Source organism: Mucilaginibacter sp. 21P, from assembly GCF_019331605.1.
GTDB classification, from domain to species: domain Bacteria; phylum Bacteroidota; class Bacteroidia; order Sphingobacteriales; family Sphingobacteriaceae; genus Mucilaginibacter; species Mucilaginibacter achroorhodeus.
Window position 1 is genome coordinate 691,598 of record NZ_CP063061.1, and the last position, 115,343, is coordinate 806,940.

Here is a 115,343-nt window from a genome sequence, read left to right on the forward strand (position 1 = left end):
ATTGATGCTAATACCATCAATAACACCGCTCCGCGATCAGACAATTTTGCGGGTTTTATAGGTTTGCCATCAACGTTTTATCACGTTGAAAGTAATAGTTACCAAAGTTCTGGTTTCGACAGGGGGCATAATTGTCCGTCGGCAGATAGGACCAGCTCTGCTAACGCTAATGCTGCCACCTTCCTGATGACTAACATGATACCTCAGGCACCAAATAACAACCAGCAGACATGGGCCAATATGGAAAATTACCTGCGCGACCAGGTGAAGGCAGGTAATGAGGTGTACGTTATCATGGGCAGCTACGGCATGGGCGGTACAGGTTCAAATGGAACATTCAATAAGATCAATGGTGATAAGATAACCGTACCAAGTAATGTTTGGAAGGTGGCGGTAATTATCCCAACAGGAGATAATGATGTTAATCGTGTTACTACCTCAACCCGTGTTATCGCCGTGAACACGCCAAACATTAATACCATCAACACCGACTGGAAGCAGTACCGTGTAACCGTTAGGGCCATTGAGCAGGCAACCGGTTACAACCTGTTATCGGCACTGCCGCAAAGCGTGCAGGATGCTGTAGAAACTAAAACGGATAATTTATAGGCCTTTTATTCTTCATGTCATTTCGAACGAGGAACGAGGAGAAATCTTCTACGCGCGACTTACAAAGCAGAGGACTTCTCCTCGCTACCGCTCGTTCGAAATGACAATTTTTTAATAGTCGATTTGCATTAGCCCAAGGCCGGGCGCATAACTCAACTCCCATTTTCCCTGACTGAAAGCCGGGTTTTGATATGGATTATTAGAAACCAATAAGGGCCCGTCAAGATCGGCCCAGTCACATTGGGGGGCAAGGGCAGCAGCGGCAAGTGTGGCGCAACTGGTTTCGCTCATGCAACCTATCAATACCTTCAAGCCCAGCTCGCGGGCTTTACCCAGCATCCGTTTTGCCTCATGCATCCCGGCAGATTTCATAAGTTTTATATTGATGCCATGATAAACACCGGCAGCCTTATCTACATCAGTAAACCGTTGCACCGCTTCATCGCCAATAATTGGTATGGGGCTATGCTCGGTGATCCAGGCATTGCCGTCAACATCGGTTTTTAACATAGGTTGCTCAATCAGTTTTACGCCCTGCTCCTGCAGCCAGTAAATAAAGTCGAGGCTTTGTTTGCGATCTGTCCAGCCCTGGTTTGCATCTACATACAGTGGCTTGTTAGTCACTGAGCGGATGGTTTGTATGAGGTCCTTATCCGTATCGCGCCCAAGCTTTACTTTGATCACTTTAGCCTCAGGAGCCTCGTGTATTTTTTGAATAATCACCTCTTTGGTATCAATACCAACGGTGTAACTCGTAACCGGCATCAAAGCGGGGTCGCTTCCTAACAATTGCCAGCAGGGTACTCCTTTCAATTTACTTTCCAGATCATGCAAGGCAATATCTATGGCTGCTTTTACAGCCGGGTTACCGGTTGCAATGTTATCGAGGTACGAAATTATGGCATCAAAATCAAAGGGATATTTAAATTGGTTAACATCTACCTTATTTAAAAATTCTGCAGCGCTTTGGTGGCTCTCGCCCATATAGGGCACCATAGATGCTTCGCCATAGCCTGTATGCCCTTCGTGATTGATCTTTACCAGCATCAACGGCGTAGAGTTGCGCGAGAATTTGGCGATGGTAAAAGTATGCTTCAGCAGAAGCTCATATGGCTGGTAAGTAAGCTGCATGTCAAATATCAAAGCTAAAATTTTAATTTTCATATACTGTTTATCTTTGCGGCTATGCCGGCAAAAATTTACGCCCCGTTCGAGCGCTTTAACTTCAGCAATAAAAACTGTTTCCTCACCGGGGAGGCACTAAAAAGCGAGGAAGAAAAGATCCAGGTTTTCCCGCAGTGGCTGATGAGCCAACATGCTTTGGAAGACAAGCCGTTTAAAATGCTCGACGAGAACATTGCTACCTACAAAGATCTTAAGCTGCCTTGCTCGAGCCATATAAACGATGATTTTCTGGAGCCGCTTGAAGAAGAAATTGCCAATGCTTTTGAAAAGGGTTACGAAGGTGTAAAGGCCCTTGATGAACTGAAACTTTTCCAATGGGCCGGTAAGCTACTATACGGCATTATCTTTAACGAGATACAATCGGGCATCAGGCTAATGCACTCGCAAGGCGAGGAATTCAGCATGTCGCAATCCATCCTTTTAAAATTCAGCCAGTTGCATTTGATGCTGCAGAGCATTAACCTGCCTATCATTTTTGAAGACTTTAAACCTTTTAGCATCTTCCTGTTTAAGGTGAACAATAATCATGAAGAGTTTGGTTACCGGGATGAAATAAATACCCAAACATTCGCGCTCCGCATAAAAGATTTTGGGATGGTAATTTGCCTGCAGGACAATGCTTCAAATTATTACTATCACAAAAAGATATACGACCAGATCAAAGACGAGATGCTGCACCCTATCCAGTTTGAAGAATTTAGCGCCCGCGTTTTTTACTCCAACTACCTTTTCAACCGCTTGCCCGAATACAACATTTTGCCGGTCAATGATGAGATCTATATAGAGGAAATGCCCTTACGTGGCTTAAGCAGCAAGCCGCTTTTTGACGAATGGCAAAATAAAACCTACGGCCAGGTATTGGAAAATTTCTGGAAGAACTGGGGCCTTTTGTTGCTGGAGATCATCAAAGATCCTGAGCATCCGGTGAGCTACCTGTTTGATAAAGATGGCAACAAAATAGCTGCTGATAGTATCTTACTCAGCCTCTAAAATTTCCTGAAAAATTCATTAAGCACATTGTGATTGAGTATAACGGTAATGATGATACCGCTTATAGCACCAAAAAAGTGTGCATCGTGGTTAATGTTATCTCGTGCGTGCTTTGATGCAAAGTGGCAGTATACCAGGTAGAGGATACCAAATATCCAAGCCGGTATAGCTATGGGGATAAACAGTATGCTCATTCCTGCTGTTGGCTGAAAAAGTATAAAGCTGAATATCACCGCACTGATAGCGCCGGATGCGCCCAAACTATTGTACCAAATATCGTTCTTATGCTTTTGGATAGTTGGCAGATCGCTCAATATTAAACTTACTATGTACAGCGCCCCAAACTGCCAATGCCCCAGGTAAACCTCTAACTGAAAGGCAAAGAAATAGTACGATAGCATGTTAAAGAACAGGTGGTTCCAATCCTTATGGATAAGGCCGCTGGTTAAAACGGTGTATACCTTATGGCCTCTTGATACATTGTATGGGTTAAGGATAAAGTTGCCGTAAATGTTATGGTTTGAAAATGCCCATAACGATGTCGCCAGCGTGAGAACAAATATGATAGACGCTACCGGGGCGTACTGTAAGTATTCAATCATCTAAGGTCGAGTTTGGTAGTTTGTAAAAGCCTGCCTACAGGGTAGCGCAGGTATGTTTTTTCAAAATAAGGCGAATTTCGGTAAACCCAATTAAGCTGGGCGGCTGCACTACCAGCCAGTTTAGGGTCGGCAGCTTTGGCGTCGTCAAGTTTCTTTCTCAAAGCAGGGTCTTCCTTCAGCATTTTGGCGGCTACATCCTCAAAAACGTAGTCAGAAAAATATTCTTTTTGCCCCAGCATGCTATCAAAAAAATTCCATGCAAAAAAAGAGTCCACACCCTGCGGTTCCAGCGTTTCTACAATATAACGGTTAATGGGCTGGTTTACATAAACCACATAGTCGCCTTCATAAAACCTTACTTTAGCATCAACAGGGTTTAGCTTTACATTGCTGTGCAGGTAATGTCCTTCGTAGGGCCGGTTGCCGGTCTTATAATCGGCAATATAATACATCTGCAAATCAAGCGTGGTATCATGTGCCAGTCTGCTCATGGCTACTTTATTTAATTTAAACAGATCAATAACCTTAGCCCAGGCCTGTGGTATAATATAGGCAACGGGCTTATCGACAGTGGCTGTAATTTTATAAGTGTTGTAAAACTTTACTGTTTTAGTGTAAGGCTTGTTGCGGTCATAATAAAGGCGTTTTAAGCCACTTACATCACTTGTTTTATATTCTGCAGCGTAGCCCTTAAAAGTGATAGTATCTACCTTGCTTTCATCAACCTGCCAGTTCAGTCCGAAAGTTTTTTGCTGTGCAACTTCGGCATCTACTTTTTTCTTCATTTCGCCAAGCAGTTTAGCATCGCGCTGACAAATACCAATAAGGTTTTGCATAAAGGCATAAGTTGCCCACACGCGCTTATCAAAGGGCTTAAGCATGTGCGTTTCGGTCATGTAGCTGATGATATTGTGCTGCGCAGCATAGCCTGTTGAAAAGCGGGGCGTTTCCATAAAGCTTACAATGCCACTATCAGGAAGGCCCTGCTCGCCGGCACCATAAGGTATCATCTCAAAACCGCTTTTTTTCATACCCTTGTATAGGTCGGGCGTTAGTGTCTTATCTGTGTAAGCCGCAAGTGTTAGGTTTTGTTTATCTTTTTGCGTTTCGATGAGCGTCATCACGTACTGATAGTCTGCACCATCGCTGGTGTGGTTATCCAGGAAAACTTCGGGCTGCCAGGTGTTAAGTATCTGTGCAAATGCCAACGCATTACGGCTATCGGCCTTTATAAAATCACGGTTAAGATCAAGGTTACGGTAGTTCCCTCTAAACCCATAAGCACGTGGGCCATTCTGGTTAACACGAGACACCCCGCGGTTCATGCTGCCATCGATATTATACAATGCAATAAAGCACAACACTACATCCTTTGGAAGCTGGTTTTTCTTTAGCAGGTCGCGCACCAGCATCATGCTTGCATCAATACCCTCCGGCTCGCCGGGATGGATGCCGTTATTGATGAGTAACACCCGCTTATTTTGTTTTTTTATCTGAGCAGGATCAAAAACCTTGTCTTTTGAAAGCACAACCAGCGTAAGCGGCTTGCCAATGTCTGTACTGCCATAATTAAACAAGCGCATTTGCGGCTGCTGTTTGGCCAAAGCTTGGTAGTAGGTAATTACCTGCTGATATGTTGCTGTGTAATTTTTGTCGTTACTTTGTTCAAAAGGTGTAAGTTGTGCATCAGCTATCGCGGTAAATAATAACGGAAAGATCAGCAGGATTAATTTCTTCATAGGTTATTATTTGCCTGCAATCTCCTCGCGCAGTTTCTTCGGTAAACCGTTTAATACCAGATCGTAAGAATGGTCTATCATTTCTTTTAATTGCTTGGCTGTAAGGGAACCATCAGTGCAAACGGTGTTCCAGTGTTTTTTATTCATGTGATAGCCGGGCTGCACTTCATTAAATTGTTCACGTAGCTCAATGGCGCGCTCCGGGTCGCATTTTACATTAAAGCTGTTATTACCAAGGCCGGTAAGTAAAAATACTTTTTCACCAACTTTGAAAACCAGCGTTTCCTCGCCAAACGGGAAGCCTTCTGTAACACCGTGTTTGGCCAGGCAGTAATCGCGGATATCCTCAATGTTCATATCAGTAGCCTTTGATCTCCTTATCGTAGCTTCTTTCGCCGGCGAAGTTAACCTTTATGCCAACAGTGATCTGACGGTATTGATCCAGCGCGTTATTTTTGAACTTTGTTGAAGGGTCGTTATAACCATCTAATCCCTCACCAAAAGTAAGATTATGCTGGTAACCAATATCTAAACGTATGTTAGGCTGGTCGTACCCATTGTATATCTTAAACTCATAACCAAAACGTAACGGCACCATAAAATTTAGTCCACTATCCTTGCCCTCAAAACCATGTTTCTCGCCAATTGCACCATTTTCTATAAACAAATTCTCGCGCTGTATATCAGCCATGTTATTGTAAATCCCTCCCAGGCCGGCACCTGCATAAAAGTTTTTTACGATATTTAAGAACGTGTTACCCTGATAGTTGATCACCTCACCAAGTTGCACATCCATGTGCAGCAAAAGGGCTTTATAATTGTTTTTGTAAGTACGGCCATATGCATCAAGCTCGCGGGTTCGTCCGCCGCCTGATAAGGTACCAAACTGAAACTCAAGGCCAATTGGCACATACGGTGTAAAAAAATAGTTTCCTATTACGGCGTATGACATATTATCATCAACCCTTTTGGTATCCGCGTATGGCCTGTTGCGGCTTACACTTACACCGATACCAAACGCTGCGTAATTTAAACTGCTTTGAGCTTTTGCCTCCGACAAAAAAAACAGTGATAGAAGAATTAAAAGATACTTTTTCAATGAATTTGTATGTTTGATTATAGGGGTTGCCCGGCCGGCAAAGCTGGCTTAAGGCCAAACAAAAAATAATTTTACTAATATAGGTTTTATATGGATTTAAACGCATCGCTTGGTTTTACAGTTACAGAAAGGTTTCTGGATTATGTTAAGATCGACACGCAATCAGACCCTAATTCGAACTCTACGCCATCAACCGAAAAGCAGAAGGACCTTGGCCGTGTACTGGTTAAAGAACTACTTGATATGGGTGTAAACGATGCCCATCTTGATGAATATGGCTATGTTTATGCAACCATCCCCGCAAATACAGATAAAGCCGGTGTGCCCGTGATATGCTTCTGCTCCCACATGGATACCGCACCTGATTGCAGCGGTACAGGTGTTAAACCTATCGTACATAGCAATTACCAGGGAGAAGATATTATTTTGCCAGACGATAAAACCCAGGTGCTTAAAATGAGCGACCACCCTGATTTGAAAAACCAGATCGGGAACGATATCATTACAGCCTCGGGCACTACACTTTTAGGCGCAGATAATAAGGCTGGTGTAGCCGAAATAATGGATGCCTGCTACCAGCTGGTTAATCACCCAGAGATAAAACACGGCACGATAAAAATTTTGTTTACACCTGATGAAGAGATAGGCCGCGGGGTTGATAAGGCCGACATAGCCAAGATTGGTGCTTTTGCCTGCTACACTATGGACGGAGAAAGCGCAGGCAACATGGAGAACGAGACGTTTAGCGCTGACGGCGCACGTTTGACCATCAACGGTGTAAGCAGCCATCCCGGCTTTGCCAAAGGCAAAATGGAGAGCGCCATTAAGATTGCGGGGCAGATCATAGCAGCGTTGCCTGATGATCTTTCGCCGGAGCATACCGAAGAGATGCAAGGCTTCATTCATCCGGTTGATTTTGGTGGCCATGTAGAAACAGCAACCATCGACTTTATCATTCGCGATTTTGAGGATGCCAACCTGTCTAAGCACGCTGATGTGGTACGTAAGGTGGCTGACGAGGTACTGAAGCGTTTTCCAAACTCCACCTACACATTGGAAACTTATGAGCAGTACCGCAATATGAAGCGTGTGTTGGCGCAAAACCCGCAAATTGTTGAGTACGGTATGGAAGCTATTCGCCGTGCCGGCTTAGAAGCTAAGCTTTGCAGTATCCGTGGTGGTACTGACGGATCAAGATTGTCTTTTATGGGTTTGCCAAGCCCCAATATTTTTGCAGGTGAGCATGCTTTTCATGGCAAGCAGGAATGGGTATCTGTACAGGATATGCAAAAGGCTGTAGAGACGATTTTGCATTTGTGTGTAGTGTGGGAGGAGAACAGCGCCCCCCAGCCCCCTAAAGGAGTAGCAGAATAATATTTTTTCAAAAAACAGAAAAGCCGATTGAAACTTTATCAATCGGCTTTTTTGTATCGGACTTTTAAACTCCTGCTCCCCATTCAGGTGGCTGGAAGGCTTATCTTAATACAGCAAATTATCATAAGGATACCTTGCCGTATGCACGTCTTTTACGTATTTGTAAAGCAGGTTGCGGAACTCCTCAACATTCTCCTTCTGCGTGGCAGAGATGAAGATAGCCGGGCTGTTGTTCTTGGCCATCCAGCTGTGACGGAAATCGTCAAGCGTTATCGGCTCCTGTTCCGTGTTGATGTTATGGTCTTCGGGTTTAAAAGTATCTATCTTGTTGAAAACCGTTATCATGGTTTTATCGATAGCGCCAAGATCCTTTAGCGTTTCGTTTACCGTATGGATCTGATCTTCAAAGTTTGGATGTGAAACATCTACCACGTGGATCAGGATATCAGCTTCGCGAACTTCATCCAGCGTAGATTTAAAGCACTCTACCAAATGGTGAGGTAACTTGCGGATAAACCCAACCGTGTCTGACAGCAGGAAGGGCACATTCTCGATCACCACTTTCCTAACCGTAGTATCCAGCGTTGCAAACAACTTGTTCTCGGCAAATACCTCAGATTTCGACAGCATGTTCATGATGGTTGATTTACCAACGTTGGTATAACCCACCAAAGCCACACGTATCAATTGCTGGCGATTTTTGCGCTGCGTCTCGTTTTGCCTGTCGATCAGCTTTAACCGTTCTTTAAGCAACGATATTTTGTTCAGGATCAAACGCCTGTCCGTCTCGATCTGCGACTCGCCCGGACCACGCATACCAATACCACCCTTCTGGCGCTCTAAGTGGGTCCAGAGGCGGGTAAGGCGTGGCAGCAGGTACTGCAATTGGGCCAGTTCTACTTGGGTTTTAGCCTGTGCCGTTTGGGCCCTGCCGGCAAAAATATCCAATATGAGATTGCTTCTGTCCAGTATCTTTACCTGTAGCTCGTTCTCAATGTTACGCAGTTGTGATGGCGACAGTTCGTCGTCAAAAACAACCATATCTATCTCTTCCGACTTTACATAGTCGCGTATCTCTTCCAGCTTTCCGGTACCCACAAAAGTTGCACGCTCCGGGCGCTGTAGTTTTTGGGTGAAAGCCTTTTCGGTTTTACCACCGGCAGTCATCACCAAAAACTCTAATTCTTCTAAATATTCTTTCTCTTGGGCCTCGGTCTCGTTGGGTGTTATCACACCTACTAACACAGCCCTTTCCTGCTTCACAGCAGTATCATAAAATTTTTGTCTCATTCAAAAAATGATTGTGTTAAAGCCTTACACCCCCTCTAAATCTCCCCCGATAGGGAAAACTTTAAGAACAAGTTTTTTAAAGCCACTCTCCCTCAGAGAGGGGTTGGGGAGAGGCTTTTCGCCTTAACAATTAAACCACAAAGGTAAGCATTATGCTACCTCATTAATAAACACATGAATGTGGTTATGTTTTACATAGCAATTGGTATAAATAATTAATAATGCCTTTCGGCGATGTAGATAATATAAAATGATCACTCAATTTGGTGATGGTTGCCTATCGGCTGAAACAACAGATTGTTGTATGTTGATGAGGTATTACATGCAGATAAAAATACAATGCAAATATAAAAGTAAAAGGCCTGAATTACAAGCCCTTTACAAATTCGCGTATAGCAGCACCCGGATCAACCTGGCGCATAAAGTTCTCGCCGATTAAAAATCCACGAAAACCAACCTCTTTTAGTTCTTTAATAACCTTGGTATTGCTAATGGCGCTTTCTGAGATTTTGATAAATTCACCAGGGATATGCTCCGCCAGTTCAAATGAGTTTTCTACCGATACCGTAAAATCGGCCAGGTTACGGTTGTTTACACCGATGGCATCAAGGTTGGGGTCGATACTGCGCTCCAGTTCTTCCAGATTATGAACTTCCAACAGTACGCTTAAGCCATGGCTTTTAGCGGCGGCCGCCAAATGTTTGATCTCAGCTGGAGTAAGAATAGCGGCTATCAGCAGGATTACATCGGCACCAATGGCTTTTGCCTCCAATACCTGGTACTCATCTATCATGAAATCCTTACGCAGGATGGGGATATTGTTTACTTTGCGGGCCGTTGTTACATCTGTTTGTGCACCGCCAAAAAATTGCTCGTCGGTAAGTACAGATAAAGCTGATGCCCCAGCCGCAGCATAAGCCTGCGTTACATCTTCAACTAACACCTTGTCGTTGATGATTCCCTTTGATGGTGACCGGCGCTTAAACTCGGCAATAATGCCGGTCCTGTCCGGTGCCAGCAGGAAATCTTTGAAAGAGTGCGGCGTCCTGTCAAAATATGCAGAAGCTTCCAGATCAGTAATGCTTACCAGTTGCTTTGCTGCAGCTACTTCTTTCTTTTTTTGCGCTACAATTTTATCGAGTATGGTCATTTGTTCTTTTGATTGCTTGTCATACTGAGCGTGGCGAATTATCTGTTCGTCGGTAGATTCTTCACTATCGTTCAGAATGACAAAAATGCTTTTAATAATCTCAGTTATGCGTTCAACCAGTTCTGCATCATTTCTTTCCCATATTCTGTTAACACAGATTCCGGGTGAAACTGTACACCACGCACATTATATTTTTTGTGGCGTAACGCCATTACCGACCCATCATGCTCATCAATAGCGGTAATTTCCAAGACCTCAGGCAATTCTTTTTCAACCACCCACGAATGGTAACGCCCAACCTTAAAACTCTCCGGTAACGATTTAAACAGCGGTTCCGAGTCATCGGTCACTTTAATAGGTGTTGCGATGCCATGCATGGGCTGCGGCAGATTATAAAGCTTGCCGCCGAACACTTCTGCAATAGCCTGCTGGCCTAAACATACGCCAAACATGCTTTTCGTTGGCGCGTATCTTTCTATCACCTGCAACAATAAACCCGCCTCTGACGGTATGCCCGGCCCCGGCGACAGGATGATATGGCTAAATTGGTCCACATCTTCCAGCTTAAACTGGTCGTTCCTCCAAACCTCGCACTGCAGACCAAGTTCGTTCACCAGGTGCACCAGGTTATAGGTGAAAGAATCGTAATTGTCTATGATTAAAATATTTTTCATTTTTTACACACCCCTAACCCCTCTCAATAGGGGAATTAAATTCGTTTGTACTAATCTCTGCTCTCTGATCACTAATCAACCCGCGAAGCGGCTTACAATTCCTGCGCCAGGTCTATCGCCCTGCGCAATGCTGCAATTTTGTTATCTACTTCTTTTAATTCACTTTCGGGTACCGAGCCGGCTACAATACCCGCACCAGCCTGGTAATGCAGTGTGTTATTTTTGCTCAGGAATGAGCGGATCATGATGGCGTGATTGAAATCGCCGTTGAAACCCATAAAACCTATGGCGCCGCTGTAGAAACTACGTTTGGTTTTCTCGTTCTCGTCAATGATCTCCATAGCGCGGTATTTCGGAGCACCACTTAGCGTACCCGCCGGGAAAGTATCTGCCACAATTTTAAATGATGATACACCTGGTTTAAGTTTACCGCTTACGTGCGACACCAGGTGGATCAAATGCGAGTAATACTGCACTTCTTTAAATGCTTTTACACTTACATCCTCACAATGGCGGCTCAGGTCATTGCGGGCGAGGTCAACCAGCATTACGTGCTCTGCAGATTCTTTAGGGTCGTTTTCCAGCGCGCGGGCTATCTCGGCATCCTTCTCGTCATCGCCGCTGCGTTTAAAGGTGCCGGCTATCGGGAAAATACTGGCCACATTGTTTTTGATGGTGATCTGCGCCTCTGGTGATGAACCAAAGATCCTGAAATCGCCAAAGTCAAAATAGAAAAGGTATGGCGATGGATTGATAGACCTAAGTGCCCGGTAAACATTAAACTCATCCCCTTGAAACTGCTTGGAGAATGCTCTTGAAGGCACTATCTGGAAAACATCTCCACGGTAAATGTGCTGTTTCATTTTCTCCACAATAGCAATAAACTCATCGCCGGTAAGGTTCGATTGTTCTTCAGCCGCACTGCTAAAAGCATATTCAGGGAAGTTTTTGTTCTTGATCAGATCGGCCAGGCGGTCTAAGCCGTTGGTTTGCTCCCGACCCTCTACCTGGTTATGAAAAATATAAAGCTCGTTCTTAAAATGATCTATGGCTATGATGTAACTGTAAATGTGATACTGCATTACCGGTATCTTGCGGTCGGTATCGCTATGCTCTTTAAGCTTTAGCGTTTCAAAATGCTCAACTGCCTCATGGGTAAAGTAGCCGAACAGGCCATTACTCAAAATCTTTGAATTATTTGCCTCAACCTCAAAGCGGTTGATATAGCTATTTATCTCATCAACCAATTCAAATTCTCCGGCTTTGCTTACTTCTTCGCTGCCGTCGGGGAACTTTCTTTTAAGCTCGCCATCATTAAGTACTATGCCACTAAAAGGCTGGCAGCAAACAAAGCTTAAGCTGTTTTCGCGACTATGATAATCAGAGCTCTCCAACAGCAAAGAATTAGGAAACACATCCCTTAAGCGCAAATAAATACTCACCGGCGTGGTAGTGTCTGCCAGTAGCTTTTTATAGGTAGTTGTTATTTTATATTTTTTCATTTTGTTGTCTCAAAGCGTATTAAACAAAAAAACCCGGCGAATTGAGCGTTCGCCGGGTTTCAAAATAGGTTTACATTTGATTAGTGCTGCAAATTCACGAAACTATCCGGCTGTCTTACTTTTGTAAGGTGCCACCAATTGTTATGGTTGATAGTTTTGTTCATCGCGGTAGCAAAAATATAAAGAAATTTGAATTAACAAATTTTTTGTCGACTTTTTTAGTGGGACATTCCGAAAAAAGGTCGGTGGCTCTGTATAATAGCTACCACAACGGTAACCAATGCCAGTAAATAAAACAAAGCAATTACGCGGTGTTTCTCGCTCGGGAGGCTGGCTTTCTTTGATTTAGAATGACCTATGGTGATCAATACTATCGCAAAGATCATCATAGCAAGGTGCTCAACTGTCCAGTAACGCGCGTTAGGGTCTCTCATTACACCACCCTCAAACTTTACAAACGGGCTTAAAAAATACAGAACCAGGCCTATCAGCAATTGCGTGTGTGCCGAGATCATGGCAAACAAGTTAAGCTTGCGGTTACCATTGGTATAAGGCTTTTTGCCTAAAAGACCGGCGAAAGCGACGAGTATTGCCAGTAATATCAACACCATTACAATGTACCTGAAACCCGAGTGAAATTCGAGAAAGAATTTATATGCGTTCATGAGCGTTTGTTTTTGCTTCGAATATAGTAAATAACGTTCTTTGGTGTAGTAAAATTTGCTTCTCCTTTATTAAATGGATAATGTTTCATTTGACATATTTATACCTGATAAACCTAAATATAGATTATCTGCGAATGCTATTTTAGTAATATGTTTTGCATTGTGTTTTTTGCTACATGTATCGCTGACCCATTATGTGAAAGACATTGACAGTATTTGCTTTTTTGCCTTCGCTTGCACTTTCATAATTTTACTTTTTCGCTCACACATGTGCATCCAGCCTTTGAATGGATATTTTAATGGTAGAGTTTACTTACAGGGAAAGCATTTAATGATCAATGACGAAGAAATTGATTTAGATTCCATTATTTCAGTTGATTTAGCGCTAAACGATTTTAGCGGGCAAAAAGCGATCTATTATCATTCATTAGAATGTCGCATTTCACAAGGCGTTAACAACTATATTTTGTTGGATTATAAAAACGGTAATTCTAAAAAAACATTCTTTAGGATGCAGTCAAAGAACTCCTATTTACTTTTAGCTGATTTCATTAACTCGGCAGTTGCCAAAAATAAAATTTCTCGATTAAGAGCTGAAGAATTGATAGGAAAACAAAACCTTACTTCGCAAAACTAAACTTCCCCATCAACACAGCAGGATTATTGCCAATCTGCATCGGCTCGCCGCAAAGCGCTTCGTTGCCCAGGGCGGCGAACAGAATAGCCTCTTTAGCGTCCGGATCAATACCAATATCGGATGTATTACCAATTGAAACTTTTGGTAATGCCCTTTTGATCATCTCCATTATAAAGGGATTGCGCGCGCCGCCACCGCTGGCGAAGATCTTTAGGCCATCCACCGGGAAATTGCCGGCGATAAATCTTACTATAGTAGTGGCTGTAAAGGCACTAAGTGTGGCGACAAGGTCAGCTTTGGCAATGTTAAGATCGCGGGTTGCCTGCTGTGCGTTGGCTACATATTCCAGATTAAATAACTCCGGGCCGGTAGTTTTGGGTAGCTGTTCATTAAAGAAAGGGTGATGCAGCAATGCCTCAAGCAAGGCATCATTCACAGTGCCCGAGTAGGCTATCTCTGCGTTAGCATCATAAGGCTTATCGAAATACTTGCGACAGGCGGCATCAATAAGTGTATTGCCCGGACCAATATCGGTCGACATCACTTTCGATAGGTTACCGTCGCCCGGCAAATAAGTAAGGTTAGCTATGCCCCCGATATTAAGTAAAATACGATGTTCTCCGGGTTTGCTGCCTAAGATCACATCGCCATATAAAGCCAGTGGCGCGCCTTCGCCGCCTGCGGCAATGTGTTTCTGGCGGAAATCGCTGATCGTTAAAATGCCTGTTTTTACGGCAATATGGTCGCCATCGCCAATTTGCAGGGTGGCGTTGTTGTAGCCCGCCTGTCCGTGCTGGTGCTTTGGTGCATGGTAAATAGTTTGCCCGTGACTGGCGATAAAATCAATCTGCGATGGTTGGATATTCCAATCAGCCAGGGCTTGTAAAATCAATTCCGCATGGTAGGTGCCTATATAAGCATTTAATAAAGTAACCTGCTGCAGATCTGCCTGGCGTTTGGCAAATACCTGTTTTACTTCATCTTTAAATTTATCCTGGTAAGGAATAGTTGTAAAATTGATGAGCTTAAAGCTCGTCTTCATGCCGCTGCCGGTAAAACTGCACAAGGCGATATCCAAACCATCTAACGATGTGCCCGACATGAGGCCGATACACAAACGTTCAGGTTTTTGGGTGATAGCGAAAAGCTTTTGCAGGTTTTGATTCATGGCCTACTTTGCAGCCGCTAAAGTTGCTTTAACCGTTCCGCATTCCAGCATGTCATTGCCATAGTATGGGTTACGGATGTCTTTGCTTTCACTTAGCCATGCAGCCTTTTTCATAGGGCAGTATTGTTGGTATAATGTTGTACCGTTCAGCTTTAAAGCTGATAGCATGCTGTACATGTTATTAGACAGGCTTTGAAAATGCTCGCGTTGGTGGTCTATTTTGGTAGTCTCGCTGATATGGCGACTATCGAATTTTAATTTATCCAGGTAAATATTAACTGTTTTTTGCTGCGCGGGTGTAAGGTCTTTGATAGACGAAAAAGCATCAAGCAATTCTTTTGATCGGGTTTTTGCCAGGGTAGCGTTGCTGCCAACCAGCGCGTTTTTAACACCAATGTATGCCGAGGCTATTTTATCAACCGATGCATTTTGGGCTTTTGATATGTAAACCGAAAGCATCAGAAATAAACTCAGGATTATCTTTTTCATACTGGGTAAACGTTTTTTTGATAAAGATAATATCAAAGGCCGGTAAAGCAAAAAAGCATCAGCCTGTTGACTGATGCTTTTCCTAATTTTTTTACTTCTGCCTGAACCAGACCTGTATAGGTGCTCCGTTAAACTCGAAATTCTCGCGGAGCTGATTTTCTATAAAACGATAGTACGGGTCTTTGATGTATTGCGGCAAATTACAGAAAAACGCAAACATTGGGGTTGAACCGGCGATCTGTGTGATGTATTTAATCTTCACGTATTTACCTTTTAATGACGGCGGCGGATATTTCTCAATGATCGGCAGCATCACCTCGTTCAGTTTCGAAGTTGGTATCTTGCGTGCACGGTTCTCGTAAACCTTGTTAGCAACATCAATCACCTTTAAAACACGTTGCTTCTCTAATACTGATGTAAATACGATAGGCACATCGGTGAACGGTGCTATCTTTTGGCGGATCTGATCTTCGAATACCTTAATGGTTTTGCTGTTCTTCTCAATCAGGTCCCACTTATTCACTACGATCACAACACCTTTTTTGTTCTTTTCGGCCAGGTGAAAGATGTTGATGTCCTGCGACTCGATACCTTCAACAGCATCAATCATCAGGATGATCACGTCTGCTTCTTCCAGTGCCTTAATGGTACGCATTACCGAGTAAAACTCTATATTCTCTTTTACCTTGGTTTTCTTACGCATCCCGGCAGTATCTATCAGCATAAAATCATGCCCGTACTGGTTGTAGTGGATATGTATTGAATCGCGTGTAGTGCCGGCAATAGGCGTTACTATGTTGCGGTCTTTACCTATCAACGCATTGATTATTGAAGATTTGCCCACGTTAGGCCTGCCTACAATGGCATATTTGGGGCGGGTATTCTCTTCCAGCGGAACATCCTCGAAATGTTTAACCACATCGTCAAGTAACTCGCCTGTGCCTGAACCGGTCATGGACGATATGGTATATATCTCGCCCAGGCCAAGGCTATAAAAATCGCTGGCATCAGCCACTTGCGAAGTATTGTCAACTTTATTCACTACCACAAACACAGGCTTGTTGCCTTTACGCAGCAGGGTGGCAATTTCATCGTCAAGGTCGGTTATTCCGGTAGTAACATCAACCACAAACAGTATTGCGGTAGCTTCCTCAATGGCAATGATCACCTGCTCACGGATGGCGGCTTCAAAAACATCTGCTGAGTTGGCCACGTAGCCGCCGGTATCTACTACGGTAAACTGGTGGTTGGTCCACTCAGAACTGCCGTAATGCCTATCGCGCGTAACGCCGCTAAAGTCATCAACAATAGCTTTACGGCTTTCGGTTAAACGGTTATATAATGTGCTTTTGCCAACGTTTGGGCGGCCTACTATAGCTACTATGTTACTCATGCTATTTGAGAGTCAAGAGTCAGGATGTCAGGAGACACGACTGTAAAGCCTTTCTCCGGCCCCATGACCCGGTGTATTACAAATTTAAAAGTTCTGTCTTGAATCTTGATGTCTTATATCCTGATTCTCTATTGATTATTCGTACCCAAATTTCTTCAGGTAATTCTTTTTACTGCGCCAATCAGGTATCACCTTTACAAACATCTCCATGAATATTTTGCGTTGAAAAAACTCTTCCATTTCGCGGCGGGCATAGGTGCCTACAATTTTCAGCATCTCACCTTTGTTGCCTATGATGATGTTCTTTTGCGAATCGCGCTCCACAATGATCTCTGCGCTGATGCGATAGATCTTAGGGTCTTCTTTAAAAGCAGTTACAATAACCTCGGTGCTGTATGGGATCTCCTTTTTGTATTGTTTAAACACTTGCGCACGTATCATCTCTGAAGCAAAGAAACGGTCGTTACGGTCGGTAAGAGCATCTTTTTCATAATACGGCGGATGCTCGGGCAGGTTTTCCAGTACAAAATCGAATATGCCTTTGATGTTATGATCATGCAGGGCAGAAATCGCGAAAACCGCTTTAGGGTTCAGCTTCTCCTGCCAGTAAGCAGCCTTTGTACGAACTTCTTCTTCGTTACTCAGGTCTATCTTATTGATCAACACAGCCAGCGGTGCATCAGATTTTTCAAGCTTTTTTAAAACATCCTGTTCATCGTATTCTTCATTGATATCTGTAACCAGCAATATCAGGTCGGCATCCACAATAGAACCCTCCACCTGGTGCATCATGCTTTCGTGCAAGGCGTAGTGCGGTTTGATGATACCGGGCGTATCCGAAAAAACTACCTGGTAGTCATCGGTGTTAACAATACCCAAAATACGGTGACGCGTTGTCTGCGCTTTCGGAGTGATGATGGACATTTTTTCGCCAACCAGGGCATTCATAAGAGTTGACTTGCCTGCGTTAGGCTTACCAATTATGCTTACGAAACCTGCTTTATGCGACATAAAAATTATTTTTAAATATTATTTGGACTGCAAAGAAACGAATTATATCTTTGCAGTCCAATTAAAACGGAGAGCAAATTGCTTTTTTGACAATTGGAACAAACATTTCGGAGTTATGCCCGTTATGTATAATACCAACAAAACAGTGCGGGATGGAGCAGTTGGTAGCTCGTCGGGCTCATAACCCGAAGGTCGTAGGTTCGAGTCCTGCTCCCGCTACCGAAAAATTAAAAAGCCTCTTAGAGAAATCTGAGAGGCTTTTTTTGTTTGGGGAAAGTGCCGTTTCAAGGTACACAGCGAGGTACACAGGCGATTTCTACGAGGTACACAACAAATCCTTTGTAAACTACTGTATATCAATTTGTAATACTGGTTTTCTGATTGTTAATTTTTAATCAGATCATCATGTCAAACAACATGTTTGTCCTATTTTTCCTTTACAAATCAAAAACTAACAGTAAAGGCACCACCCCAATTTTCTGTAGACTTACTCAAAATGCTAAACGCAAACAGTTCTCTACAGGTATCTACATTAAGGATAGTACCTGGAATGGCCAAGCTCAAAAAGTTAAAGGCACATCACAAGAAGCTTTAATCATTAACTCAAATCTTGATGTAGTGAGGCTCAAGCTGAACAAATGCTTCAGCGACCTTTTAAAAGAAAAGCCTGAGTTTTCATTGGACGATGTTTACAATCGCTTTACCGGTAACGACCGTGAGTACAAGACTATTCTACAGGCTTTTGATTATCACAATAAAAGAATGAAAGAGCTGGTTGGAAAAGATTACGTACAGGCTACTTATGATAAGTTTGTGGTCATCCAAAATCATGTGGAAGCTTTTATTAAACATCAATACAATCTGCCTGATTACGCTCTTGCCAATATCAAGCTTAACTTCTTAACTGATTTAGACCACTATTTGAAAGTCACCAAAGACTTAAATCAAAACACTATTAACAAAGTTATAGAGCGCGTTAAAAAAGTTATGAAGATAGCCGTTGGCAATGGTTGGATTGCATCAGATCCGTTTCTGCTGTACCAGAAGAAGAAATACACAAAAGAAGTTGTGTTTCTAACTGCAAAAGAGCTTGCACAACTTGAAAAGTTTCGTTTCGCCCAAGATAGGCTTGTAGCGATTAGGGATTGCTTTATATTTTCTTGTTACACTGGATTAGCATTCAACGAGGCTGCGCTGTTGGAAGACAAGCATATAATCGCTGACGACAATGGTAATCTTTGGATTGAAATGATACGACAGAAAACGCAACGCCCAATAGCAGTACTATTGCTTCCCAAAGCGTTAGCAGTTCTTAAGAAATATGGCTATCCTAATATTACAGGAACCTTGCTGCCAACTATATCAAATCAGAAAATGAACTCTTATATAAAAGAAGTAGCAGACGTCGTTGGGATTAACAAGCACCTCACGCATCATATTGCGAGAAAGACTTTTGCATCGACTGTTCTGTTAGGTAATGATATTCCTATCGAAATAGTATCATTCTTGCTAGGCCATAGCAAGACCGCCACTACAGAAAATCATTATGCTAAGGTGGTTAAAGGTTCGGTTTTAAAACACATGAGTGCGCTTAGTAAAAAAATGAAGTGAGGCTTTAGCAGGGTAGTTACTTTATCTACCCTGCTTTTATTACCTTGGCGACCTTTTAAAGCGATATTTTACGATGTCAGAAACCGAATACATTGCTCAAGAAATCACTGTTACTAAGCAGTTCTTAATGCGCACATATATTCATCCGCTACTTGCTCCAATGCCTGGCACCACAATAAATGATGAATTTTATTTAAGCATGTGGAAAAATCAAGCGGAAATACAACAACATAAATTTGGTGGTTTGTATGGACAGCAGTTTACAAACGTTGAACAACTCACCTCATTTAACGAGGCATTATTTCTCCTTTTTGCTAAACATAAAGTCAACCTCATTCACAAAGATGAACTATTGTATCTAGTAAGATTTTATCGCAGTGATACAGAGGAACAATCAATAAGTAAGAATCGGTATAATAGACTTATTGAATACACTCGCCTAATACTCGACATTTCGAGAAACTCTGAAAAGCATATCCAAGCTTATTTAAAAAACAAGGCTTATAAGCAAGTACTGGATACGGACTGTCAAGAGTATTTTTTTGCAAGACAAACATTGTTTGATAAATATTCACTACAGGAGATTATAGAGTGTAGGCCAAATGACAATCCCGGTGATATTGTAACCTATATGCGTTTTAACATAGGTTGTACAGAACTTTACGTACCCAGTGATATGCGATTTAATCTCCAAGCTAATCATGAACTCAAAAACTTCAATGGCGAACCTGTTAAGCAGTTCGATATTCCACTCTACCTGCAAAGTGAGGTATTTAGATATACGTTTGAGTACATGATTGATGAACATCGTAGAGCTAACACTCCTTTTTACAATCTTATCTCGAAAGCTCCGTTAACAAACGATGATTATAAAAAGCTTTACAATCAATATAAAAAGAACCGCTTTAGCGAAACAGATGCTTTAGTAAAGTTCGGCATGATAATAACCGGCTATCTACAATCGAACGGCATAATAAAAGTACAGCGTAAGATCGCTGCATTCCTCTTTGAGTATTATTCTATTCTCAAAATATTCCCCCTAAAACGCAAACTGAATATTCCCGATAACTATGCCGAACTATCCAATTTTTACAATCGGCAAGGCTACACAAGTGAAACAATTAGGCTAATGATGAAAGATGCCCAAAAGTTGGGGAAATTTTAAAGTCGATAAAATATTTTCGAGTTTCTTCTCGATAAAAAATTAGAAATTATTATACCTCGTTAATAAGCACTTACAGGATTTTCAATCTCACTCAAAAATCTTTTTACAAAGACTAAACGCATAAAAAATTCCCCTATTCTCCTTTGTGACATGCCAACAAACAAATGGCAGTTACAAATGGAAAATAAATTTATAAGACAAGAGGAGGCACAAGGTGCTGAGTCTAGAATTACAGCAGCAAACTTTTATGCTGAAACAGGCGTAAATCCAACTACTTTTTTAGACTACGTGTCGACATTGACACCTAGGAGTAAAGCGAAAGTTGGTGGCTTTTATGAACTACTAAGAAACGGTTTTCCGCTTGATGGAGTTTTGGAAGAACGCATAGACAAAGACAACATACCATATATGTGGGGTGTCATTGCGTTGCCAAGAGGTAAACAAGAGTTTAAAGTTATCATGTTATCAGAAACCATGCTGGACTTTTTTATAAAGTACCAACGTGCAGAAGTAACAATTCGCTTTACGCTACAAGAGCTTATTGATGAAGCTAAACGTATTGAGAACGAAAGCTCAAGTAATCCAACCATTTAATCCATCCATGAGGGAGCGGATCTCGCTCCCTCTCTTTATTCAATTCCATCATGACCACCAATACTTTTCACCTTTCACGAGGCCGATACATAGCAGACTTAGAACCCTTTAAAACAGCAGGTGTACCATCAAACTCAATCATTCACAAGAGCGTTCCGGGTTGTGGTATCACAACTTTTGAAATCCAGTACGCTAAACACCACAGCATAATGATAGAACCTAATGTTCCTGTCATTCAGGACAAGGTTGCCGATCACAATAAGAAATTTCCTAAATCCCGAGTGCTCGGCGTTTACAAAGGCGTAGGTATAGACGATATTAAAATCTACTTACTTAATGATGATATCGAATACAAGAAAATTATAACGACACCCGAAGGGTTTGTTAAAAAAGTTTTAAAGGCTTTTGGGGGTAACGAAGAAACTATGCTCAACGATTATTTTTTACTGTATGATGAATGCGAAAGAATCATCACTGATATTTCATATAGAGGCTCAATAGCAGCACCACTCGATATATTTTTTAAATTCAAGAACAAAGCACTGGTTTCTGCTACGACATTACCATATCGCGACTCGCGTTTTAGTAAGTTTTCACACTATATCATTAAACCAGATTACGATTTTAGCAAGCCGCTAGATATTATCAATACTAACAATGTTATTACCGCATTAGAAAAGCATTTAAGAACGCTTAACGACCAGCCTGTTTGCATTTTCCTAAACTCAACTGAGGGAATACATGCGATTATAAAAGCTCTCGATATAAAAAATCAAAGTGCGGTTTTTTGCGGAGCAGATAGTGTCGTTAAGCTACGTATCAAAGATTTTAGAGCTGCGTCCAGCGATTTCACAACTAGCGACATGAAGGAATACAATTTTTTTACAAGCAGATTTTTCTCCGCATTTGATATTATACTTGATTATAAACCTAATGTTATTATGATAAGCGATGTGGTATTTGCACACCACAGTACATTAGATCCCTTTACTGAGTGCATACAGATTCCTGGACGGTTCAGAAATGGTGTGGCATCATTAACGCATATCAGTAATTTCAATGACCGATTAGAGGTAATGAATGAAAGTGAGGCTGTAAGCTACATTGAAGGTTCGCTAGATTTGCATGAAGACATACTCGAATTGATTAAAAAGTCCAATAGAAAGGGTAGTGAGACTATGCTGGACTTCATTGAGCAGGAATCACCGATGAGTGGCTTCTATTCTAATGGTAAACGGAACACATTTATGATTGATGCAGCTATAAACGAACAAAGAGTTAAAGGCTATTATCTATCTGAAGAGAAACTTGGAAATGGCTATAGCAAACTTAGCGATCATTTTACAATAACATCAAACCGAGAACTATTTGATGTCTCTGATAAAAGCTTGTTTGATTTACACGCTAACCAATCCAAAAAAAACAGGCTTGAGAACGTTGCAAAACTCTTAGACAGATTAATACCCAAAGGGCCGGGTTTATTTATATTATTGGAAGCAGATAAACAATTGAAGAAAACACTTAGTACGGAATACCCACTCATAGCAGAAGCAGTTAGGCTTATTGGTCTTGATGGCTTAGCGAAAACTAATTATGTAGAATCCAAGATAAAGAAGTCAATTAATGAAGCTCAAAAGGTAGCCGAGAGGAAGCGAATTGCTAAAGACGTTTACAAAGCTATAACTGAGAGCAGTTCTATTCAAGAAGACAAGTTGCTCGAAAAGCTAACGAAGATTGGTGCTGATAATGTATTTAAGTACAAAGTGACAGCCTCTTTAATTAGATATTTCTTTGAGTCGAGGCGTAGTACGATAAACAAGGAGAACGTTTGGATAATTGGATCAAAACTGATAGATGCTTAATTCAAGAAATCTTAAATTTTACTTTTTTAACAGGTTTTCAAAAAGCTGAATCAATCTATCGATCCAATTCAACAATATTGAAATATTTAACTTTATACGTGTTTGAAAAAACCTGAATTAGAAAGCTGCCCAGTGCAGCTTTTTTAGTGTATTGACCTTTTAAAGAAGCAGTTAAGAATATTTAAACCTATCTTTTTAAAAGGTTTCACGCTTTGAAATACCATACCCCATGGCTAAAACATACCCTCCTGGCTTTCAGCTTATGATTGCTTTTTTATTTTCCAATTTATCTGTCTAAAAAATATTCTATCTGCTTTAAGCGACGACTACTCGCTTAGATATTACCCCCTTACCATATCTCGATAGAAAACGAATTAATTTTTGTGTTGCGCCCTAATAGGCTCTTTTGAACGCTCAGTTTTCCGCTCTGCGGAAACCTTCGCTGAAGCGGATAGCAAGCAGTCTATGACTGCTGCCAATCATTTTAGAGCCATTAGAGTAAACACATAAAATCAATCACCAAACTTAATCAACGAGCTATGGCAGAAATTAAATATGACTTGATTGACCGAATACCAACATTATCCAATAAGCGAAAGAAACGCTGGGTACTTGCACTTCTCAGAGCCAATAACGAAGGTCAGGCAATGCAGAATCGTTGCGTTGAAGCTGCATATCACAAGATAATTGCAATTGTTAAAAGCTCTTACCTGAAGCCTGGCGAGGTCTATTTTGAACGCGATTGGAAAGAAGATAGTAGCTATGGAATATTTAATATGCACTCTTTTATTACGCCAACATTTAGTTGGTCGCTGGATTGCACATTACTTTATGATTATGAGATCAGCTATTCCTTTGGTGATTGCCCTTCTAAAGAGAGCATCTTGGAAACGCTTACTGCTTATCCACTCGATAGGCAATGCAAAATGATAAAACGAGAGGATTACAGCTCATTTTACAAGTCTGTGCTAAGGAAGCAGCCAAAACAATTTCAATTCACTTCCTAAAAGGTAAATCCATTTAAAGAATTAACAAAATGCTTGGTGAAGATCACCAGGCATTTTTCATTTAAAACTAGACTCAATGAAAAACTTAAAATCAAAAACACATTACAACGAGGCAGTTAAACAAGCCTATTACAAAACACTTGAAAGAGCAAAAGCTATGCTTTCTACCATCGAGCAGGAAGAAATCCGCTATACTCTTATCAGGCAAGACAAGCTAGCAACGTCAGCTTACATCTTACACGAGTTTCTAAACCCATTGCTTTACTTAAGACTCGAATGCTCAAGTGACAATACATTGTTCATTCACTTTGGCGTTGAGCAAGTGCAAGGCAAGAACAGATTAAATGAAATAACTTCGAAATTCATAAGACTACTTTATCACTACACATCTAAGGCGGTTACCGGGGTCGAAGTTGAAGATGCTGTCAGAACAGATTGGTTGCTTAACTCATGCTCTGATGCTTATGAATATGTCGAAGAGCGTAATAACCATCATACCTTTAAGCAATTACCTTATAAAGTAACAGCTAACAAAAGGAAACAGCTATTATCAGTTGCTTAAGTCTTGAACGGTTCTTGAGGAATAAAATCTTTAACCGAGCACTTAAATATTAGCGCGAGTTTGTTAAGATGGTTTAGATTATACTTGGTAGGTGATCGTGGACTTTCTGCTTGGCCGATAAACCCGTTTGATACATCTAATAAGCCAGCTAACTCGGATTGAGAGAGGTTTTGTGCCTCTCTTTTCTCTTTAACCTTGTTAATCACGTAAGCTTCTATTTCCGTTTTGAAGTTAGCTGCCATCAACTACGAAAGAATAAAAACAATACGCTCAGTTTACTTAGCAATAACTAAGTATTTATTAATTTAGCGATGCTCGAAGTCCAAAGCATTGATCAATAACATAACAGATTTAGGACTAATCGTTATCAGCCTTAAAGTAATGCCTACTATCCAATTTCAGTGTCCATTATGCCAAAAGCAGTACCGAGCTTACGTAGATCATTCGACAATGATTAATTGCCATTGTGGAACGCCTATAAAACCTACGCTAGATGGTAATGCAAATGTTGTAGATACTAAGGAATCTCAATCATTCGCAAAAGAGCCAAGACCTCAGCTTGAAGCACATACCCAACCCAACTATACAACAACACAATCAGGTAAAAAGAAGAAAGATTATTCAATACTTGCAGCAATAATCTTAGGCATCTTTGCTATTGCATTTGTTGGTACGATAGTCGGCTCCATTATGGATTGGTACAATGAGCGACAACCAAAGAACATTGACATAGCTACGCAACCCATTTATAGTTCGTCGCCTAATAAATCTATAAATTCCTATAGCGTTGCTCCATCTACAAGCGATTTTGCAACAGCACCTTCTAAAATAGAACAATCGAATACTTCAAATGACCCAATTGTATATGTCCATATTTTAAACACTTTTCTTAACACCAATAAACATGTGAAATCTATTGCTGTGATGGATGAAAAAACCAACACGATCACACTGACTGCAGTTGATAACCCTAAATCGGTTATAAAGATGATAGTTCAGGGCCAAGGTGTAGTAAACGTTCAATTCTTTAATGATGGCAAGATTGAGGCCGATAAGATTTTCTTTAGAAGACCAGACCTCGAAAAAGAAAACGGTTCGCAAATATACACGAGCAGAACGGGTGAGATAACAATCACTTTATCCTTGAAATAATACTAAGCTTTTTATGAAGTTCAACCCACTAACTAACGAGCTATTTACAGATGATGGTAGCTTACTGAAGACCTTACATTGTCCGTTATCAGTGTATTGGGATGATATGAAACAAGTAACATCACTTTATAAAGATTGTAGCCATTGCTCTAAAAGGGTATATGATACATCAATGTACAAAGACGATGAGATCACAATGCTCATCAAAACCGATCCTTACGCTTGCTTTAAGATTGATCTAAACCAAACTAACCTAACTATGACTTACAGTAATGAATAACAACTTACGAATCATTACAACAGCAAGAGGCATTGAAGCCATTAACGAGGCGGTGCAGAACGGTTATCAACCATTGATCAAACCTGTCATGCCTTTACCTGAGATTAAAGCTAAGTTTGCGATATTGAGAGACACAGAAACCGGGCAGTATGAAGTTGCGAATGATTTTCGCGCACTTGGCTATAGCGCCACAACAAAGGAAATAGTGTTAGATTTTACTAGTTATTATCCTTACCACTTTGAAAACCCATTCGCTGCATATCTGATTCCAAACGATGTTCAAATCGGTGAGAGGGTTTACCTAATTGACCTTATAGAAGACGTAATCGGTGTTCGTTGGAATCAGGGTGACACATACAGGGTACAGGGATCTGAGGCCATTTGGGATGGTAAAGACTTTGTTTTAGATCATCAGCCATCTACAGGGTCTGCAATTGTTGGTTAAAAGTTGACTTATCTTTTAAAAGGTTATTACATTAATAGGAGCTTACCCATTCGGTAGGCTCTTAATTTAGAAATATTGACCAAGCCTATTTTTCTCTGATTTCCATAAGCCCGACTGGTTTATACCTATTACAATAAACCTCAATACCAAATTTCATTATTAAAGCTATGATAGAAGCTGCTATTAACTTTATGCCTATACCTAGACTTGCTAAACAGGACAAAACCGCTGTTCGTATATATCCTTTGCTCAATACTAGCTGCATACCGTTATTAAACCAAGTCTTATATATCTCACTGTTAGGGTCACAAAGAGAATTATAAATAACTCGTTTTACAGATTGGAATATGGTAGCGCCAACCTCAGAGTCTTTGATTTTCTGGTCTGGGCTAGGCAAAGCTAATTGTTCTTTATATGGAAGCTGTTTTCTCGAAAAATCATAGACTAAGAAAATTAATTCCTTAGTAGATCTAGGGGATGCCTCGCCAATCTGAGCAAGAATTTCTTGTTCATCGAAGTTTTGAATGATTCGAATTACTTCTTGCTCCACTTCTTCCTCATTGTAGTCAGGTGCTTGACCTTTCAACGTACATAGAGCTACCTCTTCGTTAAATCTGTTGATTATCTCTGAATGGAATATCTCTCTAGTCCTTTGTGATTTTATAACTGTTTGATTTGCTAATACCTCTTTGATGAATGGTTTCGCCTGTTCTATTTCTTGCATCCTTATGTAACAAATAGCGAGCAATGCTGTAGACTCTAAGTATATTCTTGTATTGTTATTTAAGATGTCGCGATTACTTTCTAATCCAGAAATGGCAAAATCAAAATCAGTTTCTTCAATCGCCAATTCAAACAATTTATTTTTAGATTGGCATAAACGGGCATAGTGCTTTGTGGGTCTAAGAACTCTTTGAATATCAAGCATGAGACTTTTAGCGGTGCTGTAATCTCGTTTTAGGATTGCTGTATTAAACTTAGGCTCTAGCCTTTTAAGGCTTTCTTTCTGTTGGTCTGATAAAGGTTGAGGCATAATAATTAACTCTTGTACAATTATCAAATTTAATGAACTTACATTAACTATGAGAATTTGGAAACAATAAGCTGCACTATCCTTCCCCGCTTTCTGCTGCTTAGACCGAGAAAGGATAGCTCCGCTCATTTCCTGTCGCTTATAAAGGCCATCCCACAGGTCCATCGGTGTTACTTGCTCCTAAACTCATCAAATCATCACGCCAAGCTTCATTAAGCATCAATAAGCTTCTACGAAGCACATTAATGCTTAAACGGCTATCACCGGCTTGTCACTCAATTTGATTTTCGTAAAGTCGCAATCCACATGAGCTTTCTCTGTATTTACACACGTTTCGCTTATGCTGCGCTTTTACTTGGTTTAGCAACCAGGTAACGCTTGCAACACTCAACATATATAAATCCAGGCGCTCATAATTAAGGCTCGCCTTTGCCGAAGCAAAAGGCTACCCAACTGTCACAGACGCTTGATCGTTGCAATACATTCGTATTGCTCAAGCACTCCGCCAGTTGTTTGTCGGCAGATACTCGGTAGTCGCGCTATACGCTTTCTCTACCGAGACCTTTTGCTTTACTCGCAAGGGACTCGATTGTTAAAGGAATTGTTATATTAGTGTAGATAATTTTATATGGTAAAACTTATGTCACGCAGTAATAAAATAAGAAAAGCTGTTTGGATCGCATACGATTTTGGTTTGAGAGGCGATTATCAAGGTCTTTACACTTGGTTAGATACAAATAAGGCGTTAGAGTGCGGGCAGGGTTTAGCCTTCCTGAAGTTTGCAACAACAAAAGACGTAAGTTCTTCGGATTTGATGGCGGAAGTAATGAAAGATTTTAAGCGGTCTGTTAAAGTCAGTAAGACTGACCGAATTTATATAGTATGCAAAGACTCTATTAGTAATAAAATCAAAGGTGATTTTTTGAATGGTGCTAGAAAGGCTGCGCCTTGGGAAGGTTACGGTAATTTATCTGGACAACAAATCGTGGACGAGGGTGAATAAACAAAGAGTACTGACAGACAGTGGATTTTGGATCGCACTTTATGAGCCAGAAAAAGAGGCAGAGCGAAGCGAATTAGTAAGTGACATCATTGATATGATCGCAGATGCTGATATTTGCATCCCTTGGCCCACTATGTATGAGTTTGTAAACTCGAGATTGGGTAGACGGAAGGATAGATTAAATCAATTTAAAAAGATATTGGAAAACCCCAACACCTTTAAAATCGATGACGCGCCGTACAAAAATATTGCAATAGAAAAGCTGTTCGGATTTAATCGAGGTTACATTGGAGATATTAGCTTAGTCGATGAAGTAATCAAAGGAATATTAACTGATACTTCTCTTAACATAAATTATTTCGTCTCGTTTGACGAGGCGCTCGCGAACTTCGCTAGATCGCAAGGGATAAACGTAGATCTAAATCGTTAAGTTTATAGCATTTATTTAAACTTTTATAGCTAAAGGCATACTATTTAATGCAAAATTACATGTGTTTGATTTTCTATTGACATTGTTCAATTAAGAATTATATTTGATTATTTATAACCTAAACCTTCAATTCCATATTATGGCGACAACTAAACTCCAATTTGTCCGTGATTTAAGTCTCGATCTTAATAACTTTCGTACTGTAAAGCAACTAAATGAAGTTGAAGCCGTTAAGGCAATGATTTCGATTAGTCCTGATAGGTTTTGGGCGTTAATGGAAAGTCTACTTGATGATGGGTATCTGCCAACCGAGAATATAATTATATTAAAAGATGCATCTGGAAAACTGATTGTAAAAGAAGGGAATAGAAGGATAGCTGCTCTAAAATTAATTTACGGATTAATAGATAACTCTTTAATTGTAATACCAGCTTCAATGGTTACTAGAATAGCACAGATTAGTGATTCATGGAAGTCATCTAATAAAAAAGTTCCGTGTACTATTTTTGACGCAACCGATAGCGACAAAGTCGATAAAGTAGTTACTATGGCGCACGGCAAAGGTGCAAAAGCCAGTAGGGATCCTTGGTCTTCAATTGCTAAAGCTCGTCATAACAGAGATGTAAATCGGTCAGCTGAGCCTGGACTGGATTTATTAGAAAAATATCTTCAAAATGGCAGGAATATAAATATTCATCAAAAAGAAAGATTCGGAGGTGATTACCCGATATCAGTACTTGATGAGGCAATGAAAAAGGTCGCTGTGAGATTAGGAGCCTCAAGCGTTGCTGATTTAGTAGTAAAATATCCTACACTACCTCTTGTAAACTCTTTAGAAGCATTACTTTATGATATAGGACAAGGCTTGGTTAGCTTTGAAATCATTCGTAATCAGACAGATTTTGCGTTAAAGTATGGGATTCCGCCGTTACCCATACCGGCTCCGAGTCCGACACCAGCACCAGCTCCAACACCAGCTCCCACACCAGTACCTACACCAGCACCTACACCAGCTCCAAGCCCTACACCAACACCGGGTACGCCCCCTCCTCCGGCGCCAGTGCCGCCACCTGCGCCAGTGCCAGCAGCAGCTACAAATACCCCAAAGAGCGTCCAAAATAAGCTTAAATTGTTTGCGCCTATGGGCAATGACAGAGAAAAGGTAGTTACCCTTAAGGATGAGATTTTATTGTTAAATATAGATAAGACACCGATAGCGTTTTGCTTTTTACTTAGGAGTTTATTTGAAATATCAGCTAAAGCTTATTGTTCGGATCATAATATCCCGACCATGAACAATAATAGAGATAAGACCCTTGTCGATTTACTTAGAGCTGTCACTAATCATATAACCGGAGGGTCATCGACACACCCAAAGGTAAGGGTTCTTCATGGCGCATTAACGCAACTGGCAACAGCAGACGGAATTTTATCTGTGACTTCTATGAATCATTTAGTGCACAATTCATCGTTTTCGGTCATTCCGAGTGATGTATGCCGATTGTTTCATAACATATATCCTTTACTCGAAGAAATGAACTAATATTAACTATGGCATTAAGTAAAAGTCCATTAAGATATCCAGGTGGTAAGCAAAAACTTGCACCATTTATAGCTGAGATTTTAGACGAAAACAACCTTGTTAACGGGCATTATGTAGAGCCATATGCCGGTGGGGCTGGAGCAGCCCTTGAATTATTACTGAGCAAGAAAGTTAATAGCATACATTTAAATGATTCCAGCTACGCTATATATGCTTTTTGGCATTCCATATTGACAGACCCCGAACGATTTTGTAGGTCGATATCATCAACATCTATGAACGTAGATGAATGGAAAATTCACAAAGAGATTTTGAAACATAGTTCCGATCACGACATATTTGACGTTGGTTTTAGTACTTTTTTCTTAAATCGAGTAAACAGGTCTGGAGTACTGACAGGTGGAATTATTGGTGGGCAAGCACAAAGTGGTACATGGAAAATGGATGCTCGCTTTACGCGAAATGACCTTATTAGAAGGGTGGAAACAGTTGCTAAAAACGCTCATTCCATTTCAATTAGCAATTTAGATGCAGAGGAGTACATAATGAAAAACACAAAGCTGCTGCCTGATAATACGCTGATTTATTTTGATCCCCCTTATTATGAAAAGGCAAGTGGTTTGTATCTAAATTTTTATCGCAAAGATGATCATTCAAGACTTGCTGAAGTAATTCAGAATGAGGTTCGACAAAAGTGGGTGTTATCTTATGATAGTGCAGACCAAATCTTATCTTTATATGAGAATCGCAGATCATTTATATACGATTTACAGTATAACGCCTCTACTGTTTATAAGGGTAAGGAAGTTTTTGTTTTTTGTGACACTCTTAATTTGCCGGATAAGTCATCGTTAAGTTACATAGATATTGAGTTAGCCAAAATGGATTCATCAATTCATATAGTATAAATTAACTTATCTCAAAGTAAGATAGAATGGCCAAGCCATTTAACGTCTTTATTTATGTTTGCTTAATCTTACTGATTCCATGACAATTACTGAAGAAATCGAGATACTCTTAAAGTATTTACCACAAATTAGCCTAGAGAAAAACTATTGGCTAATAAGAACACAGTCTGGCTCACTTTATGCAGCCTTTAGAGACTTGAATTTAGTGGCAGCTAATCATGAATTGATTAGTGCTGAAAAATTAAAGGAGTATAATAAAATCAGTGGCAGTGATAAATCGAAGCTTGTTGATTTAGTCAAGAATGAGTTGACGTTGACAATAAGTCAACAAAGCCCCAACTTAGTAATAAGTGACAGAGATCTTACTTTAAAAGCTAATCAGATTATAAGATTCGCATATGAAATTAAAAAAGGCGACGTTGTTATAATTCCTTCTAAAGACTCAAAATATGTTAGTTTGGGAACTATTATAGATAGTGACTTTAGTGGTAAGTTCGTATTTCATGAAGAAGGATGGTCTGGCCATTTAAATTTAACAAAACCTGTCAAATGGGAGAAAATTGTACCAAGGTCTAGGCTTGATGTTGCACTTTTTAAATTGTTTACGACACATCAGGCAGTAGTTAAAGCTGACGGGTATGCTGAGTCAATTGAAAGGACTCTTAATGATTTATACATTTTGCACGATGATGCCCATATAATATTAGATATTGAACAAGAAGGTGATATTCCAGCTAAAGACCTATTTGGACTCGGCCATGAATTACTCCAATTGATTGATGAGTTTGCCGAATTTTCAGGAATCAACGTTAGCTCAAATGATTTATCTGTACAAGTAAATCTAAATAGCCCTGGAAAAATAGATTTAAAATCCAAGGTTAAGCGAACAACGTTGGTAATGGGCTTGATATTGTTAATAGCCGGAGGAGGTTACGAAGATGGAAGCGGTCATAAATTAAAAACAGATGGCGTTCCAGGAATTTTACAAAGTATTTCTGAGTTTCTAGATGCGAAAAACGATCGAGAAATGAAGCGAGAGCTATTCACTAAATATCGAGATAGTTTACACATAAAAAATCCTCAAGATTTAACAAGTGCTTTGAAACAATTCAGTGAGAACAAAGATTTACCTAAGAAATAGCTGATAATGAAACCCGCGTTATGAATCAAGTTTTTAACTCAATATCCATATTGAGTGCATTCTTATTCGCTACAGGAATTTTGTATTGGTTTCTTGATGAAACTATAGGTAGATTCAAAATACTGAAATCGAAGTTTGAGTGGCATGGTTTAGAAATAAAGGATCTCTGCTTCTTAATAGTCGCTGCTATGCTTGTATTGCATTATGTAAGCTTCTATCAACCATATTGATTATAACAATCTCCATTAAGTCTCAATTCGAATACTATTTAGCAAGTCTTCGATATACAAGTCACCTAAATCACCTTTTAAAAAATTAGCAGTTGTAGTATAAATCAATTTTGACGACACTTAACTAATTCAAGATTTAAAGTCCCTGTATAAAGTAAGAAATCTCTATTTTCTTGAATTAGGATTTAGTATGTGAAGTATGGATTACTGAGCAAAGTTACGTTTATAGCTGCTGCAGCGTACAAGAGCTTCCCGCATAAACACAGGCAATGCTCAACCCATCTTTTATTCGTTTGCCTCTTGTACTTGATTGCTATAAACGTGTATGGGCATCGTAATTCATCTTTTCACTTAAATTCAAATCAATATGGAAAACACATCTTAAACACTGTACCTTTGTCTTACAAGGTAACAACACCTAACGAGTTCATTAATAGAAAACTAGTATCTAATGAGGTACACAGTAACAACCAAGGTTTCTAAGTGCTTGATACAGTAGCAGATTGGCGGAAGGTTCGAGTCCTGCTCCCGCTACCGAGAAAAGAAAAAGCCTCTTAGAGAAATCTGAGAGGCTTTTTTGTTTAACGAAAAGGCTTGTACCAAAGAAATGAAACCGGTAGCTGCATCAACATATAAAATTCTTGCTCATACTGCTGTCACAGACTTTAATTACAGTGATACAGTTGATTGGGCTGGGGAGATGATGATGTTAGGGCATGAAACCGAGAACCTTTTGATTTTAGCATCGCTAACGAAACCGGTCAATTACTTTGAGACTGTTAAGTATCTAAATGCAGCAATAAGTGAATTGGGTTTGTCATTAGCTCTCGGTAAGGATGGCATCATCAGTTACAGCAGATATTACATTATACAGATTGCGAAGGGTCTCAATGTGAAACAAAACCTGGAGAGAATTTGCAAGTTTGCGATCGATATTGACTATAAGTCTTCAATCTATGATTTCTGTAAATTAAGTTGGGCTTGGCACGATCTTGACTGGACAGACAACAACGGAATGCAATGGTATTGGGAAGGTGCGACAAAAGATAACATCGAGCAGATTTCTATTGATACTGCTAAACAATGGTTAACTGATAATAAATCTCACATCGACAACTGGCCAGTGCAATGATAGCCCACCATTGTTCCGTTATAATAAATCCGGGCAGATAGTAAATCGTTAAATTTATACTAAAGTTGCTATTTTAGCGTAAGCTTGTTTTGGTAAGGCTAAAGTGGTTAACAGCTGATTATGAGAAGGGTCCTGCTCCTGTTTTTTATTCTATTTCCGATTACGTTTTCAGCAATTGCAGCAGATGGTGATCTTTTTGGGCAACTAAAGGCTGAATTTTCAAAAAAAGCAATATACGACCGTCAGAAAGAAGCACATATAACTGCCTTAAAAGCAAACCTTAAGCAACTGCAACCAACCGATCTGCAGAAACAATTTGCTGTTTGCAATCAATTATACGATGATTACAAGTCTTATCAGTATGATTCCGCTTATGTATATGTAAATAAGTTATTATCGATTAGTGAAACGCTTAAGGACAGGTCAAAAGAAGACCTGAGCAAGATTAAAATGGGGTTTATTTTGCTTTCGTCCGGGATGTTTAAGGAAACTTTTGAAAGCATGCAGGGTGTTAATGTTAAAAACCTGCAAACTCCTGCAAAAGTTGAATATTACTCAATCGTTATGCGCGCCTATTACGACCTGGCCGCCTATAACAACGATAAGCATTACACGCCAATTTACACGGCTGCTGCCAACAGGTATATCGATTCTGCAATTGCTATCAGCAAACCCGGCTCTTACGATAACATTTACCTTACCGGTTACAAAAGCTATAAAAACGGAGCTGATGAGCCGGCAGTGGCTTTGTTCAGCCAATTATTAAATTCAAATAAACTTACCGAACACCAGAAGGCAATAGTTGAATCTACGCTGAGCAATGTTTATCAAAGCATGTCGCAGCCGGATAAAAGTGTAGACTTGCTCATCAAAGCTACTATTAATGATATACGGTCATCTACAAAAGAGACGATCGCTCTGTTTTGGCTGGCAGAGATACTGTATAAAAAAGGCGATATCAAGAATGCTTATTTAGCGCTTGAGCACGCGCTTGATGATGCGGAGTTTTATGGTGCAAGGCAGCGCAAGGTGCAAATAGCCTCACTGTTACCAATAGTGGCCTCAGAAAAACTATTGTTTATAGAGCGCGAAGAGAAGTTGTATATCAGAAGCCTAAGCATGATAACCGCTTTGGCAGTTGTTATTGTTGTGGTATCTGTACTGCTGTATAAACGTAACAAAAAGCTCAAATCAAAAGAGAAGATCATTGAAAAGGTTAACGAAAAATTGATGGAAGGCACCAAAATAAAGGAAGACTACATTGGTTATTTTTTCAACGTTATCTCCGGTTACATCCTGCAGTTAGAAAGAATAAAACGCTCTGTTGATACCAAGCTGCCCGCAAAAAAGTACGATGACATCCAGTTGATGGCCAATAACATCAACATCAAAAAAGAGCGGGAAACCTTGTTCAATACTTTTGACCAGGTGTTCTTAAAAATCTTTCCAAATTTTGTAGAAGAGTTCAATAAACTTTTTAAAAAAGAAAATCAGATCTGGCCTAAGGAAAACGAGGTACTTACCACCGATCTGCGCATTTTCGCCTTAATGCGGATAGGCATTACTGATACCGAAACCATTGCCAAGATATTAGAGTATACTGAGAAAACCATTTACGTTTATAAGATGCGCATTAAGGCAAAAGCACTTATTCATGGCGATGAATTTGACCAACGCGTTATGGCCATCAAAGCCGTTGATATAGATGGCAAAAAATCCTGACCTAAGCTTTCAATTTTGATAGCCTACCCCCATTCTTATATAATCACGCCTTCAAAGACCTTTCCTTCCCACAATTTCAAGTTCGGTCAAAACATAGCTTAAAACCACCCGTAAAATCGGGATTTTTTATGGTGTAATTTATACGCTTAGTGTATTGAAACATCACCATAAGCGTTAAATTTTTTGATTTTAAAATATTTTAATTGACTGATTATCAAAGTATAAAATTTAAATAAATCTCAATTTTATTAAATTTTTATATAAAAAAAAATAGGTTGCGGTTTTTCGTCTCAACAAATTTGTATTGCTGAAGAGAACACGCATATAAACCCGCGACTCCGCTTCACAAAAACCAATTATAATTTTTAACGGCTTCAAATTTTCCTTCCGGTTTCGCAAAAGTGAACACGGCATTTTTTTGTCGCCATCAAAGTTTTTTAATGGCCTGTGCTAAAGAGACCTCCGTTTTGTCCGGTGCGATATGCCGTATTGGATGATTTTGATCGTGTAATGAGCAGCAGCCAAAGTATTGACATTAAACACCAACAAATTAACTCAAATCCAAATTTTAAATGAGAAACAATTACCTTAAAAAGTTTATGTTCCTTTTTGCTGTGCTGCTTTTATCGCAGGCGATATACGCACAGTCGGGGAGCATTTCCGGTAAAGTAGTCGACGAGAACAATGCACCCTTACCCGGCGCAACTGTATTGATCTCGGGCACCACAATAGCAGGCGCCGCAGATGCAAACGGTAACTACAAGATCGCAGGCGTAAAAGCAGGCTCTTACACTCTTACGGCAAGTTTTATTGGTTACACTTCGCAGCCAAAAACGGTTACGGTAGGAGCCGGAGCTTTAACTGTAAATTTTAACATGCAGCCTTCATCAAAATCACTTAACGAGATTGTGGTTATTGGTTACGGTACTGTTAAAAAGAAAGATCTTACCGGATCGATCACTACCGTAAGTTCAAAGGATTTCCAAACAGGTAATATCACATCGCCCGAGCAATTGATCGCCGGTAAGGTGGCTGGTGTTTCCATAACCTCAAACGGCGGCGCGCCGGGTGCAGGTAGCACTATCCGCATTCGTGGTGGTGCATCATTAAGCGCCAGTAACGACCCGCTTATTGTTGTTGATGGTGTGCAGTTAAGTAACGATGCTATACCAGGATCACCAAGCCCGCTTACTTTGATCAACCCTAACGATATCGAAACCTTCACCGTTTTAAAAGATGCATCAGCAACCGCTATTTACGGTTCACGTGCGTCAAACGGCGTTATCATCATCACTACCAAAAAGGGTGTAGTTGGGAAACCGGTTATCAATCTAAACACACAGGTATCGGTATCAACACTGGCCAGGGAGGCACAGGTATTAACCGGCGACCAGCTACGTGCTTATGTTAAAGCTAACGGTAACGCTGCTTTCCAGGCCTTGTTGGGTAACGCAAATACCGACTGGCAGAAAGAAATTTATCAAACTGCTGTAAGTAATGATAACAACCTAAATGTAAGCGGCGGATTGAAAAATATGCCGTACCGAGTTTCAGTAGGTTACCTCGATCAAAAAGGTATACTTAGAACCGGGTATCTTAACAGGGCTTCGGCAGCAATTAACCTTTCGCCGCGCTTGCTTGATAATCATTTAAAAATTGATATTAACTTAAAAGGATCGCAAAGCAAGGCACGTTTTGCCAACCAGGATGCTATAGGTGCAGCAGTTAGCTTTGACCCAACAAAGCCTGTATTATCGGGCAATAACAACTACGGTGGTTATTACGAGTACCTTGATGCAGGCTCTGCATCCGGGCTTAGGCAATTAGCCCCGCGCAACCCAGTTGGTTTGCTTGAGCAAAAATTTGACAAAAGCGACGTGCTAAGAAGCATTGGTAACGCACAGGTTGATTACAAATTCCATTTCCTGCCAGACTTGCACGCTAACGTAAACTTTGGTTATGATGCATCTCAAGGCAAAGGAACAATTGTTATCCCGGAGACAGCAGCATCAAGCTACTACCGCTTTAAAGATGCCAACAATGTGCTGCATAGCGGTGTAAACAACCAGTACCGTACCGATATATTGAACACCACCTTTGAAGCTTACTTAAACTACGCCAAAGACCTGAAATCTATCAACAGCCGTATTGATGCAGTTGCCGGTTACGCTTATTACGATTACGCCACTAAAAATTATAATTACCCGGATTTAACTACCGATGGTACCGTTGTAAGCCAACCAAACTTTCCTTTTGACAAGCCGCAGCACAGGTTGTTATCATACTATGCGCGTTTAAACTACACGTTTGATGACAAGTATTTATTAACCGGTACAATCCGCCGGGATGGTTCATCAAGGTTTAGCCCAACTAACCGTTATGCAGTATTCCCATCTGGCGCTTTTGCCTGGAAGATCAAAGAAGAATCCTTCTTGAAGGACAGCAAAGTATTGTCTGACCTTAAATTACGGGTTGGTTACGGTGTAACCGGTCAGCAGGATGCGATTGACAACTATGCATACACTTCATATTATGCATTAAGCTCACAAACAGCATCTTATCAGTTGGGCAATAACTTTTATCAGCTGTACCGTCCTTCGGCCTATGACCCTAACCGCAAATGGGAGCAAAGCGCTACTACAAACGTTGGTTTTGATTATGGCTTCCTTAACAATCGAATCACCGGTTCAATTGATGCCTACTATAAAACTACTAAAGACCTGATAGCACCTGTTAACGTTTCTGCGGGCGCCGGGTTCTCAAATATCATTGTTACCAACGTAGGTAGCATGACCAATAAAGGTATCGAGGCTGCTATCAACGCGCAGATAGTACGCAGCAGTACAGTAACCTGGGATGTTGCCCTTAACGCTACTTACAACGTTAACAAGGTAACCAAGTTAACTTTTGTGAACGACCCTAACTCAACAGGTTTGGCAACCGGTGGAATATCAGGCGGTACCGGTAACAACGTGGAGCGCTTTTATGTAGGCCAGCCTCGCGGTGTATTCTACGTATATCAGCAAGTTTATGGCAGCGACGGTAAACCATTGGATAACGTTTATGTGGACCGTAATAACGATGGTGTTATCAACGATAAAGACCTGTATCTGTACAAACAGCCCGATCCAAAGTATATCCTTGGTTTCTCAAGTAATGTTAGGTATAAAAAGTTTAACCTGGCAGTGGTTATGCGTGCCAACCTGGGTAACTACGCCTACAACAACGTGTTCTCGAACACCGGCACCAGAAATAACATCCTTAACCCGCTTCAATTCCTTAATAACGGTTCTACAAACGTATTGGAGAGCGGCATAATTGGTGCAAATGACAAGAATGTATTGTCTGATTACTACGTGCAAAATGCATCGTTCCTGAAAATGGATAACGCAAGCCTTGGTTACAACTTTGGCAACATATTCAGCAGCAAAGCCCAGCTAAGCATCAGCGGGAACGTGCAGAACGTTTTTGTGATCACCAAATACAAAGGTGTTGATCCGGAAGTGAACGGCGGTATCGATAACAACATCTATCCTCGCCCGCGCACTTATGTATTAGGCTTAAACCTTAAATTTTAACTCATTAGTGTATCAACACATACATACAGCTAATTAATAAAGCGACATGAAAAAGAACTTAATGATAAAGGCAGCTACAGTAATATTGCTTGCAGGCAGCTTAACCGCCTGTAACAAAAAGCTGGACCTACTGCCTACCAACGATATAACAGCTGCCACTGTGTACGCCACCCCAACCGGCTACAAGCAGGCATTTGCAAAAGTTTACGGTGCTTATGCTTTAACCGGTAACCAGGGCCCGGCAGGTAATGGCGACGTACAAGGAATTGATGAGGGAACTTCAGACTTCTTACGCCTGTACTGGAAAGCGCAGGAATTGAGCACAGACGAAGCAGTGATTGCCTGGGGCGATGTGGGTATACAAGATTTCCACAACATGAACTGGTCATCTGCAAACCCTTTCTTAAAAGGCTTGTACTACCGCAGCTTGTACCAGGTTACCCTGGCAAACGATTTTATCAGGCAATCAGCAGACGCTCAATTGAGCAGCCGCGGCATTTCTGGTGCTGATGCAGATGCTATCCGCCAGTACCGTGCCGAAGCTCGTTTCTTACGCGCTTACCAATATTGGGTATTGCTTGACCTTTTCGGTAGCGTACCATTGGTAACCGAAACAGATGTGATCGGTATAACTGTGCCAAAACAGGCAGACCGCAAAACTTTGTTCAACTATGTTGAATCTGAACTAAAGGCAATTGAGTCAACCCTTGCCGCACCAAAGGCAAATGAATATGGCCGTGCAGACCAGGCAGCCGAGTGGGCTTTATTAGCGAGATTGTATCTGAACGCCGAAGTTTACACCGGCACCAAAAGATATGATGATGCTATCCTCTACTCAAATAAGGTGATCAACGCAGGCTACTCCTTAGTAAGCAATTACCAGTGGTTAATGCTTGCCGATAACCAGCAAAACACCAACGAGAACATACTGACCATCAATTATGATGGCTTGCGTACACAAAGCTACGGTGGCACCACGTTTTTAACCCACGCACCGGTGGGCGGTTCAGAGTCAGCCAGTTATTTTGGCATCAACGGCGGCTGGGGCGGTACACGTACCACTAAAAACCTGCCTAACCTTTTCCCTGATTATACCGGCACAGCAGATAAGCGTTCTCAGTTTTACACAAACGGCCAAAACCTCGAGATCAAAGACCAAACAGCTTTTACCGATGGCTTCGCAGTTACCAAATACCGTAACGTAAACCGTGCTGGCGCACCGGGCCAAAGCCTGGATTATGCAGATGTCGATTTCCCGCTGTTCCGTTTGCCGGAAATGTACCTGATCTACGCAGAGGCCGTTTTACGGGGGGGTGCAGGCGGCAACCTGGCTACAGCTGTTGATTACATTAACCGGATCCGCACCCGCGCTTATGGTAATGCAAACGGTAATGTTACCACCATCAATCTTGATTTCATTCTTGATGAGCGTGCACGCGAATTATACTGGGAAGGTTTCCGCCGTACGGATCTTGTACGTTATGGCAGGTTTACTACCGGCAGTTATTTATGGCCGTTTAAAGGCGGCGTTGCCGGTGGCCGATCTGTAGAAGATTACCGCAATATCTACCCAATCCCTAAAGACGATATTACAGCTAACCCTACAATTAAACAAAACCCGGGTTACTAAAGCAAACAGGCAGGCCTGTTAAAGCAGGCCTGCCCTATCAAAAGCATAAACGTGTTTAAATAAGCATTAACATGAAAAAAAACATTACTAAATTTTTAGCCTTTAGCTGCATGGCCATCATGTTACTGGCATCATGCAAAAAAGATGAAGTACGAACCGTAACACAAACTGCCAAGGGCGGCTCGCTAACGGTATCAACCACAACACCTGCATTAACAAAATCTAATCTTAGCGCTAATGCCATAACCTTAACCGGTTCGGCACAATCATACGGATACAGCGCGGCACCAACCTATACTTTTCAGATAGCTGTTAAAGGAACCGATTTTGCTAAGCCAACTGAGGTTACATTACCAGTAGGCGTGTTTGCCAAAAGCTATAATGTACAGGACTTTAACAACCTGCTATTATCAATGAATTTGCCAACCGGTACGCCGGCTCAATTAGAGATGAGGCTGAAAAGTTCGCTTAGTTCATCTGCTACTGAAGGTACTGCATATTCAAACGTGGTTACGGTAACCGCTACGCCGTTCGCTTTAGTATCATACATATACGTACCCGGCGCATACCAGGGCTGGAACCCACCAACGGCAGATAGCTTACAATCGCCTACAGGTAATGGTGTTTACACCGGTATCATCAATTTTACTGCAGGCAACCTCGATTTTAAGATCACGCCTCAAAAGAAATGGGATGTAGCTTACGGCAGCAGCGGTACCGGCAAGATCAGCACAAGTGGTGGCAATATATCTGCCCCGGCAGCGGGTAAATACTACTTTACGGTTGATCTGAACAATGGTACGATCACCATGGCACCAGCAGATTACATGTCGGTTATTGGTAACGCACCTGTTGGCAGCAACTGGAGCGCCGATATCGATCTGAAGTACAATAATGGCACCCTCGCCTGGGAAGGCGCAGTACCAATGGTGGTTGGCGAATTTAAATTCAGGATGGGCCACGATTGGGCAAATAGCTACGGTGTGCCTAAACCCGGCGGCGATGGCACATTCCTAAACAATACTGAGAATAACAATATCCCTATCACTACAGCAGGTACATACAACGTAAGCATTACAACAATTTACAGTGATTATACTACTGATATAAGCAAACTTGGTAAAATAGACAGATCAGCAACTGCGAAATATTCTGTAGTAAAACAATAATTTTATAAGTACCGGCTGGGCGTTTCCAACCGGTACTTTTCTTATAAACACCTTGCTTAGCTACAACCGCCCGGCAAGAGTTACCAATTAAAAATGATGAGACGGACGCTTAATGTTACCCTTGCCTTTTTGCTACTATGCACCTGTGTAATGGCCCAAATGCCGGCATTAGAAAGAGTGGAACCTGCTTTTTGGTGGGTTGGGTTTAAGAACCCCAAACTGCAACTGATAGTTCATGGTGATAAGATAAGCTCAAGCAACGTAAGCTTAAATTATCCTGGCGTAAAACTGGCGGCAATGCATAAAGTAGAGAACGGTAATTACTTGTTCCTCGATCTCACGATCAGTTCGGCTACCCGGCCCGGTAAATTTCCAATCACATTTAAGCAGGCTGGTAAAAAAGATTTGGTTTATACCTATGAGCTAAAGCAGCGTAATAAGGCAGCACAGTGGGCGCAAGGCGTAACCAATAAAGACCTCATCTATCTTTTAATGCCTGATCGGTTTGCGAACGGAGACCCATCTAATGATGTAGTTAAAGGTATGCTTGAAACCGGATTGCACCGCGACTCCATGTACTCGCGCCATGGTGGCGATATTCAAGGGGTAATAGACCACCTGGGGTATTTAAAAGACCTTGGCGTAACTGCTATCTGGATGACGCCGGAAATTGAGAATAACGAGCCGCATGCCTCATACCACGGCTATGCGGTTACCGATTATTATAAAATTGATCCGCGTTATGGCACAAACGAGTTATTTAAAACATATGTGGCCAAAAGCCACGCAATGGGTTTAAAGGTTATAAAAGACCTTGTACATAACCATATCGGTACCGAAAGCTGGCTGATACAGGATATGCCTATGAAAAGCTGGGTACACCAATGGCCTAAGTACACCAACTCTAATTTCAGGGATGCCGCGGTGATAGATCCGCATGGCGATGCTGCAGATAAAAAGCAGATGCTTGACGGCTGGTTTGATAAACGCATGGCCGACCTGAACCAAAATAACCCGTACGTACAAAACTACCTTACGCAAAACCACATCTGGTGGGTGGAGTATGCAGGTATAGATGGACTTAGGTTAGATACTTACCCCTATAATGATGCCGTTTACATGGCCGATTGGGCTAAGAAGGTAAAGGCTGAGTTTCCGCGCTTATCCATCTTTGGTGAAACGCTGGTTTGGTCTGTAGCTAATCAGGCTTATTTCACACAGGGTAACACCGTAAACCGGGGGTTTGATACTCAGTTACCAGGCATAACTGATGCCCAGATAAAAGACGCCATTACCGAAGCATTAAATGGCAAGGAAGGCTGGACTGATGGGGTAAATCGCATCTACAACATTGTAGCGCAGGATTTTATGTATCAGGACCCAACCCGTAACACCATATTCCTGGATAATCATGACATGAGCCGTTTTTACTCTGTAGTGAATGAGGACTTTACCAAATTCAAATCAGGTATGGCAATGCTGCTTACCATGCGTGGTGTGCCTCAAATGTATTATGGCGACGAGATACTCATGAAAGGTTATTCAAACCCTGATGGCTTGGTTCGTGAAGATTTTGAGGGAGGATGGAAAGGTGACAAAAAAGATAAGTTCACCGCTGGCGGTCGTGATAAAAAGGAAAATGAAGCCTTCAACTATGTCCGCACATTGGCAAACTATCGCAAAAATACACCGGCATTACAAACAGGTAAGCTGATGCAGTATATCCCGCGCAACGGCATTTACACCTACTTCAGGTATGATGCAAACAAGACCGTGATGATAGCGTATAATGGTGGCGAAAAAGAATCGACTTTAAACACCGATTATTTTGTTGAGCGCATGGCCGGCTTTAACAGCGGTAAAGATGTCATCACCGGGCAAAGGATTAGCAACATCAAAGAACTGGTTATCCCGGCCAAAACAACACTGATAATAGAATTAAGCAAATGATAGCCGAAGAGCAAAAAAATCAAACACAGCCCTCAGCTACAAAGCCGGCAGCTGTGCAAAAGCCAAAGCTTACCTTTTGGCAGATCTTTAATATGAGTTTCGGCTTTTTGGGTATACAGTTCGGCTTTGCATTGCAGAACGGTAATGCATCGCGCATACTACAAAGCTTTGGTGCCGATGTAGAACATCTATCGCTGTTTTGGCTGGCAGCGCCAATAACCGGTATGATCGTTCAGCCCATCATCGGGCATTACAGCGACCATACCTGGAACCGCCTTGGCCGTCGTAAGCCATACTTTTTAACAGGGGGTATCTTATCCGCGCTTGCACTATTCTTTCTGCCAAACTCGGCAGTGCTGATGTTCTTGCCGCCGGTTATGGTTGGTGCCGGCATTTTAATGATCATGGATGCATCTTTCAATGTAGCCATGGAGCCATTTCGTGCGCTCATCGGCGATAACCTGCCCGATAGCCAGCGAAGCCTTGGCTTTTCGGTACAAACCTTCCTTATCGGCATTGGTGCGGTTACAGGATCAGTGTTGCCGTGGCTAATAAGTTACTTTATCGGCACTCAAACGGCAACGCCCGGCCATGTGCAACCAAACGTAACTTACTCCTTTTACGTGGGTGCCCTGGTGATGATAATTTGCCTGTTGTGGACGGTTCTGAGGACCAGGGAATATTCACCATCAGAATACGCAAAATTTCATCCGGAAGAAGCCGGAGAAGAACCAAAACGCGGATTAAGCCAGATCTTTAAAGATTTTAAAAACATGCCAACAGCCATGCGACAGTTGGGTTTGGTTCAGTTCTTTTCATGGTTTGCTTTATTCTCCATGTGGGTGTTTGCATCTCCTGCTATCGCCACACATATCTTTCATGTTGATCTGAAAGATACAACCTCTGTAAAAGCTGCGGAGGCTGGTGACTGGGTAACGTTAATGTTTGGCGTTTATAACGGCGTATCGGCGCTTTACGCACTTTGCCTTTCGGCAATTGCCCGTGCTACAAGTCGAAAACTGGCGCATGCGTTTTCGTTAATTGCCGGCGGTATTGGGCTGATCTCCATCTTCTTTATACAAAACCCTCATATGCTGATATTGAGCATGGTTGGCATAGGTTTAGCCTGGGCGAGTATTTTGGCGATGCCGTACGCAATTCTTTCAGGCTCTATCCCGGCGAAAAAGATGGGCGTATACATGGGCATTTTTAACTTTTTCATCACCTTCCCGCAAATTGTAAACGGCTTTTTTGGTGGCTGGATAGTGAAAAATTTATTCGGCGGACAAGCCATTTATGCTTTAGTGCTTGCCGGCATTTTTATGCTGTGCGCAGCCGTATCAGTGATATACGTACAAGACGGAAAAGACATTAAATACGCAAAAGGCTGAGGCTTGTTTTAAACAGCATCCCTTTAAATCATCAACCAATTTTATGAAACGGATAATTTACTTAATAAGCCTTATTTGCGTAATGCTGGCAACAGCAAGCTGCAGGAAAAACGATATCCAACATTCTTCACCCGGCTCGCCTACAGGCGGTGAAGTATCGGTGCCTAACGGTAAGCCATTGCCAACCGGCGCTGGCGACGGGGTAACATTCATTAACTCGGGCACGTCCGCGATCTTTAATATCTACGCCCCCGGCAAAACATCAATGGCCGTTATCGGCGAGTTTAATAATTGGTCGCCCACTGCCATGACCGTAACGCCCGATGGCAACAACTGGTGGGTGCAAATAGATAACCTTGACGCTAATAAAGAATACGCTTACCAGTATCTTGCAGATGGCACTTTAAAGGTTGCAGACCCTTACTGTGAAAAGGTCCTTGATCCGGATAACGATAAATACATCCCGGCATCAGTATATCCAAACTTAAAGGCATACCCTGCGGGCCAAACCGGTATTGTGAGCGTAATGCAGGCAAACCAGCCAACCTATGCCTGGAAGAACACCAATTTTACACGCCCGGATAAAAACAAGCTGGTGATATACGAATTACATGTGCGCGATTTTGTTGGCACCCACTTTTACAAAACCATTGCCGATACGCTTAGCTACCTGAGCAATTTGGGTGTAAATGCCATTGAGCTGATGCCCGTGAACGAGTTTGAAGGTAACTCATCATGGGGATATAATCCATCGTTCTACTTCGCAGTAGATAAATACTATGGAACTAAAAACGATTTAAAGGCACTGATAGACGCCTGCCACGCAAAAGGCATGGCAGTGATATTAGATATGGTGCTTAATCATTCTTTCGGGCAATCGCCAATGGTGCAGTTGTACTTTGATAAGAATACGCAAAAGCCACTAAGCACTAACCCCTGGTTTAATGTAGACCCACGGCACCCATACAACGTCGGCTATGATTTTAACCACCAAAGCGCGGCAACAAAGTATTTCGCTAAAAACGTGATGAAGTTTTACATGCAGCAATACCATATAGACGGCTATCGCTTCGACCTGGCAAAAGGCTTCACTCAAACCTTAAGTACAGATGATGCTTCCTTTGCTGCTTATGATGCAAGCCGTGTAGCCATCTGGAACGACTATAAAAATTTCATTAACAGCATAGACAACAATAACTTTTATACCATCCTGGAGTTCTTCGGTGGCGACCGCGAGGAAAAAGAACTATCAGACAACGGTATGATGTTGTGGAATAACCTGAATTATAATTTTAACGAGGCGACCATGGGTTACGTCCCAACGTCAAATTTCTCGCGCCTTTACTTCAGCAATCATAGTGGCTTTACGCAGCCGGACAACATTGTAAGCTATATGGAAAGCCACGACGAGGAGCGCCTGATGTTTAAAAACATTACTTATGGAAATAGCAACGGCGCTAATGGCTATAATGTAAAAACACTTTCCACGGCTTTAGCGCGCCAGGAAACTGCAGCAGCATTTTTATTTACCGCCCCGGGCCCTAAAATGCTATGGCAGTTTGGCGAATTGGGTTATGATGTATCTATCGATGTAAATGGCCGTACCGGTGAAAAGCCGTTGCACTGGGAGTATAATAACGATGCTTTACGCCATAAGCTTTATGCAACGTTTGCCAAGCTCATTAAAATGAAGATCAACAATCCGGTGTTTACAACATCTACCATCACCTATAATTCATCGGGTTCCATCAAAACAGCTAACCTTACCGGTGCCGACGGTACCATGGTGGTTGTAGCTGGCAATTTTGATGTAAATAGCCAGGCAGTGTCTATTGCCTTTCCAAGCGCGGGTACATGGTACGATTATATGTCGAGCACAACAGTTAATGTAACCGCACCGTTTACGGCCACTTACGCTCCTGGTGAATATCACATTTACAGCAGTAAAGCCTTAAAGTAATAGATCTGATCTCTGGGTGAGAAGCGCCTCACTCAGAGATTTTTGATTAATTAACTTCCGCTCAACTATTAAAGAACACTAAACATCCTTTCAACAGGTTTACCGGTCTGATTAAAAATATCAGTCACGGTCAATCTTGCTTTATATCTCCCTTTAGGCAAATCCATTTTTATTGTTGCTGATCGTTTTTCAGGCAACACCCAATCTTCCGTTCGGAAAATTTTGCCTGCTCTATCTAAGATCTCTAACTTTGAAGAAAACTGTGGTGCAGTTTTGTTATCTGTGGACCAACTTACACGGATGGATCTTGCAGCGTATGATGCAGTAAGTTTTGAAATAGCGCCAACACTTAGTTTTGGTGCTTCACCCTGTTGTGCTTGTTCTGGCAGGTCCAGTCTTCGGCTATCTCCAAATGCTTCATTTGGCTTTGTTTCGCCGCCATGCTGCATGTAGTAGGCATCTTCCTTTGGGTCATAACCGGCATCAAAGCTGCGGTCATATTTCCCGTTTCTGGCTTTGTCATTTCCGTTTGCGTTAAAGAAACGGCGATTGTGCTTTTCCCATGTATTATCGGTAGTTAATGCCCAGCAATCCTTAAAAAATGCTTTCCTGATGTAACGCCCATCCCAGGCAGGGTTGGTGCCATCCCAGTTCTCTAAAAAGGCATCATCACGCTTTCCTAAAAATCCCTCCCTATCGGCCTCAGCCAGGGTTGAGGTATGGAACCAGATACCGGTGCTCATATCCTGTATAAACGTAGCCACAAAAAACTCACCGTTGCTTTTCCAGGAACGTATAGCAATGTTGTACCAGGTATTTAACCTCCATTTGTATGGGTTTATGGTTTTCCATCCGTCTCCCTCGCCGCCGAAGCGGCTGGTGAAGGTTTTTGGCCCGGCGTATGACACTTTCGATAATACTTTTCCGGCTGTGTTAGGGTCCCACAGGGAGGCTATCAATATATTCGGCGTGCCAAAATCCTTATCCGGCGTTTGCTGCAGCCCATCATATCCGCCCCTAAAATTGTGAACAGAGAAATATTCTGCATCTGCCGATCGAGTGATCTTTATCTTATGGATGCGCGCAACTGCGTCTGACGAGAAATCAAAGAAAATGTGCTGTGAAGGCGCTGCGTTCTCGGTTTGCGTTTCACTGCCGTTCTGCGGCAGCGTTGTATCCTTTGATTGTGAAAGCCCTTTAGTAACGTTTAAAAATAGTATGACCTGTATCAAAAAGGCAGATGTAAAAAGTCTTGTTTTCATCAATTATTGGTGATTAATAGTTGTCCTGGACCATAATGGCTTGATATGCAATATCAATCGCTAAAACTAAAAATTTACATTTAGCGTTCCTACAATTATGAAACTTCTGTTTTATGTAAGTTTGGTGTTGCTTTTTGCTTCAACTACCGCAGAAGCGCAGAACAAACCTTTTATTGCTTTCGCCAGTGATACCCAGGAACCTATGTGGGTTGAAAAATTGTTCCTTAAATCGAACAATAACCTGCTGGCTACCAAAATGATATTTAAGGATGTTGACAGCCTGCGGCCCAAAGCCTTTTTCATTCTGGGAGATGTGGTATCGGTTGGCCGCAACAAAAAAGCCTGGAAAAATATAGATACTTATTTAGCAAAACTGGTTAAAGATTCCATCCCTGTATACGCCACGTTGGGCAACCACGAAGTGATGTTCAATGCCAAAAAGGGCATCACTAACTTCAGGAAACGCTTCCCGGCGTATGATCCGTCCGGCTATACTGAAATAGTAGATTCTGTTGCCGTGATACTGCTTAACAGTAATTTTTCGAAAATGCAGGTTGCGGAAATTGCGCAGCAAAACAAGTGGTATGCTGATAAAATAAGCGCATTAGATGCCGACCCGGCCATCAAGCTCATTATTGTGAGTTGCCACCACTCGCCCTACACCAACAGCTCTATAGTAAGTCCATCAGCAATAGTGGCCGATAGTTTTGTTCCGCCGTTTATCAAATCAAAGAAAGGTGCACTGTTTCTCTCAGGCCACTCCCATAACTTCGAGCGCTTTAAAATGCAGGGCAAAACCTTCCTGGTAATTGGCGGCGGTGGCGGGCTGCACCAGCCACTCAGCAAAAAAGACAGGCAAATGAAAGATCTTGCGCCGGATTACAAACCCGACTTCCACTACCTTACCGTAAGCCGCGATGGCGACAAACTCAAGATCCTATCCCGCAGGCTTAAGCCTGACTTTAGTGGATTTGACGATGGCTATAAATTGGAGGCGGGTAAGTAGATCGGGTATTTAACGCCCTATCCGCTTCCTTATCCGGCTTAGGGATGGATTTTTGATACCCAGATATGATGAAACGTGATAAGCGGGTATACGGTTGATAATGTTTGGGTGCTCATCAAGAAGCCGAACATAACGTTGTTCGTGGCTAAAGAATAATAACTCCTCCGCCCGCGTTTGGGAGTAAGTAAAAAACTGCTCCGCCAGCAAACGCCCAAAGGTTGTCCAATTTGCGTGGCTTGTATAAAGCCCCCTTAGGTCTTGATAACTGATGTAAATGATCTCAGTATCTTCCATAGCCTGTATAAAATAATGGCAAGCATTGCGGGTTATAAAGCTCCTGAACGACACAATGAATTGGTTTTCTGAAAAGAAAAAGATGTTGGTTTCTTCGGCCGTTTCCGGGTGGCTGTAATAGATCCGGAAGATGCCTTTTGCCACAAAACCAAGATCATTACACACCATATATTGCATGTTAAAAAAGTCTCCCTTCTTTATCTTGCGCGGTTTCCAGAAGGGCAAACTGTCTGAAATATCTTTCTCAGTTAGCGGAGCAAAGCCCGCTAAATATTTCTCTAACATACTATGATGTTCACTCATCGCGTCAGGTGTTTACTTGGGCAATATAGAAAAAAGCTCAGTCTTCTCTATTTAGCTTCTTTATGGTTTTTGACAACCGAAGAGCAGCCAGCAGGAAGTAAAATGCACCGAAAGCAGCATACCCGGCTAAATTTCCTATCCCCATTTTAGGCGAACCAGCCATTGCAATAAATGAGCCGCCGGCCAGCATAGATTGCCCTCCGCTAATGATCATCGGCCATTGGCCGCCCAAAGCCTTACGTCGGCGTCGCCCTAATATAAGCTGTATTAGTCCCGTAACTATGGCCCATATCCCGAATACAATAAGCGCAGCGGGAACGCCGCTTTTTAACGCAGCAATTACACCTATAGTAGTTAGTATGCCAATCCCAATGTTTACATTTAGCGGGGTTTTGAATGTTTTGGGAGGATTGGCTTTAATATCCAGGTAAGTGGCAAAAACATCCCAAAGCGGATAAATAATGAAAAGTGCCCTGGTGATATCGTCGTTTGTTTTGGCGAAAAGAGAAACGAGGATGGCCCATATGATAGAAAATGCTACTCGTGTAAAGTAAAGGCTTTGTAATGCACGAGCAGTTTGTGTACGGTTTGTTGTATTTACTTCAATCGTTGTGTTCATAGTAATTTTGTTGTTGATTGAAGCAAAAGTAGGGTGATGCATTACATCACTTTTTCACTTAAGTGAAAATGGGCGCAGTTACACATTGCTTGTTGATACAAGCCGAAAGAGATTTATTTCTGCCGCTTTACCATCTCATTTATCCAGATCGGTGCAAAGGGAGAAACGCAGCCTTTTGATGTAGGGTAATCGCGGAAAATGCCCAAACGCTCACCGATTTCGAGCGCCCGCTCGCGGTATGCGGGATGATTGATGCCAATTTGTGCAAGTGCGGTGTTCATGGTCCATTGCACTTCAGGCGCAGCAACAGGCATTTCAGTTTCAATACGATCAAGCATTGCCGTGATATCAATGCCATCCGGTCTGCGGGCAATACGGCCGCTGGTTAAACCCCAGCCCAGACGTGCGGGCATTCCGCTTACACCTGTCTGCATCCATTGCTGCCGCAATTCTTCCTTATCAGGATGTTCTTTTAAAACATTTGAGGATAGCCAGTCTATCACATGAGGGAACTGCTCCGACTTTGCCATTTCCGTTACTTCTGCTGCCGAAAGCTGCGCTGGCTTCATGATCAAAGTTGCAATAAAACGAGCTTCTACATTGCCTGTAGCCCAAAGTGCTTTGCCCAATTCGTGGTCGGTTTTGATCTTGTTGGCAATGGCGCGTATACCGCCCATTTTAACGCCAAACTGATTATCACCCGCGCCAAACTTTTTGTTATGCGCCAGTACCTTTTCGTTACCGAGTGCCTTAAGCTGGTCTAATACTTCGTTTACTGTCATAAAACTAATTTATGATTTTATTAAATACAGGGCAACCTTGTCAACCCAAGTTTGTTGACTAAGAAAACTCAACATGGAAATAAAACGCATAGGGACCCAGCCATCAGGCAAAGGCCCTGCAGAATATTTTACCGGCACCGTAAGGATAGATCCGCTTAATAACCCGCCTGAGCCATCAAACGTAGCTATGGCGCTGGTAACTTTTGAGCCGGGAGCACGTACTGCGTGGCACACGCACCCGCTTGGGCAAACGCTTATTGTAACAGCAGGCTGCGGTTGGGTGCAACGCGAGGGCGGTAGTATTGAAGAAATACATCCCGGAGATGTTGTTTGGTTTCCGCCAGGAGAAAAACACTGGCATGGTGCCACGTCGACAACGGCTATGAGCCATATTGCTATTCAGGAAAAGCAAAACGGTTCACCGGTTGATTGGATGGAGCAAGTAAGTGATGAGCAATATATGGCAAAGGGCTAACTAATCAGCCTGGCCTTCTCGACTATCTTTTTGCGGATAGCATACCCGCCATAAACAAATATAAGTCCGATGAATATATAAACACCAAAGTGGATATTTCTGCCAGCAATGATAAAATATACATAAGGGATGCAGAAGCATAATGCGGCAAAAAGCAGGATCATAGTAAAGGGCTTTTTAGCGCGCATATTCCTGATCATTAAGGCCAGCATAATGATCACAGATACTTTGCTTACAATATAAAGTATGCCTAACAAAAGCGGATCAACCCCGTGCTCTTCGCTCAGGTCGCTCAACATTTCCTTTAATTGTGCAAGCAAGTCATCCATTGGTATGCAAGTTAATCAAATCTTTGTAGTGTTAGCGATCAATATTTTTGATAAACGTTGTACAGCACATCCAGGTCAAACTGAGTGAACCTGTTAGAGTCTTCGCGCTGTACAAAATGGCGCTTAAAAGCACCTATGGCAGCAGGCAGGTTGCTGGTATCATATCCGATAAGGCGCAATGCCGTTGTGCTATCAAAGTTTGCGGGGGCAGGTATAATCAGCATATCACTGTAAAAGCCAAAGCCCTTATTGGCTAATTGCTCCCATGGGAATCTGATCCCGGGATCGGGTTTACGGCCCGGCGCAATATCACCATGGCCGATAAAATTAGCCCTTGGTATATTGTAATCTTTCTTCAATTTAGCCAGCAGCAACAACAGGCTGTTGATCTGCGGTTGTGAGAACGGCTCGTTGCCTTTGTTGTCTAACTCAATCCCTATTGAGGAACTGTTCATGTCAGTAACGTTGCCCCACTTGCTTACACCGGCATGCCAGGCACGCATGTAATCGTTAAGCATATGTATCACTTTACCGTCTTTTCCTATCACATAATGGGCGCTTACCTGCGTCCTGGTTACAGTAAACGTGCGCAAAGTCTGGGGTACAGAATCCTGTGCAGTATAGTGGATAATAACGTAGTTAGGTTTGCGCAGGTTAAAATTAACCGTGCCTATAAACTCAGATGGTACCAGCCTGCCCAGGCTATCTACCAGCATGGCCGGGTTGGTAGCCAGCAACATCTGGCTCAAAGTATCGGCATGCCCGGTGTAGATCTTGTTTGTAGCATCATAGGCACTGTTTGTTTTTACAATCTGCTTTTTGCTTGAGCAGGCGGAAAATATCAGGGCAGCAATGAGCAGTAGCAGGTATTGTTTTTTCATACGGTGCTAAGCTAAACAATTTTTAGGCCGCTAAAGTTTACGCTAAATATTCTTGCCGTCTACTATCTTGAAGAAATCCTCGCGATAGGTATCCCCTACCGGGATGATCTTATCGCCAATAAAGATGCGGCTGCGCTCTATACTGTCTATTTTGTTGATGGATACGATGTAAGATTTATGTACCCTGATAAAATGCTTCTCGGGCAATGCATCCTCCATCTTTTTCATGTTCTGCAGCGTAATAATGCGCTCGCTTGGGGTAAAAATAGAGATGTAGTCTTTTAATCCTTCTATAAACAAAATATCGTGCAGGTACACCTTTTGTATCTTATGCTCGGTTTTAACAAATATAAAATCGCTCATAAAATCGTCCTGCTGCACTGGCTCGGGAGCCGCGGCAGGTTTGGCCGAGGGTTGTATAATGCTTTGTGCCTTTTGTACCGATTTATAAAACCTGTCGAAAGCGATAGGCTTTAACAGGTAATCAACCACATCCAGTTCATAACCTTCCAGCGCATATTGCGGATAGGCCGTAGTGAGTATCACCTTTGCTTTGCCGTTGGCTATTTTCAGGAACTGAATGCCAGTAAGCTCAGGCATCTGCACGTCAAGGAAAACAAGATCTATACCGCCATCCTGCACCATGGTAAGTGCTTCAATAGGATTGGTAGTGGCTTTCACCAACTGCAGAAATGGTATTTTGGATATGTAATCTTCCAGTATGTTCAGGGCCAAAGGCTCATCATCAACTACAAGGCATCTGATCATGGCTATAAAACTAAAGATAATTGACAAGTATAGGTATCTGCTTCGTCCCTAATTTCTAAATTATATTTTCCGGGATAAAGCAGATCGAGCCGGCGGCGCACGTTTGGCAAACCAATGCCGCCAATGGCATCGCGGTTATGGCTGTGTTTTTTATTTTGGATGAAGAAGAACAAACGGCCATCTTCAACATTAATGCGTAATACTATCGGCTGGTGAGGGTCATTTGCAATGCCGTGTTTAAAGGCATTTTCTATAAATGATATCAACATCAGCGGCACTATCTGCTGATTGGTAACTTCACCCAATACCTCAAAATTAATAAATGCTTTGTTGCCAAAACGGATCTTCTGCAAGTCGATATAATTTTGAAGATATTGTAGTTCTTTGCTCAGATCTACCTTATTATCGTTGCACTCGTAAAGCATATAACGCATGATCTCTGATAGCTTTAAGATAGCCTCTGGTGTGGTATCAGACTTTTGATAGGCCAGCGAATAAATGCTGTTAAGCGAGTTGAATAAAAAATGCGGGTTGATCTGTGATTTGAGAAATGATAGCTCGGCAGTTAATCGCTGGTTTTCCAGGTCGCGCTGTACTCGCTCGTTCAGGAACCAATCTATGGTAAATTTCAGTACCGTACTCAGGAACAGGAAGATCAGCGTTATGAAGAAGGTATTGAGAAAATACTTCCAAAAGCCCAGCGACTCGCCCTTCATCCTATCCAGGATAATATCACTAAAGATTAAACCAAAGCCGTACTTAACCAGTCCATATACTACAAGTGTTGTAATGATTGATAATGCAAAAAGCTTGTATTGTTTCCTGTTAAGGAACCGGGGTATAAATACAAGATAATTAACATAAAATACGCTGATATTAATAATACCATAAAGGCCAAAAACAACCGCAACTGCTTTAGGGGTCATTTTGCCGCTATAGCGTGCAATAGACGCAAAAAACGCAATTACGCATATCCATGATACGATGTGCCAAAATATTTGCCAGCTTTTTTTCACTGCATCTAAAGTAATATTTTGGCTTAAATATAAACGTGCTATTATATGTAGCTAATTATTTTGCCGATGAACCGGTTCAAATATCCGATGAACGGGTTGGTGGTATATAATGGGCGTTCATCTACATTTGATGCCTGTTGGTCTAATTGATTTTAGCAGGGAAATAAATATTTATTCCTTTGTTGTGTAAATCAATCACAACACCAACATGAAAAAGTTAGTTTCAAACTCAAATCCATTTATAGTTTTATTGGCACCTGTAGTATTTGCCATTATAATGGGCGTTAGTTACCAGTTTGAACAAAATAAACAATCTGTAGCACACAGCAATGCAGTTAAAGCCACCTCGCTTTTTGTTAAAGGCCTGGGCGTTGTTAAAACTGTTGCATCTGTTGCTGTAGAAAAATTATGGTAATCCGTACACAAGGTTTATCATTCAGTTTTGGCAACCAGCAGGTTGTTAAATCACTATCGCTTGAGGTTCCGGCCGGGAGCATTTACGGGTTCCTTGGGCCAAACGGCGCCGGGAAAACTACTACTATAAAAATGCTGCTTAACTTGCTGCAGGCAAGCGAAGGCAGCATTCAGATTTTTGAAAAGGATCTGCAAACCAATCGCATCGAGATCCTTAAACAAATAGGTTCGCTTATTGAGCAACCTGCCATATACCAGCACCTTACCGGTAAAGAGAACCTGATGAACCGCGCTATGCTTTTGCAGGTAAGCGAAGAAAGGGTTAATGATATGCTTAACCTGGTGCAGCTCACTTCTGCCGCAGGTAAAAGGGCCGGTCAGTATTCGCTGGGTATGAAACAGCGCCTGGGCATTGCGCTGGCGTTATTAGACGACCCCAAACTGTTGATATTGGATGAGCCGACCAACGGGCTTGACCCCAACGGTATCATTGAAATACGCGAGCTGATGATGCGTATTGTAAAAGAGGGAAAAACCGTTTTCGTATCAAGCCACTTACTTTCTGAAGTTGAAAAGATGGCTACCCACGTAGGTATCATCAACCATGGTAAAATGATGTTCCAGGGTACTATCACCGATCTGCAGAACATCAGCCAGCCACACATTTATATAGAAACCGATAACAGCGTTGATGCAGCCAACCTGCTTAAGCGCAACCAGATAGATATTGCCGAAGTTGAGACCAACCACCTGTTAGTGCCTTTCTTATCTACGCAGCAAATGGGTACCATTAATACCTTGCTTGTGCAAAATGGCATTACGGTCTACACCATCAACAAGCAGTATAAAGACCTGGAAAAACTATTCCTTGATATCACCAAAAGCAACTAAATACCTATGAAAGGATTTTTACTATCATTTGGGTCTGAGTTTTACAAGACCCGCAAAACCCTTGGCTTTTGGGGATCAATTATTCTGCCATTGGCAATTACGCTGTTGGCGTTTTTAGCCATTTATAGCAAGAGCGATCATTTTGCAAACAAACCCGGTATGATGGTTTGGATCCAATTCAGTATGATAAGCCTGGGCAGTATGGGTACTTTGCTGTTACCTATCTATACCATATTTGTTGCCTACTCGGTTAACAACGTAGAACACAAAGCCGACACCTGGAAAACGTTGTTCAGCCTGCCTATTTCTCGTTGGGCAGTTTATGGCGCTAAATATGCCTATGCATTTTTCCTGCTTACCATGTGCATGGCGCTTTTTACTTTGCTTAATATTGGTTTCGGTAACCTGCTGGGTGTTATAAAACCGGAGCTAAAATTTAGCGAATACCACATGGAGTTGCAGTTGGCCCAGGTGTTTTTTAAACTACTACTATCTGCAATGGGTATTCTTTCCATCCAGTTTTTATTAAGCCTGCTTTGGTCAGATTTTTTGAAACCAATGGGGCTTGGCTTTGTAGCTACGGTAACAGGGGTAATATTGGCCACCAACGATTGGAAGTATGCCTATCTATTTCCTTACGCGCAACCAATGGCTGCTATCAAAAGCATGATCAAACATCAGCGCGGCCCGGCAGATCATTTTGAGATAAACGTATTTACGCAAGACGTTTATGTAAGCTTAATAATCGCCGTTATCGTGTTTTTTGCAGGTTATGTAATAGTGCAAAAGCGCAGCGTAAAGTAACATCAATGTTACACGTCGATTTATTGGATTCCCTATCTTTAAACATGCTTTTAAGCAACACTATTTTAGCACAAACCACAAGCAATACCTGGATGTACATTTTTCTGGTATTGGGGATATTGTATTTTGGTTTGATATTATTTTGCCTAATGGATGTGTTAAAGGCAACCTTTAAAGATCCTATTCAAAAATTTATATGGATAGCATTGATATTGTTCTTTCCCGTTTTAGGCTCCATTGTTTATTTATACATGGGCCGCAAAAATAAAATATCCTGAAACACCTTAACCTGATCATCATATCCTTTAAGAGACCGGCCTTCGCCGGTTTTTTGGTTTAAAAACCTTTCTTGCGCGTTACGCCAGCCCTGCGCGACCGAGGTTTAACCGGCTCTGCCACATCATCAACCTGGTACTGGCGGGCCATTTTGGCAATACGCTCTTCAAGTGTTTCTGTGGTCAGCTTTTCACGGCCGAGGCTATCAACCATTATCGGGAAAGCAAAAGGTGTTGGGCGTTCAATCGTTTTTAAAATGATACTTTGGGTGCCGATGCGTTGTAGTGCGGCACGCAGCCTAAATTCTTCTAACTGGAAAGCTAAAGCTTCGTTGTAAGCCTGCCTCACCAGCAAATTGTCCGGCTCGTATTCATTAAATACTTCGAATAAAAGCGAAGTTGAGGCCTGCAAATGTTTATTCTTTACCTGCTGACCCGGGTAGCCGGTAAACACCAATCCCCCGATGTGGGCTATATCCCTGAATTTCCTCCTTGCCATTTCATTGGCGTTCAAACTATGCTGAATATCCTCTATCAGGTTTTCGATAGAAAAGAATGCAGCATCTTCCAAAGCCTCTTCGATAGGGATATCATCATCGGCCAGTAACTCGAAGCCATAATCATTCATGGCGATGGAAAAACTTGCCGGCCTGATCTTGGAGATGCGGTATGCAAGCAACGATGCCATACCCTCGTGAACTAATCTGCCTTCAAACGGGTAAAACACCAGATGATGCCCTTCGCGGGACTTAAATGACTCGATCAAAAACTCATGGCTTTGCGGCAAATGCGATAACTGCGCCTGCAGATCAAATAGAGGTTTTAATGCTTTAACTTCCACATCACTCTCCTGTCCGTGCGCAACCTCGTCCAGCTTGTCCCTAAATACCGCCGATAACTGCGACGACAAAGGCATCCGCCCTCCGGCCCAGCTCGGGATCAACCCTTTTGTAGCTTTTGATTTTTTAACATAGGCTGTCATGTCTTTCACCTTTACAAATTCAAGGCTGCGGCCTGCAAACCAAAAGGTATTCCCTGGTTTTAGTTTAGAGATAAAGCCTTCCTCAAGGGTACCTAAACTACCGCCGCTTAACCATTTAACCCGGATGCTTAACTCGCTGGTTATGGTACCAATGCTGAGGCGGTGCCGCATCGCCACCCGCCTGCTGTTTACCTTATACAGGCCATTCTCTATCTCAACCTTTAAAAACTCATCATAAGATGCCAGCGTTTTACCCCCATTCACAATGAAATCAAGCAGCTGGTTGAATTCCTCGCGGCGCATATCTGCAAAGGCGAAGGTGCTTTTCACTTCATTAAAAAGTTCGTTAGCATAAAATCCATCAGACACTGCCAAAGTAACCATGTACTGTATCAGCACATCATAGGTAAGCAACATAGGATCGCGGCTCTCAAACACGCCTTTTTTGATGGCGCTTTTAAGCGCTGCACCTTCGAGCAATTCAAGTGAATGCGTAGGTACATAATAAGCCTTAGAAATAGCGCCCGGATGGTGACCGCTTCGCCCCGCGCGCTGCATAAATCGGGCAACTCCTTTGGGGCTGCCTACCTGCACTACGGTGTCTACCGGCCTAAAATCTACTCCCAAGTCCAGACTTGAGGTGCAAACCACCAGTTTTAGCGCTTCGGCATGCAGGGCCTGCTCAACCCAGTTGCGCAACTCGTTATCCAATGAACCGTGGTGCATGGCCATAATGCCGGCATACTCCGGGTAGTTATCAATAATGGCGTGATACCAAATCTCGCTTTGCGAACGTGTATTGGTGAAGATGAGCGTGGTTTTGCTTTTGGCAACTATTTCCATCACCTGTGGCAGAAGCTTCACACCAATATGCCCGGCCCATGAGTAGTTCTCGATATTCTCTGGGATAACAGATTCTATCACGATCTTCTTATCCACATTTGCCCTCACCATTCTTATCTGGTCAGGGTCAAAATCGTTGCCCAGCAGCACCTCAGCAGCCTGCTCCAGGTTGCCTATGGTGGCAGAGATACCCCAGATCTTGAGTTTTGTGGTGCGGGATTCTAAGTGCGGAGAGTGAGAATGGTTTTCCAATGAGCTCGTATCCTGCGCTTGAACTTTCGCTCCCAAAGCTTTCAGCTTACTTAAGCCCAGCTCTACCTGTACGCCACGTTTGGTACCCAGCAATTCATGCCACTCATCACATACCATTACCTGCAGGCCTTTAAATACTTTTGCGTATTCTTTTTGGGCAAGCATCAGGTGTAAGCTCTCGGGCGTAGTAAGCAGTACTTCCGGTAGTTTACGCTTAAGGGCAGCTTTATCAGCAGCAGAAGTATCACCGGTCCTGGTCATGATACGCCAGGGCAGGCCTATTTCATCGCAAGCCTCCTGCATGGCCTTACGGATGTCGTTTGTTAAGGCACGCAGCGGCGTAATCCAAAGCATCAGCAAACCGTTATCCTTACGGGTTTGATAGTCTTTTGGATGGTTATTGATAAACTCTGCCAGGAAAGGCAAAAAAAGCGCGAAGGTTTTACCACTACCTGTTGGTGCGTTAAGTAAACCCGAGTAACCCGCAAGGTAAACCTCTTCCATCTCCTTTTGAAAGGGAAACTGGTGCCAGTTTTTTTGCTTATACCATTGCTCAATTACCCGTTGCCCTTTAGTTGTCATTAGTTGCTACAACAAAATACTTGGTTATTAGTTATAAATACCAACTACCAAAATAATAAAACCAATATTATGAAGATGCGCCATTATTTAATTGTTTCAATGTGTGCCATCGGTTTGTTTGCCTGCAAGCAAAAAAGCCAGCCATCAGACAGCGACAGCACATCAACTGCTATAGCGCAAGAAGAAGCCGATACTGCCAAAGCTAAAAAAAGCGATACCTCTGCCGTTGACATGCCCGGTGAAAAAGCCGTTCCGCTGGCGCAACTTATTGTACCAGGCACCAGCCTTGGGCAAACAGCTATTAATGAAACTGCCGAAAATATACATAAACGCCTGGGTAAGCCTGATGATGGTGATGCTGCTATGGGCAAGAGCGTTTCAATATGGTACGCAGATCATAATAAAAAAGGTTACGCCACACATATGTATTTTGTAACCGATATGGGTAACGATCCCGATCCGCGGGTAAAAGTGATCCGTGTTAGTTCTCCATCTTTTAAGGTGAATAACAAGATCTACACCGGCGTGCTCCTTAAAACCGCCGAAGAACTTTATAAGCTAAAAAAGATAGGTACGTACAAGCTAAATGGCAGCGACCGAAATATTTTTGATGATGCAAAAGCAGGAATTGCCTTTGATGCCGATCGCAGCGGCACCATAACCGGTATTGCCGTGCATGAGACTGGTAAAAGCCCCATAACTGCCTACATGGCATTTTTCCAGGGAGTAACACAGGCCCAATAAACAAAGAAGCCCCGCTTTTGCGGGGCTTCTTTGTTTTGTAAAATTATTTCTTCTCCGGCAGTAATATTACCCTTGCCAGGTTGGTCATGTTAAGATATTTAACTGCGGCATCCTTTGTGGTTTGAGGTGTCACCGTATCCAGGTTTTTCACGTGTGATAGTATCTGGTCGGGGTTCTCATTGTTTTGTGCCGATGATGCCAGCAAGCCAAGCCAGGCTACGTTTTGTTTCAGCTGTACTTGAGTTGAGCGTGCTTCTTCAGCTTTAAACTTGTCGATATCTGCCTGGGTAGCCCCGGTTTGCTTTATTTTGTTTATCTCTTCCAGGGCGGCGGCTATCAGCTTATCAACGTTTGCAGTGGCACAAGTAAAAGCAATGGTTACGGTGTAACGGCTTTCCGGATTTTTTACATAGTTTGCCTTAATGCCCGGCGCGTAACTTCCGCTTTCCTGCTCACGCAGGCGCTCGGTTAGTTTAATGTTTAACACTTCTTCAAGTGCATCCATCTGGATATTGTTCATCTCATTATACATGTACGGGCCGCTAAATATCAGCTGAACATTAGCCTTATCGTCAATACCTTTATTTACAGTTTTGGTGTAAGCACCCGGCAGCGGGTACATTTTAAGGTTCCTGAAAGTTTCTTTTTTATTGGTTGACGGCAACGAACCCAGGTACGCTTCTAACATTGGCCTGATAAGTATCGGGTCGAAAGAGCCTACCAGTACAAAGGTGAAGTTGCTTGCATCGGCAAAGCGGTCTTTGTAGAAACTGTAAGCTTTGTCAAGCGAAGCGCCGCTTAAACGGGCAACGGTAGACGGCATGCCACGGAAGTTGTTACCGCTTAAAACCGCTGATAAAGTATCCTGATAAACACTTCCCGGATCGAGGTTGCGGTTGGCAAGCAAGGCTTTTGTTTGATTGATATTTCCTTGCCAGATATCCTGGTCTTTACGTGGTTGGGTGATATACAGATAAGTAAGCTGCATAGCCGTCTCCAGGTCGCGTGGGGAGAACACCCCGCGGATACCTTGCGTGGTCTCGGTGATGTATGGCGAAATGCTTACATTTTTATCTGCCAGCATTTTATCCAGTTGGCCCTGGTTAAACTCTGAGATACCACTACTGCCAATAATAGATGCCGCAAGGCTGGCTGATGTGTAATCATTATCGCTGGCCAGCGAGGTACCGCCCGGCGCAAAGCCGTTTAACAGTATCTGGTCGTTTTTAAACTCCGTAGGCTTCATGATCACCTTAATACCATTTGAAAATGTTAAAGCGGTTGTACCCATGGTAGAGTCTTGGGTTTCAGACACAATTTTGCCAGGCGCAGGGGCTTTTTCCATCAACGGTTTGCTGGTAACATTATCTACATACGCAGTAATGCCGTTGCCTGCGGTAGCTATCCAGCTAAGAATAGTTTTCTCATCGGGCAATTTATCTTTGTCTTTCTCCGGGCCTTGTACAACAACAGTACGGTTCTGGTCGCTGATGTACTTGCCGGCCATCGCGTTCATTTCATCAAGGCTTATTTTGTTCATGTTTGAGATGTAGTAGTTATACTCAAATTCGATACCCGGGATGGCCTCTCCCTTTAAAAAGTTTTGCTGATACTCTCTTACGTAATTAGCCGAATTGGTTTTATTGCGCTCGTAAAAAGAGTTTTGCATACCAACCAAAGCTGCCTGCCTTGCACGCTCAAACTCAGTTAAGGTAAAGCCAAATTTGCGGGCCCGCTCTACCTCAGCCATCATGGCTTTTACCGAATTTTCAAAATTATCAGGCTTACCTACAACCACTGCCGAAAAAGCATCCATTTTACCTAACATAGGGCCGTAACTTGCACGTGCGTATAAAAATGGCGGATCGGGGCGCTGCTGCAATTCGTTCATGCGTTGGCCAAGCATGTAGTTAAAAAGGTTAACGCGCATATCCTGCAGCAATCCGGCTTCGGTCTTAGAAACCCGCTGCGGGTGCTTGATAATGATCTGCGCCATTGTATAAGGAAACTCTTTGTCTGTTGCTATCTTAACAACTGTGCCGGGCATTGGTGGCACAGCGTAGTCTGGCCGAGGCTTTTCATTTGTCGGGTTTTGCAGGCCCGAGAAATTTGCTTTGATCAAAGCTTCAACTCGTTTTACATCGAAATCGCCAACGGCAATCACCGCCTGCAGATCCGGCCGGTACCAATCATGATAAAAGCTCTTGATCGTTTCCGGAGTAAATGATTTCAAAATATCCTCTTTGCCGATAGGCAGCCTGTTTGCATAACGCGAGTTGTTTAAAAGCGCCGGTAACGTTTGCTGGCTTAAACGCTCCTGGGCATTTTTACCACGCAGGCGTTCTTCCTCAAGCACAACACCGCGCTCCTTATCAATTTCAGCCGGGTCAAAGCTAACGTAGCCTGCCCAGTTGGCTAATATTTTAAAGCCGTTCTCAAACACCGCAGCGCTATCTGTTGGCAGGGGCAATTGATATACGGTTTCATCAAAAGATGTATAAGCGTTAAGATCGGCACCAAACCTGATACCCGATTTTTGCAGGTAATTAACCAGCGCATTTTTAGGAAAATCGCGTGTGCCGTTGAAAGCCATGTGCTCGGTGAAGTGGGCCAGGCCTTGCTGTTTATCATCTTCTAATATAGAACCTACTTTGTTTACCAGATAAAGCTCGGCACGGTTCTGCGGCTGCTCGTTGTGGCGGATGTAGTAAGTTAAACCATTGGGCAATTTACCGATAACAACATTTTTATCGGTAGGAAGTGCTCCGTCAGCAACCAACTGCGATCTGGATATTCCTGGTTTGTTACGTGGTGATGGTTGAGGCGCACGTTTTTTTACCTGCGCGTTTGCTGTACCTGCAGCAATTATCAGTGCCAACGCGGCAACCGATAAGGTTCGGTTAAAATTCATAGTTCAATTAAAAAGGGAGTATAATTCAGCTAAAATGCTAAACGAAATTCTTAGTTACAAATTGTATTATTTACTATCCTTAAATGCAGCTTCCATCATCTGCTGCAATTCAACCTGATGGCTTTGCACCATTTGCTGGCCTATCTCTGCCCCTTTGCTTACCAATGCAGGTTGTTTTGCCAAAAGTTTCTTGCCGAGGTCAGTGCTGTAGAAGGCAATAAGTCCTTTAAGTTCGGCAGCGGTAAATTCTTTTGCATAAGCAGCAGCCATTTGGTCTCTCAAAGTTTCCCAACTCACATATTTGGCAACAAAAGTATTCATAACCTCAATAAATTTGGCGCGTTTATCTTCGGGGATGTTGGTGCTTGCCTGCTTTAACATCGTGCCCATGTTTTGTTTAAACAGCATATCGGCCTGGGTTACCTTAAGCAGGTCTTCTGCCGCTTTCAAATGGGCAGGTGTAATATCAGGTGTGGTTTGCGCCCTTGCGCCCGCGCAAAAAAGCAGGGCTATGATCAATAGTTTCAACTTCATAATTAAGGGATTTGAAAAATCGTGTTAAATTAAACAAAAAAGGCCTTGCAGATAGCAAGGCCCTAACTAAAATAATCACGAATTATTGACTATGATGCGTTTACGTATGTATTGATCACCTTTATCGTCTCCACCTTGTTTTTATCTGAACTCCATTTTTCCTTTTCAGACTTATCGGCCAGATCAAACAATTGCTCATAAAGCAACTTGCCATCCTTTTTACCAGCCAGCTTTATAGACGGACTTTTAGCGAATATATCATCCCAGGCCTTGCGTGCATCGGCCCAGTAACCTTGCTGACCGGCCCACCATTTTTTTGCATAGGCAAATTTGGCTTCATCTACTTTAGTGAACTCCTCATATCCTTTTTCCTGAGCGATTACCTTGTCCCCACTTGCAGAACGCACAACTTTATTATTATCCTGCTCATACATCCAGCCTTGCGGTGTTAAGTATATGCGGTTGCCACGTGCAAGTACATTGTAATCATTGCGTTTGGTAAACTCGCGGCGCGGCAGCGGTGAATCAGTTTTGCTTTGCCACTCGTGGCGGCCATCAACATGCACCCAGGTGCCAATGCTTTCATAACGCGGGCTATCATCTACCTGGTAAACCTTTTGCACCCACCGGCCTTTTACTTCCGCCGGTTTAAGCGTCACCTTTTTCCAGGTGTTGTCTTTATCGTATTGCAGCATGGTTGGCTGTTCGTAAACCCAATCCTCGCGCCAGTGCTTAATTACGGTGCTATCCCCAACAACAAGTAAATGCTGTATCGCAATTTTCTTCGGCGAGTCTTCCACAATGGTTGCCCACTCGTAACCCCATGAATGGTAACGGGGATGAAATTTGTAAGCGGTATCTGCTGCGAAGGTCTCCGCATAGTTAAATGTAACCTTATAGTAACCTGCAAGCGATTTGATTGCGGCACGGTCCTGGTCTAATTTTGATTGTGCCGATGCGCCCGTAACAACGACGCAAAGGATAAGGATAGATATAATTCGTTTCATGTTTTTATTTAGATTAAATCTAAACAAAGTAAATGTATTCGGATTATTTATGCAAGGGGAAATAATAATTTTCAACTTAATAGTTTGAAATCAGGAACTTAATTGAGTACTTTGTAAAATGATGAAGAGGACTGGAATATTATTGTTAGTGCTGCTGTACACCGTTACGGCATCCGGCTTTAATATTAATCTTCATTTTTGCGGGGACCGCGTTGCCGATTTTAAGATAAATGTCCCGGCAAAAAGTTGCCTTAAGCCAATGGCTAAGAGCAAAATGAAATGCTGCAAAGATGCTAAGATAGATGTAAAGGTTAAGGATAGCCACGAGCAGCAACAGGCTGCCTCTGTGCAAAAGTTACAGGCTGCAGATGCATCCAACCTATCTTTTACTGATTTCTTTTTGCCTATACAGCAGGCTATCATAGAAAAACTATTTGACCGTGGCCCCCCTGATAAACCCAGGCCAACGGCAGACGTGCTGATTAAAAATTGTACTTTAAGGATCTGATGGATGATTATTTGATTAAATCAACCTTATTACCTGTCAAATATTATCCATTAACATTACAATTTTTTAAAATGAAATCCCTTAAAATATTCATTATAGCATTACTGGCAACTGTTTCTGTAGCCAAAGCACAATCAACCAAAGCAGAATTACAAGTAAGCGGCCTTACCTGCTCCCTTTGCGCAAAAACCACGGAAAAGTCGCTTAAGGCGCTACCTTTCGTGAGCGAAATAAAGCCTGACCTTATCCGTAATGTTTATACCATTACCTTTAAAGATGGTGTGCCTTTAGATCTTTCGCAGATCAGCAAAAAGGTAAAAGATTCGGGCTTTAGCGTGAGCTATTTTAAAACCACACTAAACTTTGATGATATAAAAGTTGCCGATAATACCTTCACTTATGCAGGCAACACCTTTAAATTACTAAATGCTGATAAGCCACTGAGCGGACCGGTATCGTTAACTGTAGTTGACAAGGGTTTTGCACCAAATTCTATCACCAAAAAACATCTTGGTAAAAACCCGGAGCAACCGTCGGCAAGTAACCCTGTTTATCACGTAGCTATATAAGGCTCATATATTTTTCAAATTATGAGATCTTTATTAGTGGCGCTATGCCTTATGGCATGGGTGTGCGCTGCATTTGGCCAGGAACTGTATGTAAATACGGAGCCGGCCAGCAATATGGCAGCACGCTCATTAGGCATACGTATTGAGAACCAGGGATTTTTTAACCCCAATTTTAAGAACCGCACAACACTTGAGGCTATGTTTGGCGCCAGCGGCAAACTGATGCTGCATGGTGCAGCATACGTGTCTGATTTTTACCAGCCTCAGCAACGTTTTGAGGGTGCCAGCTTTTACGGCAAGTACCGGTTTTTATCTGTGGATGATGTTCACAGGCATTTTCGCGGGTCGGTGTTTGGTAAAGTTGCAACCAGCCGTAACCCATACCAAATGCAGGAGCTGGCGCTTGAGGGAGATAACTCCGGCGTACAGGGCGGCCTGGTGTTTACGCAGTTGCTGCACAAATTTGCGCTATCAGCATCGGGCAGCTACATACACGGTTTAAATAGCGCAAATCCTTATGGTAATATCACCGGTGCGCGTGAGGCAATCGGCTACACACTATCTGCGGGCTACCTGCTCCTGCCCAAAAAGTATGAGAACTACAACCAGGTAAACGTTAACCTGTATGCCGAGCTGCTGGGTAAAAGCAACCCGGGTTACGGGCAAAGCTACCTTGATGTAGCCCCAGCGATACAATTCATCTTCAACAGCGTGTGCAGGTTAGATCTATCGTACCGCACGCCATTGTATAACAACATGCTCCGTAACAGTGCCAATATGTACCTGCTACGGTTTGAGTATAACTTTTTTGAACTATGAAACACTTACCTATAATAATATTATTGATGGTGGGTAGCACTGCGCTTGCGCAAACTAACCACATGCAGCACATGAAAACAGATAGTGCTGCACATAAGCAAACCATGCCGCATGACCATGCTAAAATGATGGCCGACATGCAACACGATACCACCAAACACATGATGATGATGACCAGCCAGTTCTCGCGCGACCTGCCCATGAACAGGGATGGTTCCGGAACATCATGGGTGCCTGATGAAACGCCGATGTATATGTATATGGTGCACAGTAAAAACTGGATGCACATGTTTCACGGAAGTTTTTTTGCGAGATATAACGACCAGGATGTGTTTAACAAAGGCCGCCGGGGCGGCAGCCAGTTTGATGCGCCCAATTGGTTTATGTACATGGCCCAGCGTAAAGTTGGTAACAACGGCTTGTTTTCTGTAAACACCATGTTCTCGTTCGATCCCTTTACCGTTGGGCCCGGAGGCTATCCCTTGCTTTACCAAACAGGCGAATCTTACAAAGGTGCCAAACTGGTTGATAAACAGCATCCGCACGACCTTTTTGCTGAGCTAAGCGTGGCATATACCCAGCGCGTGGCTAAAAATACAGATGTTTACCTATCAGTAGGTATGCCGGGAGAGCCGGCCCTTGGTCCACCGGTGTTTATGCACAGGCTATCGGCCATGAATAACCCCGATGCGCCGTTGAGCCATCATTATGCTGATGCAACCCACATTACCTTTGGGACGGCCACATTAGGCTTCAGGTACAAAAATGTAAAATTGGAAGGTTCTGTATTTACTGGTCGCGAACCTGATGAATACCGATATGATTTTGATAAGCCCCGGTTTGATTCTTACTCCGTTAGACTGTCAGTGAACCCATCAAAAGAATGGGCATTGCAGGTTTCAAACGGATGGCTTAAAAGCCCTGAGGTTGCCGAGCCGAACGACAATGTTAACCGCTTTACCGCATCGGCCATCCACACCAAAATGCTGGGCGATGACAGCTACGTGGCAACAACTTTGGTTTATGGGCAAAACCGTCAGCATGGCCGTACACAGCCGGCTGTGTTGTTAGAGAATAGCCTGCAATTGCACAAGACCGCCATATATGGCCGTTACGAATATGTGCAAAAAGATGCCGGTGAACTTGACCTGGAAGATATGTTTGCTAACCATCCTAACTTTAACATTAACGCCGTAACCCTTGGCGTTAACCGCATATTGGCAACGGTTAAGCAAACCAACCTTACCATGGGTTTGCAGAGCACCCTTAACTTTTCGCCTGCGGCTTTAAAGCCATTATACGGCAGCAGCCCGGTTGCTTTTCAGGTGTACCTGCGCATAAACCCTGCATTAATGAAAATGGGAGGCACCAAGCGCTCTCATCAGGAAATGAATATGGACATGTAACAAAAGAGGCTGCCTTTACGGGCAGCCTCTTTCATCTATATATACGGTAATATTATTTAAGCGTTATGCTGGTTTTACCCATTGTATAACCATCTGCATACAATAACACGGTGTATGTACCTTTTTGAAACGGCAGCGGGTTAACCCAATCAATTGTGTATAAGCTACCATCATCGCGGAAATCTATAGCGGTTTTGTAGGTGTATTGCAGGTCCTGCCCATCTGCAGCAAATGTCCCAGAATCTGTTTGGGTTATCAGGTTACCGGTTGGGTCAATTATCCTTACAAAAATATCATGCAGGCCTTTCTCAGCAACCTCGTTGGTTGCAACATTAAAGTTGATCTTAATTTTAGTTGCCTGCTTGGCTTTTGTAACATCGCTTTCTTTACCGCTGTTTTTAACCTTGTAGGCCACCACCTCGGCGTTAGACACTTTAATGGCTGATGCCACCTTAACTTTAGTATCAAGCTCCTGGTTTTTTTGCTCCAGGTCGGTAGCCTTCTTACTTACGGTAGCCAGGTTATTCTTAAGCGTATCCCGCTCTGTAGCAAGCGTAGTATTTTGTTTTTTAAGCTCCTCTATATCAGCAGTATACTTAGTAACAAAGTATCGAAGCTGCTTAATGTCTTCCTGGGCTTTGTTCAGTTCGGCTGTGGTCAGCTTTCCTTTGGCAAGCTCGCTGCGCAGCACGCGGATCTTTAAACGCAGGGAATCATTTTTAGCCTGCATGGTAGTCGTCATTTTAGCACGGCTTGCGTTTACTTGCTCTATCTGTGCTTCAAGGCTATCAAGTTCCGTCTGCAGGCGAGTTTTCTCATCATTCTGATATACGATCTTGATATCAGACTTATTCTTCTGCATGTACAGGTAAACATCAGTTCCCAACAATGCAACTACAACAGCTATAAGAAAATAAATTACGTTCGAGTTCTTTTTTGGCGCTTGTTCAGGTTGGTTATCGGTAGATTGATATTCCATAGTAATTAGTTAAAGGTTATATCGCATTAAAGGCTTTTTTTACCGTTAAAGCTATTTTTCTTCAAATGATATTCTAATAAATATAGCAAAATCAAACAACTTAAAATTTGCTGCTCTTGTTTGCTTATAACAGATGTATAACGGCTAAAGTAAGTACAATATGATTAAAACACAAAATGACCGCATTTATTATAACTAATACTAAAACAGCTTACCGCTGAGTTTATATCTTTGGGCTCCAATTAAAATAACGGCTTAATGCGTTTAAATAAATATTTCTTCTGCTGTCTTTCCGCAATAATTTTACACCTAACAGCCAATGCGCAAGGCCCGTTAAAAGGCGATACCACAACTGATATTTTACTTGATACGGTTAAGCAACCAAAATACGAGATGCGGGCTGTTTGGATAGCCACCGTTGTGAACCTGGACTGGCCAACCAATGCCCGCGCCACCGCAGAAGCGCAAAAAAGAGAGCTTGCGGAGGAGATGAATGTGCACCAAAAGATCGGCATAAATGCCATTATGTTCCAGGTAAGGCCGGCGGCCGATGCCTTATATGCCAAAAGCCGCGAGCCGTGGTCAAAATACCTGACCACCAGGCAAGGCCAAAATCCGGGTTATGACCCGCTTGAGTTTGCCGTTACCGAAGCACACAAACGCGGAATGGAACTGCATGCCTGGTTTAATCCATACAGGGCTACGTTCGATGGCAAATTCTCAACATTGGCACAGGACCATATTACGCGCACCAAGCCGGATTGGTTCTTTATTTACGATGGTATAAAATTATTTAACCCGGGATTGCCTGAGGTGCGTGAATACATTGTGCAGGTAATACTTGATGTAGTAAAGAACTATGATGTAGATGGCATCCACATGGATGACTATTTCTATCCGTATCCGGTACGCGGTCAAGTGATCAATGATGCCGATGCTTTTGCGAAGTATGGTGGCGATTTTGATAACATTAAAGACTGGCGCCGCAACAACGTTGACCAACTGATACACATGCTGGCCGATAGCATACATAAATACAAGCCTCATATGAAATTCGGTATCAGTCCGTTTGGGATATGGGCCAATAAAAGCCAGCATCCGGATGGCTCTGCAACTAATGGAGGATCATCATACATAGAGAACTTTGCCGATACCCGCAAATGGATGCAAGAGGGCTGGATAGACTATATTAGTCCACAGATATACTGGCAGATAGGAAACCGTGCCGCAGCCTTCGATGTACTGTTAGACTGGTGGAGCAACAATACCTATAACCGTCACCTGTATGTGGGGCAGGCCCCTTACCGCTTCTACGAGGCGCGGAGCCCGGCGTTTAAGAACCCCTCTGAGATACCTAACCAGTTAAGACTTATCCGCGCTAACCCGAGGGTGCAGGGGAGTATCTACTTCAGGTCGCAATCGCTTATCGCAAATGCTAATCATATAGCGGATACGCTTAAACGTGATTTTTACCGTTACCCTGCCATGCCACCGCCCATGCTTTGGTTAGATTCGGTACCGCCTTACCCGGTACAAAACTTTACCGCCCGGGCAGAAAATAAAGGCATTATGCTGAAATGGACCGCACCGCCGCCGGCAGAGGATGGTGAGCCTGCGTATGGCTTTGTAGTATATCGTTTCCAGGCGAATGAGAAGTTTGACCTGGCCGACCCAAAGAATATCATACACATACAGTACGACGCTACACCGTATTACTTTGATACCAATATACAGCGCGGACAGACCTACTTCTACGTTGTAACGGCCATAGACAGGCTTAAAAATGAAAGCGAAAGGTCGCCAACCATGACGATAGTGGCACCTTAGCAAGTGTTCACGTTCACGGCATGAACACTTGTGAACGCCGTGAACGCTTGACCCGTCCTGAAAAAATTTACAGAGGATGGATTAATACTTTAGTGAATTTACACTTGATCATTCAATACCGCTCGTCAATAATACTTTCCTCGAAATGTTTTTGCAGGTAACCTTGATGCAATTGTCATAAGGGTATCTTATAATAAATGTTTAAACACGCATTTAAAATGTTAAATTATATTATGTGTAATTTTGCGGGTTAATACAGGTATTATGGCATATAAAGCAATAATTGCCGGTGCAAGCGGCTTAATAGGTAGTAAACTGTTAGAAATACTGTTACAAAAAGCACAGTACAGCGAGGTATTGGTCTTAGTTAGGAAAGAGTTACCAGTAAGCCATCCAAAATTGGTGCAGTTGGTAATTAATTTTGATGAACTGGATAAACACGCTGCAGCTATTACCGGCCATGTTGTATTTAGTTGCCTGGGCACTACTAAAGCACAAACTCCGGATAAAAATGAATACCGAAAGATAGATCATGATTATCCGGTAAAGCTTGCACAATTAGCCAGGCAAAACGGCGTTAAACATTTCCATTTGATAAGTGCAGTTGGCGCAAACGAAAATTCGTCTAACAGTTATCTTAAGTTGAAGGGAGAAGTTGAGCGCGATGTTGAGAAGGTAGGCTTACCTGTTCTTCATATCTACCGGCCATCAATGCTGGTGGGTGAGCGGAAAGATCGCCGCATTACAGAGACTATCATTAACGGCCTGTTTAAAGTTATTGATCCGTTGCTGGTTGGTGGCTTTAAGAAATATCAAAGCATAAAAGCCCCGCAACTTGCCTGGGCCATGTTTAAAAAATCATTGGATGATGCCGAAGGCACATTTATACATACCACAGATAAAATCAAACTGATAAAGTGAGTGCATCGTTTATATCGGCCGAAAACTTAGGCCATTCTTTTCATGACAACTGGTTATTTAAAAATGTAACCATTGGCATAAACCGCGGCAGGCGTGTTGCTTTAGTCGGCGTTAATGGCGCGGGCAAAAGCACGCTATTGAAAATACTTTCAGGAACGCTTAAGCCTACAGAGGGCAAAGTAGCACAGGCTAAGGAACTTAATGTTGGTTACCTGGAGCAAGACCCCGACTTTAAAGGCGCACTTACTATAAGCGACTACATTTTCCACGCTGATAATAAACAACAGCAAGCTATCCGTAAGTATGAGGAGTTGTTAGAGAATGACCCTGATAATATGGACGCCCTTAATAAGGTAATGGAAGAGCTAAGCGAAATAGATGCTTGGGAGTATGAATACAAGATCAAAACCATCCTGGGAAGGTTGGATATCCATCATCTTAACCAACAGATCAACACACTGTCTGGCGGGCAAAAAAAACGTTTAGCCCTGGCTAAACTTTTAATTGAAGATCCGGAATTATATGTTTTAGATGAGCCAACCAACCACCTTGATATTGACACCATTGAGTGGCTGGAGAAATTACTTACAGAAGGTAATAAAACCATCCTGATGGTTACTCACGACAGGTATTTCCTGGATAACGTTTGTAACGAGATATTAGAGATAGATAAAGGCAAGATAATCCCATACGCAGGTAACTACGCTTATTACCTTGAAAAGAAAGCTGAGCGAGAAGCTTCAGATGAAGCTTCTTTTCAAAAGAACAGCAACTTGTTGCGTAAAGAGTTAGAATGGATGCGACGCCAGCCAAAAGCAAGGGGCACTAAATCAAAGTCGAGGATTGATGCCTTTTACGACCTAGAAGCGAAAACCAAAAACGGTGGCCCTAAGCAAAATGTTGAACTAAGTGTAAAGACCGCGCGCCAGGGAAACAAAATAATGGAGCTGCACAACGTCACCAAAGGGTTTAGCGGCAATACTTTCGTAAACGACTTTACTTACACTTTTAAAAAGGGTGACAGGATAGGCCTTGCTGGTAAAAACGGCAGCGGCAAATCAACACTGCTTAATTTGATCACGGGCAACTTACTGCCGGATGGAGGAAAAATAGACACCGGGGAAACTACCGTATTAGGCTATTTTAATCAGGCGGGTTTAACTTTTAAAGACGATGACCGTGTAATTGACATTGTTAAGAATGTAGCTGAGTTTATCACTATGGCCGATGGTAAAACCATTTCGGCTTCTGCGTTGCTTACATTGTTCCTCTTCCCTCCTGCTAAGCAATATGGCATGGTAGCCAAGCTAAGCGGTGGCGAAAAGAAACGTCTTCATTTAATGAAGATATTGATGAAGAACCCAAACTTCCTGATACTGGATGAGCCAACAAACGATCTTGACATAGATACTTTAAATGTGTTAGAAGAGTTCCTGATCACTTATCCGGGTATTTTAATGCTGGTATCTCACGACCGTTACCTTCTTGATAAAATGGCAGAGCAGTTGTTTATTATGGAACCCGGTGGCCATGTAAGAATATTTAACGGCAACTATTCTTCGTATCGTACTGAATTAGAAGAAAGCAAACAGCAAGCAAAGAAACCTGCGCCTGTTAATGCCCCGGTTGAAATATCACAACCAAAGAAGAGCAAGCTTTCATTTAAAGAAGAGAAAGAACTGGAAAGTTTAGAAAAAGAAATTGCTTCCATTGAAGATAAAATACAAGCAGGCAATGATTCGTTAAATAAAACGGACATAGATCAACAAACTTTGAGTGATACTACTGCCCTTTTGCGCAAACTTAACGATCAATTAGAAGAAAAAACGATGCGCTGGTTAGAACTATCTGAGCTTAAAGAAGCATGAAAAAGTCGGATATAATTGCTTCCATAGGCGTTACTATATTATTGATTGCATTTGTTCTTAACCTTTTCAAGGTGATTAACACTCAAAGCAAGGTTTACTCTGCTTTGAATTTTTTAGGAGCAGCTTTGTGCGGCTATTCTTCGTACTTGATACAATTTTACCCATTTGTGATATTAGAAAGCATCTGGGCTGCGTTTGGGCTGTATTCATTTGTCAATGTTCCACGTGGAACATCTTAGTAGAATTTATCAAATGTTCCACGTGGAACATCAGGTTATATATGTTTAAGAAGTATAATGTTATAGTTGTAGGTGCCGGGCATGCGGGCTGTGAAGCTGCCGCTGCTGCGGCTAATTTAGGTTCATCTGTGCTATTGATAACCATGAATATGGGAACAATAGCGCAGATGAGCTGTAACCCTGCTATGGGCGGTGTAGCTAAAGGACAAATAGTGCGGGAGGTTGATGCATTAGGCGGATATTCGGGTATTATCACCGATAAAACCTCTATCCAATTCAGGATGCTCAACCAATCTAAAGGGCCCGCTATGTGGAGCCCGCGTGCACAAAGCGACCGTATGCGCTTTGCTGAAGAATGGCGCTTGGCGTTAGAACGTACCCCAAATGTAGATATGTGGCAGGATACCGTAACCTCTCTGCTAATTAAAAACAACGCCATTGCAGGTGTCAAAACGTCTATTGGTGTAGAGATAGAAGCCGATGCAGTAGTGCTTACAAATGGTACTTTTTTAAATGGTATTATTCATATAGGCGAAAAGAAATTTGGCGGTGGCCGCACGGGTGAAAAATCTGCAACGGGTTTAACCGAACAGTTGGTTACTTTAGGATTTGAGGCCGGTAGAATGAAGACCGGTACCCCTCCCCGCGTTGATGGCCGAAGCCTTAATTATTCCCTTATGGAAGAACAGTGGGGAGATGAAGTGCGTGGTAAATTCTCGTATACTGATGTAAAAGGTATTGAAGAACAACGCTGCTGCTGGATCACTTACACCAACAGTAACGTACACGAGACGCTGAAAGAGGGCTTTGAAAAGTCGCCCATGTTTACGGGGCGTATTAAAGGTTTAGGCCCTCGTTACTGCCCTTCAATCGAAGATAAAATAAACAGATTTGCGGAACGCGACAGGCACCAGATATTTGTAGAACCTGAAGGATTAAATACGGTTGAAATCTATGTAAACGGTTTCTCAACTTCGCTTCCAGAAGATGTGCAATACCGCGCACTAACGCAAATACCCGGATTTGAAAACGCCAAAATGTTTAGACCGGGATATGCCATCGAATATGACTTCTTCCCTCCTACACAGTTAGGCTTAACGCTTGAGACAAAACAGATCAGCAATCTCTATTTTGCAGGCCAGATAAACGGCACGACAGGTTATGAAGAAGCGGCATCTCAAGGCTTTATTGCAGGCATCAATGCGCATCAGAAAATAAATGATAAGCACGAGCTGATCCTTAAAAGGTCAGAGTCTTACATCGGTGTATTGATAGATGACCTGGTTACAAAAGGAACAGAAGAACCTTATCGCATGTTTACCTCACGTGCTGAGCATAGGTTACTTCTTCGCCAGGATAATGCCGATATAAGGTTAAGCCCTATTGGTCATGAGTTAGGTTTGATAAGCGATGAAAGATTAGATAAAGTGAACGCCAAGATCAAAAACTCTGACGCGATAGTTGCGTTTGCAAAAGCTAAAAGTATTGAGCCGGCAAAGGTTAATGCTATTTTGGAAGAGAATGGTACTTCAGCAATCAATCAAAACACCAAGCTTTTCAATTTATTAAGCAGGCCACAGGTAGGCTTTGATGAACTGAATGCTGTAGACGACTCATTACAAGAGCTACTATCGAAATATGATAAAGAAACAATTGAGCAGGCTGAAATAAAAATCAAATACGAGAGTTACTTTATCAAAGAAATGGAAATAGTTGACAAGATGAAAAAGATGGAAGATCGGGAGATCAATCCAAATTTTGATTATAGTCAGTTAGGTTCATTATCAAAAGAAGCACGCGAAAAATTATCAAGGATAAAACCGCGGACTTTAGGCCAGGCGTCGAGAATTTCCGGTGTGTCACCATCAGATGTATCGGTTTTGATGGTGCATGTATCAAGATAATTAATAAGTTACTGATTTACAGTTATTTATAAAATATTAATTTTAAGCCATTATTTCAAATTTTTGATATTGGCGATCATAAAAACATAAAAATCGTTTATAGGGCTTAAAATCTATGTTAAATCAAAAACCTGCCTTTTTTGCCAAAAATGTTTCCTTAATTTTTGTGATCCTGTTTGTTTTTGGCTGCGCTGCTATCCAAAGGCCGCAGGGAGGCCCTCGGGATCTCACGCCACCCAAACTGGCTAAGGCTACTCCGCCAAACATGACCAGAAATTTTAATGCAAAAGAAGTGACCCTGGAGTTTGACGAATTTTTTAAACTCACCAACACTTACCAGGAAATAACCATGAGCCCTACGCCGGAAAAACCACCGGAGTACAATGCCAACAGGAAAACACTGCAGATAAAATTTAAGGATACGCTGATGAAGAATACCACTTACGTTATCAACTTCGGTAAAGCCATCCAGGACGTGAACGAAAGTAACGTGCTTAAAAATTTTACGTATGTGTTTTCGACCGGGCAACACATCGATTCGTTAAGCATGTCTGGCACCGTGGTTAACAGCACAACGCAAGAGCGGGAAAAGGACGCAACCGTGATGATCTTTCCTTTAAGCCAGGATTCTGTTTACTTCGGTAAACGCAAGCCATCTATATTCACTACCACAGACTCATCTGGTAATTTTTCATTGAATAACCTGCACGAAGGATCTTACAGGATCTATGCCTTAAAAGAATCGAGCCCCAATAAAATATTCGACAACGATAAAGAACTTATCGCGTTCTCTAAAAAACCCATAGTGCTTAGTAAAGATACCAGCAACATCAGGCTGGCTTTATTTAACCAAGTACCCGACAAGTTTAGGGTTGAAAAGAAATTCGGTAACGACGGCGTGCTATCCTTACTATTTAACAAGCGGTTGGCTAATCCATCCGTCAAGGTAATTTATCCGGCAGCGCTAAATGATGAGAAAATAGTTGAGCTGTCAAAAAACAAGGATACGGCAACCGTTTACATGCGTAATATGAACTGGGATTCCCTTCGCGTAGCTGTTTACGACGGTAATAAGCCTTTGGATACTGTTTACCAGCGCAAGCAATTAAAAGAATCCTTTGTACGTAACCTGGGCTTTAAATATGGTATAAACCGTGATAACCGTTTAAAACCGGGATCAGATCTTTCCATTACAGCTACCCTGCCTATAGCATCTTACGAACAAGGTCTGATGATCCTTAAAGAGGATTCTACAACCATTCAAAACTTCACTATCACAAAAGATACGGCCTCTACAAGAACGGTTTATCTCAAGTACCGTTTCAGGCCGGGCAGAAAGTATCAGTTGCTTTTAAACGAAGCAGCCTTTACCGACATCTATGGTGATAAAAATAAACGTACGGCAGTTAATTTTGAGGGTGATAAACAAGAAAATTATAGTCAGCTAACCTTAAAAGTAACCGTTCCTGAACAAGGCAAAAGTTACGTAGTAGAATTGCTTGACGACCAGAAAAACCTTTTAAGAAGTGACCCGATAACGGGCAACACTTCCATCGTTTACAAAAACTATTTAACGGGCAAATATCGCATACGGGTGGTGTATGATAATAACAAGAACGGCCGTTGGGACAGTGGTAACGTGAGGCAAAAACAACAACCGGAGAACATTTGGGTTTACGACAAAGAGCTGCTGCTGAGGCCAAACTGGGAGTCAGAAGAACCCTTAGCGATACCTAAGGAACAAATTAATCCTTAAACCAACCGGAATACATAATATAATTGTTAGGCAGTTTATCCAATAAAGCCCTTTGCTCATTAGTAAGGGGCTTTATTTTTTTAGCGGGCGAACCTGCATACAAATAGCCCGATTCGCATATGGTGCGTTCTAAGACCACAGAACCGGCACCGATGATCACATATTCCTCAACTACAGCATCGTCCATTACAATGGCTCCCATACCTATTAAAACATTGTCTTTAAGTGTGCAGCCATGTACAATGGCATTATGGCCTATAGAAACGTTACTACCAATGTTAGTAGGTGATTTTAAATAAGTTGCATGTATGCAGGCGTTATCCTGTATGTTGGTATTGTTACCTATTTTAATGTAATGCACATCTCCGCGGATAACGGCATTAAACCACACCGAACAGTTATCACCCATCACTACATCACCAACAATGGTTGCATTAGGCGCAATAAAAACATCATTACCGATAACAGGAGATTTATCTCTAACCGGAAGGATTACAGGCATATTTTAATGAGTGATTGAGTGAATTATTGAATGAGTGAATATTTTATTAAGTTTGACATTGTAAGCGAAAATAGCTCAGCTGGTAGAGCATCAGTTTCCCAAACTGAAGGCCGCGGGTTCGAATCCCGTTTTTCGCTCTTTTCATTTTTCCCGTCATTGCGAGGTACGAAGCAATTTCCAAACTATCAATTTACGCTATTAAAACACCGTATCCTCTAAAACCTCCTGATGCTGAGGATAATCGGTAGTATAATGTAAGCCCCTGCTTTCTTTACGCATCATAGCAGACTTTACAACGATGTAAGAGACCTGGATCAGATTACGCAGCTCACAAAGCTTTACCGACAGCTTGGTACGTTTATAAAACTCCTCTGTTTCTTCATACAATAAACGCAGGCGGCGCATAGCACGTTCTAACCTAAAATCGGAACGAACAATACCCACATAGTCGTTCATAAGCTTTTGCATCTCGCGGATATTGTGGGTAACCAGGATATCTTCATTCAACAACTGAACACCCTTTTCATCCCAATCGGGTATATTATCCGGCACAACAATATTGGAAAAATCAACAATGGCATCTTTATATATCCGGTGCGCAAAAACCAACGCCTCTAACAACGAATTAGAAGCAAGCCGGTTAGCACCATGTAACCCGGTAGAAGAACACTCGCCGCAGGCGTACAACCTATTAATAGATGATCTGCCGCTATGATCTACCATAACACCACCACACATGTAATGGCATGCAGGCGCAACAGGTATCATATCGCGGGTCATATCTATACCCATATCTAAACACTTGGCATAGATATTCGGGAAATGTTGCAGTATATCTTCCTTCTTTTTATGACGAACATCCAGGTAAACATAATCCTCACCTGATTTTTTGATCTCTGCATCTATTGCACGTGCAACAATATCCCTTGGCGCCAATGACTTACGCGGATCATATTCCTGCATAAACTCTTCGCCATTAGTACGTTTTAAAATACCGCCAAAACCCCGTACAGCTTCTGAAATGAGGAATGACGGATATTCACCCGGGTTATACAAAGCTGTAGGATGAAACTGGATAAACTCCATGTTACGTACTTTACCCTTTGCACGGTACACCATGGCCACACCGTCGCCGGTAGCGATGATAGGGTTAGTAGTTACCGAGTAAATATGCCCGGCACCACCTGATGCCATCACCGTTATCTTAGAAAGTATCTTTTCAACATGGTTTGTTTCTGTATTAAAGGCATAAATACCGTAGCATTTGATGTCATCTGTAGATTTATCTACGAACTCGCCTAAGTGGTGCTGCGTTATCAGATCAACAGCAAAATAATGCGTTAAGATCTCAATATTAGGTTCTGCATGTATTTGTTCTAATAAAGCCCGCTCTATTTCAAAACCGGTGATATCTTTATAATGCAGTACCCGGAACTCTGAGTGCCCGCCCTCTTTCGCAAGGTCATAAATACCATCGTTTGTCTTATCGAAGTTGGTTCCGTAATCGATAATCTCGTTAATTCTTTCCGGACCTTCGGTAACAACGGCCCTTACCACTTCAGGGTCACAGAGGCCATCACCGGCAATTAAGGTGTCATTTATGTGCTTTTCAAACGAGTCTTCTTTTTTATCCACAACTACTGCCACGCCACCCTGGGCATACTTAGTGTTGCTTTCGTCCTCGTTGGCTTTTGTAACTATCAGAACCTTACCGTGCTTTGCAGCTTTAAGTGCAAAACTTAATCCGGCTATTCCCGATCCTATAACAAGGAAATCAACATTTCTGGTCATGTTTGGTATATGTATTGTGTAAAATTAGGTTTTATGTTAATAAGCGGGGTAAAAGGTGTTAAATTTGTGTAGGAAAAAAATCAGAAAAAGTCTTGACTGTTGATAACCCGGATTTTTTGAGATTTCACCGGATTTTTTGAGCGATTTATAAGACAGTTTCACATCGAAATCAACATTTTTACACACCGGTAATTATTAACAAATAAGTATTTAAAGTAAAAGTTGTTTGTGATATAGCTTTAAAAATCAAGTAAATGAAAAATATAAAAGCGTTTAAAATTGTTAATAACAATGGAAAAACAACTTTTTAGCTAATTAGTATCTCAACTTTTTAACATAACTAACACCTTAACAAACAATAGTTTTATTTTAATATAAAAAGAAGCTATTATTAATTGATTTGTGGAATGGATATCTTCGAAGAAATAAAAGTGAAAGGTTTTGCCGACGAATACTTTGACCCGTCGCTTGATCTTTTTGCGGAAATAGATAAGCTCAAAAAAGAAAAAAATGCAGTTATACTGGCCCATTATTACCAGGAAGGAGATATACAGGATATTGCCGATTATATCGGCGATAGTTTGGGCCTTTCGCAGCAGGCTGCTAAAACAGATGCCGACATTATTGTTTTTGCCGGTGTACATTTCATGGCCGAAACAGCCAAAATATTATCACCAAACAAGAAAGTTCTGTTACCGGATCTGAAAGCCGGCTGTTCACTGGCCGACAGTTGCCCCCCACATTTGTTCAGAAAGTTTAAAGAGCAATACCCTGATCATTTGGTAATTACCTACGTGAACTGTACTGCAGAACTGAAAGCTTTAAGCGATATTGTTTGTACATCAAGCAACGCGGTACAGATTGTAGAAAGCCTGCCAAAAGACCAAAAGATCATCTTTGGGCCGGACAGGAACCTGGGTGCATGGGTGGCTAAGAAAACTGGCCGCGATCTGGTATTATGGAATGGTGCTTGTATGGTGCATGAGATCTTTAGCCGGGAGAAGATAACCAAGCTGAAGGAACGCCATCCTAACGCTAAGTTACTTGCCCACCCGGAGTGTGAGGAAGTGATACTGCAAATGGCAGATTACATAGGCTCTACTACCGGCATCCTCAAGTACGCTACCAATAGCCCTGAGAAGGAATTTATAGTAGCTACCGAATCTGGTATTATGCACCAGATGCAAAAGGAAAATCCGGACAAAACATTTATCCCTGCGCCACCAAATAACCATTGCGCTTGTAACGATTGCCCGCACATGAAACGCAATACGCTTGAGAAACTTTACCTGTGCTTAAAAAATGAAATGCCTGAAGTTGAAGTTCCTGCGCACATCATTAAAGATGCAGTTAAGCCTATCGAGCGCATGTTAGAAATATCAGCCAAATTAGGTTTATAAGCCTTTTAAGACATTTGCCTGCGGAGAGGTGTCTGAGTGTGATCAATAGTAAATAGTGTCTTAAACGGTCGCTATTGGGAAACTCAGGTAAAAGGTTGTACCTACATCAGTAGTGGTATCAAACCAAACCTTTCCGTTGGCATTTTCTATAGAGTTTTTAACAAAGGCCAAACCTAAACCAGTGCCCGAACTTTTGGTAGTAAAGTTTGGTTCAAATATCTTTTCGCGCATATGCTCCGGTATGCCGCTCCCATTGTCTTTAATGGTCAACAAGATATTTTTTGTAGTGATAAGGTAGTTGATCTCTATCTCACACTCTTTATCATCAGGTGTGGCTTCTATGGCGTTTTTAAGCAGGTTGTTAAAGCAACGCAATAGTTGGTCGCGGTCGGCATCTATATTAAACAAGTCTTCCGGTGCCTGGTAAATTATCAATACGTTATCCATCTGTTTAAAAATGGTAACGGCCTGGTTAAGTATATCAAATATATTGAGTCTTTCTATCCTCGTATCAGGCATCTTAGCGAAAGCGGAGAACTCTGATGCAATGGATGATAAACTTTCTATCTGCTCAACAAATGATTTGCTGAAACGCTCAAATTTCTGATCGAATTTAGGGTCCTTATCCTTCCATGATTTATCCAGCAGCTGCAAGCCTAACTTTAGTGGCGTAAGCGGATTTTTGATCTCGTGCGCAACTTGTTTAGCCATTTCGCGCCATGCACTTTCGCGTTCAGACTGGGCAAGTTTTACAGCGCTTTGCTCAAGTGCCGCTATCATCTTGTTATACTCTTTAATAAGTGCACCTATCTCGTCGTCTCTGTCCCAATGGATAGGTTCGTTCTTTTTGCCGTAGATGGTTTTACTTAAGTTATACTGTATAAAGTTTAATGGTGCCGTTATCTGTCTTGCAATTATAACTGCAAATAAACCAATGGCTATAAATATCAATGCATAAACGTTTATCATGATATTTAATAACGATCCTATCCTTTCAGTGTAATCGGCCTGGTTGGCAAAGTAAGGTAGTTGCAGGTAGGCAATGGTTTCATGTTTTACGTTTCTTATGGGCGCATAAGCTGCTTTATAAGCTAAGCCGCCAATTTTCTCCTCGTTTAAAACTTCAGACTTTTGTAAACCGCTTAAAGATAAAAATGCCCTGCCGTTTATTTGTGGTCTTAATAAACCGTAGTCATATATTTTAGGCTGGGTAGTGAGCAATAATTTACCATTAAGGTCAAATAAGCTTAAGTCTGATGAATAGTTACCTGCAAGGTTATCAAAGTTCACTTTTGCCTGCTCATCAATTACGTTTAGCCTGTCTATCAAAGGGCCAACTTCAAAAGCGGTGGCTATTTGTAAAATCTTATTCCTGATGGTTTTCTCCTGCTGTATCTGGAACTGAGAACTGATAGAGAAGAAAGTAATGATACCTACCAATAACAGTGTTAGTACCACTGCAAATATCATGGAGAATTGTATCCGTGTGCGGTATAATATCTTATCCAGGTTTATTTTAAAACCCCATTTTATACGGTTATTATTTACGGTTAAAATACGTACCCTTATCCATATTAACCTGAGCAGTATAACCACAGTACCAAAAATCAACAGCACCACAAAAAAGAAAGTTAGCGCTGTAATATTTGAAAGAACTGTATTATACTCCTGCGTAACCACTATCAGGTTACGCTCGCTTTGCTTGTACAACAAGTGTTTGTATTGAGTAAAGCGGCCGCCAAGTGCGTTATTAATACCCTTTGTTACTTGCGTGGTGTAGTCATGCAGTTTACCTTTAAATTCGGTGTTTTTAACGCTGTAAACGTAGTTTCCGCTTTGTGCAACAAGCCTGTTATCGGTGTAAAAGGCGTATGAATAATTTTTAAATTCATCGCTGTTACCCTTAACATCTTTATCTATCAGCAGGTCCGGGAATGATCCGGGTGTTAATAATGGTTTAGATTTTAACTCTATAACTACGGTACCAAGGTTATCTTCGTTATCGTAAACCGGCAGTATGGCAAAATAGCTTTGAAAGCCAAATGATTCGTTTTCGCGATAAAAGTAGTCTGATACCTTGTAGGAATTGTAGACCACCATGTCCTTAAACACGTCAAGGGCGTAGTTTTTCTCTACAGATATTGGTGTTCCATTTTTATCATAGCCATGTACATTAAAATCATATTTAGACAAGTACTGGTCAAAGTAGATCTTTTTTAAACGCGTCTCCAGGTAATCGTCGCTACGGTCAGCATTTTTAAAGTAAGATACCAATAGCGAGTCCTTACTCAGGTCTTTTTCTATTTTTTTGAAGATACCATCGGCAATAGCATCATCAGGCATTTCTAATTTTTGGATAAGTACTTTACGCAAGCCCTCTTCCCGTATCTGTTCAAAATGGTTGAGTTTTGTGGCCGATATAATGGTACATAGTAATATGATCCAGATAAAAGTTATGGAACTAAAGCGCCTGTCATCAAACTGGTAAGCATACCCCCTAACCAGTATGATCAGCATCCACAAAAAGTTGAATATGCTGAAATCCCATACCACGGTAAAAACAATGGTAGTTACAATAACAACTCCTAAAAGAATGAATGCTTGAGTAAGTACCGGAATGTTTAATGAAAAGCAAACGCTTAAAGCTATCTCTGTGATGAGATAAAACATCAGGAAGCTGAAACATAGCATCAGCACGCCCATGTAGCTAAACCCATTCAGGTTTAGGATGTTGTTTACATCAAAGTTTATTTTAGAGTTGATTACCAGGCCATAGAATACGTTTAGCAGGCCTGTGGTTGTAAAAACAATTACGCCTATGATACAGGCGAGTATGACATAACTAAGCGGCTTGCCCGGTTTTTTGGTTAATAATTTATTGCGTTGCGTATAGGCGAAAGCAAAGAACCAGCACAGGCAAAGTATATTGATACAAAAATCGCCCAAAGAGCGGAATATGGGCGATGAAGCATACAAATGCGGACTAAAAATGGATAGCTGATCTGTAAAAACCGGGATACCAAACGCTAAGTTTATTACCCTGATTATCACAAGGGAACCTGCCAGGAAAAGTAATGAGGCATAAACCCGTTTGCGGGCCAGGTGTTGGGTTATATTTTGTATTAGTATACAAAGTGTGATAATGGCCAATAGCCAAAAGCCCACCACCAAATTAAAAAAGCTGCGGTTAACACCTTTGGTAAGCTTTAAAGAAAATAGGTAAGTACCTTTTACATTATGAACAGGATATACCTGCTTATCGGTGAAATCGGCAATGTCAATGTTCTTATCAGTTGTGAGGTCTTTAATAAAAACATTGTTTAAATACTCGTTACCAAAAGGGTAATTGTTTTTAACGGGGATAAAGAACATTACTACCGTTTCACCATCGGTTTTGCGGATAGATTCGTAATAACCGTTGGGTTGGCTGATAAAAGAGCAACCCTCTTTAATGCGCTGCAGGGCTTTTTGAGGAATTACCCTAATACCCGACCAAAAATCTAACTTCCCTTTTTTGTAAACCAGGGTCCATATACCTTTATCTGTTGTATAGTCCTGTATATATTGTATGCCCTTATCCGGGGTGTTTCTTAAATTTTTAAGCTCTTCAAAAGCCTTTTTGTTATTGATAATATCATATACAAGGGCCTCTTTTTTATGAAGATTATTTTCGAAAAGGCGGGCTGATTGTACCAGGTTGTTGGCAGGCGTATAGGTGCCTTCTATCGCCAATGCTGTAAACAACAAACTGGCAAATACCAAAGCTAACAATACCCGTATCTTCCCTGCCGTTGACAATTTTCTTATATTTATAATTTAATAATAAAGCCACCTGAAATAGGTGGCTCAAGGTATTTTATTGTACAGCAGCGCTTGATGTAGCTACCTCGCGGTTAACCTTTTTAACCAGGCCTTGTAAAACTTTACCGGGGCCAACTTCTGTAAAGCTGGTAGCACCATCCTCAAGCATGTGCTCTACAGTTTGTGTCCAGCGTACCGGCCCTGTAAGTTGGGCAATTAAATTATGTTTTATCTGCTCAATATCAGTGTAAGGTTTTGCATCTATGTTCTGGTAAACAGGGCAAACCGGGGTGTTAAAATTAGTATTAACAATGGCATGCTCAAGTTCAACACGTGCGGCTTCCATTAATGGTGAGTGGAAAGCACCACCAACGTTTAATTTCATGGCGCGTTTGGCACCTGCAGCAGTCATTTTTTCGCAAGCAGCATCTATACCGGCAACCGTTCCTGATATAACCAATTGACCGGGGCAATTATAGTTGGCAGGCACAACCACATCAGTTAATTGCTGGCAAATGTCTTCAACCGTAAAATCATCTAAAGCTAAAATAGCGGCCATCGTGCCCGGCTGTATCTCGCAGGCTTTTTGCATGGCGTTAGCCCGCGCAGCTACCAGGCGTAAGCCATCTTCAAAAGATAAGGCACCCGATGCTACAAGCGCAGAAAACTCGCCTAAGGAGTGACCTGCAACCATATCTGGTTCAAAATCGCTACCCATAACCTTAGCCAATATCACCGAATGCAGGAATATGGCAGGCTGGGTTACGTTGGTTTGTTTCAGATCTTCTTCGGTTCCTTCAAACATCACATCAGTAATGCGGAAACCTAAAATCTCGTTCGCTTTTTCAAATAACTCGCGGGCCTGTTCGCTTTGTTCGTAAAGGTCTTTACCCATGCCCGGAAACTGGGCACCCTGCCCAGGGAAAATATATGCTTTCATTTCTTTAGTTTATAAGTGCATTGGTTCAATGGTTAATTGGTAGTAATACCAACATTCATCCTAATGAACTAATGAACGATTAAGCTAATGAACTAACTTAATCGTGATGATATCAAATTCAAAAACTCTGTTCTGGTTTTTTCTTTTAAAAATTCGCCGGTAAATGCTGATGTGGTGGTTACCGAATTTTGTTTTTGCACACCACGCATGCTCATGCAAAGGTGGCGGCACTCTATCACCACGCCAACACCGATAGGGTTAAGCGTTTCCTGTATGCAATCACGTATCTCGTTTGTTAAACGCTCCTGCACCTGCAGCCTGCGTGCAAACACATCAACTATACGCGGTATTTTGCTTAAGCCTACAACATAGCCATTTGGAATGTAAGCCACATGCGCTTTGCCAAAAAACGGCAGCATATGGTGCTCACACATCGAGTAAACCTCAATATCCTTAACAATTACCATTTGGCTATACTCCTCTTTAAACATGGCCGATTTTAGGATGCTTTGTGCATCCAGGTCATAGCCATGGGTAAGGTAAAGCATTGCCTTGGCAACACGTTCAGGTGTTTTAAGCAGGCCTTCACGTTCAGGGTCTTCGCCTATCTCTTTTAAAACTTCGTGGTAATGTCCCGATAGGTTGGCAATCAGCTCGGGATTGTAGCGGTCTATCTTTTGATAACCATTAATACCGGCGTCCCTGTCAGGGATGTTGTCGTCGTCGTCGATCATGTATCAGCTTTTAACCGCCAAAGTACTCGGCAGAATTATTTTCGGTTTCAAATAACTTTACAGAGTGTAGAAATACACCCTCGTGCGCTTCAATAGGGCCTCGTAACTGGTTAAATATCTCTATGGTAAGTAATTCTGTCGAAGCCATTTTGCCTGCCATAAAATCAACATCCTTATTGATGTTCTTATGGTCCAGTTTTTCTATCACGTATTCGTTAATAATCTGTTTGAGGTCTTTCAGATCTATCAGGTATCCGGTAGCATGGGTAACCTCGCCCTTAACAGTTACAAAAAGGTTATAATTATGGCCGTGCCAGTTGGGGTTTGCGCATTTGCCAAAAACCTCAAAGTTTTTTTCGGCACTCCACTCTTCGCGGTACATGCGATGTGCCGCGTTAAAATGTTCCTTGCGCGTTATATGTATCATCATAAATTTACTGGTGCAAATATACAAAACAAAAACAGGCCAGTTGTTTTATCTTAGCCATCAAAAATTAGCTTATGCGGGTATTATTTGTAGCAGCTACGGAATTTGAAGTAAGCGAGTTAAAGTCAAAAGTCAAAAGTCAAAAGTCAAAACAGAATAATGATGGACAAGGCGGCCAACTGCCAACTGATAACTGCCAACTTCTAATAACAGGTGTAGGCATGGTGGCAACAGCATATGCCCTTGGCCGTGAACTGGCGACTAACCATTATGACCTTGCTATTAACTTGGGTATCGCCGGCAGTTTTGACAGGAACATTGCCCTGGGAGAAGTGGTTGAAGTTACCACAGATACTCTTGCCGAATTAGGTGCCGAAGATGATGAAAAGTTTTTGCCGATAGACGAAATGGGCTTCGGAAAAGGCGCCTTCGCCGCAAGTAGATCACTTAGTGAAGTGATGGATATTAGATTGAAAAAATGTACAGCCATAACTGTAAATACCGTTCACGGCTGTGAACGCTCAATAGCTAAATTGAAGCAAAGAATGAACGTTGAGATAGAAAGTATGGAGGGAGCGGCGTTCTTCTACGCATGTACCGAGGCCAAAGTAGCATGCTTCCAGCTACGTTCTGTGTCAAACTACGTGGAGAAACGCAACCGTGATAACTGGCAAATTGGCCTTGCCGTCAAAAACCTTAATGAGGTGGCTATCCGGTTACTGGATGCCCTTGCAGCGCAAAATTAAGGTGACAAGATTTTGTCAGCGTTCACAAGTGTTCACGGTGTTCATGTGTGTGAACGTGAACACCTGCTGTTAATAAGCCCTCTCTAAATCTCCCCCTTAAGAAGAGACTTCAAAGAAATTATTGAAGCCCCCCTGCCTCGGAGAGTGGTTGGGGTAGAGGCTGATTATTTCGCTTTCTCTATGCGTAAACCTGCATCAGAAACATCGTGCAACGGGTTATCGCGCATGTTTTGCTCTAATTCAAAATGCCATTTACCCGCCGCCGGGAACTTAAAGTTTTTACGGATGGGGATCTGGTAGCTGTAAAGGTTACCTGTGCCGCTGCCTAACCACTCGCCATCGGGCTTGGCCAGTTTGAACTCGTAACGCGTTACCAGCGTTTTTTTGCCGGGCGATGTCATCTTAACCAGCGCAAACAGGTTAGAGTAGCGGTAATTGCCGGTTACCCTTGCATTGAAGTAAAGATTATAGGGAATGCTGTTATCGGCAATATCCACATCATACTTTACCCTGTTAACGTATGACCAGTTATGATTAGCTATCTCGGTGTTGTTATCAAAAACCTGCGAAGGATCTGAACAGGCCTGCAAAGCGGCCATAGCTACAACCGATACCCAAAACAATTTAATCCTCGCCATACAATTACTGCGGATTTTGGGGTGCATTATTACCGCGTTCCTGGTTGCCACCGCCACCACCCCGGTTGCCGCGGTGCCGTCTATTACGGTTGCGGTTACCGCCTTCAGCTCTTTGCGCCTCATTTTGTGCACCATCAGGTCTTTCGGCCTGGTTTGGCTGCGGGCGATTAGGCCTATTTTGCTGTTGTGGCTTGTTGCCGCCATCATTCGGTTTTACCTCGGGCCTTGGCTGGTTTTGCGGGCGGTTATTGCCTTCAGTTCGCTGCGCTTGCTGCTCGCCACCCTGGCGATTTTTATTGCGGCTTTTTTGTTTTTGCTTGTTTTTGTTGCGGCGCTCATCCAAACGGGTAAGGCTGTCCTGCCCAACTACGTTCTCATAATCGAGCACTTTTGCGGGTTTGGTTTCTACCTCTACTACCTCACCTAAATTCTCTACCAGTACACCTTCTTTGTTAAGCTGCTGTATCTCCTTAACCCGTTTAATTGGCAGCGGTATCCATGATTCTGCACCAGGGTAGCTAAACCACATTACACGTTTAAAGATGTCTGTTTTTTGCAGGCGGGCATCACCGTTTTCGGTTTTTAGCACGTTGACATTATCAGGGATGTGTTTTAGCGCATCCATGTAAGTGTCTAACTCGTAGTTGAGGCAGCATTTTAATTTACCGCACTGGCCTGCAAGCTTTAGGGTATTTAAAGATAGATTTTGATAACGGGCTGCTGCTGTAGAAACGGTTTTGAAATCGGTAAGCCAGGTGCTGCAGCAAAGTTCGCGGCCGCATGAGCCAATACCGCCTAAACGGCTTGCCTCCTGGCGCATACCTATCTGGCGCATCTCAATACGGATGCGGAAAGCTTCAGCCATTTTTTTGATCAGTTCCCTGAAATCTACACGGCCTTCGGCGGTATAATAAAAAGTAGCTTTGGTTTTATCGCCCTGGTAATCTACGTCGCTTATCTTCATAGATAAGTTTAAGCTAAGTGCCAGCGTGCGCGATTTGTGCATGGTTTCCCACTCCAAACCTTTTGCAGCCTGCCACTTATCCACATCAGCAGGTGTTGCACGGCGGTAGATTTTCTTCACAACATCGGCTTCTTTAACATGGCGCTTGTGCATTTGCATGCGCACTAACTCGCCGGTTATAGATATGTTACCAATATCGTAGCCGCCCGTGTTGGTTTCAACGGCAACCAGGTCGCCGGCCTCCAGGTAAATATTGTCGTTATTATGATAAAATTCCTTTCTCGATCCTTTAAATCTTACTTCAACTATCGAAAAAGGCTTATAATTAGTTGGCATGTCCATGTGCGACAGCCAATCGTGTACATCAAGTTTGGCGCAACCATTAGTAAGGCATGAGCCATTACTTTTGCAGCCTGCCGGCGTACATCCGCCGGATGAGCAACTTCCGCATCCCATAATTAGTTCGGTATATAGTGATTCCCCTGGGGGACAATTTTCAAATGTAATATTTTTATAATCTGCAAAGATACGTCTAAAAACAAGATTTTTGGATTGGCGTTCCTTTCGATGTGGTAATGTGCAGTTTCTAACTCAGCTATTACCGCCTGCCCCATCGACAGATTGATAACGCCCGACATTTTTTTCGCAATCTCCATCTCATGCTCGGGCAGCTTAACAATGCGCTCGGCACCGGCACGCAGCAGGCAGCATTCCCTTAAAAAACTTATACCGTATCTTATAAAATTCTTTTGATTCTCCCGCCCCATCTTGGCTGCCTGGTCTACAAAGCTTAGTACCTCAAGGCCTTTATTGCTAACGCACAGGCGCAACCATTGCACAAAAAGTTCATGGTAGCTTTTGGAGTCCTGCTGTAGAATAGCCAAAGCTTCGGTCATGTTTCCGTTTGCCAGGTAGGCTATTTCTGAAGCCGCCGTTTCTGTTTGATGGTGGCGCGTGAGCATCTCGGTTTTAATGTCCTCGAAATTTAAACAAGGAATTTTCACCAGTTGCGTACGCGAAAGAATAGTGTTCAGTATCTGGTCCTGGTTCTGCGCCACCAGCAAAAACAAGGTATTTGGTTGGGGTTCTTCAATTACTTTAAGCAACGCATTTCCCTCTTTGTCCAGGTACTCGGGCAGCCAAAGGATCAGGATCTTGTAAACAGACTCGAATGGTTTAAAACTTAGCTTCTTGATGATCTGGTGGCACTCGGCAATATTGATGTTGGCTTGTTTGTTTTCGGCATCCAGATAACCCCGCCAGATATCAAGGCTTAAGTAAGGATTAGCCGTAAAAGCCTGGCGCCATTGCTCAATAAAAGTAAGGGCATTATCATCTTTGTGCTTGGCAAAAAACGGATAGGAAAAATGCAGATCGGGATGCATCAGTTTATGGTACTTGCGGCATGATGAACATACACCGCAAGAATCATCAGGCTGCTTATCCTCACAAGAGAGATACTGCGCATAAGCCACGGCCAAAGCCAAAGAACCAGAACCTTCCGGCCCTAAAAACAGCTGCGCATGGCTTACCCTGTTCTCAGTTACCGAATTGATCAGTCTTTGCTTTACCTCCTGCTGCCCTATGATCTCCTTAAACTGCATTTGGTGCAAGATAAGGATTAGATATGAGATGTAAGATATCGTACGAACCACAAACCACCCATTTACACTATCTTTGACACGTAGATGTTTACTCATGCAACCAATCTCTGATCACCGACCACTAATCTCTGCTATATGCGCGTAATGGCTTTCGACTATGGTACAAAGCGAATTGGCATTGCCGTTACCGACCCTATACAGATCATTGCAACAGGGCTGGATAACGTGCACCCCATGCACATTGTTGATTACCTGAAAAAATACCTGCAGGCAGAGCAGGTGGAGCGTTTTATTGTAGGCGAACCCAAGCAAATGGATAACACCCCATCTCAATCGGCTATCCATGTTAGGGGTTTTGTGAATTTGCTGAAAAAGAACTTTCCTGAAATCCCCATCGAAATGCTGGATGAGCGATTTACCTCGAAAATGGCATCAGCAGTAATAGCCCAGAGCGGCATGGGTAAAAAAGCAAGGCAAAATAAGGAGCTGGTAGATACTGTGTCGGCGGTGATATTGTTGCAAAGCTGGATGCAGAAATTCTGATTACCTGTTAAATGATGTTAAACCTGTTGCAAGCGAAGGTTAAATAGATAGTTTTGGATTAAATTCCTTTCCTAAATGAAAACCTTAAGCGCCTTACTTTTCGCATTGTCATTTTCCCTGTGCCTATTTGCCCAAACTCCGGTAGCGGATACTATGTATAATTTTGGTTTTGAATCTCGTACAGAAGGTAAAGAGCTTCCTGACAAATGGTTTGATTTCCACAAAAGCGATAAATATAAATTAGCACAGGTAAGTGATGAAAAACAAGGCGGTAAAAGTTCGGTGCTCATACAGCAGGTGGTGCCCGGCGATGAAAGATCATTTGGTAGCGTAGCAGAGAAAATTCCGGCAAAATTTATTGGCAAAACAATCACGTTTAAAGCCTGGATGAAGATAGCCGATGTTAAGGATGCAGCAATGCTAATTATAAGGATAGATAACGCGATACCGCGAATGTCGGCTTATAAGAACAACTATGATCAAAAAATAAACGGCACCCGCGACTGGGCGGAGTATTCTGTTACGGTTGATATTCCTATCGACGCGCAAACTATTTACGTGGCCGCAGTACTAAACGGCCCCGGTAAACTTTGGATGGATGATGCGCAGGTTCTGATAGATGGGCAGGATATTTCAAAGGCAAAGATAAACCCTGATTATGAGCCTAAACCGATAGCTTATGGTTACAATAAAGCAGCATCGGGGACTGTAAAATTAAAAGATGCCACGCTTTACTACGAAACTTATGGGCAGGGTGAGCCATTACTTTTATTGCATGGCAACGGGCACGAAATTTATGCCTTCAATTTCCAGATAAAGGATCTTGCAAAGAAATTTAAGGTAATTGCTGTTGATACCCGTGGGCATGGTAAAAGTACAGATGAATCTACCGGCGCACTAACTTACGATCTATTCGCCGAAGACATGAAGCAACTGCTTGATTCATTACATATAAAAAAGACAAATATTTTAGGGTGGAGCGATGGCGGTAATACCGGGCTAATAATGGCTGTAAAATACCCGCAGTATGTAAATAAACTTGCTGTAATGGGCGCAAATCTTTTCCCCACAACTGATGCCTTGCCGGATACTGTACTTAATGAGGTTAAACAAAGAATAGCGTATTATAAAAACAAGACAGACAAAGCATCGCAAATTAAACTACGCTTAACAACGTTACTATTACAAGAACCGCATTTAACCTTTAATGACATCCACAAGATCAAATCGCCTGTGTTGGTAATGGCCGGGGAACACGACCTGATCCTGGAAAAACATACCCGCGCTATTGCTCAAAACATACCTAATAGCAAGCTAATAATATTTAAAGGAGCATCGCATTATGCGCCGTTTGAGATCCCCAAAGTTTTTACGGAGACAGTAGTAGCGTTTATGAAGTAAATCCTTCTCACAATGATGGGGTTTGACACCAAAAAGCGATAAAAAATAAAATCCTTATCTTTGGCGCCATGGAAATTCTTGACGCGGCCCTGCAAGGCTACCTTGATAACCATTGCGACCCCGAGCCGTTAGGGTTGCAAAAGATAAACCGGAATACTCATCTGAAGATGCTGAAAGCTAACATGCTGTCAGGTCATTATCAGGGCCGGGTGCTGAGCATGCTCAGCAAAATGATGCAGCCTAAACTTATTCTTGAAATTGGCACTTTTACCGGTTACTCTGCCATTTGCCTGGCCGAGGGATTGGTTGATGGAGGCATTTTGCATACCATAGAAGTAAATGCAGAATATGAAGAAATGCTTAATTCACACTTTGAGTCAACAAATGTGGATAAAAAAATAAAGCTTCATATTGGCCCTGCAGAGGCCGTAATAGCTGATTTACAAGAAAATAACTTTGACATTGTGTTTATCGATGCTGATAAACGGAATAATTTTAAGTACTTTGAGTTAGTACTTGATAAGATAAGACCCGGAGGGTTAATAATAATTGATAATGTTTTGTGGAAAGGTAAAGTGTACGATGACGATCAAAAAGACGCCGACACAGAAAGTTTTCGCAAACTAAATGAACAAATAGCTGTTAAAAAACAGGTTGAAAAAATCATACTACCTGTTCGCGATGGCTTGTTGCTCATCAGAAAAAAGTAAATTATGAAGAAACTCTTAACTATTGCTCTTCTTTCAGTTTCAGCATTAATTGCATCAACTTCAGTAGCTTCGGCTCAAAGTACATCACAATCTTATATAGAGAAGTTCAAAGATAATGCCATTCGTATTATGCATGAGACCGGTGTACCCGCAAGCATTATACTTGGTGTGGCAATGCATGAGAGCGGAAGCGGTAAAAGTGCCATTGCAAAAAATTTAAATAACCAGTTTGGTGTTAAAGGCGGCGGCGGCGCGGTGTACTATAAAGGGAACAAAAAGGTTCGCTCGTCTTACAAAAAGTACGATAGCGTTATGGATTCTTTCAAGGATTTTGCACGCATCATGACAGAGCGTAAGCAGTTTAGCCACCTGGCTGATAAGTTTACTCAATATGACTACAAGGGTTGGGCTAAGGGTATTCAACGCAGCGGTTATTGCAGCAGCAAAAAATGGGCGTCGCAGGTGATGGGCATTATCAAAAGATACAGCCTTAATGAATTTGATGACGATGCTGCCCCGGATACTACAGCTTCAAAAAAGCCCGAATTGGCAAACAACAATTAACCAGTTATTAAAAACCTTAAGTTTGGCTAAGCTATAAGCAAACTCATGCGTAAATTACTATTCCTGTTAATTGCTGCCTTCTGCTTTACTTCCTGCTCTGCTAAAAAAGGGATAATCAGCGCCAGCAAGGCCCGTGCAAACAACAAATACATACAGAAGCGCAACCGCGCAAGTATAGCTGCCCATAAAGACCTCACATCGCTTGAGTATATCGACAGGTTTAAGACCATCGCCATTGAAGAAATGAATGCTTATGGTATTCCCGCAAGCATTACGCTGGCGCAGGGCTTATTTGAAAGCGGCGCAGGCAACAGCGACCTGGCAAAATTTGCCAACAACCATTTTGGCATTAAATGCGGCAGCACCTGGACAGGTGAAAGCTATTACAAGAACGATGATAACGAGAACGATTGCTTTCGGGTTTATGCAAATCCCGAAGAATCGTTCAGGGATCATTCAACTTTTTTAAAGAAAAAGAACTACGCAAGGCTTTTTGAGCTGGATAAGAATGATTACACCGGCTGGGCTTATGGCCTAAAGGCTTGTGGCTATGCTACAAACCCTAAATACCCGCAGCTGCTTATCAACCTCATCACCAAATATCAGCTTGATCAGTACGACCGCCCTGAGGGCGAGATAGCCAAGATAAAACGCGAAGACCGGGTGCTGGAAGAGATCAACAACAAAGCTAATACTCCCCAACAGGACAGCATCAGCAAAACCCCTCCCGACGATAAAATTTACACTGTAAAACAAGGTGATACACTATACAGCATCTCTAAGCGTTTTGGTATCACTGTTGACGACCTTAGGGAACTCAACAAATTGCCTGATAATGGCATACGTGTAGGCCAGAAGCTGGTAGTTGTGAAATAGTGTGTTAAAGATTGTTAAAGCATAATTTATCGTTAGCCAAAACCGTAACTTTAATCTCGCAAATGAAGTTATGGCTTGTTCCTTGTTTTTTAATGCTGTGTGCTGCCGGCTTTGCGCAATCAACCGTTAGCGGGATAGTATTTGATAAAAACAGCAGCGCGCGCATTGCCAGGGTGGGCGTAAAAAACCTCACATCAGGCAGATCGGTATACAACTCACTCAAGGGCGAATTTTCTATTGAGGCAAAGGTTGGTGATAAACTGGCTTTCTCCCAGCCGGAGCATTTCAGCGATACCATCAGTGTAAAAGATTTTGAGCCATTAGCCGTATATCTTAAACCGGTAGCCATTCAACTGATGGAAGTTACCATTAAAGGCAAAAACCTATCGCCCGATAAACAGCTGGAAAACACTAAGCGCGAATACAATAAATTATACGGCCCATCCAATAACCCCGACCTGTTAAATTTAGGCCCCGGCGGTGTAGGTTTAAGTATTGATGCCCTGTATAATATGTTTAGCAGAAGCGGCAGGAACGCTGAAAAGCTAAGGGGTATAATAGATGCTGAATACAAGCAAAAGGTGATTGATTATCGGTTTAATAAAGCCTTTGTACAAGGTATAACCCACCTGGAAGAACCAAAGCTCACCGATTTTATGCAGAAATACCGCCCCGGTTATTACCTGGTTACCACGGCCGGCGATTATGAGTTTATCTCCTATATACGTAACAACCTGAAACGCTATCTGCGCAGGCCAAGAGCCTATGAAGTACCGCCACTGCCCGAAATTAAATTAGACGTTAATTGATCATCGTAGTTCCATTTATGCGCGTGGCGGGCATGGCCTTGTTCCCGTTTATTTTAGTGAAGGAACATGCCTTCAAAAATGATAAGGTGCTCATTAATCATGAATGCATACACCTGCGCCAGCAGGCGGAATTGCTGGTACTGCCTTTTTATGTGTTGTACCTTTTAAATTATGTAATTAATTTGATACACTATCGAGACCATAATTCTGCCTACCTTAATATTATTTTTGAAAGAGAGGCGTTTAAAAACGAAGCTGATCTTGAATACCTGGGCAAGCGCAAGTTCTTTGCTTTTCTTAGATATTTTTAATTAATAAGATGAAATAACAGATTTTTACTTTTTATTTGTGCCATGTTGAAAACTGGTATTAAGCTTTTTTTACTGTCGTTTACTATCGCGATAGGTGCTTCAGCTCAAACTACCGATACAATTGCAAAAAAAGACACGGTTAAGATAGATACTGCTCTTCTTAATAAATACCGCATCAACACCAGGAAGAACGCCATTCCCGTACCGCCAACATCATTGGAGATAAGGCAAGAGCTGATACCGGTAACCATGTTAGATTACAAGGTGAGTTACTGGCGAAAGGCCATTACCTTTGGCTTAAACTTTAACCAGGCCGCATTTACTAATAATTATGCTGCGGGTGGTGTATCATCTATTGCCATCGGTTCAACATTCATCTACCATACCGAATATAATAAAGCACCATTCAGTTACGTATCGGAGCTTAACCTGCAATACGGTAAATCGAAAAGTAAAGGTGTAGGATCGCGCAAAACCAATGACCGTATTTTTTGGGATAACAAGCTTGCTACCCAAATGTCTAAACATTGGTTTTTCTTCGGTTCGTTAAGCTTTGAATCGCAGTTTGATAAAGGTTACAATTACGACCCCAACAACCAGTTGCCACCAACACAGATATCAAATTTTATGGCACCGGGTTATTTAACAGAGTCGGTAGGTTTTGAGTACAAACCGGTTTCTTACTTCGATCTCCGCCTTGGTACCGGTACCGCCCGCCAAACTTTTGTACTGGATGATAAAGTTTTTGCGCCAGACCAAACCGATGCTTATGGCGTAAAGCGCGGAAGTACTATACGTAATGACATTGCATTTCAGGCGGTAGCTATTTTTGATAAAGATATTGCACAAAACATGCACCTTAACACCCGTTATGAGATGTTTGTGCCGTACGGCCAACCGCTTAGCTATACCCGCCACCGTGTTGATGCGGTGCTTGCGGCCAAGGTTAACCGCCTCATAAACGTATCATTGAACGGCACGCTCCTGTTTGATAAAAATACCGGTATAAACTCGGTACAGGGTACCGAAGGCCTTGCGCTTGGCGTGCTGTATAAATTCCCGTGATACGGGGTTGTAATTGCCTCATATCAAGTCTGCAAAAGTGTTGATTGCTCCGGGCAAAATGTATTCACTTGCATTTAAAAAATCAAAAGCTATATTTGCGCATTAATATTCTCAAGGGGTGCCTTGCTTTGAGTAAAATCAAACTGAAAGACAGGCTGAGATCATACCCATGATCACCCGGACCCCCTGAAGGGGAGCAATTAAAACTCTAAAGTCGACTTAGAGTTCTTCTGCTCCCCCTTTAGGGGGCCGGGGGGCGACACCTGATCCGGATAATGCCGGCGTAGGGAGAGGTAAAAGTTAATTATGCTGCAGCTTTACCCTGACTGTGGTTAGTTTAACTAATTTATTGTTCAACACATTTTGAAAAACTTATTTGTGGCCATTGCGGCCCTGTTGTTGCCTTTTATGGCATCAGCTCAATTTTCCATCAAAGGGAAAATTACCGATCAATCCGGGCAGGCTTTGCCGGGCGCTACTGTTTCTATCAGCAATCCGAACGTTAACACTCAAACAGACAGTCGCGGCCTTTACACGATTGATAACCTAACTGCCGGTACTTATGTAATTAAGGCAAGTTTTGTGGGCTTTCAGCCGGTTACCAGATCCGTTTCTGTAAATGGCAACCAAACCATTAACTTATCATTAAGCAGTAACGTTTTTACCACCGAGGAAGTAACCGTAACTGCAACCCGTGCTAACAAAACATCACCAACAGCCTTTACCAACCTAAGCAAGAAAGACCTGCAGAAAAACAATTTTGGCCAGGATCTGCCTTATTTGCTTAATCAAACGCCATCGGTGGTTACCACATCTGATGCCGGCGCGGGAGTTGGTTATACGGGCATCCGCATTCGTGGCAGCGACGCAAGCCGCATTAACGTAACCATCAACGGCATTCCGTATAATGATTCGGAAAGCCAGGGCTCGTTCTTCGTTGATATCCCGGATATTGCCTCATCAGTAAATAACATCCAGGTGCAACGTGGCGTAGGTACATCAACCAATGGAGCAGGTGCCTTTGGGGGTAGCATCAACATACAAACTACCACCAGGAGAGATACCGGCTATGCCGATATCAGCAGTTCGGCAGGGTCATACAACACCTTTAAGAACACCCTCAATTTTGGTACGGGTTTAATGGGTGGCAAGTTTGCTGTTGATGGTCGCCTGTCGCAGATAACCTCTGACGGCTACATTGATGCTGCATCGTCAAATTTGAAGTCTTACTTTGTTAGCGGTGCTTACTACGGTAATAACAGCACTTTAAGAGCTAATATCTTTACTGGAAAGGAGCGCACCTTTCAGGCTTGGAACGGTATTCCGGATTACATTATCAGCGATAACGCTATTCCCAATCATCGTACTTATAACGAGTTGGGCCTGATGTCTAACGGGCAACGTTACCGCGACCAGGTGGATGATTATCTGCAGAACCATTACCAGTTATTGTATGACCGTAAGTTATCAGATAAATTATCTTTCAGTGGCGCATTACATTACACTCGCGGTAAAGGTTATTATGAAGAATACAGGAACAATGACCTGATCGCCAATTACGGTTTAAAAGCGCCGTCACCAGCAAGCGATACTACCAATCTTGCACGCCGCCGCTGGCTGGATAATTATTTTTATGGCGTTACCTACGCGTTGAAATATACGCCGCAAAGCAACCTCAACTTTACTTTAGGAGGTGCCTATAACCAGTACAAAGGCGCGCATTACGGAAATATTATCTATACAGAAAAAGGAGAAGGCATACCACCAAACTATCAGTACTACCGGGATGATGCAAAGAAAAACGACTTCAACATATTTACCCGCGGCGAGTGGCGACTGGGCCAAGTGGTGCTAAACGCAGATCTGCAATATCGTCGCATTGATTATTCATTCCTTGGTTTAGACCGTAATTTAAATAACGTTCAGCAACAGGTCACCCTTAACTTTTTTAACCCTAAGGCGGGTATAACCTATGTGCTTGATGAGAACAGCAACGTATATGCATCGTATGCCGTTGGCAACCACGAGCCTAACCGGGATGATTACACGAACTCGACACCCGATACCAGGCCCAAGCCCGAAACCCTGCACGATTTTGAAGCAGGTTACCGCACATCTGGCGATGTTTTTAAAGGCGGCATAAACGGGTTTTACATGCTGTACAAAAACCAGTTGATTTTGACAGGTGCACTTAATGATGTAGGTACACCTATTCGCGTAAATGTTGATGATAGCTACCGCGCCGGTGTTGAATTTGACGGGCGCGTACAGGCTACAAGGCAGCTGAGCATTGCAGCAACAGCCACTTTAAGCGCTAATAAGATCAAGAATTACACGCAGCTGTTAAGCAACTATGACGACAATACCCAAGTGCCTTTATTTTTAAAGAAAACGGATATTGCCTATTCGCCATCTTTTATCGCTTCGGGCGAGATCGCTTATTCGCCGATCAAAGGTGGCGAGATCGCTTTGCTCAACAAATACATCAGCAGCCAATACCTGGATAACACTTCCAATACCAATCCGGCAGGCTTTACGTCAATAGGTAACAACCGCTTCGTGCGCGACCGCTTGCTGAAGAATTACTTTGTGAGCGACCTGCGCGTGAGATACAACTTTGCTGTAAAGCATGTTAAAAACATAGCTCTCGGATTGCAGGTAAACAACATCTTTAATAAAGAGTATGAGGCAAACGGAGCAACCTATCCTGATATTGAAGGCGGGCAGGTGGTTAACTATAATTACTTTTTTGCGCAGGCTAAACGTAATTTCATGACATCGGTAACCATAAGTTTTTAAGCAATGGAAACCTGGGCACATATATTTTTAGAGCAGGTTAAGGCTACATCCTTATTAGAGTGGCTGGCTGTGCTATTAGGTGTTGCCGAGGTTTTACTGGCGCGTGCCAACAAAGTGGCGCTATACCCCACTGGTATAGCGGCCACTTTGATATCGATTTACCTGCTGCTAAATGCACATCTCTTTGCAGAGAGCGCCCTCAATGTTTACTACGTAGTGATGAGTATTTATGGCTGGTATCATTGGATAAAAAAGCGGAACGAACCGCCTGTTAAAGTAAGCTTTGCCACCAGGCAGGAATGGATAATAACGCTATTGATCTCATTTGTTGGCTGGGGGCTGCTCTATATTTTGCTGGTGAAATATACGCCATCAACAGTGCCGATAATGGATGCCTGGGTATCGTCAACTGCCTGGGCGGGTATGTGGCTGCTGGCGCGCCGGAAGGTTGAGAACTGGGTGCTGCTCAACGTAAGTAACCTGTTCGCTATTCCGTTGCTGTTCCATAAGCACTTGGTGATGTTTTCGGTATTAACGCTTATCCTGTTCATCGTAGCTATTTTCGGTTATGTGGATTGGCGTAAAATTGCGAAAGGAGAAAAAGCATGAGCGCAATTCATCATCCCTCGCAGCTGTTAGATGCTGCCTGGGTAAAACAGATAAGGGATAACGCGGCCGAGGCGGAAGCCTTAGGCATGCTGCATCCAAAGCAGCTGGAGTTAGTTTATCAACAGCAATGGTTTAATATGCTGGTGCCTGAGGCATACGGCGGATTGCAATATTCTTTACCAAAACTGATTGAAACGGAAGAAGCGCTGAGCTGGGCCGATGGCAGTTTGGGTTGGGTAGTAACCCTATGCAGCGGGGCCGGTTTCTTTGGCGGATTTATAGTGCCGGAGGTTGCCAAAGAGATATTTGCAGATAAAAAGACTTGCCTTGCCGGTAGTGGTGCCGATACCGGAACAGCTACTGAACATAACAATGGCTTTATCATCAACGGCAACTGGAAATATGCAAGCGGTGTTCATCATGCTACGCACATCACCATCAACTGTCGTATTGTTAATGCTAAAGGAACTCCGTTAACTGTTGATAGTGCCCCGATTATCCGGTCTTTTGTATTAGACAAAGCGGATGTACAACTGCAAAGCGGCTGGAAATATATGGGCATGGTTGCCACAGGTAGCGATGCTTATACTATAGATAACGTATATGTTGATAAGAACTGCAGTTTTGAAATAAAGCCGGAAGCGACGGTAATTGATGCAACAATTTATAAGTACCCATTTCTCCAGTTAGCAGAAGCCACGCTGGCAGCAAACCTATCCGGCCTGGCTGTTAATTTTGTAGACCTGTGCCAAGATGCTTTTGAATTTAAGGCAACCAACTTGCGCAGGGTAAGCGAGGCCAACGCCACTTTGATGATGCAAGAGCGCGAGTCGGCGATCATATTGTTGAACGATGCCCGCACTGCTTTTTACAAGGCAGTAAACCTTTCCTGGAAAGACATCGCTAATGAGAAACATCTGAAAGATGTAAGCAGGACCAGCAGAATGCTGGCCCGCGTTGCCCGGGAAACCGTTGACGGGCTCTATCCTTATTGCGGCCTTCTGGCAGCCTCGCCCGATACCGAACTTAACCGCGTCTGGCGCGATATCCACACGGCAAGCCAGCATGCTCTGCTTACATTTTTGGAGTAAAAGATTTTACTTTGCTTTAGTCCCCGGATTATCAAACGCAGCTTCATATACAACCCTGTTAGTGTTTGGGAATTCAAGTCTCCTGTTGGGTTGTCCTTTAAGCTCCGTTTTGTCATCAACAGTGAATTTGATTTCAGTGAAATTATACCCGGTTTTTAAGGTATAGGTAACCGTGTACAGAGAATCTTTTATAATGGGGGTCATCGGCAAGCCTTGGTCCCAGCTCAAAGGTTTATCGTTGCCCTTTACACCAACCCGCTGCACATCTTTCATGCCTTTCAAATGCAGTTTAAGGGTTATGTTAATGTTCCTGGTTGGCTGAACGCAGCTGCTTGTGAATAAAACAATCATAACAAGCGTTGGTATATAATACTTTTTCATAAGCTATTTTGTTAATAAGTGATCAACACCGAAGCGGCCGCTTCCGATAACAGAGGTATAAAGCGCTACCCAGGCAAAACCCATTGCAGGCAGCATGTTCCATAAGCCGTTTTGCCACTGCTGCATAAATATGGCAACAAGCATGGTCAGTAAAATGAGTATGCTGAAAATCCGGGTTTGATAACCTACAAGCAGAAATATCCCGCCGACGGCTTCACTAAAAGCGCCCATCCAAGCAAAAAATACGGGGAACATTTTAAATATCCCGCCATAGGCAGCTACATCGTGTGGAAACCAAAATGCAACCTCAAATAAATGTAGGTTATTGTCTTTTGGGCTCCATGGAAGCCCGAATTTGGCCGAGCCAAAGTCGGCTGTCAAAAGATATCCGCAAACCAAACGCGGAATAGCCAAAAGCAGGTCCTGATACCAATGCGGCAATAACAGCGGCTTGGTTAACTTTTTAATAAGAGTGATCATATAGCGATTTTTTAGCGCAAGTTGCCGCAATTTCAAAGCTTGAGCGCTTCAGAACATGTTATGAGGCAACATTTAGTTTATCGCTGAAGCCTGGTTTGGTAATCAGATGGATTTTCTCCGGCGAAACGTTTAAAAGCCCGGTTAAAAGTAGCTTTTGAATTGAAGCCGGCTTCAAACGCTATAGCCAGCATGGTGAATTGCTTGTGAGCAGGGCTTGCCATCAGCCTTTTAGCTTCTTCAACCCTATAATTATTTATCAGATCGTTAAAAGAAATACCAAATCCGGCATTGATAACTTTGCTTAAGAGCGAAGTATTTGTACCCAATTTTTTGGCAAGGTCGGTAAGCGTTAATTCCGGGTCAAGAAATATCCGTTTGTGCTCTAATTGCCTTAATACGGCGGGTTTCCATTTTTGGACAAGCTCGTAATTTAAATTGGAAGGTTCCTCAAGATCATCTGTTTTTGATGAAGCAGATCGGTTTACATCCCTTGCCGGCACTTGTGCAGGAACGTAATGAAGCTTAGCCAACATACGCCCTTGCTGCCCATAGGCACTAACAGCAATGTAATAACCAACAACAGCAAAGCCCATAAAAAAGTACCACGAAATAACATAATTTGATTCGTGGAAAATAGCCACAAATTGTTCAACAACAACGATGACCGCCAGGCACAGGTAGGCCAAAAGAAAATTTCTTAACCACCTGAAACTTGCCTGATCGGCAAATGATAGTTCGTCGATGATATAGTCCCGATAGCGTGTGTAATACCTGTATGTAAGAGCCAAATAAACCACTATACTTACCGACCAAAGCCAGGAATACCAGTTATCGAAATCGGGATCGTTGCGGCCGTTCATTAAACTATAATGATGTACGACTAAATTATCGTAGACAAATACGATCAGCGCCCAGATCACAAATAAACAGCCGGGTATAAAATGCAGATAATCATTGTAAGCGATTTTATAATCGATGTTCAATAAGCTTTTTACGTACAGTTAGATCAAAGGGCCAAAGAATAAAGCATGAATAAACGGGGTGTAAAATAAAATATCCCTGTACGGCTGATTATCATACCAACCGGCAAAACCTACCATCCAGGGGAAAACAAATAACCCTGATAGCAGCAAGAATATGCCGAGCAACCTTGATGACAGAAGTTGATCTTTTAAACCAAGGTACAGCAGCAAAAACCCGAAGATCATAAGCTGGCTAAAAAACACCAGTAAAACAGAGCTGTAAAGGTTAAATTGAAAAAGCATAATCTGGATTAAACTTACTAAAAGGAAATGGATGGCTCATATAATAAAGCAAGCTTTTCGGCAGTGGTATTTATAATACGGCCGGCATTAACTCCTGTGCTTTGTAACACCTTTATAACATAAATATCACGTAGGATATATATGTAAAATGTGATATTTGCCTTTTACCCATTTTGATGTTATGACGAGAAAATTATTGCTTTCAATAGGTTTTGCTGCTGCCACACTTATTTCATCGGCACAAACAAAAAAAGCACAAACAACAGCGCAAAGCACGCTGCCGCGGCCGAAATTGATTGTAGGTATAGTAGTTGACCAAATGCGTTGGGATTATTTATATCGCTACTTTGACAGGTACCAGGCCGGAGGTTTTAAGCGCATGCTTAACGAGGGTTTTACCTGCGAGAACACGTTGATCCCTTACATACCAACCGTAACTGCTGCTGGCCACACCTGCATCTATACCGGTTCGGTGCCCTCCATACATGGTATTGCCGGTAACGATTTTATTGTACAGGCAACCGGTAAATCAATGTATTGCACAGATGATAGCACGGTTGTAGCAGTTGGTAGTAACTCAAAGGCCGGCAAAATGTCGCCGCGTAATATGCTTACCAGCACAGTTACCGATGAGTTGCGTTTTGCAACAAATTTCCGTTCAAAAGTTATTGGTATCGCGCTTAAAGATCGAGGCGGCATTCTGCCTGCCGGTCATGCTGCTAACGCGGCTTATTGGTTTGATGATGCAAATGGCAGCTGGATAAGCAGCACTTATTACATGACAGACCTGCCCGCGTGGGTTAAAAACTTTAATGCCGGTAAACCAGCCGAGAAGTATTTGAATCAGGATTGGAACACACTTTATCCTATCAACACCTACGTACAAAGCGAACCGGATAACACCCCGGGGCACGAAGGTAAATTCAGCGGTACCGAAGCGCCAACCTTCCCGATCAAAACATCTGCGCTTTACAAAGGTAATGCCGGGCTTATTCGCTCTACACCTTACGGTAACAGCATGACGCTTGACTTGGCCCGCGCTGCCGTAGATGGTGAGAACTTAGGCAAAAATGTAGTGACAGATTTCTTGGCTGTAAGCCTTTCTTCTACAGATTACGTCGGTCACCAATTTGGGCCTAACTCTGTTGAGGCAGAAGATACATATTTGCGCCTTGATAAAGACCTGGCTGCTTTCTTTACTTACCTCGATGGCAAAGTAGGCAAAGGCAACTATACGGTATTCCTTACGGCAGACCACGGCGCTGCACATAACGCCAACTTCCTGATAGATCATAAAGTGCCTGCCGGTGTTTGGAATGACGGACCAGCGTTGACAGGCCTAAATAAAATGCTGGAAGAAAAATACAGTGTTAAGAGAGCTGTTTTAAGTTTCAACAATTACCAGGTGAACTTTAATAACACAGAACTACGTAAGCAAAAAGTTAGCGATGCAGCCATTAAGCTTGACGTGATACAATACCTGATGGAGCAACCTGCTATAGCTTACGCTGTTGATATGCAGCGTGTAGAAGAAGCGAATATTCCGGCAGCCTTGAAGGAAAGGATCCAGAATGGTTACAGCCCTGAGCATAGTGGTGCTATTCAAATAGTATTGAAACCGGGTTGGTACAGTGGCCATGGCCAAACCGGTACAACGCACGGTACGTGGAACCCTTATGATGCCCATATCCCGTTGATATTTATGGGTTGGGGTGTTAAACATGGCAGTCTCACCCGCGAAACGCACATGACGGATATTGCACCAACCGTATCGCAACTCTTGCATATCCAGGCACCAAACGGCAACGTTGGTACCGCCATTGGCGAAGTGTTGAAATAAAAATTTTTAGAGTGATATAGAAAGGCCGCAGTTAACCCCGCGGCCTTTTTATTTTACAGAAAATCCAGGTGTCAATTTTTAACTCCCTCCCATGGGAGGGGTGCGGCTGTATAGTGTAGTGGCAGGGAGGGGTTTTTAGGCGCCATGAAACCTCTCCCTACAGGAACGCGCAATCGGCGCTCTTTAGCGCCTCGGAGAAGTTCCTCATTATTTTTCGGGTGGATAGGCTGCATAAATATGCTCGTCCATTACCACGCCGCGTTTGATCACCGATTGCCTGATAATACCTTGCTTTTGGTATCCGGCTTTTTCAAGCACCCGCATAGATCTCGTGTTTTCGCTGAAAACAAAGGCTTGTACACAAATGGCATCAAGTTTTGTGAAAGCGTAATGTGTTAAGATTTTCACTGCTCCTACCATAATGCCCCTGCCCCAATGCTCCTCACTTAGCCAGTAGCCTATCAGTGGCGAATAGCGGTAAACATCACGACGCAATTCCAGCCCAATGCCGCCGGCGGCTTCGCCATTTACCTCAATTGCAAAAGTGGTTAGCCGCTCCTGGCCGGTAATATGTTGCAGAAATTCTTCAGCATCAATAAGGGTATACGGATAAGGGAACCGGTTAAGCAGGTACTTGCTTACGCTGGGGTTATCAGCGTGTCTCTGTAACCACGGCGCGTCTTGCATTAGCCATGGGCGAAGCTTGAAATTTGTACCCTCTAATTCCATATTTGTAACAATTACAGCAATAAAAATAGCAATCTTAGGTAAAGTGCTAAATTGCAGCGGCTAACTTACTCACATGAAACAGATATTTACCCTGTTGTTAGTTTTAACAGCATCAGGTACCATGGCACAGAACCTTGCGCCGCTTACAGTTGAAAAAATAATGCGCGACCCAAAATGGATGGGAATCTCTCCCTCAGATATCCATTGGAGCGCTGATAGTAAAAAGATCTATTTCGATTGGAACCCCGACAAGGCAGACCGCGATCAAACGTACGCAGTAACACCAAATGATCTAAAGCCTCAAAAGGTGAGTTTAACGGAGCGCCGGGATATGCCTGCAGATGGTAAATGGAACCGCTCGCGCACCATGGAGGTATTTGAAAAAGGCGGCGACTTGTACCTCTATCAGCTTTCAGGAGGCAAAATCACGCAATTAACCAATACCACAGAACGGGAGAGTGCACCAACCTTTAATACGGATGAGACAGCGGTCATCTTTACCAGGGAAAACAACCTTTACTATTTAAAACTTGCCAAAGGCGAACTGATACAACTTACAAACTTTGTTAAAAATGCAAGCGACAAGAAACCTGCAAAAGATAACGAACAAATTGCCTGGTTAAAAAAACAGCAACTGGAGTTGTTTGATGTAATAAAGAAAGAGGCAAAAGATAAGAAGCTGGATTCAGTTGAGCGGGCAGAAAACGATGGTGACAAATTAAAAGAGATTGTTATCGGCGATAAACGCGTAAACTTTCAGCAGGTCAGCCCGGATGGCAGGTATATTACCTATCGTTTAACACAAGCTGCGGAAGGCGCAAAAAGTACCATTGTTCCTAACTATGTAACGGCGTCCGGTTTTACAGAGGATATCCCCAATCGTACAAAGGTAGGCGCACCGCAGCAATCAAGCGAGTTATTTATTTTTGATGTAAAGCGCGACAGCGTTTATAAAGTGATTACTAAAGACATCCCGGGAATAAAGGATATTCCTGATTTTTATAAAGATTATCCAAAAGAATTGGCAGCCATGAAAAAGGCTGATGCCGACCGTAAAGTTGACCTGGTAGGCCCTTATTGGAGCCCCGATGGTAAATATGCCATCGTTAATGTAGATGCACAGGACAATAAAGACCGCTGGCTCATGAAACTGAACGCCGAGACCTGTAAACTAAGCTTGTTAGACAGGCAGCACGATGATGCCTGGATAGGCGGGCCGGGCACCGGCGCCTGGTTTGGCAATAGTACTTTAGGTTGGATAGATAACACACATTTTTACTACCAAAGTGAGGCCAGCGGTTATTCACATCTGTACGTTGCCGATGTTGCCAACGGCACAAAAAAACAGCTAACAGCAGGTAAATGGGAAGTGCAAACGCTGCAGATCTCAAATGATAAAAAGTCGTTTTACTTTACTGCCAATATGGAGCACCCGGGTATCACGCACTTTTACCGCATCCCGGTTACAGGCGGTGCTCCGGCAAAACTCACCGGCATGAAGGGGGGTAATGAGGTTACCCTATCACCAGATGAAAAATGGCTGGCTATACGTTACTCCTACTCCAATAAACCATGGGAACTTTATGTGCAGCCCAACAAGGCGGGTGCTAAGGCGGTACAGGTCACCCGTTCAACCTCGCCTGAGTTTAACTCTTATGCCTGGCGCGAGCCTGAAGTGATCAGCTTTAAAAACCGAATTGGAAAGGATATTTACGCAAGGGTTTATGTACCTAAAAACGCCGATCCTGCCAAGCCTGCCGTAATATTTGTACATGGTGCCGGTTACCTGCAAAATGTGCATTATTGGTGGAGCAGCTATTTCCGCGAATATATGTTCAATAACCTACTGGCAGATAATGGGTATACGGTGATGGATATCGACTACACTGCCAGCTCGGGATATGGCCGTGATATTCGTACGGGTATTTACCGCCACATGGGTGGTGCCGATCTGGACGATCAGGTAGATGGCGCTAAACTACTGGTTGAAAAATACGGCGTAAATGCCAAGCACATCGGTATGTACGGCGGCTCCTACGGTGGGTTCATGACGCTGATGGCTATGTTCACCAAGCCCGATGTTTTTGCTGCAGGCGCAGCGCTCCGTTCAGTTACCGATTGGGCACATTACAACCATGGTTACACATCAAATATTCTCAACGAGCCATATACTGATGAAAAAGCTTATCGCGAAAGTTCTCCTATATATTTTGCGGATGGCTTAAAAGGCCGGCTGCTGATGTGCCATGGCATGGTAGACCAAAACGTGAACTTTCAGGATATTGTGCGTTTAAGTCAGCGGTTGATAGAGTTGCACAAAGAAAACTGGGAATTAGCCCCTTACCCGGTTGAGGACCATGGCTTTGTACAACCCAGCAGCTGGACGGATGAGTACAAACGCATCTTTAAATTATTCGAAGAAACTTTAAAGAGTAAATAACAGCAAAGCCGCAATTCAAATTGCGGCTTTGCTGTTTAGAAATTATATACTTGCCCCTGCCGACGTATTAGTTTTCTTCATGGATAGGATAAATACCGTTGCAATGATGAGCAACGCACCTATCCAATCCATAAATTTAAAAGACAGGCCCAATATCACTACAGAAATGAGTGTTGCCGAAAGCGGCTCTGCCGAAGTAAGTACGCTGGCTTTTTGTCCGCCAATAAGGTGTACAGCTTGCAGATACAAGTAAAAAGGGAACAATGTCCCGAATATCACTACAAATAGCGTGTTGGCATAAGTGTAAATATCCCAAATGCCATCCGGCCTCCAGGGCGCTTTAACAAGCGAAATGGCAACGCCGCCAATGAACAGTCCCCAGCCGATAACACTTACCGCGCTAAACTTTTTAAGCAGTGGTACGGGTAACAACGTATAGGTTGCCAGGCTCACAGCCGATGCCATACCCAGGCCAAAAGCCAGCGACGAAATATTTAAAGCCCCCAGGTTACCGTGCGTTACTAACAATATTGTCCCAAGCACAGCTAATGAAATGGCAAGGTACTCCTGCTTTACCAGCCGCTGCCCGTGGCGTATGGCCAGGTAAATGGCTATCATCACCGGGGCAGAGAATTGCAATATGGTTGCTGTTGCGGCATTAGAGAATTTAATGGCAGCAAAGTAGGTGTATTGTACGGTAAGCATTCCAAAAATGCCAAACATCAGCAGTTTGCTGCGCGATGGTTTATCCAGCCAGATGTTCCGTACATCTTTATCCTTCTTAGCCAGAGCAAATACCAATAGCAACCCGCCTGCCCCTAACATCCTTACAGACATCAGCCATTCAACGCTTATCTCTCGTTGCTGAAATAAAAATTGTCCGCATGTGCCGGATATACCCCAAAGCGTAGCTGCTACCACAGCCATAATTATCCCTTTGCGGGTGTTGTTAGTTTCAATCGCCATGGCGCAAAAATAAATTGACAAACGTGCATTTTTTCATCAATTTTGAACTGTTTATGCAATTTTGTTTCATATTTTAGCGGTTCAATGGAACTTTTAGACCCTTTAGATCATAAAATACTCGAAATACTGCAATTGAATAACTTAACATCGCAGCGCGAGATAGGCAATAAGATAGGGCTTTCTGCACCAGCTGTTCAGCGAAGGATAACCCGTATGCGCGAACTGGGCGTTATAAAAAAAGACATCGCCGTACTCAATCCGGAACATCTGGGGCAACTTATCACTATTGTTGTGCAGGTAGAGATGGAGGCAGATAAGGTAGAGATAGTCACTAAAACCAAACGCAAGTTTGAGCAAACGCCGCAGGTGCAGCAATGCTATTACGTAACCGGGGAAGCAGATTTTATGCTGATAGTAGTGGTAAGCAATATGAAAGAGTATGAAAAACTTACGCACGAATTGTTTTTTAATAACCCCGGCATACAGCGCTTTAAATCATCTATTTGTATGGATATTGTGAAAAGCGGCTTGGCCCTGCCGGTCCCCAAATAATTTCGATATGAAGATCTGTTGTTTGTTTTTTTTGGTCTTATTAACCGCTTGTTCACGGCCACCGCCGTCAACATCGAGGATCAGCTTGTTGCTATCGCCCAATCACCGGTCTGTACAGTTTAATGGTTTAGATAAATTGGTCATAGGAGAATTATCGAGAAATACCAATACACATGTATGGCAAAGCCTCGTGCCGGTTTACGCTATGCCCGAAGATACCGATCTCAAAAGTTATCAGCCGATACAGCCAGGTAGATACGAGGTAAACGATTCGATCATTACTTTTACACCGGATACGCCTTTCGTAAAAGGAAAAACATACTTTGTGCGTAACTATCAGCTTGATGCGGCCAATCATCTGGCAGACTACATACGGGGCGGTGCCAAAGTTGGCTCGCGTAAATACATCGATTTGATTTTTAAGCCCTAAGGCTTTGAAATTATCTTGAAACATGTTATATTTGCATTGAAAATTAAAAAAGAGGGGGCGATTAGTCCCCTCTTTTCTTTTATCGATCAATTTTTCCTGGCGTAAAAACGGGACGAAAACACAACGATAATGAATATTGAAAAGCGAGTAACAGAGCTGGTTGAAGAGAAGTTAGCAGAGTTGCCCAACATCTTTCTGGTTGATGTAAAGATGCACCCGAACGGTAAGTTGATGGTGTTGGTAGACGGAGATAGCGGCGTAGGAATTGCCGATTGTGCGGCCATCAGCCGCCATGTTGGCTTTCATCTGGAAGAAGAGAATGTGATAGAAAATGCCTACAACCTTGAGGTATCATCGCCCGGAGTAGATGCGCCGCTAAAGTTGACAAGGCAATTTACCAAGAACATTGGCCGCAACCTGAGTATAAAAATGGATGACGGCACTAAACGTGAGGGTAAACTAATTGCTGCAGGCGATGAAGCTATACAGATAGAAGAGACCATAAAGCAAAAAGGAAAAAAAGCAGAGATTGTGGAAAGCACAATTCCGCTTGATAAAATAACAGAAACAAAAGTTTTAATATCATTCAAGTAATAAGAGAAGATGAGCAATATTAATTTAATTGATTCTTTTCAGGAGTTTAAAGACTTCAAGAATATTGACCGCCCAACCATGATGAGCGTACTGGAAGACGTTTTCAGAAGCATGATCAGGAAAAAGTACGGCACAGACGAAAATTGCGACGTAATTGTAAACACTGATAACGGTGACTTAGAGATATGGCGCACGCGTGCCGTAATGGAAGATGGTTTTAGCGAGGATGATGACCTTGAAATTGAACTGGCAGAAGCGCACAAAATTGATCCTGACCTGGAAGTTGGCGACGATTTTATTGAGCAGATCACTTTAGAAAGTTTTGGCCGCCGCGCTATTTTGGCAGCACGCCAAACATTGGTTTCAAAAATTCTGGAACTGGAGAAAGACGAGATCTTCAAAAAATATAAAGACCGCGTTGGCGAAATTGTTACCGGCGAAGTTTACCAGGTTTGGAAAAAAGAAACCTTGGTACTGGATGATGAAGGTAACGAGTTGTTGCTTCCAAAAACCGAACAAATTCCTGCAGACTATTTCAAAAAAGGCGATAGTGTACGCGCCGTAGTGAGTAAGGTGGATATGATGAACAGCAACCCCAAGATCATTATTTCACGTACTGCCCCTGAGTTCTTACAACGTTTGTTTGAACTTGAGGTACCGGAGATATTTGATGGGTTGATCACTATCAAGAAGATCGTTCGTGAACCGGGCGAGCGTGCAAAAGTTGCCGTTGAGTCTTACGATGACCGTATCGATCCGGTTGGTGCTTGTGTGGGTATGAAAGGTTCGCGTATCCATGGTATCGTTCGCGAGTTGAAGAACGAGAACATTGACGTAATTAACTACACCAATAACATACAACTGTACATTCAGCGTGCTTTATCTCCGGCAAAGATCACTACAATCAAGCTGGACGACGAGAAAAAAACCGCTGCAGTTTACTTAAAACCAGATCAAGTGTCATTAGCCATCGGTCGTGGTGGCCATAACATAAAACTGGCAGGTAAATTGACAGGCTATGAGATTGATGTTTACCGTGAGGCAGATGAGCATGATGAGGATGTGGACATCGAAGAATTCTCAGACGAAATTGATAGCTGGATATTAGACGAGTTTAAACGTATTGGTTTAGATACGGCAAAATCGGTATTGGAGCTATCTGTTGGCGAATTGGTTAAACGTACCGACCTGGAGGAGGAAACGGTAAAAGAAGTTTTATCAATTCTGCAGGCTGAGTTTGAATAAAACCGAATAACAAATTAAAAATCGTATTTTTGCGATAATTAGAGAGAAAATTTAATAAATGTCAGAAGACAAATCCATAAAATTAATTAAAGCGGTAAAGGAACTTAACATTGGTATGGGTACCATTGTCGACTTTCTTGGGTCAAAAGGTTACAAAGTAGAAAAGCAACCTATGGCCAAGTTAGACGGCGAAATGTACAACGTGCTATTGAAGGAATTTGCTGCTGATAAAGTTATTAAGGAGGAGGCCAAACAGATCAGTATCGGAAAGATCAGGAAGGAGGAGGCCCCTGCGGCTCCCGAGCAGCGCCCTGCAGAGCAGCGCCGCAACCGTGATTTTGAGAACGAAGAGATACTGATCAAAAATGCAGGCCAGTTTACTTCGACGCCGGCTGAAAAGCCAAAAACGGCAGCCCCTGCAGAGGAGAAAGCCGAAGAACGTAACGAGGCGTTACCGGGCGTTAAGGTAGTTGGTAAGATTGACCTTGATAATTTGAACAAGCCGGCTGCGAAGCCTGCCCCGGAAACAAAGCCCGAGCCCGTTGTTGAACAGGCTCCGGAAGCTCCTGCTGCACCTGTTGCTGAGAAAGCACCGGAGGTTGAGAAGCCACAAGCAGCTGAACCCGCCCCTGCACCTGTTGTTGAGAAGGCCATTGAGGTTGAGAAACCAAAAGCGCCTGAACCTGCACCAGTTGCCGTAGCCGAGACGCCTGCAGAAGCACCTGTTGCAGAAGTTGCTGAAGATGATGAAGTGATCCGTGCCAATGCTGAGCGCCTTTCGGGCCCTAAGATCATTGGTAAGATACAATTGCCGGTTGAGCAGCCAAAACGTGGCGGCCCGGTGGCATCGTCATCCAATGCTCAAAGCAACGCCGATCAAAAACGCAAACGTAAGCGTAAAGAAGGTGGTGGTAACCAACAGCAACCGCTTAGCGGCACCATCAATCCAAATCGTCCCGATTTCAGGAACAGGCCGCCGCAACCGCAAGGTGGTGGCAACGCTAACCGTCCCGATTTTAGGAATAACAGGAATGCACCGCCTTCAACACCAAAAGAAGAACCTTCAGAAAAGGATATACAAGACCAAATTAAGGCAACCCTTGCACGCTTAAGTGGTGCAGGTAAGTCTGGTAAGTTCTCACAGCGCGCTAAGTTCCGTCGCCAAAAACGTGACGACGTAGCTGCAACTGCTGAAGAACTGGCAATGGAACAGGAGCTTCAATCGAAAATATTGAAGGTTACCGAGTTTGTTACGGCAAACGAGTTAGCATCAATGATGGATGTTCCGGTTACGCAGATCATTGGTACTTGTATGAGTCTAGGTATGTTCGTGTCTATCAACCAGCGTTTGGATGCAGAAACTCTGAGCATTGTTGCTGATGAGTTTGGCTACCAGGTTGAGTTTGTGAAACCACAGGACGAAGAAGCCAACCTTGATCAACCGGATGATCCGGAAGACCTGGTTCCGCGCTCTCCTATCGTGACCATCATGGGCCACGTTGACCACGGTAAAACATCATTGCTTGACTTTATTCGCAAAACCAATGTTATTGGTGGCGAGGCAGGTGGTATAACCCAGCACATCGGTGCTTATGAGGTAACCCTGCCGGAGAATAAAGGAAAGATCACCTTCCTGGATACACCGGGCCACGAAGCGTTTACCGCTATGCGTGCACGTGGTGCACAGGTTACGGATATTGTAATTATTGTGATTGCTGCTGATGACAGCGTGATGCCGCAAACCCGCGAGGCTATAAACCACGCGCAGGCCGCAGGCGCACCTATTATCTTTGCATTCAACAAAATTGATAAACCGGGTGCCAATGCCGATAAAGTGCGCGAGCAGTTGTCTGGTATGAATATCCTGGTTGAAGAATGGGGTGGTAAATATCAAACACAAGAGATATCTGCTAAAAGCGGTTTAAATATCGACTTGCTGTTAGAGAAAGTATTGCTTGAAGCAGAGTTGTTAGAGCTAAAAGCCAACCCTAACAAACGTGCCGTTGGTACCGTAATTGAAGCAGCCTTAGATAAAGGCCGCGGTATTGTTACCACTGTATTGGTACAGGCCGGCCGTTTAAAAGTGGGCGACCCTATATTAGCAGGTTGCTACAGCGGCCGTGTTAAGGCTTTAACCAACGAACGTGGCCAGCGTGTAGAATCTGCGGGTCCATCAACACCGGTACAGGTATTGGGTATGCAGGGCGCACCAACCGCGGGCGACAGGTTCAACGCACTTGACAGCGAACCG

General features: G+C 42.7%; 106 protein-coding genes and 2 tRNA genes (2 of these 108 running past the window's edge). 64 read left to right on the forward strand and 44 right to left on the reverse strand.

Going from position 1 to position 115,343, the window contains the following annotated elements; all coding sequences use genetic code 11:
* Nucleotides 1–609 carry the 3' end of a DNA/RNA non-specific endonuclease gene (locus INP83_RS02990; protein WP_219126239.1) on the forward strand. 825 nt of this gene lie to the left of the window's left edge, so 609 of the gene's 1,434 nt are visible here — the last part of the coding sequence; its start codon lies off the left edge, out of view; the stop codon is at nt 607–609.
* Between the two features lie 111 nt (nt 610–720).
* On the opposite strand, the gene INP83_RS02995 is transcribed toward INP83_RS02990, so the two are convergent.
* Nucleotides 721–1,773, reverse strand: coding sequence for a dipeptide epimerase (locus tag INP83_RS02995; RefSeq protein WP_255563242.1), 1,053 nt, complete (start codon nt 1,771–1,773; stop codon nt 721–723).
* Nucleotides 1,774–1,794: 21 nt separating this feature from the next.
* On the opposite strand from INP83_RS02995, the gene INP83_RS03000 reads away from it, so the two are divergent.
* A complete protein-coding gene (locus INP83_RS03000; RefSeq protein WP_219126240.1) occupies nt 1,795–2,784 on the forward strand; it encodes a hypothetical protein in 990 nt (329 codons plus the stop codon).
* On the opposite strand, the gene INP83_RS03005 is transcribed toward INP83_RS03000, so the two are convergent.
* Genes INP83_RS03005 through INP83_RS03020 form a run of 4 tightly spaced genes read right to left on the reverse strand, consistent with a single transcriptional unit; the run spans nt 2,781 to nt 6,224 of the window.
* Nucleotides 2,781–3,386, reverse strand: a complete 606-nt coding sequence (locus tag INP83_RS03005; protein ID WP_219126241.1) for a rhomboid family intramembrane serine protease — start codon at nt 3,384–3,386, stop codon at nt 2,781–2,783. The two genes, INP83_RS03000 and INP83_RS03005, sit on opposite strands and share 4 nt — an antisense overlap.
* Nucleotides 3,383–5,125 (reverse strand): M14 family zinc carboxypeptidase, encoded by a 1,743-nt coding sequence (locus tag INP83_RS03010; RefSeq protein ID WP_219126242.1) that lies wholly within the window; start codon nt 5,123–5,125, stop codon nt 3,383–3,385. Before INP83_RS03010 ends, INP83_RS03005 begins: the two co-directional genes overlap by 4 nt.
* 6 nt (nt 5,126–5,131) lie before the next feature.
* Nucleotides 5,132–5,482, reverse strand: a complete 351-nt coding sequence (locus tag INP83_RS03015; RefSeq protein ID WP_219126243.1) for an MmcQ/YjbR family DNA-binding protein — start codon at nt 5,480–5,482, stop codon at nt 5,132–5,134.
* Nucleotide 5,483: 1 nt separating this feature from the next.
* Nucleotides 5,484–6,224, reverse strand: a complete 741-nt coding sequence (locus INP83_RS03020) for an outer membrane beta-barrel protein (RefSeq protein ID WP_255563243.1) — start codon at nt 6,222–6,224, stop codon at nt 5,484–5,486.
* 90 nt (nt 6,225–6,314) lie between these two features.
* On the opposite strand from INP83_RS03020, the gene pepT reads away from it, so the two are divergent.
* Entirely contained in the window at nt 6,315–7,598 is a 1,284-nt protein-coding gene (gene pepT / locus INP83_RS03025; RefSeq protein WP_219126245.1) for a peptidase T, read from the forward strand.
* 105 nt (nt 7,599–7,703) lie between these two features.
* Here the strand turns inward: pepT and hflX are convergent, their stop codons facing one another.
* The 5 genes from hflX to INP83_RS03050 form a co-directional block, all read right to left on the reverse strand.
* Nucleotides 7,704–8,888 carry a GTPase HflX gene (gene hflX, locus INP83_RS03030; RefSeq protein WP_219126246.1) on the reverse strand — a complete coding sequence of 395 codons (1,185 nt, stop codon included), beginning with the start codon at nt 8,886–8,888 and terminating at the stop codon, nt 7,704–7,706.
* Nucleotides 8,889–9,255: 367 nt separating this feature from the next.
* Entirely contained in the window at nt 9,256–10,038 is a 783-nt protein-coding gene (gene trpC / locus INP83_RS03035) for an indole-3-glycerol phosphate synthase TrpC (RefSeq protein ID WP_219126247.1), read from the reverse strand.
* A gap of 104 nt (nt 10,039–10,142) precedes the next feature.
* Nucleotides 10,143–10,712 (reverse strand): aminodeoxychorismate/anthranilate synthase component II, encoded by a 570-nt coding sequence (locus tag INP83_RS03040; RefSeq protein WP_146273176.1) that lies wholly within the window; start codon nt 10,710–10,712, stop codon nt 10,143–10,145.
* Between the two features lie 92 nt (nt 10,713–10,804).
* Entirely contained in the window at nt 10,805–12,214 is a 1,410-nt protein-coding gene (locus INP83_RS03045) for an anthranilate synthase component I family protein (RefSeq protein ID WP_219126248.1), read from the reverse strand.
* A gap of 218 nt (nt 12,215–12,432) precedes the next feature.
* A complete protein-coding gene (locus INP83_RS03050; protein ID WP_219126249.1) occupies nt 12,433–12,879 on the reverse strand; it encodes a cytochrome B in 447 nt (148 codons plus the stop codon).
* A 331-nt stretch (nt 12,880–13,210) separates the two neighbouring features.
* Between INP83_RS03050 and INP83_RS03055 the strand changes: the two genes are divergently transcribed.
* Nucleotides 13,211–13,516: a hypothetical protein gene (locus INP83_RS03055; protein WP_219126250.1), complete on the forward strand. Its 306-nt coding sequence runs from the start codon at nt 13,211–13,213 to the stop codon at nt 13,514–13,516.
* Here INP83_RS03055 and INP83_RS03060 read toward each other — a convergent pair.
* From INP83_RS03060 to era, 4 genes are all read right to left on the reverse strand, one after another.
* Nucleotides 13,500–14,684, reverse strand: a complete 1,185-nt coding sequence (locus INP83_RS03060; protein ID WP_219126251.1) for an anhydro-N-acetylmuramic acid kinase — start codon at nt 14,682–14,684, stop codon at nt 13,500–13,502. The genes INP83_RS03055 and INP83_RS03060 overlap by 17 nt on opposite strands.
* A 3-nt stretch (nt 14,685–14,687) precedes the next feature.
* Nucleotides 14,688–15,173: a DUF3347 domain-containing protein gene (locus tag INP83_RS03065; protein ID WP_146273180.1), complete on the reverse strand. Its 486-nt coding sequence runs from the start codon at nt 15,171–15,173 to the stop codon at nt 14,688–14,690.
* Between the two features lie 91 nt (nt 15,174–15,264).
* Nucleotides 15,265–16,566, reverse strand: a complete 1,302-nt coding sequence (gene der, locus INP83_RS03070; protein WP_146273181.1) for a ribosome biogenesis GTPase Der — start codon at nt 16,564–16,566, stop codon at nt 15,265–15,267.
* A gap of 135 nt (nt 16,567–16,701) precedes the next feature.
* On the reverse strand, nt 16,702–17,577 hold the full coding sequence (era, locus tag INP83_RS03075; RefSeq protein ID WP_219126252.1) for a GTPase Era: 876 nt from the start codon (nt 17,575–17,577) through the stop codon (nt 16,702–16,704).
* Between the two features lie 146 nt (nt 17,578–17,723).
* On the opposite strand from era, the gene INP83_RS03080 reads away from it, so the two are divergent.
* The 7 genes from INP83_RS03080 (at nt 17,724) to INP83_RS03110 (ending at nt 24,378) form a co-directional block, all read left to right on the forward strand.
* A tRNA-Met gene (locus tag INP83_RS03080) sits at nt 17,724–17,796 on the forward strand.
* A 186-nt stretch (nt 17,797–17,982) separates the two neighbouring features.
* Entirely contained in the window at nt 17,983–19,188 is a 1,206-nt protein-coding gene (locus INP83_RS03085; protein ID WP_219126253.1) for a site-specific integrase, read from the forward strand.
* Nucleotides 19,189–19,261: 73 nt separating this feature from the next.
* Nucleotides 19,262–20,353 (forward strand): hypothetical protein, encoded by a 1,092-nt coding sequence (locus INP83_RS03090; protein ID WP_219126254.1) that lies wholly within the window; start codon nt 19,262–19,264, stop codon nt 20,351–20,353.
* A gap of 150 nt (nt 20,354–20,503) precedes the next feature.
* Nucleotides 20,504–20,947, forward strand: coding sequence for a hypothetical protein (locus INP83_RS03095; protein WP_219126255.1), 444 nt, complete (start codon nt 20,504–20,506; stop codon nt 20,945–20,947).
* A 50-nt stretch (nt 20,948–20,997) separates the two neighbouring features.
* Nucleotides 20,998–22,809: a hypothetical protein gene (locus INP83_RS03100; protein ID WP_219126256.1), complete on the forward strand. Its 1,812-nt coding sequence runs from the start codon at nt 20,998–21,000 to the stop codon at nt 22,807–22,809.
* 539 nt (nt 22,810–23,348) lie between these two features.
* Entirely contained in the window at nt 23,349–23,816 is a 468-nt protein-coding gene (locus INP83_RS03105) for a hypothetical protein (RefSeq protein ID WP_219126257.1), read from the forward strand.
* A gap of 76 nt (nt 23,817–23,892) precedes the next feature.
* Nucleotides 23,893–24,378: a hypothetical protein gene (locus INP83_RS03110; protein WP_219126258.1), complete on the forward strand. Its 486-nt coding sequence runs from the start codon at nt 23,893–23,895 to the stop codon at nt 24,376–24,378.
* Here the strand turns inward: INP83_RS03110 and INP83_RS03115 are convergent.
* Nucleotides 24,375–24,620, reverse strand: a complete 246-nt coding sequence (locus INP83_RS03115) for a helix-turn-helix domain-containing protein (RefSeq protein ID WP_219126259.1) — start codon at nt 24,618–24,620, stop codon at nt 24,375–24,377. The two genes, INP83_RS03110 and INP83_RS03115, sit on opposite strands and share 4 nt — an antisense overlap.
* Before the next feature lie 139 nt (nt 24,621–24,759).
* Here INP83_RS03115 and INP83_RS03120 point away from each other — a divergent pair, with 139 nt between their 5' ends.
* The 3 genes from INP83_RS03120 to INP83_RS03130 are packed head-to-tail and all read left to right on the forward strand — an operon-like array spanning nt 24,760 to nt 26,255.
* Nucleotides 24,760–25,530 carry a hypothetical protein gene (locus tag INP83_RS03120; protein WP_219126260.1) on the forward strand — a complete coding sequence of 257 codons (771 nt, stop codon included), beginning with the start codon at nt 24,760–24,762 and terminating at the stop codon, nt 25,528–25,530.
* A 13-nt stretch (nt 25,531–25,543) separates the two neighbouring features.
* Nucleotides 25,544–25,810 (forward strand): hypothetical protein, encoded by a 267-nt coding sequence (locus INP83_RS03125; RefSeq protein WP_219126261.1) that lies wholly within the window; start codon nt 25,544–25,546, stop codon nt 25,808–25,810.
* Nucleotides 25,803–26,255: a hypothetical protein gene (locus tag INP83_RS03130; protein WP_219126262.1), complete on the forward strand. Its 453-nt coding sequence runs from the start codon at nt 25,803–25,805 to the stop codon at nt 26,253–26,255. Before INP83_RS03125 ends, INP83_RS03130 begins: the two co-directional genes overlap by 8 nt.
* An 85-nt stretch (nt 26,256–26,340) precedes the next feature.
* Here the strand turns inward: INP83_RS03130 and INP83_RS03135 are convergent, their stop codons facing one another.
* Nucleotides 26,341–27,453 carry a hypothetical protein gene (locus INP83_RS03135; protein WP_219126263.1) on the reverse strand — a complete coding sequence of 371 codons (1,113 nt, stop codon included), beginning with the start codon at nt 27,451–27,453 and terminating at the stop codon, nt 26,341–26,343.
* A 475-nt stretch (nt 27,454–27,928) separates the two neighbouring features.
* Here INP83_RS03135 and INP83_RS03140 point away from each other — a divergent pair, with 475 nt between their 5' ends.
* The 13 genes from INP83_RS03140 (at nt 27,929) to INP83_RS03200 (ending at nt 47,075) form a co-directional block, all read left to right on the forward strand.
* Nucleotides 27,929–28,291 carry a hypothetical protein gene (locus INP83_RS03140; protein WP_219126264.1) on the forward strand — a complete coding sequence of 121 codons (363 nt, stop codon included), beginning with the start codon at nt 27,929–27,931 and terminating at the stop codon, nt 28,289–28,291.
* Nucleotides 28,284–28,721, forward strand: coding sequence for a hypothetical protein (locus INP83_RS03145; protein WP_219126265.1), 438 nt, complete (start codon nt 28,284–28,286; stop codon nt 28,719–28,721). The genes INP83_RS03140 and INP83_RS03145 overlap by 8 nt, the downstream gene beginning before the upstream one ends.
* A 139-nt stretch (nt 28,722–28,860) precedes the next feature.
* Complete coding sequence (locus INP83_RS03150) at nt 28,861–30,264, forward strand: hypothetical protein (RefSeq protein ID WP_219126266.1); 1,404 nt, start codon at nt 28,861–28,863, stop codon at nt 30,262–30,264.
* An 8-nt stretch (nt 30,265–30,272) separates the two neighbouring features.
* Nucleotides 30,273–31,172, forward strand: coding sequence for a DNA adenine methylase (locus INP83_RS03155; protein WP_219126267.1), 900 nt, complete (start codon nt 30,273–30,275; stop codon nt 31,170–31,172).
* A 79-nt stretch (nt 31,173–31,251) separates the two neighbouring features.
* The gene (locus INP83_RS03160; protein WP_219126268.1) at nt 31,252–32,313 is read left to right on the forward strand and encodes a hypothetical protein; all 1,062 of its coding nucleotides are present in this window, start codon (nt 31,252–31,254) and stop codon (nt 32,311–32,313) included.
* Between the two features lie 837 nt (nt 32,314–33,150).
* Nucleotides 33,151–33,675: a hypothetical protein gene (locus INP83_RS03165; RefSeq protein WP_219126269.1), complete on the forward strand. Its 525-nt coding sequence runs from the start codon at nt 33,151–33,153 to the stop codon at nt 33,673–33,675.
* 120 nt (nt 33,676–33,795) lie between these two features.
* Complete coding sequence (locus INP83_RS03170) at nt 33,796–35,397, forward strand: DUF6377 domain-containing protein (protein WP_219126270.1); 1,602 nt, start codon at nt 33,796–33,798, stop codon at nt 35,395–35,397.
* 572 nt (nt 35,398–35,969) lie between these two features.
* Nucleotides 35,970–38,975 (forward strand): TonB-dependent receptor, encoded by a 3,006-nt coding sequence (locus INP83_RS03175; RefSeq protein ID WP_219126271.1) that lies wholly within the window; start codon nt 35,970–35,972, stop codon nt 38,973–38,975.
* Nucleotides 38,976–39,021: 46 nt separating this feature from the next.
* Entirely contained in the window at nt 39,022–40,605 is a 1,584-nt protein-coding gene (locus tag INP83_RS03180; RefSeq protein ID WP_219126272.1) for a RagB/SusD family nutrient uptake outer membrane protein, read from the forward strand.
* A 71-nt stretch (nt 40,606–40,676) separates the two neighbouring features.
* Complete coding sequence (locus INP83_RS03185; protein ID WP_219126273.1) at nt 40,677–41,774, forward strand: SusE domain-containing protein; 1,098 nt, start codon at nt 40,677–40,679, stop codon at nt 41,772–41,774.
* A gap of 96 nt (nt 41,775–41,870) precedes the next feature.
* On the forward strand, nt 41,871–43,724 hold the full coding sequence (locus INP83_RS03190; RefSeq protein ID WP_219126274.1) for a glycoside hydrolase family 13 protein: 1,854 nt from the start codon (nt 41,871–41,873) through the stop codon (nt 43,722–43,724).
* Nucleotides 43,721–45,115 carry an MFS transporter gene (locus INP83_RS03195; RefSeq protein ID WP_219126275.1) on the forward strand — a complete coding sequence of 465 codons (1,395 nt, stop codon included), beginning with the start codon at nt 43,721–43,723 and terminating at the stop codon, nt 45,113–45,115. The genes INP83_RS03190 and INP83_RS03195 overlap by 4 nt, the downstream gene beginning before the upstream one ends.
* Before the next feature lie 43 nt (nt 45,116–45,158).
* Nucleotides 45,159–47,075, forward strand: coding sequence for an alpha-amylase family glycosyl hydrolase (locus tag INP83_RS03200; protein ID WP_219126276.1), 1,917 nt, complete (start codon nt 45,159–45,161; stop codon nt 47,073–47,075).
* A gap of 68 nt (nt 47,076–47,143) precedes the next feature.
* Here the strand turns inward: INP83_RS03200 and INP83_RS03205 are convergent, their stop codons facing one another.
* Complete coding sequence (locus INP83_RS03205) at nt 47,144–48,337, reverse strand: DUF3472 domain-containing protein (RefSeq protein WP_219126277.1); 1,194 nt, start codon at nt 48,335–48,337, stop codon at nt 47,144–47,146.
* A gap of 97 nt (nt 48,338–48,434) precedes the next feature.
* Between INP83_RS03205 and INP83_RS03210 the strand changes: the two genes are divergently transcribed.
* On the forward strand, nt 48,435–49,343 hold the full coding sequence (locus tag INP83_RS03210) for a metallophosphoesterase (RefSeq protein ID WP_219126278.1): 909 nt from the start codon (nt 48,435–48,437) through the stop codon (nt 49,341–49,343).
* 9 nt (nt 49,344–49,352) lie between these two features.
* Here the strand turns inward: INP83_RS03210 and INP83_RS03215 are convergent, their stop codons facing one another.
* The 3 genes from INP83_RS03215 to INP83_RS03225 all read right to left on the reverse strand — a co-directional run bounded on the left by INP83_RS03215 (nt 49,353) and on the right by INP83_RS03225 (nt 51,341).
* The gene (locus INP83_RS03215) at nt 49,353–49,940 is read right to left on the reverse strand and encodes a Crp/Fnr family transcriptional regulator (RefSeq protein ID WP_219126279.1); all 588 of its coding nucleotides are present in this window, start codon (nt 49,938–49,940) and stop codon (nt 49,353–49,355) included.
* A gap of 37 nt (nt 49,941–49,977) precedes the next feature.
* Complete coding sequence (locus INP83_RS03220) at nt 49,978–50,559, reverse strand: hypothetical protein (protein ID WP_219126280.1); 582 nt, start codon at nt 50,557–50,559, stop codon at nt 49,978–49,980.
* A 113-nt stretch (nt 50,560–50,672) separates the two neighbouring features.
* Nucleotides 50,673–51,341 (reverse strand): DNA alkylation repair protein, encoded by a 669-nt coding sequence (locus INP83_RS03225; protein WP_219126281.1) that lies wholly within the window; start codon nt 51,339–51,341, stop codon nt 50,673–50,675.
* Nucleotides 51,342–51,414: 73 nt separating this feature from the next.
* On the opposite strand from INP83_RS03225, the gene INP83_RS03230 reads away from it, so the two are divergent.
* On the forward strand, nt 51,415–51,816 hold the full coding sequence (locus tag INP83_RS03230; RefSeq protein ID WP_219126282.1) for a cupin domain-containing protein: 402 nt from the start codon (nt 51,415–51,417) through the stop codon (nt 51,814–51,816).
* On the opposite strand, the gene INP83_RS03235 is transcribed toward INP83_RS03230, so the two are convergent.
* Genes INP83_RS03235 through INP83_RS03250 form a run of 4 tightly spaced genes read right to left on the reverse strand, consistent with a single transcriptional unit; the run spans nt 51,813 to nt 54,810 of the window.
* Nucleotides 51,813–52,145 carry a hypothetical protein gene (locus INP83_RS03235; RefSeq protein ID WP_219126283.1) on the reverse strand — a complete coding sequence of 111 codons (333 nt, stop codon included), beginning with the start codon at nt 52,143–52,145 and terminating at the stop codon, nt 51,813–51,815. The genes INP83_RS03230 and INP83_RS03235 overlap by 4 nt on opposite strands.
* 38 nt (nt 52,146–52,183) lie before the next feature.
* Nucleotides 52,184–53,026 (reverse strand): N-acetylmuramoyl-L-alanine amidase, encoded by an 843-nt coding sequence (locus tag INP83_RS03240; RefSeq protein ID WP_219126284.1) that lies wholly within the window; start codon nt 53,024–53,026, stop codon nt 52,184–52,186.
* A 42-nt stretch (nt 53,027–53,068) separates the two neighbouring features.
* Nucleotides 53,069–53,794, reverse strand: a complete 726-nt coding sequence (locus INP83_RS03245; RefSeq protein WP_219126285.1) for a LytTR family DNA-binding domain-containing protein — start codon at nt 53,792–53,794, stop codon at nt 53,069–53,071.
* 2 nt (nt 53,795–53,796) lie between these two features.
* On the reverse strand, nt 53,797–54,810 hold the full coding sequence (locus tag INP83_RS03250; RefSeq protein ID WP_255563244.1) for a sensor histidine kinase: 1,014 nt from the start codon (nt 54,808–54,810) through the stop codon (nt 53,797–53,799).
* A gap of 208 nt (nt 54,811–55,018) precedes the next feature.
* On the opposite strand from INP83_RS03250, the gene INP83_RS03255 reads away from it, so the two are divergent.
* The 4 genes from INP83_RS03255 to INP83_RS03270 are packed head-to-tail and all read left to right on the forward strand — an operon-like array spanning nt 55,019 to nt 57,197.
* Nucleotides 55,019–55,225, forward strand: a complete 207-nt coding sequence (locus INP83_RS03255; RefSeq protein ID WP_146273197.1) for a hypothetical protein — start codon at nt 55,019–55,021, stop codon at nt 55,223–55,225.
* Nucleotides 55,219–56,115, forward strand: coding sequence for an ABC transporter ATP-binding protein (locus tag INP83_RS03260; protein WP_219126286.1), 897 nt, complete (start codon nt 55,219–55,221; stop codon nt 56,113–56,115). The genes INP83_RS03255 and INP83_RS03260 overlap by 7 nt, the downstream gene beginning before the upstream one ends.
* Nucleotides 56,116–56,121: 6 nt before the next feature.
* Nucleotides 56,122–56,919, forward strand: a complete 798-nt coding sequence (locus INP83_RS03265; protein WP_219126287.1) for an ABC transporter permease — start codon at nt 56,122–56,124, stop codon at nt 56,917–56,919.
* Between the two features lie 44 nt (nt 56,920–56,963).
* Nucleotides 56,964–57,197: a PLDc N-terminal domain-containing protein gene (locus INP83_RS03270; RefSeq protein ID WP_186458815.1), complete on the forward strand. Its 234-nt coding sequence runs from the start codon at nt 56,964–56,966 to the stop codon at nt 57,195–57,197.
* Nucleotides 57,198–57,255: 58 nt separating this feature from the next.
* Here the strand turns inward: INP83_RS03270 and INP83_RS03275 are convergent, their stop codons facing one another.
* Nucleotides 57,256–59,853: a ligase-associated DNA damage response DEXH box helicase gene (locus INP83_RS03275; RefSeq protein ID WP_219126288.1), complete on the reverse strand. Its 2,598-nt coding sequence runs from the start codon at nt 59,851–59,853 to the stop codon at nt 57,256–57,258.
* Between the two features lie 69 nt (nt 59,854–59,922).
* On the opposite strand from INP83_RS03275, the gene INP83_RS03280 reads away from it, so the two are divergent.
* On the forward strand, nt 59,923–60,597 hold the full coding sequence (locus INP83_RS03280) for a hypothetical protein (RefSeq protein ID WP_219126289.1): 675 nt from the start codon (nt 59,923–59,925) through the stop codon (nt 60,595–60,597).
* Nucleotides 60,598–60,640: 43 nt separating this feature from the next.
* Here the strand turns inward: INP83_RS03280 and INP83_RS03285 are convergent, their stop codons facing one another.
* The 3 genes from INP83_RS03285 to INP83_RS03295 all read right to left on the reverse strand — a co-directional run bounded on the left by INP83_RS03285 (nt 60,641) and on the right by INP83_RS03295 (nt 65,049).
* Complete coding sequence (locus INP83_RS03285; protein ID WP_219126290.1) at nt 60,641–63,508, reverse strand: pitrilysin family protein; 2,868 nt, start codon at nt 63,506–63,508, stop codon at nt 60,641–60,643.
* Nucleotides 63,509–63,574: 66 nt separating this feature from the next.
* Complete coding sequence (locus INP83_RS03290; protein ID WP_146273204.1) at nt 63,575–64,042, reverse strand: DUF2059 domain-containing protein; 468 nt, start codon at nt 64,040–64,042, stop codon at nt 63,575–63,577.
* 89 nt (nt 64,043–64,131) lie between these two features.
* Nucleotides 64,132–65,049 carry a DUF6607 family protein gene (locus INP83_RS03295; RefSeq protein ID WP_219126291.1) on the reverse strand — a complete coding sequence of 306 codons (918 nt, stop codon included), beginning with the start codon at nt 65,047–65,049 and terminating at the stop codon, nt 64,132–64,134.
* 118 nt (nt 65,050–65,167) lie between these two features.
* On the opposite strand from INP83_RS03295, the gene INP83_RS03300 reads away from it, so the two are divergent.
* From INP83_RS03300 to INP83_RS03315, 4 genes are all read left to right on the forward strand, one after another.
* On the forward strand, nt 65,168–65,557 hold the full coding sequence (locus tag INP83_RS03300; protein ID WP_219126292.1) for a hypothetical protein: 390 nt from the start codon (nt 65,168–65,170) through the stop codon (nt 65,555–65,557).
* A gap of 71 nt (nt 65,558–65,628) precedes the next feature.
* Nucleotides 65,629–66,126, forward strand: coding sequence for a heavy-metal-associated domain-containing protein (locus INP83_RS03305; RefSeq protein WP_219126293.1), 498 nt, complete (start codon nt 65,629–65,631; stop codon nt 66,124–66,126).
* A gap of 21 nt (nt 66,127–66,147) precedes the next feature.
* A complete protein-coding gene (locus INP83_RS03310) occupies nt 66,148–66,945 on the forward strand; it encodes a hypothetical protein (RefSeq protein WP_219126294.1) in 798 nt (265 codons plus the stop codon).
* Complete coding sequence (locus INP83_RS03315; protein ID WP_219126295.1) at nt 66,942–68,351, forward strand: hypothetical protein; 1,410 nt, start codon at nt 66,942–66,944, stop codon at nt 68,349–68,351. Before INP83_RS03310 ends, INP83_RS03315 begins: the two co-directional genes overlap by 4 nt.
* A gap of 52 nt (nt 68,352–68,403) precedes the next feature.
* Here INP83_RS03315 and INP83_RS03320 read toward each other — a convergent pair whose 3' ends face one another.
* Complete coding sequence (locus tag INP83_RS03320; RefSeq protein WP_146273209.1) at nt 68,404–69,330, reverse strand: hypothetical protein; 927 nt, start codon at nt 69,328–69,330, stop codon at nt 68,404–68,406.
* 258 nt (nt 69,331–69,588) lie between these two features.
* On the opposite strand from INP83_RS03320, the gene INP83_RS03325 reads away from it, so the two are divergent.
* From INP83_RS03325 to INP83_RS03345, 5 genes are all read left to right on the forward strand, one after another.
* On the forward strand, nt 69,589–71,157 hold the full coding sequence (locus INP83_RS03325) for a glycoside hydrolase family 10 protein (protein ID WP_146273210.1): 1,569 nt from the start codon (nt 69,589–69,591) through the stop codon (nt 71,155–71,157).
* Nucleotides 71,158–71,421: 264 nt separating this feature from the next.
* Nucleotides 71,422–72,078 (forward strand): NAD(P)H-binding protein, encoded by a 657-nt coding sequence (locus INP83_RS03330; RefSeq protein ID WP_219126296.1) that lies wholly within the window; start codon nt 71,422–71,424, stop codon nt 72,076–72,078.
* Complete coding sequence (locus INP83_RS03335; protein WP_219126297.1) at nt 72,075–73,946, forward strand: ABC-F family ATP-binding cassette domain-containing protein; 1,872 nt, start codon at nt 72,075–72,077, stop codon at nt 73,944–73,946. Before INP83_RS03330 ends, INP83_RS03335 begins: the two co-directional genes overlap by 4 nt.
* 280 nt (nt 73,947–74,226) lie before the next feature.
* Nucleotides 74,227–76,089: a tRNA uridine-5-carboxymethylaminomethyl(34) synthesis enzyme MnmG gene (gene mnmG, locus INP83_RS03340; protein ID WP_219126298.1), complete on the forward strand. Its 1,863-nt coding sequence runs from the start codon at nt 74,227–74,229 to the stop codon at nt 76,087–76,089.
* 115 nt (nt 76,090–76,204) lie between these two features.
* Entirely contained in the window at nt 76,205–77,845 is a 1,641-nt protein-coding gene (locus tag INP83_RS03345; RefSeq protein ID WP_219126299.1) for an Ig-like domain-containing protein, read from the forward strand.
* Here INP83_RS03345 and INP83_RS03350 read toward each other — a convergent pair.
* Complete coding sequence (locus INP83_RS03350) at nt 77,835–78,347, reverse strand: gamma carbonic anhydrase family protein (RefSeq protein ID WP_219126300.1); 513 nt, start codon at nt 78,345–78,347, stop codon at nt 77,835–77,837. The two genes, INP83_RS03345 and INP83_RS03350, sit on opposite strands and share 11 nt — an antisense overlap.
* A gap of 64 nt (nt 78,348–78,411) precedes the next feature.
* On the opposite strand from INP83_RS03350, the gene INP83_RS03355 reads away from it, so the two are divergent.
* Nucleotides 78,412–78,484: transfer RNA gene (locus INP83_RS03355), tRNA-Gly, on the forward strand.
* Nucleotides 78,485–78,545: 61 nt separating this feature from the next.
* Here INP83_RS03355 and nadB read toward each other — a convergent pair.
* Nucleotides 78,546–80,138 (reverse strand): L-aspartate oxidase, encoded by a 1,593-nt coding sequence (nadB, locus tag INP83_RS03360; protein WP_219126301.1) that lies wholly within the window; start codon nt 80,136–80,138, stop codon nt 78,546–78,548.
* A 407-nt stretch (nt 80,139–80,545) separates the two neighbouring features.
* Between nadB and nadA the strand changes: the two genes are divergently transcribed.
* Nucleotides 80,546–81,538 carry a quinolinate synthase NadA gene (nadA, locus tag INP83_RS03365; protein ID WP_219126302.1) on the forward strand — a complete coding sequence of 331 codons (993 nt, stop codon included), beginning with the start codon at nt 80,546–80,548 and terminating at the stop codon, nt 81,536–81,538.
* A gap of 60 nt (nt 81,539–81,598) precedes the next feature.
* On the opposite strand, the gene INP83_RS03370 is transcribed toward nadA, so the two are convergent.
* The 4 genes from INP83_RS03370 to INP83_RS03385 all read right to left on the reverse strand — a co-directional run bounded on the left by INP83_RS03370 (nt 81,599) and on the right by INP83_RS03385 (nt 87,440).
* Nucleotides 81,599–85,336: an ATP-binding protein gene (locus tag INP83_RS03370; protein ID WP_219126303.1), complete on the reverse strand. Its 3,738-nt coding sequence runs from the start codon at nt 85,334–85,336 to the stop codon at nt 81,599–81,601.
* A gap of 58 nt (nt 85,337–85,394) precedes the next feature.
* Nucleotides 85,395–86,279 carry an ACP S-malonyltransferase gene (gene fabD, locus INP83_RS03375; protein ID WP_146273220.1) on the reverse strand — a complete coding sequence of 295 codons (885 nt, stop codon included), beginning with the start codon at nt 86,277–86,279 and terminating at the stop codon, nt 85,395–85,397.
* Between the two features lie 92 nt (nt 86,280–86,371).
* Nucleotides 86,372–87,013 carry a GTP cyclohydrolase I FolE gene (gene folE / locus INP83_RS03380; protein WP_146273221.1) on the reverse strand — a complete coding sequence of 214 codons (642 nt, stop codon included), beginning with the start codon at nt 87,011–87,013 and terminating at the stop codon, nt 86,372–86,374.
* Between the two features lie 10 nt (nt 87,014–87,023).
* On the reverse strand, nt 87,024–87,440 hold the full coding sequence (locus INP83_RS03385; RefSeq protein ID WP_146273237.1) for a 6-carboxytetrahydropterin synthase: 417 nt from the start codon (nt 87,438–87,440) through the stop codon (nt 87,024–87,026).
* A 74-nt stretch (nt 87,441–87,514) separates the two neighbouring features.
* Here INP83_RS03385 and mqnB point away from each other — a divergent pair, with 74 nt between their 5' ends.
* Nucleotides 87,515–88,186 carry a futalosine hydrolase gene (gene mqnB, locus INP83_RS03390; protein WP_219126304.1) on the forward strand — a complete coding sequence of 224 codons (672 nt, stop codon included), beginning with the start codon at nt 87,515–87,517 and terminating at the stop codon, nt 88,184–88,186.
* Between the two features lie 164 nt (nt 88,187–88,350).
* Here the strand turns inward: mqnB and INP83_RS03395 are convergent, their stop codons facing one another.
* The 3 genes from INP83_RS03395 to INP83_RS03405 are packed head-to-tail and all read right to left on the reverse strand — an operon-like array spanning nt 88,351 to nt 91,392.
* The gene (locus tag INP83_RS03395) at nt 88,351–88,824 is read right to left on the reverse strand and encodes a gliding motility lipoprotein GldH (RefSeq protein ID WP_219126305.1); all 474 of its coding nucleotides are present in this window, start codon (nt 88,822–88,824) and stop codon (nt 88,351–88,353) included.
* Between the two features lie 4 nt (nt 88,825–88,828).
* A complete protein-coding gene (gene ricT, locus INP83_RS03400) occupies nt 88,829–90,244 on the reverse strand; it encodes a regulatory iron-sulfur-containing complex subunit RicT (protein WP_219126306.1) in 1,416 nt (471 codons plus the stop codon).
* A gap of 2 nt (nt 90,245–90,246) precedes the next feature.
* Nucleotides 90,247–91,392, reverse strand: coding sequence for a hypothetical protein (locus INP83_RS03405; RefSeq protein WP_219126307.1), 1,146 nt, complete (start codon nt 91,390–91,392; stop codon nt 90,247–90,249).
* Between the two features lie 135 nt (nt 91,393–91,527).
* Here INP83_RS03405 and ruvX point away from each other — a divergent pair, with 135 nt between their 5' ends.
* From ruvX to INP83_RS03460, 11 genes are all read left to right on the forward strand, one after another.
* Nucleotides 91,528–91,935, forward strand: a complete 408-nt coding sequence (ruvX, locus tag INP83_RS03410) for a Holliday junction resolvase RuvX (RefSeq protein ID WP_219126308.1) — start codon at nt 91,528–91,530, stop codon at nt 91,933–91,935.
* 75 nt (nt 91,936–92,010) lie between these two features.
* Nucleotides 92,011–93,336 carry an alpha/beta fold hydrolase gene (locus tag INP83_RS03415; protein ID WP_219126309.1) on the forward strand — a complete coding sequence of 442 codons (1,326 nt, stop codon included), beginning with the start codon at nt 92,011–92,013 and terminating at the stop codon, nt 93,334–93,336.
* Between the two features lie 68 nt (nt 93,337–93,404).
* Nucleotides 93,405–94,046: an O-methyltransferase gene (locus INP83_RS03420; protein ID WP_219126310.1), complete on the forward strand. Its 642-nt coding sequence runs from the start codon at nt 93,405–93,407 to the stop codon at nt 94,044–94,046.
* Nucleotides 94,047–94,049: 3 nt separating this feature from the next.
* A complete protein-coding gene (locus INP83_RS03425) occupies nt 94,050–94,610 on the forward strand; it encodes a glycoside hydrolase family 73 protein (RefSeq protein ID WP_219126311.1) in 561 nt (186 codons plus the stop codon).
* Between the two features lie 45 nt (nt 94,611–94,655).
* Nucleotides 94,656–95,486, forward strand: a complete 831-nt coding sequence (locus INP83_RS03430) for a glucosaminidase domain-containing protein (protein ID WP_219126312.1) — start codon at nt 94,656–94,658, stop codon at nt 95,484–95,486.
* A gap of 62 nt (nt 95,487–95,548) precedes the next feature.
* The gene (locus INP83_RS03435) at nt 95,549–96,295 is read left to right on the forward strand and encodes a hypothetical protein (protein WP_219126313.1); all 747 of its coding nucleotides are present in this window, start codon (nt 95,549–95,551) and stop codon (nt 96,293–96,295) included.
* Nucleotides 96,292–96,606: a hypothetical protein gene (locus tag INP83_RS03440; protein WP_255563245.1), complete on the forward strand. Its 315-nt coding sequence runs from the start codon at nt 96,292–96,294 to the stop codon at nt 96,604–96,606. The genes INP83_RS03435 and INP83_RS03440 overlap by 4 nt, the downstream gene beginning before the upstream one ends.
* A gap of 42 nt (nt 96,607–96,648) precedes the next feature.
* A complete protein-coding gene (locus tag INP83_RS03445; protein ID WP_146269519.1) occupies nt 96,649–97,671 on the forward strand; it encodes a DUF3078 domain-containing protein in 1,023 nt (340 codons plus the stop codon).
* Between the two features lie 363 nt (nt 97,672–98,034).
* On the forward strand, nt 98,035–100,470 hold the full coding sequence (locus tag INP83_RS03450) for a TonB-dependent receptor (protein ID WP_370630583.1): 2,436 nt from the start codon (nt 98,035–98,037) through the stop codon (nt 100,468–100,470).
* 3 nt (nt 100,471–100,473) lie between these two features.
* Entirely contained in the window at nt 100,474–101,079 is a 606-nt protein-coding gene (pnuC, locus tag INP83_RS03455; RefSeq protein ID WP_219126314.1) for a nicotinamide riboside transporter PnuC, read from the forward strand.
* Nucleotides 101,076–102,170 carry an acyl-CoA dehydrogenase gene (locus INP83_RS03460; RefSeq protein WP_219126315.1) on the forward strand — a complete coding sequence of 365 codons (1,095 nt, stop codon included), beginning with the start codon at nt 101,076–101,078 and terminating at the stop codon, nt 102,168–102,170. Before pnuC ends, INP83_RS03460 begins: the two co-directional genes overlap by 4 nt.
* Before the next feature lie 6 nt (nt 102,171–102,176).
* Here the strand turns inward: INP83_RS03460 and INP83_RS03465 are convergent, their stop codons facing one another.
* The 4 genes from INP83_RS03465 to INP83_RS03480 all read right to left on the reverse strand — a co-directional run bounded on the left by INP83_RS03465 (nt 102,177) and on the right by INP83_RS03480 (nt 104,296).
* Nucleotides 102,177–102,551, reverse strand: coding sequence for a hypothetical protein (locus INP83_RS03465; protein ID WP_219126316.1), 375 nt, complete (start codon nt 102,549–102,551; stop codon nt 102,177–102,179).
* A 3-nt stretch (nt 102,552–102,554) separates the two neighbouring features.
* Complete coding sequence (locus INP83_RS03470; protein ID WP_219126317.1) at nt 102,555–103,031, reverse strand: DoxX family protein; 477 nt, start codon at nt 103,029–103,031, stop codon at nt 102,555–102,557.
* Nucleotides 103,032–103,108: 77 nt separating this feature from the next.
* Nucleotides 103,109–104,014, reverse strand: a complete 906-nt coding sequence (locus INP83_RS03475) for an AraC family transcriptional regulator (protein WP_219126318.1) — start codon at nt 104,012–104,014, stop codon at nt 103,109–103,111.
* A gap of 18 nt (nt 104,015–104,032) precedes the next feature.
* Entirely contained in the window at nt 104,033–104,296 is a 264-nt protein-coding gene (locus INP83_RS03480) for a hypothetical protein (RefSeq protein ID WP_219126319.1), read from the reverse strand.
* Between the two features lie 181 nt (nt 104,297–104,477).
* Between INP83_RS03480 and pafA the strand changes: the two genes are divergently transcribed.
* Nucleotides 104,478–106,136, forward strand: coding sequence for an alkaline phosphatase PafA (pafA, locus tag INP83_RS03485; RefSeq protein ID WP_219126320.1), 1,659 nt, complete (start codon nt 104,478–104,480; stop codon nt 106,134–106,136).
* 207 nt (nt 106,137–106,343) lie between these two features.
* Here the strand turns inward: pafA and INP83_RS03490 are convergent, their stop codons facing one another.
* Entirely contained in the window at nt 106,344–106,865 is a 522-nt protein-coding gene (locus INP83_RS03490) for a GNAT family N-acetyltransferase (protein WP_219126321.1), read from the reverse strand.
* Between the two features lie 73 nt (nt 106,866–106,938).
* Between INP83_RS03490 and INP83_RS03495 the strand changes: the two genes are divergently transcribed.
* On the forward strand, nt 106,939–109,305 hold the full coding sequence (locus tag INP83_RS03495) for a prolyl oligopeptidase family serine peptidase (RefSeq protein ID WP_219126322.1): 2,367 nt from the start codon (nt 106,939–106,941) through the stop codon (nt 109,303–109,305).
* 42 nt (nt 109,306–109,347) lie between these two features.
* On the opposite strand, the gene INP83_RS03500 is transcribed toward INP83_RS03495, so the two are convergent.
* Nucleotides 109,348–110,271: a DMT family transporter gene (locus tag INP83_RS03500; RefSeq protein ID WP_219126323.1), complete on the reverse strand. Its 924-nt coding sequence runs from the start codon at nt 110,269–110,271 to the stop codon at nt 109,348–109,350.
* A gap of 84 nt (nt 110,272–110,355) precedes the next feature.
* On the opposite strand from INP83_RS03500, the gene INP83_RS03505 reads away from it, so the two are divergent.
* The 5 genes from INP83_RS03505 to infB form a co-directional block, all read left to right on the forward strand.
* Nucleotides 110,356–110,823, forward strand: coding sequence for an Lrp/AsnC family transcriptional regulator (locus INP83_RS03505; protein ID WP_219126324.1), 468 nt, complete (start codon nt 110,356–110,358; stop codon nt 110,821–110,823).
* Between the two features lie 7 nt (nt 110,824–110,830).
* The gene (locus INP83_RS03510; protein ID WP_219126325.1) at nt 110,831–111,253 is read left to right on the forward strand and encodes a hypothetical protein; all 423 of its coding nucleotides are present in this window, start codon (nt 110,831–110,833) and stop codon (nt 111,251–111,253) included.
* Nucleotides 111,254–111,382: 129 nt separating this feature from the next.
* On the forward strand, nt 111,383–111,847 hold the full coding sequence (gene rimP / locus INP83_RS03515) for a ribosome assembly cofactor RimP (RefSeq protein WP_219126326.1): 465 nt from the start codon (nt 111,383–111,385) through the stop codon (nt 111,845–111,847).
* 9 nt (nt 111,848–111,856) lie between these two features.
* Nucleotides 111,857–113,092, forward strand: coding sequence for a transcription termination factor NusA (nusA, locus tag INP83_RS03520; protein WP_146269506.1), 1,236 nt, complete (start codon nt 111,857–111,859; stop codon nt 113,090–113,092).
* 58 nt (nt 113,093–113,150) lie between these two features.
* On the forward strand, nt 113,151–115,343 hold the 5' portion of the coding sequence (infB, locus tag INP83_RS03525) for a translation initiation factor IF-2 (RefSeq protein ID WP_219126327.1). 729 nt of this gene lie beyond the right edge of the window; the window shows 2,193 of its 2,922 coding nt (coding positions 1–2,193); it begins with the start codon at nt 113,151–113,153; its stop codon lies off the right edge, out of view.

Bases quoted from the DNA above. Each gene is read 5' to 3' on its own strand.
- INP83_RS03505 (WP_219126324.1), top strand. From the start codon at position 110,356: ATGGAACTTTTAGACCCTTTAGATCATAAAATACTCGAAATACTGCAA.
- INP83_RS03015 (WP_219126243.1), bottom strand. From the start codon at position 5,482: ATGAACATTGAGGATATCCGCGATTACTGCCTGGCCAAACACGGTGTT.
- INP83_RS03435 (WP_219126313.1), top strand. From the start codon at position 95,549: ATGAAGTTATGGCTTGTTCCTTGTTTTTTAATGCTGTGTGCTGCCGGC.
- INP83_RS03170 (WP_219126270.1), top strand. From the start codon at position 33,796: ATGAGAAGGGTCCTGCTCCTGTTTTTTATTCTATTTCCGATTACGTTT.
- INP83_RS03290 (WP_146273204.1), bottom strand. From the start codon at position 64,042: ATGAAGTTGAAACTATTGATCATAGCCCTGCTTTTTTGCGCGGGCGCA.
- INP83_RS03160 (WP_219126268.1), top strand. From the start codon at position 31,252: ATGACAATTACTGAAGAAATCGAGATACTCTTAAAGTATTTACCACAA.
- INP83_RS03105 (WP_219126257.1), top strand. From the start codon at position 23,349: ATGGCAGAAATTAAATATGACTTGATTGACCGAATACCAACATTATCC.
- INP83_RS03270 (WP_186458815.1), top strand. From the start codon at position 56,964: ATGCTTTTAAGCAACACTATTTTAGCACAAACCACAAGCAATACCTGG.
- INP83_RS03330 (WP_219126296.1), top strand. From the start codon at position 71,422: ATGGCATATAAAGCAATAATTGCCGGTGCAAGCGGCTTAATAGGTAGT.
- INP83_RS03315 (WP_219126295.1), top strand. From the start codon at position 66,942: ATGAAACACTTACCTATAATAATATTATTGATGGTGGGTAGCACTGCG.
- pnuC (WP_219126314.1), top strand. From the start codon at position 100,474: ATGGAAACCTGGGCACATATATTTTTAGAGCAGGTTAAGGCTACATCC.
- INP83_RS03480 (WP_219126319.1), bottom strand. From the start codon at position 104,296: ATGCTTTTTCAATTTAACCTTTACAGCTCTGTTTTACTGGTGTTTTTT.
- ricT (WP_219126306.1), bottom strand. From the start codon at position 90,244: ATGGGATGCGGAAGTTGCTCATCCGGCGGATGTACGCCGGCAGGCTGC.
- pafA (WP_219126320.1), top strand. From the start codon at position 104,478: ATGACGAGAAAATTATTGCTTTCAATAGGTTTTGCTGCTGCCACACTT.
- INP83_RS03115 (WP_219126259.1), bottom strand. From the start codon at position 24,620: ATGGCAGCTAACTTCAAAACGGAAATAGAAGCTTACGTGATTAACAAG.
- INP83_RS03045 (WP_219126248.1), bottom strand. From the start codon at position 12,214: ATGAAAAAATATAAAATAACAACTACCTATAAAAAGCTACTGGCAGAC.
- INP83_RS03470 (WP_219126317.1), bottom strand. From the start codon at position 103,031: ATGATCACTCTTATTAAAAAGTTAACCAAGCCGCTGTTATTGCCGCAT.
- INP83_RS03210 (WP_219126278.1), top strand. From the start codon at position 48,435: ATGAAACTTCTGTTTTATGTAAGTTTGGTGTTGCTTTTTGCTTCAACT.
- nusA (WP_146269506.1), top strand. From the start codon at position 111,857: ATGAGCAATATTAATTTAATTGATTCTTTTCAGGAGTTTAAAGACTTC.
- INP83_RS03300 (WP_219126292.1), top strand. From the start codon at position 65,168: ATGATGAAGAGGACTGGAATATTATTGTTAGTGCTGCTGTACACCGTT.
- der (WP_146273181.1), bottom strand. From the start codon at position 16,566: ATGAGTAACATAGTAGCTATAGTAGGCCGCCCAAACGTTGGCAAAAGC.
- INP83_RS03095 (WP_219126255.1), top strand. From the start codon at position 20,504: ATGCCAACAAACAAATGGCAGTTACAAATGGAAAATAAATTTATAAGA.
- INP83_RS03405 (WP_219126307.1), bottom strand. From the start codon at position 91,392: ATGCAGTTTAAGGAGATCATAGGGCAGCAGGAGGTAAAGCAAAGACTG.
- INP83_RS03395 (WP_219126305.1), bottom strand. From the start codon at position 88,824: ATGGCGAGGATTAAATTGTTTTGGGTATCGGTTGTAGCTATGGCCGCT.
- INP83_RS03445 (WP_146269519.1), top strand. From the start codon at position 96,649: ATGTTGAAAACTGGTATTAAGCTTTTTTTACTGTCGTTTACTATCGCG.
- INP83_RS03385 (WP_146273237.1), bottom strand. From the start codon at position 87,440: ATGATACATATAACGCGCAAGGAACATTTTAACGCGGCACATCGCATG.
- ruvX (WP_219126308.1), top strand. From the start codon at position 91,528: ATGCGCGTAATGGCTTTCGACTATGGTACAAAGCGAATTGGCATTGCC.
- INP83_RS03240 (WP_219126284.1), bottom strand. From the start codon at position 53,026: ATGAAAAAACAATACCTGCTACTGCTCATTGCTGCCCTGATATTTTCC.
- INP83_RS03190 (WP_219126274.1), top strand. From the start codon at position 41,871: ATGAGACGGACGCTTAATGTTACCCTTGCCTTTTTGCTACTATGCACC.
- INP83_RS03295 (WP_219126291.1), bottom strand. From the start codon at position 65,049: ATGAAACGAATTATATCTATCCTTATCCTTTGCGTCGTTGTTACGGGC.
- nadA (WP_219126302.1), top strand. From the start codon at position 80,546: ATGGATATCTTCGAAGAAATAAAAGTGAAAGGTTTTGCCGACGAATAC.
- INP83_RS03110 (WP_219126258.1), top strand. From the start codon at position 23,893: ATGAAAAACTTAAAATCAAAAACACATTACAACGAGGCAGTTAAACAA.
- INP83_RS03120 (WP_219126260.1), top strand. From the start codon at position 24,760: ATGCCTACTATCCAATTTCAGTGTCCATTATGCCAAAAGCAGTACCGA.
- nadB (WP_219126301.1), bottom strand. From the start codon at position 80,138: ATGACCAGAAATGTTGATTTCCTTGTTATAGGATCGGGAATAGCCGGA.
- INP83_RS03500 (WP_219126323.1), bottom strand. From the start codon at position 110,271: ATGGCGATTGAAACTAACAACACCCGCAAAGGGATAATTATGGCTGTG.
- INP83_RS03125 (WP_219126261.1), top strand. From the start codon at position 25,544: ATGAAGTTCAACCCACTAACTAACGAGCTATTTACAGATGATGGTAGC.
- INP83_RS03155 (WP_219126267.1), top strand. From the start codon at position 30,273: ATGGCATTAAGTAAAAGTCCATTAAGATATCCAGGTGGTAAGCAAAAA.
- INP83_RS03085 (WP_219126253.1), top strand. From the start codon at position 17,983: ATGTCAAACAACATGTTTGTCCTATTTTTCCTTTACAAATCAAAAACT.
- INP83_RS03325 (WP_146273210.1), top strand. From the start codon at position 69,589: ATGCGTTTAAATAAATATTTCTTCTGCTGTCTTTCCGCAATAATTTTA.
- INP83_RS03430 (WP_219126312.1), top strand. From the start codon at position 94,656: ATGCGTAAATTACTATTCCTGTTAATTGCTGCCTTCTGCTTTACTTCC.
- rimP (WP_219126326.1), top strand. From the start codon at position 111,383: ATGAATATTGAAAAGCGAGTAACAGAGCTGGTTGAAGAGAAGTTAGCA.
- INP83_RS03235 (WP_219126283.1), bottom strand. From the start codon at position 52,145: ATGGATGACTTGCTTGCACAATTAAAGGAAATGTTGAGCGACCTGAGC.
- INP83_RS03350 (WP_219126300.1), bottom strand. From the start codon at position 78,347: ATGCCTGTAATCCTTCCGGTTAGAGATAAATCTCCTGTTATCGGTAAT.
- trpC (WP_219126247.1), bottom strand. From the start codon at position 10,038: ATGACCATACTCGATAAAATTGTAGCGCAAAAAAAGAAAGAAGTAGCT.
- INP83_RS03255 (WP_146273197.1), top strand. From the start codon at position 55,019: ATGAAAAAGTTAGTTTCAAACTCAAATCCATTTATAGTTTTATTGGCA.
- INP83_RS03285 (WP_219126290.1), bottom strand. From the start codon at position 63,508: ATGAATTTTAACCGAACCTTATCGGTTGCCGCGTTGGCACTGATAATT.
- INP83_RS03100 (WP_219126256.1), top strand. From the start codon at position 20,998: ATGACCACCAATACTTTTCACCTTTCACGAGGCCGATACATAGCAGAC.
- INP83_RS03055 (WP_219126250.1), top strand. From the start codon at position 13,211: ATGATCAATGACGAAGAAATTGATTTAGATTCCATTATTTCAGTTGAT.
- INP83_RS03040 (WP_146273176.1), bottom strand. From the start codon at position 10,712: ATGAAAAATATTTTAATCATAGACAATTACGATTCTTTCACCTATAAC.
- INP83_RS03510 (WP_219126325.1), top strand. From the start codon at position 110,831: ATGAAGATCTGTTGTTTGTTTTTTTTGGTCTTATTAACCGCTTGTTCA.
- INP83_RS03265 (WP_219126287.1), top strand. From the start codon at position 56,122: ATGAAAGGATTTTTACTATCATTTGGGTCTGAGTTTTACAAGACCCGC.
- INP83_RS03465 (WP_219126316.1), bottom strand. From the start codon at position 102,551: ATGAAAAAGTATTATATACCAACGCTTGTTATGATTGTTTTATTCACA.
- INP83_RS03305 (WP_219126293.1), top strand. From the start codon at position 65,629: ATGAAATCCCTTAAAATATTCATTATAGCATTACTGGCAACTGTTTCT.
- INP83_RS03000 (WP_219126240.1), top strand. From the start codon at position 1,795: ATGCCGGCAAAAATTTACGCCCCGTTCGAGCGCTTTAACTTCAGCAAT.
- INP83_RS03200 (WP_219126276.1), top strand. From the start codon at position 45,159: ATGAAACGGATAATTTACTTAATAAGCCTTATTTGCGTAATGCTGGCA.
- INP83_RS03215 (WP_219126279.1), bottom strand. From the start codon at position 49,940: ATGAGTGAACATCATAGTATGTTAGAGAAATATTTAGCGGGCTTTGCT.
- INP83_RS03230 (WP_219126282.1), top strand. From the start codon at position 51,415: ATGGAAATAAAACGCATAGGGACCCAGCCATCAGGCAAAGGCCCTGCA.
- INP83_RS03310 (WP_219126294.1), top strand. From the start codon at position 66,148: ATGAGATCTTTATTAGTGGCGCTATGCCTTATGGCATGGGTGTGCGCT.
- INP83_RS03050 (WP_219126249.1), bottom strand. From the start codon at position 12,879: ATGAACGCATATAAATTCTTTCTCGAATTTCACTCGGGTTTCAGGTAC.
- INP83_RS03005 (WP_219126241.1), bottom strand. From the start codon at position 3,386: ATGATTGAATACTTACAGTACGCCCCGGTAGCGTCTATCATATTTGTT.
- pepT (WP_219126245.1), top strand. From the start codon at position 6,315: ATGGATTTAAACGCATCGCTTGGTTTTACAGTTACAGAAAGGTTTCTG.
- INP83_RS03140 (WP_219126264.1), top strand. From the start codon at position 27,929: ATGTCACGCAGTAATAAAATAAGAAAAGCTGTTTGGATCGCATACGAT.
- INP83_RS03245 (WP_219126285.1), bottom strand. From the start codon at position 53,794: ATGATCAGATGCCTTGTAGTTGATGATGAGCCTTTGGCCCTGAACATA.
- INP83_RS03175 (WP_219126271.1), top strand. From the start codon at position 35,970: ATGAGAAACAATTACCTTAAAAAGTTTATGTTCCTTTTTGCTGTGCTG.
- INP83_RS03280 (WP_219126289.1), top strand. From the start codon at position 59,923: ATGAAGATGCGCCATTATTTAATTGTTTCAATGTGTGCCATCGGTTTG.
- era (WP_219126252.1), bottom strand. From the start codon at position 17,577: ATGTCGCATAAAGCAGGTTTCGTAAGCATAATTGGTAAGCCTAACGCA.
- mnmG (WP_219126298.1), top strand. From the start codon at position 74,227: ATGTTTAAGAAGTATAATGTTATAGTTGTAGGTGCCGGGCATGCGGGC.
- INP83_RS03060 (WP_219126251.1), bottom strand. From the start codon at position 14,684: ATGAATCAAAACCTGCAAAAGCTTTTCGCTATCACCCAAAAACCTGAA.
- folE (WP_146273221.1), bottom strand. From the start codon at position 87,013: ATGATCGACGACGACGACAACATCCCTGACAGGGACGCCGGTATTAAT.
- INP83_RS03220 (WP_219126280.1), bottom strand. From the start codon at position 50,559: ATGAACACAACGATTGAAGTAAATACAACAAACCGTACACAAACTGCT.
- INP83_RS03275 (WP_219126288.1), bottom strand. From the start codon at position 59,853: ATGACAACTAAAGGGCAACGGGTAATTGAGCAATGGTATAAGCAAAAA.
- fabD (WP_146273220.1), bottom strand. From the start codon at position 86,279: ATGAAAGCATATATTTTCCCTGGGCAGGGTGCCCAGTTTCCGGGCATG.
- INP83_RS03490 (WP_219126321.1), bottom strand. From the start codon at position 106,865: ATGGAATTAGAGGGTACAAATTTCAAGCTTCGCCCATGGCTAATGCAA.
- INP83_RS03165 (WP_219126269.1), top strand. From the start codon at position 33,151: ATGAAACCGGTAGCTGCATCAACATATAAAATTCTTGCTCATACTGCT.
- INP83_RS03065 (WP_146273180.1), bottom strand. From the start codon at position 15,173: ATGAAAAAGATAATCCTGAGTTTATTTCTGATGCTTTCGGTTTACATA.
- INP83_RS03345 (WP_219126299.1), top strand. From the start codon at position 76,205: ATGTTAAATCAAAAACCTGCCTTTTTTGCCAAAAATGTTTCCTTAATT.
- INP83_RS03320 (WP_146273209.1), bottom strand. From the start codon at position 69,330: ATGGAATATCAATCTACCGATAACCAACCTGAACAAGCGCCAAAAAAG.
- INP83_RS03495 (WP_219126322.1), top strand. From the start codon at position 106,939: ATGAAACAGATATTTACCCTGTTGTTAGTTTTAACAGCATCAGGTACC.
- INP83_RS03420 (WP_219126310.1), top strand. From the start codon at position 93,405: ATGGAAATTCTTGACGCGGCCCTGCAAGGCTACCTTGATAACCATTGC.
- INP83_RS03010 (WP_219126242.1), bottom strand. From the start codon at position 5,125: ATGAAGAAATTAATCCTGCTGATCTTTCCGTTATTATTTACCGCGATA.
- INP83_RS03425 (WP_219126311.1), top strand. From the start codon at position 94,050: ATGAAGAAACTCTTAACTATTGCTCTTCTTTCAGTTTCAGCATTAATT.
- INP83_RS03195 (WP_219126275.1), top strand. From the start codon at position 43,721: ATGATAGCCGAAGAGCAAAAAAATCAAACACAGCCCTCAGCTACAAAG.
- mqnB (WP_219126304.1), top strand. From the start codon at position 87,515: ATGCGGGTATTATTTGTAGCAGCTACGGAATTTGAAGTAAGCGAGTTA.
- INP83_RS02995 (WP_255563242.1), bottom strand. From the start codon at position 1,773: ATGAAAATTAAAATTTTAGCTTTGATATTTGACATGCAGCTTACTTAC.
- INP83_RS03460 (WP_219126315.1), top strand. From the start codon at position 101,076: ATGAGCGCAATTCATCATCCCTCGCAGCTGTTAGATGCTGCCTGGGTA.
- INP83_RS03090 (WP_219126254.1), top strand. From the start codon at position 19,262: ATGTCAGAAACCGAATACATTGCTCAAGAAATCACTGTTACTAAGCAG.
- INP83_RS03135 (WP_219126263.1), bottom strand. From the start codon at position 27,453: ATGGACCTGTGGGATGGCCTTTATAAGCGACAGGAAATGAGCGGAGCT.
- INP83_RS03185 (WP_219126273.1), top strand. From the start codon at position 40,677: ATGAAAAAAAACATTACTAAATTTTTAGCCTTTAGCTGCATGGCCATC.
- INP83_RS03205 (WP_219126277.1), bottom strand. From the start codon at position 48,337: ATGAAAACAAGACTTTTTACATCTGCCTTTTTGATACAGGTCATACTA.
- INP83_RS03415 (WP_219126309.1), top strand. From the start codon at position 92,011: ATGAAAACCTTAAGCGCCTTACTTTTCGCATTGTCATTTTCCCTGTGC.
- hflX (WP_219126246.1), bottom strand. From the start codon at position 8,888: ATGAGACAAAAATTTTATGATACTGCTGTGAAGCAGGAAAGGGCTGTG.
- INP83_RS03150 (WP_219126266.1), top strand. From the start codon at position 28,861: ATGGCGACAACTAAACTCCAATTTGTCCGTGATTTAAGTCTCGATCTT.
- INP83_RS03130 (WP_219126262.1), top strand. From the start codon at position 25,803: ATGAATAACAACTTACGAATCATTACAACAGCAAGAGGCATTGAAGCC.
- INP83_RS03260 (WP_219126286.1), top strand. From the start codon at position 55,219: ATGGTAATCCGTACACAAGGTTTATCATTCAGTTTTGGCAACCAGCAG.
- INP83_RS03180 (WP_219126272.1), top strand. From the start codon at position 39,022: ATGAAAAAGAACTTAATGATAAAGGCAGCTACAGTAATATTGCTTGCA.
- INP83_RS03225 (WP_219126281.1), bottom strand. From the start codon at position 51,341: ATGACAGTAAACGAAGTATTAGACCAGCTTAAGGCACTCGGTAACGAA.